Genomic DNA, 102845 nt, shown 5'->3' with positions numbered 1-102845 from the left:
CTTAAGTTTATTCCTTAATCTAAAGGTAGTCGCGCTTTTGGTCACTCTGATTTTCCTGCGGAAAATCCTCGGACTCAAAACCGCACTATTCTTATACGTAACCGTTGTAAACAATACGAATGAAATCGATTTTCAAAATAATATTCATTGCTTTTTTGACTATTTATAGTTGTAAAACAAAGCAAATTGAAAAGACAGAACTGAATACTAATGCACCGAAAGTTGAGTTTTCAGAATTTGACTTGGGAGAAAGTGATTTACCAAAATTAAAAAGAGAAGTAAATGATTTTGAATTTGTTTTTACTGTTGAGCAATTGGAAAAATTGACTTTAATGATTAGAAAGTTTGAGAAAAATACAACTAATCAAATAGCAATTGTTTCCATAGAATCTATCGGAAAATATAAGGATTTTAACAAGTTTGCGATTGATTTATCAAATTATAACGGAATTGGATTAAAAGAAAAAGATAATGGACTTTCTATTGTTTTCAGTAAAAACTTGAGAAAAATAAGAATTTCGACAGGATATGGAACTGAAAAGATTTTGACTGACGAAATTTGTAAAAACATAATTGACCAAACTATTATTCCTGAATTTAAAAATGGAGATTATTACAGCGGAATTGAAAAAGGAATGGCGGAATTAATAGCAAAATGGGAATAAAGTACTGTTTACAACAAAGAACTGAGTTAAAAAACAAGCAATTTTAAGCTAAACTAGAAACAAAGTTCTCTTAAAAAGACACCTCCTTTCACTATGCATAATCTTGTTTTCGCAAATTATTCCTTGTTCAATCAACCCTAGTTTTACACTTTTTCATTTAAGCTACCATTCTATATAATAATGCCATACTTTCGGGCTCTGTTGTATTTGCTAAATGAGGTGCTTAAAACATGTAGAAAACCAAGTATAATTATTTAAACACGTTGTATAAAACAATAATTTATTGAATTTACACATAACAACACTAAAATATTATCACTTCACATTTACTGCAAAAAGAATTTTGCACTCTTATTTGCACCCCAAAACCCCTTTAAAATGGGGAATTAAATAACAAAACCATTAAAAACCCATGGAGCAAAAACGGTGTGATATTTTTTTATCATCTTTTTATCACGAAAATTATCACTTTTATATTATTTCCTTTTTTTAGAATCTTTTCTTTAACGAATCTGGAATTGTTAATGGTATTTCAAACTGATATATGTATTTTTCGAATTTTTCAAAGTTAAATTGGGGTGTTGAGCTTGAACCATCCGCAAATTGAAAAACACTAGAATAAACCGAATTTAAATTAGCCACTCTTAAAAGATCAAATAATACTTTATCAAATTCTTTTACCAAGTTTTCCGGCAAATGTTGTTCGATTTTTTTTAGCGTTCCCATGTAATTATCAAGATCGGTTTGGGTTTCAATTTTTGTTCCAGAACGCTTTTTGGAATACATCCAAACAATGAGTTTTAAAAAGCCCGTAGAGTTAATAAAAGATTTTTTTTCATCTCTGACCATTTCATTTTTGCACAACGATCCATCAAAATAATTGGATAACAATTCCCGTATATATTTAGAAACTGTTTGCTGTTTTATTTCCGCCTTGGTTTTTAATTTTGCTTTTAGTTCGTCAGGCAACTTTAGGTTAATTGAAGCTGTTCTTGTGGGTTTATTCATGGTTTTTATTTATGATTTGATTTCAAAAACCATTCATGGTCTCTTTAATCACATTATTTATGGTCTGTCTTAACATTAAAAACTGTTTTTAGCAGAAATTCATCAGCTTCCTTTTCTGTTAACAATAATTGTTTTTTTATTGGCTTCTTTGTTTCACGCTCTTTTTCATTATCATTTTTCTCAATACTTCTTATTAAGCTGTGATGAATCGATTTATTAAATGGAAATACACTTTTGTGCTTTGATAAAACATCAATCAAATTGGTGGTCTTGGTGTTTTTGAAATTAAACTGGAATTTTTGATTGAGTTTTATCAAATGGTCATCTAGAGCCCTGCATTGATACTCGAAAAATATTTTTTTATTTTTGGAGGTTTTGGGCATGCAACTGTCAAAATTCTCAAGCAGCCTTTTATAGCCAAAAATCCATGCCTTCACATTTGAGAGGTACTTATCAAACAAAAACCGAAAAGATTCACGTCCAAGTCGATCTTTCATTTCCAAAAGCTGAAAAAGATTGCCTTCTAAAACATTGTCTTTTTTATATATTTCTAAAGCGTTTGTCGGTATCCGAAGCGAACGGATATCTTCGTTTGTCTTTATTATTCCAATATCCTCAAAAAACCGGTACTCCATTAACATCTTTTTGGTTTCTGCAGATAAATTGGGAAACAGGGCTTTTGGGAAATAAAATACAGATGGCATATATATGCGCTTTAATAGCGCTTCCATTTCCTTAGTTGCTTCCATATCTTTTACTTTAAATAAATTGAATAATCTTTAGGCAGTTCAGCATCAATATCCCTTAAATACTTTTCAAGGGAAGACATGGTAGCATGTCCAGTAATTTGCATTAAAACACTCTTGGCCGCAAAAGGGGATGTTTCTTCGACTAATGATCGATATAGCTTTGTTATGAAAGTATGCCTAAAACTATATAGTCCATAATTTTTATCCAAACCAAAAGGCTCTTTGACCACCTTCCTGAATCGCTTACTAAAATATCCGCTCCTACTGCCTAGTGTAGCCTCCCAATTACCTCCTATTCCATCGGGAGTAAACAAAAACAAGCTTCCATCCATATCGGATAGGTCTTTCAGTTCTTTCAACAGTAAATCCGGGATTAGCTTGGTTTTTAAGGTCTTGTTATTGGCCTTGAACTGGAGTGTTTTAGAATTTAAATCGATATCCTTTACCCGTAACCTGCAGACCTCTATGGGCCTCAGGAAATTATAGGACACGAACTTGATATAGAGAAGCAAAAGTGGGTCTTTTTCTTCGAGATATTCAAAAATATCTTGATGTTGCTTTTCCGTATATGTTTTATTGCGCTTCGGATTGGTCTTTAACGTATTAATGCTTTTAACAAAATTTTTATCTATGATATCGTTGTCCTCCAATACCTGGAATATACTGCTCAAACAAGTTCTGTAATTGTTCCTGTTTCTAGGTGACGTCCGCAACTGTACGTCGTTTAAAAACCCTGACACCAATCTTTTATCTACTTTATCAATGGTTTCAGTTTCTTTGGAATGCTCGGTCAACCATTTTTCAAACAATTCGCAACGGCTTTTGTAATCAACCAAGGTTCGTTCCCCAACCACATTTGTTTTTAACCTCAGGGCGTATTCCAAAGCCTCCTTTGGGGTTAATTTCTGTTTTCCATCCTCTAGCACAGATGCTTCTTCCGACATCTTTACCGCTTTTACTTCATTATTTGTGTTTTTGGGTTTTTCAATAGCGTTTTCGGTGGATTGGTCACTATACTTTTCAAGCAACCAAGTGTTGTCTTCAAAAGGGTTATACACTTGTTGGAGCAATTTAAGTAGCCGCTTTCTATACAATCTCAATAAAAAATACCGGGACTCTTTGGTTTTATATCGGTTGGTCTTTCCGGAGATGTTTTTCATCCGTTTCAATTTTCCCGTTTTCGGATTTACAAATGAAAAATAGACATACCAACGTTTTTAAAGATCGCCGTCAGCATCGTAAATTTTGGGAGTGAAAAATAAGGTTTTGTGTTCTAAATCGTGTTCCAAATCGTGTACATTTTCGACATCGAAGGTAATGAAAATGTAAATAGATTGCATAAAAAAACGGTTTAGAGTGAACTAAACCGTTTGTTTTAGAGGACTTTCTCTTTGTAGCGGGAACTGGACTCGAACCAGTGACCTTCGGGTTATGAGCCCGACGAGCTACCTACTGCTCTATCCCGCGATATAATCCAAAAAATGATTGTCTTAGCTTTTAACTTTCGGTTCATAATGCCGACCTAATCATTTCGGACTGCAAATATACAACCCTTTTTAATTTTAGCAAACATAAAAATCAAAAATATTATTGACCGATGCTATCTGCCTGAAAATGTATTAATTCCGAATTTGAAAATTGTACAGAGACTTGAATGGGATTACAACACACCTCGCAATCTTCTATATATTTTTGGTTTGCGATTGAGCTATCCAATAACATTGAGATGTTTTCCCAGCAATGCGGGCATGTAAAATAATGTTCTTTCATACAAAACAGAAACTAAAAAAAATAGATAACAATAACTTGCTATCTATTTTACTAATTTATGAAACAAACTTTACTCTAACTAATCTTTTTCAATATCCATTGTAGCTGTTGCATTCTGTAATTCTAAATGCATTAAACTCGGTGGATTCTTTCCGGAAACACTTATGTACTCTTTATTTAAATTATTATCGCTTACCATAAATGTATTCAACTTTGTTAAGTTCATAAACTCCATTGGCAAATCGCCTGAAAATTTATTGCTCGACAATAGTAATTCTTGTAACTGGGTTAATTGTGCTATCTCAACTGGTATTTCGCCATCCATTCTATTGTCCATAACACTTAGCTTTTCTAATTTTGACAAAGCGTAAATTTGGTTAGGAATCGTTCCCGTTAAAAAATTGCTTCCCAATAAAAGCTCTTTTAAGTTGGTTAAACCCATCAGCTCCATTGGGATATTTCCTGTGAGCTTATTGCTGTATAATTTTAATGATTCCAATTTTTTCAGGCTTCCAAGTTCTGATGGTATTTCGCCTTCAAAATTATTCATAAACAATTCTAAAGAAGTCAGTGCTTTTAAATTCGCTAATTCGGATGGAATCTTTCCCGTTAATTTATTAAACCCAAAATTTAACTTTCTCAAAGAAACAAGGTTTCCGATTTCTTTCGGTAAATTTCCTTGAAGGTTGTTAAATGGTAAATTAAGTTCTACAATTTTTTCGTTCTCAATAGTTACACCATACCACGAATCAATAGATGCATTCAGATCCCACGAAGAGTTCCATTCGCTGCCATTTGTTGAATTATATAAGGCTATTAGTGCGTCTTTTTCGTTTGAGGAAATGTTGGCAAAAGAATATGCCGACACAAGAAAGCATGCAACTATTAATTTTAAAGTCTTCATCTTAAATAGATTTGGGATTAATTCACTTACGAAAATAGGTGTTTAATGGATTAAATACTATTTTAATCGATGAAATGCATTAAATTTTAACATATCTCAATCGGCAAACTGCTCGATCTCAAGCTGGATATTTTCCCATTTTTGCATAAAACCCTCTAAATCAGATTTCTTTTTCTGATAATTATCAAAGAAATTGGGTTGAGATGTCACTTCTTCGTAATTAATTTCGAGCGATTGGTCAATAGCTTTTATCTCGCGTTCCAATTGATTAATCTTCGACTCGACATTGCTCAATTTATTATTTAAAGACTTTAGCTTTTTCTGGTCTTCATAAGATTGTTGTTTTTTTACTTTAGGCGTTTCCTTAACAACAGTGCGCTTTTCAACTTCACGCAAACTCTCAACTTTACGCTGATCTAAATAATAATCGATATCGCCTAAATATTCTCTTATTTTATGGTCTTTAAATTCGTAAACCTTATTGGTTAAACCCTGTAAAAAGTCTCGATCGTGCGAAACAAGAATCAAAGTACCTTCAAATCGTTTCAAAGCTTCTTTCAACACATTCTTAGATTTAATATCTAAGTGGTTTGTAGGCTCATCCATGATTAAAACATTAAAAGGCTGCAACATTAATTTAGCCAATGCCAAACGGTTGCGTTCGCCCCCAGAAAGCACGCGCACGTACTTATCTACCTCATCGCCCCTAAATAAAAACGAGCCCAAAATATCGCGCACTTTGCTTCTATTGGTTTCGTTTGCAGCATCAACCATGGTATCGTGCACCGTTTTACTTCCGTCTAAATACTCCGCTTGGTTTTGAGCGAAATAGCCAATTTGTACATTATGGCCCAACTTTAAATAACCGTTGTATTTAATATCGCCAACAATAATTTTTGCAAGTGTCGATTTACCTTGTCCGTTTTGTCCAACAAATGCTGTTTTGCTATCGCGCTCAATAAGTAAATCTATATCTTTTAAAACTTGGTTGTCGCCGTAATTTTTCGAAACACCTTCAGCTTCAACCACCACTTTACCAGGGGTAATCGATACCGGAAAATTAAGTGTCATCACACTATTATCATCTTCATCAACTTCAATCCTATCAATTTTATCAAGCTTTTTTATAAGAGATTGCGCCATGGTGGCTTTTGAGGCTTTGGCCCTGAATTTCTCGATAAGTTTCTCGGTTTGCTCAATTTGCTTTTGCTGATTTTTTTGGGATGCCAATTGTTGGGTTCTCAATTCTTCACGCAACACCAAATACTTGGTATAAGGTTTCGGATAATCGTAAATTCTACCTAACGAAATTTCAATGGTTCGGTTGGTTACATTATCCAGAAACATTTTATCGTGCGACACAATAACCACAGCGCCGGGGTAGTTTTTTAAAAAACCTTCAAGCCAGATAATAGATTCAATATCCAAGTGGTTTGTGGGCTCATCTAATAATAATATATCATTATTCTGAAGCAGGAGCTTTGCGAGTTCGATACGCATGCGCCAACCGCCAGAAAAGGTATCGGTAAGCATATTAAAATCTTCGCGCTTAAAACCCAAACCCTGTAAAATCTTTTCGGTATCGCCTTGGTAGTTGTAACCGCCCAAAATTTCGTATTGATGCTGCAGCTCGTTAATATCAACCATAAGTTGGTGGTAGCCTTCACTTTCATAATCGGTACGCTCTGCCATTTGGGTGTTTACCGTTTCCATGTTGGCTTCCAGTTCTTTAATTTCGGTAAATGCTTCGTAAGCTTCCTCAAGCACCGTTCTTCCAAAAACAAAATCAATATCCTGCTTTAAAAAACCTATTTTAAGTTCTTTATCGGCCGCAATCTGACCAGAATCGGGTTCCATTTCTTTCGATAAAATTTTTAGCATCGTCGATTTACCGGCGCCGTTTTTCCCAATAAGACCTACCCTGTCGCCATTACCAAGTTTAAAAGTAATGTCTTCAAATAGGTATTCGCCTTGAAACGAAATCGATAAATTATGAATGTTCATCATAGAAATGTAACTTATATTACTAACTCTTTATTATTAAAGTTTATTTTTGCACCAGATTCCCGCTTTCGTGAGAATGACAATTTTAAAAAGTAAATCTCCACAAAAGGTAGAGAAATGATTTTTTCGATTGCGAATGCAAAAGTACATTAAAATATATGTTTAAAAAAGGAACAAAATTATATAGCGTTTTTACTGGCTCTTGCCCTAAATGCCACGAAGAGTCTATGTTTAAAAACAAGAATCCGTACATACTTACCGAGGCTTTAAGCATGCACGAAAATTGCTCGAATTGCGGCACCAAATACAAAATGGAACCGTCATTTTTTTACGGCTCCATGTATGTAAGCTATGCCGTTGGTATCGCGTTTGCAACCGCAGCTTTTGTCATTTCGTTTTTTGTTTTCAATGCCAGCATACATACCGTTTTTATATCCATAATAGCAACACTCATTGTTTTTATGCCTGTTATTTTAAGGGTTTCCAGAAATATTTGGATTAACCTTTTTATACATTACGACAAAAATTTGGCTAGAAAATAATATCTTTTTGGGCGTTACCACAACCCTTCGACAACGCTCAGGGCAAGTGGTCGGGCTATCCGCTACAAGTCCTCGCTCCTGCGTCGCTGTGGGCTTTCCGCTACTATCCCTAACGCAAAACCTCAACTCAAATTGGTAAAACGTTTAATATCAACTTCATTATCCAAAGGCACATCGTTTTCAATAAAATTATAAAGCTGATGCGCCACATAAGGACCAATCATAACCCCGCGGGTGCCCAATCCGTTTAGCACATACATGTTTTTATGTATAGCATGTTGCCCCACTAAAGGCCGCCTATCCTTTACAGTTGGCCGTATGCCAGCAACTTGATTAACCACTTTAAACGAACAATTAATATGTTTTTTAAGTTTGGTTAACAACTCGTTTTTGGCTTTCTCCGTGATTCTATTTGTGGTATCCTCCCACTCGTAAGTGGCGCCAACAATATACAAATCATCTTTCAGCGGAATTAAAAACACACCGGCTTTCAACACAAAATCAATCTTTAAATCCGGAGCTTCAATTATTAACAGTTCGCCTTTTGTTGGCACTAAGGGCAATGTATTAAAAAACGGATTTTTAACAACTCCAAAACCTTCGGCAAACACAATGTGTTTTGCTTTTGTGTTTTGGTATACCATACCATTTTCTAAAAGTTCAATAGCCTCATAATTAAAAGCTTCTTCAAAAAACAAGTTTTCTTTTATCAGCTGTTTTTTATAAGCATCTATTAAGCACTTGACGTCAATTCTACCGGTTTGCAATACTTTACCAAAACCAAAAGGCGCATCAATGGCGTCATTTTCGTTTTTAATAATGTTTGTTGATAGATACTCGGCCAGCTGTAGTTTATCGGATGCCGCGAACCAATCGTTTTGCTCTTCAAGCGATGCGAATTTCCGATACACCGGAATTTTATAATCCAATTTAACGTTGAGGCTTCGCTCCAAATTGGCATACATAGGTAATGCCATTTGCAATTGTTCTTTGCTTTTCCAAACCGATGTGAAGCGTTTTAACACGATTGCATTGTACAGACCGCCGGCAACCACTGACGATTGCTGCGATTTATCATCAAAAACCACAAATGTTTTGTTATTGACTTTTAACTGCTCGCAAAAACCAATGCCCGCCAACCCGATACCGACTATAATGTAATCTACTTGCATAAGTTGCGAAGATACTCAGAAAATGGATTCCTATCTTTAAAGGAATAACAAAAAAAAAGACTGTCTTTTCAGACAGCCTCATTTTTATGATATTATATTTTGTGCGACTTAGTACGTCCACATATCCAATTCGAAATCTCGAATTTTATCTTTGATACGATCAGATTCCAATAATTGCATCAATGCATTTTCAGATACATATTCGCTAATTTTTCTATCACCTTGAACATTTTCCTCTTTATAAATATATCCGTGAAAACGTCTCGAATTCAATATATGATCGAAAGAAAAAGGAATGGAGCTGTTCTCGTTGTTAAACGATTTTGCCTCGTGCAGCACTTCTCTCGCATCTGGGAAAAACACCCAAAAAAGAGGTACTAAATCTGGCTCGTCGGTATCAATAAAATTCACATCGGGTGCCACTGGTGCGATTCCCAATAAACGATATTTCATTTCAGATTGACGTTTATCAAAATACCAAAGTCCTTTAATATGATACTCTTTAATATCAGCAGCTGTAATATCACGTCTGTTGATATATTCAGGCGATAACTCTTCACCAGCATTAATTTGTTCGATACCCAATTCGGTTGTATCAATCATGGTTAAGGCCGCTTCAATATCCTTTAAAGTTCTCTTAGTTGTAAAATACGAATCATCGTAAATGTTTTTTATTTTTCCGTCTTTTACGCTTTTCATAAGTACGTCGTATAACGAGCGTCTATTTTTACCAATATTGTTGGTATCGATAGGGTAATACAACGGAAAATTAGAGCGCTCATCAAGAACAATCTTTTCCCAAACCATTTTAGCGAAAAGAACATCTCTATCGTCAACGTACCCATATTCCAATGGTTTATCGTTATCGACTGCTTTTTGGGCTTCTGTTCTCACCCCAATTTCCTCAGGGCTTTTAGCGTTTAATATATTGGCCTGAGCCATTACACCAGACACTGTAAAAACAGCTGTTACGGTTAATAAAAAACTTTTTAAGTTCATCTTAATTTTTATTTTACAATTTAATTATTAGGGATAATTTTAAATAAAATTATCCCTAATGGTTTTATCTAGTTTGTAAGCTCAACAAATACCGGAGATACCTTTTTTAGTATCACGCTAACACCACTGGCTTTAGCTTCAATATCGAATATTTGAACTCCAGAACCACGTTTAGCTTTACGTAAAGCACCTTTTGCTCTACTATCTAACTTGTTTCCACTAACATTTATTGTGGGTTGTCCAGGAACTTTAAATTTAAAGCCTGTAACACGCAAAGGCAATTCGAAATCGAAATCGTCAAATTTAGCGCCAATAGTCGATATTTCAAGACTGTTACGTTGCATTTTTAATGCTCCATCTTCACCTCTTACCGTACCTGTTGGTTTTGGTAAATCTTTAATTCTGAATTTTGCGTTATCGCTAACTTTACCGCCATCCGGTAATGTACCGGTAACGTTAATAGTAACTTCTCTACCTTTAATTCTTGTAGCATCCATTACATAGCTACTACCAGAACCTCTTGATAAACCTTGAGCGCTTGCAGTTACTTTGTTATCAGGAATACCAGCAAATGAAATGGTCATTGGGTTTTTAACACCTCTATACACCACATTCATTTTATCTGCTGAAATGGTTGCCGCATTTGGTTTAGCAACGGTTGCGAAAGATGAGTTTACAGGAACTTCAATTTCCTCGCCATCTTGGGCAAAAATTAATTTACCCTCAATTTTATGCTCGCCTACACCACCAGTTCCTATCTTCAACTTTACTTTACCATCTTCAATAGAATATTGGTTTTCAGATAACGGTCTGCCATCTAAAGTTAATTCTACTCTAGTAGGTTTAGTAGAAGCATCTTTACGACCTAACACAATTTGTCCATCAAACTGCTCACCGTTAAAATAAGCCGATTTTGTTGTTTCCATTAATGTTGTATAGTTGGTCATGGACACCTCACTTGAAAGTGTCCCTTGTAACATGTTACCTAAAACTTCAGATTCAGTCGTTTTAATATCGGCTTGAAGCTGTGTCATTTTAGTTAAAGATGCCACTAAAGGAAATCCTTTGTAGTGGTAATCCAACCAATCTACTTTTATACCGTCCCTGTTTATTTCTTGATCGGTATTGAACTTCTCCTTAACGTCCTTAATAACGTTTTCCATTCCTTTTTTATCCTCTAACAAAGCTACTACACCTTCTCTAAAGGTATTTATTTGGCTTAAAAACTCCTGTCCTTCTGGTTTTAGCTTATCGCCTTTAAAGAAATTTTGGTCTAGGTAATCACCTTTATCCATAATTTCATAATCGGTAGGATCATCGACCGTAGAAGTCATTTTTGTTTTTAATTCTGATAAATACGAATCAAAATCAGTAGCCAACTTATGCAAATTTTCAGCATCGGCCTTTAAAGGCAGATACTTATCAGGCTGCTCTTCTGCCTTTAGGTTTAAACTTGCTACAAAACTATTGTTACGTGCCTCGGCGGCTTCGTTAGATTCTACAAGTCTTTCGTTCATTAATCCGAAGGCTGAAAGCACTTCTTTCGACATATTTAAAGCTAGCATCGCTATAAATATTAAATACATCAGATTAATCATTTTCTGTCGTGGTGATAAATTTCCTCCTGCCATGTCTAATTAGGTTTTTGGTTAATTATTAATTTGGGTTAACCCCCTAATTAGTTTTTGTTCATTGCAGTTAACATACCACCGTATACGCCGTTTAACGACGATAAGTTTGACGCTAAAGATTGCATTTGCTCTTTTAATTTAGCAGCATTTTCTACAGATTCTTCGTTAATAGCTGCTTGTTTATTGATGCTTTCCAACTGTACTTTGTATAAACTGTTTAAAGACTCCATTTGTGCAGCAGCAAGGGTTAACTCTTCGCCATACTTTTTAGTAGCCTCAACAGAATCTACAGTTGAAGATATGTTTTTTGCAGCACCTTCAAAGTTTTTAATGCTATCGCCTAAACTAGCCATTAATTCGCCATCAATTTTGGCGTCTTTTAATAATTCGTCTAATTTTTTAGACAACAACCCTTGTGGGTTTTCTTTTTCTTTTGCGCTTGACGTTCCACCAGCTAATTCTGGGTACACCAACGACCAATCTAAATCGTCGTCTACGGGTTCGAATGCTGATATTGCAAAAATAATTGCTTCGGTTACAAGGCCTAAGGTTAACATAACGTTACCTGTTAAAGGACCTATTTCAAAGTGAATAATTTTGAACAGGGCGCCAACTATTACAATTGATGCTCCTAATCCGTAAGCCATATTCATAAATCTTTTACTTGCTTTTGACTGTGCCATAATTTTCGGTTTTTAATTTTAAGTAGTATTACTTAAGTAGGTTAATTAATAGTTATTATTATTGATTTGATTTAATATTTATCTGTTTCCAGCGTTTCTTGTTACTTGTGTCCCCATGTAATCTTGCACTGTTCTGAAACCTATATAACTTCTTGCAGAATCTGCATATTCGTAATCTCTCGTACTTACCTGTAAAAAGTAAGCTACATCTTTCCAAGAACCGCCCCTAACAACTTTACGTTGATTGTTATTATCGTTTACACTTGGATTAATTGTTGATGTGTACTCGTATGAGTTTGGATCGTAAGATGCATTTACCCATTCTGAAACATTACCGGCCATATTATATAAGTTATAATCGTTTGGCTCATAAGATTTGGCTTCTACGGTGTACAACGCTTGATCTGCTGCATAATCGCCACGAACGGGTTTAAAGTTTGCCATAAAACATCCTCTGTCACTTTTTGTATAAGGGCCTCCCCAAGGATATGTTGCGGCTTGCAGCCCACCTCTAGCGGCATACTCCCATTCTGCTTCAGATGGTAATCTGAATCTATTAACAAAGGCTGCCCCTTTAGATTTCTGGTAAGCATTTTTGTTAATGGTTCTCCACTCGCAAAAGGCCTTGGCTTGTTTCCAAGTTAAACCTACAACTGGATATTCGCTATAGGCATCGTGCCAAAAATAATCGTTATGCATAGGCTCGTTATACGAATAAGCAAAATCTCTAATCCAAACGGTTGTATCTGGGTAAACCTCAATTTCTTCTTTAATGATAACGTCTTTACGTTTTACACCTCTGTTTCTAGCGGCTTCTTGGATATCCATGTGGCTATATTGGAACTTAAACTTTTTAACATCCCAAGTACGCTGCCCATTGTAAGACTCCTCTAGAGGCAAATACATGGTATCCATCACTTCGGTGTAATACTCATCTGGGTATTCAGCGGTATCAAAAATTAAATCGACATCGTGATTTATTTTTCTTCCTTCATAACCTGTTGGTCCTAAACCGGTGTAGTTTTCGAACATGTATTTTTCGTAAACCGACATGTTTGCAGTATCGGCATCTTTAAACGCATACTCTCCAATACCTCCATCTTCTGGAATTTTTCCAACCTCATCGGCCAAAACAGCAAGTTTCATTCTTACTATAGAATCTCTTACCCAATTAACAAATTGTCGGTACTCACTATTGGTGATTTCGGTAGCGTCCATGTAAAGCGCTCTAACAGTTACTGTTTTTGCAGGAGCATCATGTATTCCGGCAAGATCGTCGTCGGCTTTACCCATTATAAATGCGCCACCAGGAATAAGTTCCATCCCATACGGCTTTTCTGGGTGCCATTTTTTACCTTTAACACCAACTAATTCCCCTCTATCTTTAGAGCCACAACTAGCTAGTAATGTTAATACTGCGGTTAATAAAATAAACTTCTTCATATCCATAGAAAACTCGAGGTTAATTATTTAAGCTTCATATTCGAGAGCGTAAACATATTTATATATTTTTTAAAAAACAACTTTTTTTACAAAAAAATTACATTTCATCGTGAAAAAATTACATTTCACCGACAAAATAAACAGTTTGACCATACTTTGTCTATTAGACACAATTCTTTTGAAATGCTTTATACCAACGTTCTGGCACCATATTTTTGCAGGCATCTATATAATCCTGATGCATGCAAGGTAATAACGTATGCCTTTTTAATTTATTATTGACTTCTGATAAAAAAGGAATCTCAATCCACCATCTGCCGGTTTTCACACTCTTGTAAAATACCAGTTCTTGCTCATCCACTAAAGTAATGAATTTTTGATAGTTCTTTTCGTTTGAGAAATCATCATCCTTCACTCTAAAGTTAACACCCTCAATAAAATACCAAATCATTTGGGCAATTAACAGCGATGTAATCTCATCGTCCTTTGATGGCTTATATTCGTAAATACCGAACGACGACACCTTATTACTTATACCCGCATAACGTGCAATGGCACAAATTTCCTTACCATCTAAGCCATTGGGTGAAAACTTTTGGTTTGTGCTAAGCTCTGACGCTTTTACCGCACTTAAATCGATGCTTACAATATTGGCATCGCGCAGGACGGGCTCCACAATGGTTATATCGTTCGACACCTGACCTAATCTATACGATTCGAAATACAGTTTGTCCATCAAATCGATTTCCTCTTGCGAATTAAAATAAGTTTGATAGCCAATGGTGGCGTAATTAAACAGGTTGTAGGGTTCGTCTAAAATAATCTTGCCCACAAAACTGTTGTTTTTTATGGGTTTTGCCGAATCTCCTAAATTAAACTTACTATCTACATTTACGATATTAACCATAGGTATCAAGGCATCGTAAGCCCTGTAATTGGCATAGGTTAAATCTTGTGAGCCACCCAATATAAGTGGAATAATATTCTTTTTTACCAATATGGTAATGGCTTCTTTTAATGCAAAATAAGTATCTTCAACACTTTCGCCCTTATTGATATTACCTAAATCGGCAACCGTGGTGTTCCAACTACCGGGGAAAAGTGCGTAAAGTGATTTTCTGATTTCGTTAAGCTGAAATTCTTCACCTATATAATTAACGTCATTTCTATTTTCTAAAACACCGAGAATAGCAATATCAACACCATCTAAATCGGGGATACCATTTTGAGCAGAATGAATTCGTAATTTCCGTCCTAAAGCCTGTGATGAAAGTAACTCGTTATGTGCTACAACCAAATCTGAAACAGGTGCGAGAAAATTAAAGTTCATAAATTATTTCTTTTTAGCCGTTGTTTTTTTCTTGGTTGCTTTCTTTTTTGCTGGTTTTTTCTTGGGTGTTTTAGCTTCAATCAAGGCCTTGGCTTCTTCCAATGTCATGTCTGACACATCAATGGTTTTTACCAATTCTACCTTTATTTTTCCTTTTATAACGTTGTGTCTTCCCCAACGTGCTTTTTCAACACGAATGCCTTCTTCTTCCCAATTATGGATGACTTTATCTATTTCTTTTTGAATTTTGGTTTCAATCAATTCAACAATATCATCATCTGATAAATTATCCCAATCGTACTTTTTGTTCACGTTAATAAACATATTGTTCCATTTAATAAATGGCCCAAAACGCCCTTTACCTTTTTGCACCGGCAAATCTTTATACATATATATTGGTGCATCGGCTTTTTGCTTTTCCTTAATTAAAACAATGGCATCGTCCAGCTCTACGCTTAACGGATCGGTGCCTTTTGGTAACGATACAAATACGTCGCCGTGTTTTACATAAGGGCCATAACGGCCGTTATTAACTTGCACGTCTTCACCTTCAAAAGTTCCTAAATCTTTTGGAAGCTGGAATAAATCCATGGCTTCGTCGTAAGTAATGGTATTTAATTGTTGGTCGGGGCTTAGGCTTGCAAATTGTGGTTTTTCTTCGTCATCAACCGTACCTATTTGTACCATGGGGCCAAATTTACCCAAGCGCACACTTACTTGTTTGCCTGTTTTGGGGTCTTTTCCTAAAACACGCTCTCCGGATTCCCTATCGGCATTTTCTTGAACATCTTCAACTGTGGGATGAAAATCTTTATAAAAATCTTTCATCATTTTAGTCCAATCTACTTTCCCTTCAGCAATGTCATCAAAATCTTCTTCAACTTTTGCTGTAAAATTATAGTCTAATATATGTTCAAAATGATTCACCAAAAAGTCGGTTACAATCATTCCTATATCTGTTGGAACGAGTTTCCCTTTATCGGAGCCCACTTTCTCAGTAAGCGTTTTATCTTTTACGTTTCCGTTTTTAAGAGTTAGCTGCGTATAGTTTCGCGCTTCGCCTTCAACCGTACCTTTCTCAACATAATTTCTATTTTGAATGGTTGAAATGGTTGGTGCATAAGTAGATGGACGGCCAATACCCAATTCTTCTAATTTTTTAACCAAAGAAGCTTCGGTATATCTCGCTGGCGGACGCGTATAGCGCTGGGTTGCGGTAATGTAATTGTTGAGCAAAGTCTCGTTGGTTTTCATTGCCGGCAGCATACCTTCTTGCTCGACATCTTCATCATCTGTACCTTCTAAATACACTTTTAAAAACCCATCAAAAGTGATTACTTCTCCGTTTGCCGTAAAGGCTTCTTTATGCGTTGAAGCGCTAATTTTTACATTGGTACGCTCCAATTCTGCTTCGCTCATTTGCGAGGCGATGGCGCGTTTCCAAATTAAATCGTACAATCTGGCTTGGTCGTAATCTATATCAACGGCATGTGTTGCAAAATTTGTTGGACGAATGGCCTCATGTGCTTCCTGTGCGCCTTTTGCTTTGCCTTTATAATTTCTTGGTTTACTGTATTTATTGCCAAAGGCTGCCTTAATTTCTGCTTCTGCGCCCTTTCTGGCCTCGTCGGATAAATTCACGCTATCGGTTCTCATATAAGTAATTAAACCGGCTTCGTAAAGGCGTTGTGCCATCGTCATGGTTTTGCTTACCGAAAAATATAATTTACGCGAGGCTTCCTGTTGTAATGTAGACGTTGTAAATGGTGCTGCAGGTGATTTTTTAGCTGGTTTTTTTTGTAAATCGGCTACCTTAAAATCTGCTGAAGCATTTTTTTCCAAGAATTTTTGGGCTTCTGCTTTAGTTGAAAAATTCTTAGGTAATTTGGCCTTAAAGGTTTGACCGTCTTCGTTTGAAAATTCGGCATCAATCCTATAAGACGCTACCGGTTTAAACTCTTGGATTTCCCGTTCCTTCTCAACAATTAACCGCACTGAAACGGATTGCACACGACCTGCCGACAAACCGCCCTTTACCTTACGCCAAAGCACGGGAGAGAGCTCGTAACCCACAATTCTGTCTAACACACGGCGGGCTTGTTGCGCATCGACCAAATCGTAATCGATACCTCGTGGATTATCAATAGCACGTTGAATGGCCGTTTTAGTAATTTCGTGAAAAACGATACGTTTGGTTTTTTCTTTATCCAGCTTTAAAGCCTCTGCTAAATGCCATGCTATGGCCTCACCCTCACGATCTTCATCACTTGCCAACCAAACCATTTCTGCTTTTTTAGCTAAGTCTTTCAGCTTTTTTACAACTGCTTTTTTATCTTTGGAAACTTCGTATTTTGGTTTAAAATCACCATCAACATTAACGCCCAATTCCTTTGAAGGTAAATCGGCGATATGCCCAAAGCTCGATTCCACTTTAAAATCTTTTCCTAAAAATTTTTCAATGGTTTTTGCTTTTGCCGGTGACTCAACAATTACTAAATTCTTCGCCATACTTGATTTTTTGAAGCTACAAATGTATATGAAAAAAAGTTTATCTGTAACTTTTTATGGATAATCTGTGATTTAATTCATAAAAAAAGCCTGTATTTTTATGCATAAACACAGGCTTTTACGGTTGTTTTAAAATTTATTCTACGGTTGTTCCTATTTCTTCAATAGCACTTGTTTCGTTAAAACCTACGGATTCCTTGTACACAAAATACGCTGGTAAATATGCAAAAGATGCGGTGACGAACACCCCAATAAAACACATAATCATTCCAACCAATTGAGCCAAAATACTAGATATAATAAGCAGCCCAAAGGTTATTAGCCACTTTTTATTTCCCAACTTAAATCCAATTTTTACAATATCGGAAGCGGTTAAATCCGGGTTAAACGCATAAATGACATTGATTAGTGCGATGGGCACCATAACATAAAAAATAGGCAGTACACAAAGGAGTGTTGCAATCAGGCTAATTCCGAAAGTCATGGCCGCTAATTTTATTGTTTTGCCTAAATAGGGTTTTTTAAAGAAGTAAAAGTAATCGTCGGATCCGGCTTCATTTAAATCTTTTATTTTACAAATTCTGTAAAAAGCAGATTTTAACCCAAAAGCAATAATCATGGCAAAAAAACTAAATACTATCGTAATGAGATAAAAAGGTATAAGCAGCGCCCAATTTGGCTCTTGCCCCTGTTGCATGGCTTCTGGATCTATAAACCCTATTGCCATCATGGGTAAAAATGTAATTAAATATATAGGTATCATCAATACCATTGTTAGTAAGAGCATTACCAAACCTTGTACCCAAACCTTTTTAAAAAGCTCAATCGATTTACCGAAAATATCGCCAAAATCCAAATCTTTGGCATTTTCAATTTTTTGCAACAATGTGTTCATAGTATTCATTTATTTTAGTTTTATGGTTAGTTTAATAATTTGATTCGTCGCCCATTCCTATTTGGTCTATTTCATGAATTTCCTCAAAACCAATAACCTCTTTGTAAATAAAAAACACAGGCAAACAAGCAATTGATATGGTAAAGAACAAACCAATTCCGCAGGCCAAAAGCCCCAACATTCCTAAAATGCCGGTAACAAACATAGCTCCAAATGTAATCAGCCATTTTTTATTACCAAGCTTAAAGCTGGCTTTAACAATTTCGCCTTCGGTTAAATTTGGATTATTGGCAAATATGATTGAAAAATAAGATAGCGGCACCAGCACATATATATATGGTATTAAAAACAGTAGTTGTGCAAGTGTTGAAATACCTGTATAAATTAACCCGAGCATAAATACTTTGCTAAAATATTCCTTTTTAAAAAAATAAAAATAATCATCGCCTTCATCCTTTCCTAAAACAAAATTCTTGCATATTCTGTAAAATGCCGATAAAAAGGCAATGGTTAGCGTACTTGCTAAAATAGATTGTGGCACACTATAAAGGGCATTTGCCGAATAGAAGGTTAAAAACGATTCCATTTCAAATCCGTTTTCAAACAGGTAATTTTCTGGAGCCAATCCAATTAACGAAAACGTAAAAGCAATAACAAAACCACCAATCATTAAAAATAAGATTGCTAAAAAACCTTTTAGCCAAACGTGTTTGAACAAATCAATTGATGCGGAAATTATGTCGCCAAAATCCAAACTTTTGGCATGGTTTATCTTTTCTTCTAATTGGGGAAATGAATTCATTTTGGTTGAAACAGTATTTGGTTAAGGTTTAAAAAGAAATTTTTCAGCAATATATAACAATATACTTTTAACAAAAAAAATCCCGCTGAAAAGCAGGATTTTTTTATTCTATTTTAAGCCCTATTTAATTCAACGAATAAGTACTTATTAACGTTACATCATTATTACTGCCATACGCGTATTGATACAAGGTTTCACCGCCAATCATGATTAACGTGTTTTCTAAAGGAATAACATCGGTGGCATGAATGTCGTTAAACGACTTAGCCATTTCAATATTTAACGGATCCGATTTATCAAACAGTTTTAACCCTGCCGTACCATCGCAAACAAAAAGCATGTGGCCTTTTATCCCTAAACCATAAGGGTTTTCTAAGCCATATCTTGCTGCTAGGGTTGGTTGTGTTTTATCGCTGATATCAATAACTTCCAGAACGCTTTCCTGTTGACCGCACAAATTACCGCCTCTTAGCGTAACATAAGCGTAATCGCCATCAACAACAACGGGGTCGCAGCTTTCCCAATGCACAAATTCTGAGACATATTCCGGTAAAGATGGATTTGCTAAACTATAAATATACATACCCCTGGTGCTGCCTAAATACAAATGATTATCGGCGTAAAACATGGTTTCAATATTAATGCCAGCGTTAATCGCGTTCTCAAAAGCGGGTTGCGACAAATTACTAATATTAAAGGTTTTCATTTTAGATTCTCCAACAGTGTACAAATAATTATTTACGATTTGGAAGCGCGCCAATGAGCCTCCTGTTCCGGTGTTGGATTCGGCGCTGGGTGCAAAGTTAGAATTTGCCAAGTCAAAATAAGGCCCATAATAACCTGGGTGCTTGCCAACTTCGCGACGCTCTAAAACCGCCGACCACCCAACAATAATATGCTCGTTGGCGTCATAATCCATATAACTAACAGCTTGAACACCTTCTGGGAAATCATAATTGGGCATGGGCAAAAACATATCTTCCAAGGTTGTTGTTTTTGTTATATTATTAATATCGGAAATATCAAAAACCACCAAATCAATCGAGCTATCGGCGAACAGATGATTATCTTTCACGGCTATATCTACATTTCCAGGTATGTTAATAAAGGTTTTAGCCACTGGATTTTTCGGGTCGGTGTTATCTAAAACGTGGATGCCTTTGTTTACTTCGTTTATAAAAATGAAGTTGCTGTAGGCATAAATTTTTCCGGCCTCTTTTATTTCAATGGGCGTTTCGGCTTTTACAGAATTTCTAAATGCTGTTTTGCTCATTAATTCTGGTGTTGCAACTTTAACAAACTCGTATTCAATGTTATCTTTATCACAGGACATCATGCCGAAAAAGATGAGGCTTAATAAAAGGAATTTTAATTTCATGGTATTTTTTATATAGTTGATTTTTTATTTAATACGTATAATTTAATGAAGACTCCAAACCTTCAATATGCAGAATGACCTCATTTACACTATTATCAATTTGCAAAGGCTTTAAATTGAAGGAAATGGTTTTTTCAAAATAAGCCAAACAAACTTCATTGTTAATCAATTGAAACTTTAAATAGCGTTGCTCTGGAGATGATTCGGCTATTGCACCAGAATCTACCAAATTAAAACCCCAATTATCGGTACTACATCCTGAAGCACTTACAGTAACTGTTAAGCAATCTCCAGTGATTTCTGCATTACTCAATTTAAAATTTGCCGATTCTAAATTGTCGTATTCAGATTTATCTACGATAGTTACAAAATCGCACGCACCATTATATAAATCATCGTTCTCATCTTCACATTGTGTATTCATAAAACAGAAGCAAATCAAAACGAAAAACAGCAATTTTTTAATCATATCGAAGTTATTTTAGTAGGTTAATAGGGGGAATCCGTTTTGACACGTCACGCCTTTTGGTTGTTGCGGCACATCGCAGGTCGAGACAATCTCCCATTTTATATTGTATGCGTTTTCAGCGGCATTATACGCTTCAATTTTTTGTAAAAACACATCGGTATCAATCTGATTTGAATAGGCCATAAACCCTTGTGGGCCACCGCAAGCTTTAGAACCATAAGCCGTAAAGGTCCAATCTTCTGCATTAGTACACGATACGCTTATGCTCAAATCGTAAATCTCATTATACAATTCCATTAATTTCTGGTGGTCTTTTTCCTGCTCGGTCAGTTCTCTTTCTACAATCAATTCCGTTTCACTCACCGATATAATACGCCATGCATAATTTATGGGATAAAATTCTTGGGTTATGGTAACCAAGGTGTTTTCCAAATCCCATTTGCCATTATAATCGGAATAGGTTAAAGGCGGTGTACCGCACCATCCCGAAGAGCGTTCAACAAAATCTCCATTGGCCTTAAACATAATACCAGAAGCATTTTGGGGTAAAGCTGCAGCTCTTTTAAAAACGGTTTGTTCTTCACTATAACTGGGTTCAACCCAACTACCTACCAATAAATTATCGGGATCTGGAATAACATTCTCGCTGCTATCACAAGCCAAAATTAAGAGTGCGAATAAAAAAAGAGCTTTGATTTTCATAATTTTCAACATTTATTTTAAAGATGCATTATTCGCTAAAAGGTTGCGTTATTTTTAACACAAAATAACATGACATTGTGTCACTAAAATAAAAATAAGTTGTATCTTTGCACACTTATTGACAGCGATAGAGGCAGGAATTAATTATGGAAAAGATAATAGACGAAAACAAACAAGGCCAATCTTTGGTTTTAGAACAAAAAAAAGAAAATACACGTAAGCTTTTTATTGAAAGTTATGGATGTGCCATGAATTTTAGCGACAGCGAAATCGTGGCTTCTATTTTAACCAATGAAGGTTTTAATACTACCCATAGTTTAGAGGAAGCCGATTTGGTTTTGGTAAACACCTGCTCCATTCGTGACAAGGCAGAACAAACCGTTCGCAAACGTTTAGAAAAATACAACGCTGTAAAACGGGACCATAACCCAAAAATGAAAGTAGGCGTTTTAGGCTGTATGGCAGAACGCTTAAAAACCAAATTTTTAGAAGAAGAAAAAATTGTAGATTTAGTAGTTGGCCCCGATGCGTATAAAGATTTACCCAACCTATTGGCTGAAGTTGACGAAGGTAGAGACGCCATAAACGTAATCCTTTCAAAAGAAGAAACTTATGGCGATATTTCACCAGTACGTTTAAACTCCAATGGTGTAACGGCCTTTGTATCGATTACACGTGGTTGCGATAATATGTGTACGTTTTGCGTGGTACCGTTTACGCGCGGTCGCGAACGCAGCCGAGACCCACAAAGTATTATTGAAGAAGTTAACGATTTATGGAACAAAGGCTATAAAGAAATTACCTTACTTGGGCAAAATGTAGATAGTTATCTATGGTATGGCGGCGGCCTTAAAAAAGATTTTACAAAAGCGAGCGATTTACAAAAAGCCACGGCCGTAAACTTTTCAAAGTTATTAGAACTTTGTGCCAAAGCACAACCTAAAATGCGTATTCGTTTTTCAACCTCAAACCCACAAGATTTAACGTTGGATGTAATTGAAACCATGGCGAAATACGATAATATTTGCAACCACATTCATTTACCGGTGCAAAGCGGAAGCGACCGTATTTTAAAAGCGATGAACCGTTTGCATACCCGTGAGGAATATATGGAGCTGATTGACAATATCCGCAGAATGATCCCAAATTGTGCTATAAGTCAGGATATGATTGTTGGTTTTCCAACCGAAACCGAAGCCGATTTTCAAGATACCGTTTCGTTAATGGAATACGTAAAATATAACTTTGGCTATATGTTTACTTATTCCGAACGCCCCGGAACTATGGCAGGCCGTAATATGGATGATGATGTTACCGAAGCCACAAAAAAACGAAGGCTGCAAGACATTGTAGATTTACAACGCGAACACAGTGAAATAAGAACCAAAGAATGGCTCAACACCACGGTAGAGGTATTGATTGAAAAAGAATCAAAAAAATCGGATGCACAATGGTCTGGTCGCACACCGCAAAACATAGTTTGTGTGTTTCCAAAAGAAGATTTTAAGGTTGGAGATTTTGTAAACGTAAAGGTTACAGATTGTACGAGTGCTACTTTAATTGGAGAGGCTGCTGAGCTAAGTAAAAACAATTAACAAGCTGTCATTCCTGCGCAAGCAGGAATCCACAATTTTAAAATAAAGTTTAATTAAACAGATTCCTGCCTACGCAGGAATGACAAAATATGGAATCCGTTCAAGCAATAAAACAACGTTTTGGCATTATAGGCAATACAACTGCACTTAATCGCGCTATCGAAAAAGCGATACAAGTGGCGCCCACAGATATTTCGGTTTTAGTAACTGGCGAATCTGGGGTTGGTAAGGAAAGTATTCCTAAAATTATACATCAATTATCGCACAGAAAACACAATAAATACATTGCGGTAAACTGTGGTGCCATTCCGGAAGGCACCATTGACAGTGAGCTTTTTGGGCATGAAAAAGGGGCATTTACAGGTGCCACACAAACCCGAAGCGGTTATTTTGAAGTGGCCGACGGCGGTACTATATTTTTAGACGAGGTTGGCGAGCTCCCACTAACCACCCAAGTGCGTTTGTTGCGTGTTTTGGAAAATGGCGAATTTATAAAAGTAGGCTCCAGCAAAGTTCAAAAAACCGATGTACGTATTGTGGCGGCCACCAACGCGAATATGTTTCAGTCTATTCAAAAAGAAAAATTTCGCGAAGATTTATATTATAGATTAAGTACCGTAGATATTCATTTACCACCATTGCGCGAGCGTCAAGAAGACATTCATTTGTTGTTCAGGAAATTTGCCAGCGATTTCGCATTAAAATACAAAATGCCAACGGTAAAATTAACCGATAATGCCATTCAGGTTTTATTAAAACACCGTTGGAACGGTAATATTCGTCAATTACGCAACGTCGCAGAGCAAGTGTCCGTTTTAGAGGAAAACCGTATCATTACCGCCGAAGTACTAAAAAGTTATTTACCAACATCGGGCAGCAATTTACCGGCCATTGTTAAAACAACTAAAGCCGAAAGCGATTTTAGTAGCGAGCGCGAAATTTTGTATAAAGTCCTTTTTGATATGAAAAGTGATTTAAACGATTTGAAAAAACTCACCATGGAACTCATGAAAAATGGCAACATTAAAGATGTTGAAAAGGACCACGGCAGTTTAATTCAAAAAATTTATGGCGATGATGATGACACCGAAACAGATTACGAAGAAGCCTTAACAGAAACTGAAGTGATATCGATTCCCGAGCATTCAAATGTGAAGGGCGAAAGCTCAAGTAAGCAGGACAAATACCACTTTGCCGAAGAAATTGAAGAAGAGGAAACCTTATCGCTACACGACAAAGAATTGGAATTAATAAAAAAATCGCTTGAACGTCATCAAGGAAAACGTAAATTAGCGGCAGCCGAATTGGGCATCAGTGAACGCACCTTATACCGAAAGATTAAACAATATGATCTTTAAACGCGCGGGCAGTCGCAGTTTTCTGTAAGCAATTGAAAATTACAACAATATAAAAAAGTCATCGTTTTAAAAACAAAACCCATAGTATCACACTGAGCGCAGTCGAAGTGTAAAAAAATTTGGAAATTAAAATGAAACACATAAAATACATCTTTATACTATTGGCGGCCATATCATTTCAGTCTTGTGGTTTTTATGGATTTACGCAACCCAGTTCGATAAAAGCCGATACTTTTCAGGTAAATCGTATTGAAAATAGCGCCTTATTGTTTGAACCTGGATTAGATCAAGATTTTCAAAGAGCATTACAAGACAAAATAGTAGATCAAACCAATTATAAATTGGAAACGTCTAATGCCGATTTAGTTTACGAAGGCGAAATTACAACCTACAGAATCTCTCCCACCACAGCGACATCGGATAACAAAGCGGCACAAAACCGATTAACCGTTGGTGTAAAAATTAGGTTTTACAATACCAATAACGAAGAAGATAATGTAGATCAAAGCTTTTCGTTCTTTTATGATTATCCGGCCAACGCACAACTTGTTGGTGCTCAAAAAGCAACCGCTCATGAGGAAATTTTTGAACGCTTAACGCAAGACATAATTAATGCAACCTTGGCTAAATGGTAGCTTCGATAGTCTCAGCTACCGTTTTTTAAATTAAACATTAAGTTATCGGTGATTGAGGTTCTCGAAATCACCCAACTAAAAAGTAAATTTTCAATGAATCAAACAGATTTTACATATGTCCTTCAAAACCCTCAAGCCATATCGCATGAGCAAACCGAAGCCATAAAATCCATCATTGATGAATTCCCGTTTTTTCAATCGGCTCGCGCGGTGTACCTTAAAGGTTTAAAAGACCAAAGCAGTTTTAAATACAACCAAGAGCTTAAAACCACTGCCGCTTATACCGTGGACAGGAGTATTTTATTCGATTTTATAACCTCCGAAACATTTATCCAAAATGAAATATCGCAATTCATCAAACAAAACACGGCGCATTTAAAAGCTATCGATGTTACGGTTGAAGATATTTCCATAAACAAGAGCGTGGCTATTGATGATGCCTTAAAACAACAAATTAAAGATACCGATGGCGTTTTAGACCCCGCGTTGTTTCAGCCTAAAGAAGAGCGTCCCAAAAAAGCGTTTGTTTTAGATGATTCGGAGCTTATTGAAAACGTTACGGAAGCTACCAAAACACAAGAAGCCTCGGTCACCGATATTTTAAATTTAGGAAAACCGCTTCAATTTGATAAAAGAGAAAGCCATTCGTTTAACGAGTGGTTAAAATTAACGCGTTTTAAACCAATCAAAAGAGAAAAAACCAATTTTGATAAAGACGAAAAAAGCGTTTCAGATAAAACCGAAAAGGCTAAGAAATTCGAATTAATCGATAAGTTTATCACCCAAAACCCAAAAATAAATCCAACTAAAACGTCCACTTCAAAAGGCAATCTGGCCAAAGCGCAAATGATACAGCCCGAAGCTTTAATGACCGAGACTTTAGCACGGATTTACGTCGAGCAAAAAAACTATAAAAAAGCAATTCAATCTTACAACATTTTAAGTTTGAAATATCCAGAAAAAAGTAGTTTCTTTGCAAACCAAATTAAGGCAGTAGAACAATTACAAGAACAAAATAATAAAGAATAATGAGTACGTTTACAATATTTTTAGCATTAATCGTAGTGGTAGCATTTTTACTAGTAGTAGTAATTATGGTACAAAACCCAAAAGGTGGCGGGTTATCGTCGTCGTTTGGAGGCGGTGGCACACAGCAATTAGGTGGTGTAAAAAAGACAACCGACTTTTTAGACAAAAGCACATGGACTTTGGCAACATTGTTATTGGTTTTAATTTTAGTGTCTAACGTGGCCATTAGCAGAGGTGGAGAAACTTTAGATTCTAAAGCTTTAGATGCCGATGCTACAACATCGCAGCCATTACCATCTGCAACACCGTTACAAACCACAAATAATGATGCTCCGGCAACAGCAAAAGATACAGCGCAGTAATTCAATATTGCTGTAAAAAAATGCCAACTCAACCAGTTGGCATTTTTTGTTTCTGCAAGTTTGTCAGTTAAAAAGTATTGGCACATTTTTAGCATAACGCTAAGGCGTTAAACATAATTTAATTAATTAAAAACAAAATATCAAAATGAGCTTAAACATTAAACCATTAGCAGACCGCGTTGTTATAGAACCTGCACCTGCTGAGACAAAAACAGCATCGGGAATTATTATTCCGGATAACGCTAAAGAAAAACCACAAAAAGGAAAAGTAGTAGCCGCTGGAAAAGGCACAAAGGACGAACCTATTACCGTAAAAGTTGGCGACACTGTTTTATATGGTAAATATGCAGGAACAGAGCTTAAGCTAGAAGGTAAAGATTATTTAATTATGCGCGAAAGCGATATCCTAGCAATTGTTTAATTGCAAATTCCAATAAATTAAAAAAACAAAATCCAATAAAATCTCATTCAAAACAATCATTTTCCAACTTTGGAATTTAAGATTTGAGCATTGAGTTTTAAAAATTTTAAACAAAATTTTTCATTATGGCAAAAGACATAAAATTTGATATTGATGCACGCGACGGATTAAAACGCGGTGTTGACGCATTGGCAAATGCAGTAAAGGTAACTTTAGGCCCAAAAGGACGTAACGTTATTATTAGTAAATCTTTCGGAGCACCACAGGTTACCAAAGATGGTGTTACGGTTGCAAAAGAAATCGAACTAGAAAACGCACACGAAAACATGGGTGCACAAATGGTTAAGGAAGTAGCGAGCAAAACCAACGATTTGGCTGGTGACGGAACAACTACCGCTACCGTTTTAGCTCAAGCTATTGTAAAAGAAGGTTTAAAAAACGTAGCTGCCGGAGCAAATCCTATGGATTTAAAACGCGGTATCGATAAAGCTGTTGCTGCTATTACCAAAGATTTGGAAAAACAATCTAAGCAAGTTGGTAATTCTTCTGAAAAAATAAAACAAGTGGCTGCTATTTCAGCAAATAACGACGACACTATTGGCGAATTAATAGCGAAAGCTTTTGGTAAAGTTGGTAAAGAAGGTGTTATTACCGTTGAAGAAGCCAAAGGCATGGACACTTATGTTGATGTTGTTGAAGGGATGCAATTCGATAGAGGTTACTTATCTCCGTACTTTGTAACCGATGCTGATAAAATGATTGCCGATTTAGAAAATCCGTACATTTTATTGTTCGATAAAAAGATTTCCAACTTACAGGAAATTCTTCCAATTTTAGAGCCTGTGGCACAATCTGGTCGCCCGTTATTGATTATTGCTGAGGATGTAGACGGACAAGCTTTAGCCACTTTAGTAGTTAATAAATTACGTGGTGGACTAAAAATTGCTGCTGTAAAAGCACCAGGTTTTGGCGACAGACGTAAAGCGATGCTTGAAGATATTGCTATTTTAACCGGTGGAACCGTAATTTCTGAAGAAAGAGGATTTACTTTGGAAAATGCAGATTTAAGCATGTTGGGTACGGCTGAAACCGTAACTGTTGATAAAGACAATACAACCATTGTAAATGGTGCAGGTAATGCCAAAGACATCAAAGCGCGAGTTAATCAAATTAAATCGCAGATTGAAACCACAACTTCAGATTACGATAAAGAAAAACTACAAGAGCGTTTAGCGAAATTAGCTGGCGGTGTTGCGGTACTTTATGTTGGCGCTGCCAGTGAGGTGGAAATGAAAGAAAAGAAAGACCGTGTTGACGATGCGTTGCATGCCACTAGAGCCGCCGTTGAAGAAGGCATTGTTGCCGGAGGTGGTGTTGCTTTGGTAAGAGCCATATCGGTTTTACAAAAAATCACAACCGAAAATCTTGATGAAGTTACAGGAATCCAAATTGTAGCACGTGCTATTGAATCGCCTTTACGCACCATTGTTGAAAACGCAGGTGGCGAAGGCAGTGTGGTAATCAACAAGGTTTTAGAAGGTAAAAAAGACTTTGGATACGATGCCAAATCTGAAACTTTTGTAGACATGCTTAAAGCGGGTATTATCGATCCTAAAAAAGTAACGCGTATTGCATTGGAAAATGCGGCATCGGTGGCTGGAATGATTTTAACAACCGAGTGTGCTTTAATCGACATTAAAGAAGATGCCCCTGCTATGCCTCCAATGGGCGGCGGCGGTATGCCAGGAATGATGTAAATCGAGAACACTGTTATATCATAATAGATACTTTTTCAGTATCAAAAAAACGCTTCAATTGATTTTGAGGCGTTTTTTATTGCCCAAATTTTCATAGCTTTAAACAAACTAATCAAAAATGAAAAAACAGTTTAAGTATGCTATTGGCGAAATACTCATTGTCATCGTTGGAATTTCCATTGCATTTAGCATGAACAAGTGCGCTGAAATTCAAAAAAACGATGCCTTAAAAAAGCAATATTTAGAAAACATTAAAAGTGATGTTGAAATTGACAAACAACATCTAAAAAACAATTCCGATGCCATCGATACCAAAATTAAAACCATAAACGAGGTGATTCCTTTATTGGATACGGGTACTCCCGCAAGCGGAAAATCGATTTATAAAATATTCAACGTATTCAATTTAACAGAGTTTTACCCAAAAGACATCACCTATCAAACGATGATAAACTCGGGCGATTTTAAACTCATTGATGATTTTGGATTAAAGACCGCTATCGAAGAACACTATTCTAATTATAAGTCCATTTTAAAGGATTACGAAAGACAAGAAATAATCCACAAAGACTATTTAGGAAATTACATGGTATTCAATATGGATTTTGGCGCCATGAGAAAAGGCGAATCCGGATTAAAGGACGAAAAGCTTTTTAAAAATATTTTGCAAAGCATGAGTGGTTCGCTCATCATTAAAAAAAGTGCCACAGAACGAGGCATTAAAAGCTGTGATAGCTTGTTGACTGTTTTAAATAAAATTTAAACAGTCTTAAAAAAAGCATTCAAATAATTTAAAACTTTCAAAAAAAAACTATCTTGTTGAAAGCTAATTATTTAATACTTATATTTAATAATAAAAATAAATTCCGCAGCTATTATAATAAATTGTATTTTCGCGGGCTTTAATTTTTATCTAACTAAAAATCAATCTATTGAAAGAAGAATATCATAAATGGTACTCCCCTACTTTAAGTAAAGACACCGAAATGCTCGTGTTTGGTCATGCAGGGTATCCACTCGTTTTATTTCCAACAACCTCGGGCCGTTACTACGAATGTAAAGATTTTAAACTCATTGAATCCGTAAGGTGGTTTTTAGAAGAAGGCTTGGTCCAAATTTATTGTCCGGACAGCATTAACGAGTTAAGTTGGTACAATAAAGGTATTCATCCCGCCGATCGGGTAAAAAACCACATTTGGTTTGACGAGTTTATGCTAAACGAAATAGTAAATCCCATTTGCAACGAAAAAGGGCTAGCCAAAGTTGCAGTTGCCGGCGTAAGTTTTGGCGGCTATCAGGCGGCAAACTTCGCCTTTAAACATCCCGATAAGGTAAGCCACATGTTTAGTTTAAGTGGGTCGTTTGATATTAAATCTTTTTTAGATGGTTATTACGATGACAATGTATTTTTTAATAATCCTGTAGATTTTTTACCGGGTGCCAATCATCCCGATCTTTGGAAAATGAAAATTATCCTTGGCGTGGGCGAATGGGATATCTGTTTGGAATCCAATAAAGAAATGGCTAAAATATTGAGCGATAAAAACATCCCGTTTTGGTTTGACGAACGTAAATGGGCAGAACACGATTGGCCGATTTGGAGACAAATGTTTCCGCACTATTTATCAAAAATATAACTAACTACTAACAATAATTTTATGAGAAAAATTGGTATTTTATTTGGGCAGGAAAACACATTTCCACAGGCATTTATTGATCGTGTAAACGAAAAAATTAAAGATCAAGGCATTAAAAACATGATTGCCGAAGCGGTTTTAATTGAAACTGTTGAGCAGGCCAAATCAGACGAATATGCTGTAATTATTGATAGGATTTCACAAGATGTTCCGTTTTACAGAGCCTTTTTAAAAAACGCTGCCATTACAGGAACCGCTGTAATTAACAATCCGTTTTGGTGGAGTGCCGACGAAAAGTTTTTCAATAATGCCCTGGCCGAAAAAGTTGGAGTTCCGGTGCCAAAAACCTTTATATTACCAACTTCACACAGGCCACCCGATACCGATGAAAACTCATTTAGAAACATGAAATTCCCTTTTAACTGGGAGAAAATGTTTGAAACCGTTGGCTTTCCTGCTTACATGAAACCCCACGATGGCGGTGGTTGGAAAAGCGTTTACCGTGTTGAAAGTCCAGAAGATTTATGGACAAAACATGGTGAAACCGAAAATTTGGTCATGATGTTGCAAGAAGAAATCAACTTTACCGAGTATTTTAGGTGCTATGTTTTAAATACCGATAAGGTTCATATTATGCAATACGAACCGCGCAACCCGCACCATTTACGCTATGTTATTGATGGACCTCCCGTAAAACAAGACACGTTAGACCTGGTTGAAAAATATTGTATTCGGTTAAACAAAGCCTTAGGCTACGATTTCAATACCGTTGAGTTCGCCATTAGAGACGGCGTTCCTTACGCTATCGATTTTTGTAATCCAGCGCCAGATGCAGACATCCATTCGGTGGGACAAGAAAATTTTGATTGGATTGTTGAAAATGCTGCAAATATGGCGATTGAAAAAGCGAAACAATACAAAAAGGGAAAAATGAATTTAACATGGGGTACTTTTGTTAAAAATCAGATTACCGGTAAAAAAACACCACTTAAATAATTGTGTCCATGGATTTTACATTAGGCATAGAAGAAGAATACCAAGTTATAGACCCTGTAACTAGAGAATTGGTTTCCCACGACCAGCAAATTGTTGTTGAAGCCGAAAAGGTTTTAGACGAGCAAGTTAAGGCCGAAATGCACCAAGCGGTTGTAGAAGTGGGCACCAATGTGTGTAAAAACGTTACCGAAGCCAGGGCTGAAATTAAGCTTTTACGCAAATCCATTTCGGATATTGCCAAAGGTTTAGGTTTTAGAATTGGAGCCGCGGGGACACATCCCTTTTCAGAATGGGAAAAACAACTTATTACGCCCAATCCGCGTTACGATGAAATTGTAAACGAGCTTCAAGATACGGCACGTTCCAATTTAATTTTTGGACTTCACGTGCATATTGGTATAGAAAACAAAGCATTGGCGCTTCACCTTACCAATGCCATGCGCTATTTTTTACCGCATTTGTATGCCCTTTCGACAAACTCACCGTTTTGGGAAGGCAGAAACACTGGGTTTAAGTCGTTTCGATCTAAAGTATTCGATAAATTCCCAAGAACCGGAATCCCCGGCGTGTTTGACAATTTAACAGATTACGAAAACTATATAAACCTGTTGGTAAAAACGAAGTGCATCGATAATCCTAAAAAAATATGGTGGGATATTAGAATTCATCCTACCTATCCAACACTGGAAGTACGTATCTGCGACGTCCCAATGTCTATCGACGAAACCATAAGCATTGCCGCATTAATTCAAGCTATTGTTGCAAAACTCTATAAATTGAAAATGCAAAACTTAAATTTCATCACTTATCACAGAGCATTAATCAATGAAAACAAATGGCGTGCAGGCCGTTATGGTTTAGATGGTAAAATGATAGATTTTGGTAAAGAATGTGAAGTTGAAACACGACTGCTTATTGAAGAATTATTGGATTTTGTTGACGACGTTGTTGATGAATTAGGTTCGAGAAAAGACATAGAAAATATAAGAAATATAATGAAAACAGGTACGGGTGCCGATAGGCAGCTTGCCGTTTTTAACGAAACAAAAGATTTAACCAAAGTAGTAGATTATATCATAGAACAAACTATTTTTGGCACAGATTAAAATTATGATAATGCAGAATGAAAAAGTAAAATTAGCAATTTTAGACATGAACAACGATGAACCCAATCAAGGTTTGCGTTGTATTGTTGATATTGTTAAATCGTTTAACAACGATGTAGATTACCAAGTTTTTAACGTTAGGGCAAAAAATGAATTGCCCGATTTAAATTTTGATATTTATATCTCAAGTGGTGGACCCGATAGCCCTTTAGAAGAAGGCGCTTGGAGGCAACCCTACTTAAATTTAGTACAACAGCTTTGGGATTTTAACCTAAAATCCTACAGCCAAAAAAAGCACGTGTTTTTTATATGCTACTCCTTTCAAGTGGTGTGCCATTATTTTGAATTGGGCGAATTAAAACCACGCAAAAGCACATCGTTTGGTATTTTACCAATTCATAAAACGGCGGCAGGAAAAAAAGATGTTCTTTTGGAAGGACTCAACGACCCGTATTATGCCGTAGATTCTCGCGATTGGCAGCTTGTGCAACCACGTTTAAAAGTCTTTAAAGAGCACGGTGCATCCATATTGAGTCTCGAAAAAATACGAACACACGTAGAGTACGAACGTGCAATTATGGCGGTTCGGTTTTCTAAAGAATTTGTGGGCACCCAATTTCATCCCGAAGCAGACCCTATCGGGATGCAGGCCCATTTTTCAGAAGATATCAATAAACAAATTGTAATTACCAATTTTGGTGAAGCCAAATACAAAAGAATGATGGAAAGAATGGACGACCCAGACAAAATCATTAAAACGTATGCCCATATTTTACCAACATTTATTCGTTTGGCCATTAAACAGAACAAGCAACAACTCGTAATATCTTAGGTTGAAATGATAGAAAAATATCGTAAAGCATTTAATAGTAATTTTAAAGAAGAAACGTATCGAGCTTTATTGAATGGTATCAATCAAAAATTTGATTATACGGCACCATTCAAAATTGCCGAAACGCCTATATTTATTCCAAACGACTTAAAAAAACGTTTGGTTGATGCTTGCAACGATATTATGTCGGTTATCAATCAACCCAATTTTAAAGCCTTAACCGAAGGTGCTTTTTTCGATAAAAAAAACAAAGTACCCAACGAAGACGAGCACTCAAAGTTCGTGCAACTGGATTTCGGAATTTGTTTAGACGAACATGGCACGCCAACACCCAAGCTTATCGAGTTACAGGGGTTTCCATCGCTGTACTGTTTTCAGCATCTTTTAGAATCCATGTATCAAAAACATTATGATATTCCACAACACCTTTCCATACATCCAACCGGTATCAGCTCACTTGAGTTTGTCGAGTTGTTACGTACGGAAATCGTTGGAGACACCGATCCCAATCAAGTTATTTTATTGGAAATAGAACCCGAAAAACAAGCCACTGCCATCGATTTTTATTGTACCGCAAACCTGTTGGGCATTAAGGTTTTGTGCATTAGCAAGTTGATTAAAAAAGGCAAAAAACTGTTTTATTTAAATGATGAAGGTAAAGAAATTCAGGTTTTAAAAATTTATAACCGTATTATTTTTGATGAATTGAATCAGCGTGACGATTTAAAACGCGAATTCGATTTTAAAGATGAAGTTGATATTGAATGGATTGGACATCCCAATTGGTTTTTCAGGATTAGCAAATACACCATGCCTTTGTTAAAAGGCGATTATGTGCCAAAATCCTATTATCTAAATCAATTGGAAAGCATTCCTAAAGATTTGGAAAACTATGTTTTAAAACCGCTCTATTCTTTTGCTGGTGCCGGAGTTCAAATACACGTAACACGAGAAATGATTGACCAAATTAAAGACAAATCCAATTATTTGTTACAAGAAAAAGTGGCTTATCATCCTATTATAAAAACTCTGGACGTGCCTGCAAAATGCGAAATACGCATGATGTTGCTACATTGCGAAAAAGAGAATACCACTAAAATTGTTAGTAATCTGGTGCGTTTAAGCAAAGGCGAAATGATTGGTGTTAAATACAATAAAGATAAAACCTGGGTGGGCGGCAGCACTGGTTTTTTTGAACTGTCATAAATTTTCAATTCCGTTCAAAATTAATTTTCAAAATTCACATGCTGTTAAACAGTTTAGCGATTTCTTTGTTGTTTTTTAAAGCCATATTCAACTTCTTTATCTTCACAAAAAGCTAATCCATAGGTATTATTTTTAAACACATAAACTTTTAACGTACCTTTGCAGCCTTATTTACACACGATGCGATTACACAGAAATTTAAGCTTTGCGGTTATTGATGGTTTAACCCTAATTTTTAACGAAGGAAAGTATGCCGATAAAGTTATTCAGCAACTTTTAAAACGCGATAAACGTTGGGGCGCGCGCGACAGGGGTTTTGTTGCCGAAACCACTTACGATATTGTTAGATGGAAGCGTTTATACGCCGAAATAGCTGATGTAAAAGAACCGTTTGACAGAGATAATTTGTGGCGCATGTTTGCTGTTTGGGCGACCCTAAAAGGCATAAAACTGCCCGATTGGAAATATTTTGAGGGCACCCCTTTGCGTAAAATTAAAGGGCGTTTTGATGAGTTGTCTAAAATTAGAAAATTCGCAGCTTCTATTCCCGATTGGATGGACGACATGGGGCGCAAAGAATTAGGCGATGCCGTTTGGACTAAGGAAATTACGGCTTTAAACGAACAGGCCGATGTTATTTTAAGGGTAAACACGCTTAAAACCACCAAGGAAAAACTTCAAACCGAATTATTCGATTTGGATATTGAAACCGAATTTTTAGATAATTACCCAAGCGCATTAAAACTTAAAGAACGTGCTAACGTATTTTCTACCGAAGCGTTTAAAAAAGGGCATTTCGAAGTACAGGATGCCTCGTCGCAATTAGTGGCTGAGTTTTTAAATGTAAAACCCGGTATGCGCGTGGTTGATGCTTGCGCTGGAGCCGGCGGAAAAACCTTGCATATTGCATCCTTAATGGAAAACAAAGGTCAAATTATAGCCTTGGATATTTACGAAAACAAACTCAACGAATTAAAACGACGTGCCAAACGAAACGGTGCACATAACATTGAAAACCGTACCATTGAATCGACAAAAGTCATAAAAAAACTGTATGATAAAGCCGATCGTGTTTTAATTGATGCCCCTTGTTCGGGCTTGGGCGTGCTGCGTAGAAACCCCGATGCCAAATGGAAATTACAACCCGAATTTATCGAAAAAATAAAAACCACGCAGCAAGATATTTTACAGCAATATTCAAAAATGGTAAAAGTAGGCGGACAAATGGTTTACGCGACATGTTCGGTATTACCTTCTGAAAATCAGAAACAAGTTGATAAATTTTTAACTTCCGATGCCGGAAAAAGTTTTATCTTTATAAAAGACAAAAAAGTGTTGGCCCATAAATCTGGGTTTGATGGTTTTTATATGGCGCTTTTAGAAAGAAAAAACTAATCTTAAATGAAGCATCTTTACTTTCTGTTTTTCTTAATTGCCTCCATTTCGTTTGCGCAATTAACGCCCCCTGCAAACTTACAGGCCTATTATACGGATGTTGATTTCTCCCAAACGCAAATGGATTTGTTTAATGATTTGGCCACTAAAACGGTTGCAAAACACACAAATTTTCTTTCGTACACCCCGGGAATATGGGAAGCAGATAAAATTACCGATGAAGACCCACTAAATAGCGCAAACGTATTATTGATTTACGGCTACAATGATGGCGACGGAAATCATGTAACAGACCGATCGAGGAGCAAAACGCTAAACGGAGGAACCAATGGCGTCCATTGGAATAGGGAACACACGTTTCCAAATTCATTAGGCAACCCCAGATTAGACACTAACGGAACCAACAATGCGCCTTATGCCGATGCGCATAACTTAAGACCGTCTGACATTCAAATGAATCAAGATAGAGGTAACAGAAAATTTGATGACGGCAGTGGCAATGCAACTGAAGTTGGCAGTAATTGGTATCCCGGAGATGAGTGGAAAGGTGATGTTGCCCGAATAATTATGTATATGTACTTGAGGTATGGCTCGCAATGCTTACCTTCTTATGTGACAGTTGGCACAACAAATTCTGTTGATTCCAATATGATTAACCTTTTATTGCAATGGAATGCAGACGATCCTGTTTCAACAATTGAAGATGCCAGAAATACCTATCATGAAAATACCAGCAATACGTATGCACAAGGTAACAGAAACCCTTTTATAGATAACCCCTATTTAGCAACGGTAATATGGGGAGGCAGTCCAGCTACAAATCGCTGGGGCAGTAATCCGCCCGCCGATACCGAAGCACCAACAACACCCACGAATTTAATGGCATCAAATGAGACGGCCACCACGGTAGATTTAGATTGGACCGCCTCCACGGATAACGTTGGTGTTACGGCGTACAACATATATGTGGACAACGCTTATTATGTATCCACAAATTCTTCGGCAACAAGTTTTACGGTTACAGGTTTATCTTCCGAAACAACTTATGAGTTTGCGGTTTTAGCTACAGATTTGGCAAACAACCCTTCCCCGTTAAGCCAACCGGTAAATGCAACAACTTTAGCAGCTGGAGGCGGAAATGCTTGTGCTTTTGAAACTTTTCAAAATATGCCAGCATCCAGTACCTCGTATTCAGATAGAATGTGGACCGGTGACGATGGCGGAACATGGGTTGCTACCGAAGCAAGAACCGATCAGGTCTTAAACAACAGGGCCATTGCCATAGATAATAGAGGTTCGACCGCGGGCTCTGTTTCATCGCCTAATTTACCGAATGGCGTGGGTAGTTTAACGGTTTCAACCCAACGTGCGTTTTCTGGTGGCACTGGCGCTTTGGAAGTTGAAGTAAACGGTAATTTAGTAGGCACTATACCCTATGACGACACCGTACAAACCACAACAATTTCAGACATAAATGTTACCGGAAATGTAATTATAACCATCTCCGAATCCACTTCTGGGGGAGATCGGGTAATTATAGATGATTTAACATGGACCTGTTATCCGGCATTAAGTACAGAGGATGAAAATTTGAATAATTTAAAAATATTTCCAAACCCCTTAAATGGCCCTATTTTAAATATTAGCACGGTTGAAAATATTAAATACACCATTTACAATATTTTAGGAAAACCAATACTATCGGGTGTTTTGGACAGAAACAATCAAACGATTAACGTTTCCAACCTAAACCGAGGTATTTTTATCATTAAAATGGATTCGGACAAAGGCAGTATTTCTAAAAAGCTAATTAAGTAAAAACCTTAAATAGTAAGACCTAACAGGTTTCAAAAACCTGTTAGGTCTGAAAAAAAAGTTCGTATATTTTAATTCCTGTCTTCGCAAAAATGACAAAATCATGGGTTAAACAACCGTATGGGCGGATAGGCGCGTTAGGGATTGCAGCGGCATCCTTTTTTGTGCTTAACTATAAAGTTTGTGTTACAACGTATTTACAATTTGGAAAACAAACTTGACGAGATACTGAAACAAGTTTAGCACAAAAAAGATATAGCGGAAAGCCCGACCCATCGGGTAACGCCCAAAAACAAAAGCGCCTGTTAAAAACCCCTTAATAACTCTAAATTTTCCGCATTATATTTTTGCTTAAAATTCCACTAAAAAGAAGTAAATTTGCACTTTCTTTAAACACAAACAAATCAAGACCTAATGATTCACTTCTTTGGAAACGCAAATAGCAAAGTTTTTGCTGTTCAAACAACAAAAGAATTATCAACCGAAGCCATTTTAAAATTAACTTGGCTTTTTGGCAATGAACCAAAATTGGAACAAGCATCTTTAGATGCTTTTTTTGTTGGTCCTCGCGCTGCAATGATTACACCATGGAGCACCAATGCCGTTGAAATTACCCAAAACATGGGTATTGATGGTATTTTTAGAATTGAAGAATTTAAAGCGATTGCCGAAGATTTTAAGGATTTCGACCCCATGATTTCTGAAAAATTCAAAGGGTTAAATCAAGAGTCGTTTACCATTGATATTCAACCAGAATCTATTTTAGACATTGAAGATATTGCGGCTTACAACCAACAAGAAGGTTTGGCGCTTAGCGATGAAGAAGTTGCATATTTAAACGGTGTGAGCAAGAAAATAGGGCGCCCATTAACCGATTCGGAAGTGTTTGGGTTTTCGCAAGTGAACTCAGAGCATTGTCGTCATAAAATTTTTAATGGCACCTTTGTTATTGATGGCGAAGAAAAGCCAACATCGCTTTTTAAGCTTATAAAAGAAACCTCGAAGCAACATCCTAACGATATTGTTTCGGCTTACAAAGACAATGTCGCTTTTATAAAAGGTCCAAAAGTGGAACAATTTGCACCAAAACGTGCCGATATACCGGATTATTATACCACTCAGGATTTTAACTCAGTTATTTCGCTTAAAGCGGAAACACATAATTTCCCAACAACCGTCGAACCTTTTAATGGCGCTGCCACAGGTTCTGGAGGCGAAATTAGAGATAGACTTGCTGGCGGAAAAGGCTCACTGCCATTAGCGGGGACAGCGGTTTATATGACATCGTATTCTCGTTTGGAAGCCAATCGCCCGTGGGAGCAAAAATTTAAAGCACGCAAATGGTTGTACCAAACGCCCATTGATATTTTAATAAAAGCATCAAACGGCGCATCCGATTTTGGAAACAAGTTCGGGCAACCCTTAATTTGCGGTTCGGTATTAACGTTTGAGCATGAGGAAGAAGCTCGGAAACTGGGGTTCGATAAAGTTATCATGCAAGCCGGAGGAATTGGTTACGCCAAAGCGGAACAAGCCTTAAAAGACACGCCCAAAAAAGGTGATAAAATAGTTATTTTAGGTGGCGAAAACTACCGTATTGGAATGGGTGGTGCCGCGGTATCGTCGGCAGACACCGGCGAGTTTGAGTCTGGTATCGAGTTAAATGCCGTACAACGTTCCAACCCTGAAATGCAAAAACGTGCTGCAAACGCTATTCGAGGTATGGTGGAGAGTGATGAAAATCACATCGTTTCCATTCACGACCACGGGGCTGGAGGGCACTTAAATTGTTTGTCGGAACTGGTTGAAGATACGGGCGGACATATCGATTTAGATAAACTTCCGGTTGGCGACCCAACATTATCCGATAAGGAAATTATTGGCAACGAATCTCAAGAACGTATGGGCTTGGTTATTGCTGAAAAACACATAGATACACTACAGAAAATCGCAGCACGAGAGCGTTCGCCCATGTACACCGTTGGTGATGTTACGGGAGACGACCGCTTTACATTTCAGTCTAAAACCCAGGGCAACAAACCTATGGATTTAGCTATGGAAGACATGTTTGGCAGTTCGCCAAAAACAGTAATGACCGATAAAACAATCAAAAGAAATTACAGTGATTTAACTTATAATCCTGATAATTTTTATGATTATTTAGACCAAGTTTTACAGTTGGAAGCGGTGGCTTGCAAAGATTGGCTGACCAATAAGGTTGACCGATGCGTTGGCGGAAAAGTAGCCAAACAACAATGTGTTGGTGCGTTACAAATTCCGCTTAACAATGTTGGCGTTATGGCATTGGATTACAAAGGAAAAGAAGGTATTGCAACCTCCATTGGGCACTCGCCTATTTCTGGGTTAATCAATCCCGTTTCCGGCAGCAGAAACAGTATTGCCGAAGCATTAACCAATATCATTTGGGCACCATTAAAAGAAGAATTGAAATCCGTTTCATTATCGGCAAACTGGATGTGGCCTTGTAAAAACGAAGGTGAAGATGCGCGATTGTACGAGGCGGTTAAAGCCATTTCGGAATTTGCCATCGATTTGGGAATTAACGTCCCAACTGGGAAAGATTCGCTTTCCATGAAGCAAAAATACCCAAACGAAGAGGTTATTTCTCCCGGTACCGTTATTATTTCTGCCGCAGCAAATTGTAATGACATCAACAAAGTAGTTGAACCCGTTTTACAAAGAAATGGCGGAGATATTTACTATATCAACCTTTCGCAAGACGATTTTAAATTGGGAGGAAGCTCGTTTGCTCAAATCCTAAATAAAATAGGAAATGATGCACCAAATGTAAAAAATGCATCTTATGTTAAAAATGTATTTAACACCATTCAAAAACTAATTAAAGACGAACAGATTGTTGCAGGGCACGATGTGGCTTCGGGTGGTTTAATTACAACATTGTTAGAAATGTGTTTTGCCGACACTAATCTTGGAGCAGAATTAGATCTTACGGCACTAAATGAAGCAGACTCATTTAAAGTGTTGTTTTCCGAAAATTCGGGTATTGTGTTTCAAGCTAAAGATGCGTCCGTTGAAACTGCTTTAAAAGCGGCAAATATTGAATTCTTTAACATAGGAAAAGTAACGACTTCCGATGTATTGAGCATCATCAACAAAACGGATGTGTTCACCATGACCGTTTCCCGTTTAAGGGATATGTGGTACAAGACCTCTTTCCTACTCGACCAAAAACAAACGGCAAATGGTTTAGCAGAAGACAGATTCAATAATTATAAAAATCAACCTTTACAATACACCTTCCCAAGTCATTTTACTGGAAAACTCCCCATAATTGATTCGAAAAAACCAAAGCCCAAAGCGGCAATTTTACGTGAAAAAGGAAGTAACTCCGAGCGCGAAATGGCAAACGCCATGTATTTAGCTGGTTTTGATGTAAAAGATGTGCACATGACCGATTTGATTTCCGGTCGTGAAACTTTAGAAGACATCCAATTCATTGGCGCCGTTGGAGGGTTCTCAAACTCCGATGTTTTAGGTTCTGCCAAAGGTTGGGCCGGTGCTTTTAAGTACAACGAAAAAGCAAATACAGCACTTAAAAATTTCTTCAATAGAGAAGATACACTTTCTGTTGGAATATGTAACGGCGCACAACTTTGGATGGAATTAGACTTGGTTAATCCAGAGCACGACGTACACGGAAAATTAACGTATAACGATTCGAAAAAACACGAAAGTGCGTTTACATCGGTAAAAATTCAAGAGAACAATTCGGTGATGCTGGCAACACTTGCGGGCACAACCTTAGGGGTTTGGATTTCTCATGGCGAAGGAAAGTTTAGCTTACCTTATCCTGAAAACAAATACAATATCGTTGCCAAGTACAGTTACGAATCATATCCTCATAACCCAAATGGTTCGGACTTTAATACCGCAATGATGTGTGATAAAACGGGGCGTCATTTGGTAACGATGCCTCATATTGAGCGTTCCACATTCCAATGGAATTGGGCACATTACCCAGAAAACAGAAAAGACGAAGCATCGCCATGGTTAGAAGCTTTTGTTAATGCCAGAAAGTGGATCGAGAATAACTAATATAAAAAGCTGTCTAAAATGTCTTTTTGAATTTAATTTATCAGGTTGAGCTTGTCAAAACCAATCTTGGTCGCCAATAAGTTAAATTATTTCGACAAAGCCTGTGCTGGGCGCAGTCGAAGTACTCCATACGGCAAGAAGTTAGACTTTTTAGACAGCCTCTTTTTTTCGACTGAAATACAGGGTTTGAAATGTTAATACAATTCCTTTAAGGCCTTATACAGAGCCCGTTTCAATTTTGAATCCATAACGCCATGGTTAACAAATTCTTGGTTCACTTCAATCTCAATGCCTAAATAATCAATAGGGCATTGTTTCCTCAAATACATCGTAAACCCATCAGCTTTTCCCAAATACGGGTAATTAAATCTTATATTTAAGTTAGCTTCTTGCCTTAAAATTTGGGCTTTAAGCTGTTTGCAAAATTGTTTTTCGGTTTTTTTTTGAGAATCATAAAGCAAACCAATATCACAGTTCCTCCTGATATTATTTAAAACCGGTGTAAAGCTATGAATGGATAAATGAAGTACAGAATCGCCATTTTCAATATAAGTTTTTATGGTATTTTCAACAGCGGTTCTGTATGGCAAATAATGTGTTTTTATGATTTCAGCTTTTTCATTTCGAGGCAAGCTTTTTGTGAATTCTGAAAACAAGTTTTTATGATTACGTGAACGGTTCAGTTCCACCAACAAACGAGACGTGGTGCTGAAATATGAAGCATCGGCCAATGGTTTTAAAGTTTGAAACAGATCCAATGCACCCAAATCAAAACCACGGTGTGTTTTTAAAACGTCTTTATTTTTGAAATATGCGCTATAAGCTTCAGGAATTTCATTTCCACCGTGCTCACAAGTTAAAACAAGTTTCACGGCTTAAATAACGTATTGGTTTTTAAACACTTTTGCATGTCGCGATACACCGAAACAATGTGGTTTTCTGACGTGTCATTACCAACGGCTTTTAATATACGCGTTGCCAAGGTGCCTTCCTCTAAAATCAGTTCAATAGCTTCGTGATGCGATTTATGCAAAGTCGATTTTACGCTTTGGTATAAATGTTTCCAAACGTCTTTTACTGATGCAGTCGGCTTCAAATTGAATAATTTTAAATAGGCTTCATCTTCAATTACAGAATCTTCACCATGTTTTATCGCATCATTTAAAATAGTGAATAGGGCTTCTTTTATCCAGCTCTTTTGCTCTTTTAAAACAGCAAACTCTTTTTTAACCAATGCTTTTAAAACTTCAATAATCAAAGCGCAAATGGCAATATCGGCTTTTGGGCTTTCTTGAATATCCACCAATCGAATTTCGATGGCATTACGGTCAAAACGTGCAATAGCGCCTCGGGAATTTAAAAAATGCTGGTCTAAAATCTTATTTTTATCATAAGGTCTGATGGCCTTTTTTATAGGTTCGAAAATGGTAGCGTGATAATCTAATTTAGAAAACACCCGTTCCGGAATTACCAAACCTGTTAACTCAGGTATTTCCTTTTGGTTGGTTTTGTAAAACTCCAATCGCGTGTCTTTAAACCCTGTAATTTTCCCTTCCAGAATTGGCGAACTTGCGCAAAGTCCCGGTAATAATGGCAATATTATCCGAATGGCTGCATGCAGTTTTTCAAATTCCTTATCGTCGTAAAAAGGTAAGTTAATATGTGTGCTTTGTACGTTGCTCCAACCATGTCCTTTACAGTTGAAAATAGTATTATAAAGCGCATAGACTTCACTATAACTGTGTTTCCAGAGTTGTGTATCTGTATTTGGATTCATTAAAGGATGCGAAGCCGAACCTAAAAGCTGAAGATTTAGAGGTTGTAAAAGCGCATCAATTTCCAAAATATTAGCGTGAAACTTCTCCGCTAAATCGTCCGTGTTTTCTGTAGGACCATTGGTTTTTAGTTCTATAACATGGGCTACAAGTTCGTTGCTCCAAGCAATGTCTCCATTTTCAACATCTGCTTTTAGCTCGCCAGCTTTTTTGGTGAGCAGCTCATCTACCTGTGGTGCAACTTTAAAAGTATCTTTATTTACAAGCATATATTCGAGTTCGATACCGTAAACGTCGAATAAGTGAAATGGTTTTTTCATGTTTAGTCCAGTCGTTTTTTTAATGCTGATAGAATTTCGGTATAAACCAAATCGCCATAATGTGCATCTTCTACACCAAAATCAATATTTGGGTTGTCGTTGATTTCTATCACCATCAGTTTACCATCTACCACTTTAATATCGATGCCATAAAGCCCTAATCCCATTAATTTAGCAGATTTCAATGCCATATCAATAACGTTTTTCGGAACGTCTTCAATGGGCAAACAATCGGCATCGCCATCTTGTTCGTTTTTGTCGGTTGCCTTCCAGTTATAAATCTGCCAATGGCCTTTAGCCATGTAATATTTACACGCGTAAAATGGTTTGTTATCAATAATCCCAATGCGCCAATCGTAGTCTGAGGGACAAAATTCCTGAGCAATGATCAAGTCGGATTCTTTTAGCATTTCAGTAACCAAAGCATCGTATTCTTCTTCCGTTTTTGCTTTTTTCACACCAAAAGAAAAGGTAGAATCGGGTGCTTTTAAAACACAGGGTAATCCTGTTTGTTCTAAAACCGAATTGCGATTATTGCTATGGACGATAACGGTTTTTGGCGTAGCAATATTGGCGTTATTTAAAGCTTCGGCCATATAAACCTTGTTACAGCATTTTAAAATGGCATCAGGATAATCGATAATGGCGATACCTTCTTGCTGTGCTTTTCTGGCAAAGGTGTAGGCCTCGTTGTTCACTTCGGTGCTTTGTCTTAACAATAAAGCATCAAAAGAAGATAAACGTGTTAAGTCTTTGGGTTCAATGATTTCGGCATAGATATTCATTTTTTCCGCAATGTCCACAAACTTTTTTAAAGCTTTCGAATTGCTTGGAGGCGCAGCATCGTTCGGGTTTACCAAAATTGCTAGGTCGAAATCGTAATTATTTACTTTTGCCGTATCGTAACGTTTTTTTGCAAAATACTCGTTTGCAAATTCGTGTACACTTGGGATGTGATCTTTAGGAATTTCAGATTCTGCAATCGCCTTAATACTTTGTACATTCCACTTTGTTGTATGGTTAAAGTTTACACGTAAAAATGGCACTTGAAAATGCTTGTAAAAAAGCGCGCTCAACGCTTTATATTTTTGTGCCACGTTTTGCCCAAAATAAATACTCAGGGTAAAATCTTGCGACTTGATATTTTTTAAGCTTTGCTGAATCACATCATCAAATTCATCGGAAACAATTCTAACCAGTTTTAAAGCTTTTAAATCCACAATGTTTTTAGTGGTGGGAATTGGTAAATGCCCCCTGGCTTCAGCCAAAAGCGATACGTAATACCCTTTAGATTGATACGAGTAATTCTTGCAGAGATTGAAAATTCGTGCGTTTTTTATAAGGGAATACTCGGGATTAGTAAGATAATCCTGAGAGGAAATTACTGTAACATTATCAGTTGAAAAATTCCATTTTTCAGGCTGATTTACAACAATGTATTTGTTCATTTCGAGCGCACTGCGCTTTTAAAAATTTGCGCAAATGTATATTATTTTTTGATTGCTTTTACAAAGTGAATTTAATAATTTTCAGTGGTTTATGGTGATTTGTTTATTTATTTTCTAAAAAGAATATAGCTTGTAAAACAACACGAGATGTTTGAAAGAAACAGAAGTAGAATTTAACTAGTGAACAGCCTTTGGTTTGGGGGAATTTGGATAATGAATGAATTCGTTAACGAAAGCTAAATCGCTTCAAAATCATATATAATACGAGTTGCAATAATTAGCACACCTTGAATATGCTTTTAAATAGAATTATATGATTTCAACAATAAATCAAATCGTTGAAATCACATAATTACCTATTTAAAAATGTCTATTGACACCTATTTAGTCGGGATGACAGGATTTGAACCTGCGACCACACGGCCCCCAGCCGTGTACGCTAACCGGACTGCGCCACATCCCGAAAATCGACTTCAAAAATACTAAATGCTTTTTTTACTGCAACATTATTATTAAAAAATTAAACCCAAATTCAAACTATTTTAACAATTTCGGAAAACGGTTTATCAAATCGCAACATGTACTAACTCGAATAACGCATCATTAACAGCAAGTAACCACTTCAATATAACCAAATTACCCCTTGAGCGATTTATAAAGTTCAACAAATTAGTCTTCTGTACCAATAGCCATGTTATTGGTCTAAAAAAACATGACATTAATTTATATTATTTTTAAATTTAAAGAGTTACTAAATAGACCATGAAAATCAATTTCATTTTTCTTCCAAATAAAAAACAGCTCAGTTTACTTTTAATAGGTATTAGTTTGCACTGTTTTACCCAAACCAAACCCAATGTTATTGTTATTTACACCGACGACCAAGGCGCTATAGATTTAGGTTGCTACGGTGCCTCAGATATTTATAGTCCAAATATTGATAAACTAGCAAAACAAGGCACGCGCTTTACTCAAGCTTACGTTGCAGCTCCTGTTTGTGCGCCGTCAAGAGCGGCATTGTTAACTGGCAAATATCCGCAAAATGCTGGCGTGAACGGCAACACTTCGCACGTTCCGAATTCACATGGTATGCCAAATGATCAATACACGCTTGCCGAACTTTTTAAAGACAATGGTTACAAAACGGGACACATTGGCAAATGGCACTTGGGCATGAGTGCAGAAACGTCGCCAAATGCTCAAGGTTTCGATTATTCTTTCGGGCATTTAAGAGGTTGTATTGACAACTATTCGCATTACTTTTTTTGGGCTGGTCCCAATGTCCACGATTTATACGAAAATGGAAAAGAAGTGTTTTACGATGGCGAATATTTTCCTGATTTAGCTTCGGATAGGGCTTTAAAATATGTTGAAAACCATAAAGAAGTACCTTTTTTTATGTACTACGCCATCAACATGCCACATTATCCGTATCAACCCACAGATAAATGGCGAAATTATTATAAAGATGTTGAAAAACCTAGAGGTGATTATGCCGCTTTTATTTCAACCATCGACGAACGCATAGGCTTTTTAATGGACAAATTAGAAACACTCGGAATACGGGATAACACCATAATTGTTTATCAGTCCGATAACGGCCATTCAACCGAAACACGTGCCTTTAATGGCGGCGGAAATCCCGGGCCTTATCGCGGTGCAAAAAGCAGTTTGTTTGAAGGCGGCATTAGGCTTCCTACAATATTAAGTTGGACAAACAATTTACCTCAAAACGTTGTCAATAATGAGTTTTTTATGAATATAGACTGGTTGCCAACACTAGCGACACTTTGCGGTTTTAATAACTTACCTAATGATGTTGATGGTTTGGATTTATCTGAAATGATTAAAACACCAAACTCCGTTTCACAACGAACAGAAGCTTTCTGGAAATACGGCAATCAATGGGCCGTTAGAAACAACAACTGGAAACTTATGGGTTACCCTAAAGACACTTCAAATAAAGGCAAATTAGATTTGGAACAGGACGCTCTATTTCTTTCTAATTTAGATGATGATGTTTCAGAAATGAATAATTTAGCAACCCAATATCCCGAAAAGGTTGAAGCTCTTAAAACCAAATTTCTAGTCTGGGAACACGGGTTTGAAACCGATATTCCTAAAAAAACAAAACCTTTAAATCACCTTGGAATAAACGGTGAAATAAAGGCGACAACCGAACTTAATAACCGATATAAAAATATTGAGATTTTAATTGACGGAAAACGCGGTTATTTGGATTATGGTTCTGGGCAATGGATTGGACAAGAAGGAAATGATTTGAAATTTATTTTAGATTTGAATGAAACGAAGGCCATTTCAGAAGTGACTATTGGCTATTTACACAACCCTTCAAATTGGGTGTTTAGTCCAAAGTTTTTCGAAGTTGCTTTTTCCAATGATGGCGTAAATTTCGGCAAAACCATGCAATCTGAAATTTCAAAAACAATCAATAACAAACATAATTTTACCGATACCCTTTCCCTGGGCACAAACGAAAAAACCAGATATATAAAATTGACCATAAAAAACATAGGCGACATTCCCGAAGGGCACACTGGCGTTGGTAATTTAGGTTGGTTTTTTATAGATGAAATCATAATAAAATAGTATAGAAATGCAAAAAACCACACATCATATCACGATAGCATTAATTGGAATATTTTTACTCTTTAGCTGTAAATCCGAAGAAAAAGAAACCGTAACAAAACCAAATATTCTGTTCATCATGTCGGATGATCACACCTCACAAGCATGGGGCATTTATGGTGGTATTTTGCAGGATTATGTTCAAAACAAAAACATTAAACGATTGGCTGAAGAAGGTGTGGTTTTAAACAATGCCTTTTGCACCAATTCCATTTGCGTACCAAGCAGAGCAAGTATTCTTACGGGACAATTCAGTAATAAAAATGGGGTTTACACCCTAAGTGACGCCTTAAATCCCGATAGTTTAAACATTGCCAAAGTGCTGAACAAAAACGGCTATCAAACGGCCATTATTGGTAAATGGCATTTAAAAAAAGAACCTTCTGGCTTCGATTATTACAACATTTTGCACGACCAAGGTCGGTATTGGAACCCTATTTTAAGAACTGCTGAAAATTTTAACAAAGCACCTGAAGCCTGGGATGTGCACGAAGGGTTTTCAACCGATGTGATTACACAATTATCCACAGATTGGCTGGACAGAAGAGACCCAAACAAACCGTTTATGCTTATGACGCATTTTAAGGCAACGCACGAGCCTTTTGATTTTCCTGAACGTTATAACAATTTGTATAATGATGTTGAAATTCCAGAACCAGCTTCATTATTTGACTTTTCGCCTAAAACAACCGGACGGAGCTTTGTTGGCCAAAAATTAGAGAATTTAGCATGGAGATACGAACAAGCCTCAAACGATCCCGAAAAATGGTGGTGCAAATATCCCGGTTTGCCTTTTTACACCAATGAAATGGACAGCATATCTGCCCGTAAAGCAACCTATCAAAAGTTTATTAAAGATTTTATGCGTTCCGGGGCAGCCATTGATGATAATATTGGAAAGCTTTTAGATTATTTGGAAGCTTCAGGTTTAGCCGAAAATACCATAGTAATTTATACCGCAGATCAGGGTTATTTTTTAGGCGAACACGGTTTTTTTGACAAACGCTTAATTTATGAAGAATCGCTCCGTATGCCTTTTGTAATTAGGTATCCCAAAGAAATTGCTGCAGGAAAACGTTTAGACGATATTATTTTAAATATCGATTTTCCAGCATTGTTTGCTGATTATGCGGGTATTGAAAAACCTAAATCCTTTCAAGGCCAAAGTTTTCGCAACAACTTAAAAGGCGAAACCCCTGAAAATTGGAGAGCATCGGCTTATTACAGATATTGGACCAATCACACAATTCGGCCTGCGCATTTTGGAATTAGAAATAAACGATACAAACTAGCCCTTTTTTATGGCCATTCTTTAGACATGACAGGTTCATCAAAAGAAAACACCACACCTGCCTGGGAATTTTATGATTTAGAAAATGACCCTAATGAAAATTACAATGCGTATAACGATTCAGCATATTCAGAAATCATAAAAGATATGAAAGTTGAGTTAAAAAAACAGCGGCTAGCTTATGGTGATACCGATGTGCAATATGAACCGCTTCAAGATATTTTTAAAACGTATTGGAAATAAAACCCGCTTTTTATAGTGGAATTTGAGAACGCTCAGCTTTAGGTTTTTCAACTATTTTTATGATTAATTACGCATAAATTTTAAGCGCTATTAAAAACAAAAAGCACCTTCAAAAAAAATGAAAGTGCTTTTCTCTTCAAATAAATAATAAAGTTTAGACAAACTTTATGCTTTTTTCTATTTTTTGGTCCATTACCTTATAGGCTTTGTTTACTGTCCTTTTCATTAATAGCGAAACAAATAGGGCTATCATAAATAAGCCCGCAAAGACCTCTAAAGTGGTATCCAATGAGCCTGTTGTGTTTTTAACCCAATCGTAAATTGTAGGGCCAACAACACCAGCTAATGCCCAAGCTGTTAATACCATGCCGTGGATTGCACCTAATTGTTTTGTGCCAAATAAATCGCCCAAAAATGCCGGTAAAGTTGCAAAACCGCCACCATACATGGTAATTACGGTAAACAAAACGACTAAGAATGTTAATTCCATGGAAATTTTTGGTAAGAAATAAAACGCCAATATTTGGAAGGCGAAGAATACAATATAAGTGTTTGCGCGTCCTAAATAATCTGAAAGACTAGACCACAAAATGCGTCCTACGCCATTAAATACACCTATTAAACCAACAATGGCTGCGGCTTCCATGGGTGTGTAATTTAATTTTTCCTGCATCATTGGGCTTGCTGACGATATGATGGCGATACCACATGCTATGTTTATAAACATCATTATCCAGATGTAATAAAAACGAGAAGTCTTTAATGAAGCATTGGCATCAATGTTAGAAATATCGGCTTTTATAGTTTTACCTTCACCGGGTTTAAAACCGTCCGGTAAATAGCCTTCTGGCGGTCTTTCAATATATCTGGCAGAAGACAATATTAAAATCATATAAATAATTCCTAAAATATAAAAGGCATTGGATACGCCAACAGCATCAAATAGCGATTGCATAACAGGGCCGAAAATTAAGGCCGCAAAACCAAACCCCATAATGGCCATTCCTGTGGCCAAACCACGTCTGTCTGGAAACCATTTTACCAATGTGCTAACAGGTGTTATGTAGCCAATACCCAAACCAATACCGCCAATAACGCCGTAACAGAGGTAAAACAGCCATAAAGATTCCAATTGAACTGCTAAACCAGAACCTAAAATACCTACGCCATAAAAAATCCCTGCTGTGGTACCACTTATTCTTGGCCCAACTTTTTCAACCCAGCGCCCCAAAAATGCTGCGGATAAACCTAACAATAAAATGGCGATTTTAAAGGCCCATTTAATAACGCTGCCATCAACATCAAAAATATCTTTTACGGGATTTGTCATTACCGAATAAGCATAAACAGATCCAATTGAAATATGAATCCCAACAGCCGAAGCAGCAATTAACCAACGGTTTTTTAGTTTTTGTGTTTGCATAATTTTTACAATTTAAGTGTCCGTTTTAAAACACTTTTAATTAATCTTTACTTCTTTAAAATAATTTTTCAATAAGTCTTGGGCCGCTTGTAATTCTTCTTCGGTGTTTTCGCGAGCATCCTTAAGCTCGTAATCCCAACCCAAAGCTTCCCATTTATGGATACCTAATTTATGATACGGCTGAATTTCAATTTTCTCAATGGTTTTATAATCTTTGAAATGATTCCCCAAAGCATGCAAAATTTCCGGGTTACTAGTAATTTCCGGAATTAAAACATAGCGCAACCACATTTTTTTACCTGAATTTTCTCTGTGCTTTGCTAGATTAAAAGCAATTTCCTTTACAGGTTTGCCGGTGATGTATTTATAACCCGATTCCGTCATGTGCTTGATATCCAACATGATTAAATCCGCATAATCGTCTAATAATTCTTTTGAAAAATGATTTAATATTCTACCATTGGTATCAATATTGGTGTGGATGCCTTCTTCTTTCAATCTTTTAAAAAAAGGAATTAATGCTTTTGATTGCAATAAAGGTTCGCCACCAGAAACGGTAACACCGCCTTTTTTTCCGAAGTACGGTTTCATTTTAAGCGCCATTTGCACCAACTCTTCAATATCATATTCTTTACCTCCCGAGGTTTCAATAGAATCTGGATTATGGCAATACAAGCACTTTAATTTGCACCCTTGCAAGAATACGATAAAGCGTATTCCGGGGCCATCGTGAGTCCCGAAAGATTCGATGGAGTGTACTCTTAATATGTTTTCGGCTGTTTTGATGACTTTAAGGTTTTAATTAAGCACCTGAATAAAATTGACTAACCCATTATTCAGGTGCTTTCAAAATATTAATAATAACTACATAGATTCGTGAAAAGAACGTGTAATAACTTCAAGTTGCTGCTCTTTGGTCAATCTTACAAAGTTTACAGCGTAACCAGAAACACGAATGGTTAATTGTGGATATTCTTCCGGGTGCTCCATAGCATCCAATAAGGTTTCCTTATTCAAGACATTCACATTAACATGTTGTGCATTTCTTGAGAAATAACCATCAAGAATAGTTGCCAAATTCTCTATTTGATCGGTTTTGTCCGCGCCCAAAGATTTTGGTACAATGGAAAAGGTGTTTGAAATACCGTCTTGAGAATCTTCATAATCAATTTTGGCCACCGAGTTTAACGATGCAATCGCTCCGTTAGAATCGCGCCCGTGCATTGGGTTTGCCCCAGGTGCAAACGGTACACCTTTAGCTCTTCCATCTGGTGTTGCCCCGGTTTTTTTACCATAAGACACATTTGATGTAATGGTTAAAACAGACATGGTTGGCTCTGCGTTTTTATAAACCGGTAGTTGCTTTAATTCGTTGTTAAAATCGGCAACCGCAGTTGCTGCTAATGCATCTACTCTATCGTCATCATTACCATAGCAAGGGAATTCGCCTTCAACTTTAAAATCAACCGTTAAACCATCTTCGTCTCTAATGGGTTTTACCTTGGCATATTTTATGGCCGAAAGTGAATCTGCCACTATCGATAAACCGGCAATACCATAAGCAATATCGATGTTGGGGTTGGTATCAATTAAAGCCATTTGTGCTTTTTCGTAATAGTATTTATCGTGCATGTAGTGAATAATGTTCATGGAATCATTATAAACACGTGCTACTTCTTTCATGGCAATTTTAAAGTTGGCCATGACTTTATCGAAATCTAAATACTCGCAGTCGCAAGCCTCAATACCGTTTACGATTTGCACCCCGGTTTCTTCGCAACGACCACCATTTATAGCCAACAATAAGGTTTTGGCTAAATTGGTACGAGCTCCAAAGAACTGAATGGATTTCCCTAATTCTTGATACGACACACAACAGGCAATTCCGTAATCATCAGAGCCTCTGCTTTTTCGCATTAATGCATCATTTTCAAACTGAATTGAAGACGTGTCAATCGATACTTTGGCACAGTAATCCTTAAAGTTTTGCGGTAAATCTTCAGACCAAAGAATCGTCATATTTGGTTCTGGTGATGGTCCTAAATTGTATAATGTGTTTAAAAAACGAAACGATGTTTTGGTTACTTTGGTTCTGCCGTCTTCAAACATGCCACCAATAGCTTCGGTTACCCAAGTAGGGTCGCCTGCGAATATCTCGTCGTAAGCGCCCATTCGTAAATGGCGCACCATGCGTAATTTCATTACAAATTGATCGATGTATTCTTGGGCTTCTTCTTCGGTAATTACACCGTCTTGCAAATCGTTTTCAATATAAATATCTAAGAAAGTAGATACATTACCCAATGACATGGCTGCACCGTCCTGCTCTTTTACGGCTGCCAAATACGCCATGTAAGTCCATTGTACCGCTTCTCTAGCGTTTTCTGCTGGACGCCCTAAATCCAAATTGTATTTAGCGCCAAGGGCAATCATTTCTTTTAAAGCCCTTATTTGCTCTGAAACCTCTTCGCGTAAACGAATTGCAGCTTCAGTCATAGGGCCGGTAATATTTTCTAAATCTTCTTTTTTGGCTTCAATTAAAAAGTTGATGCCGTAAAGTGCCACACGACGGTAATCGCCAATAATTCTTCCACGTGCGTAATTATCGGGCAAACCTGTTAAAAATCCTAAAGAGCGGTATTTTTTAATCTCGGTTGTGTAAGCATCAAAAACACCATCGTTATGGGTTTTAACATATTTTGAAAACAATTCGGTTATGGCCTCATTGGGCTTTACACCTTGCTCAGCCAGTGCTTTTTGTACCACTTTAAAACCACCAAAAGGCTTCATAGTTCTTTTAAGTAGCTCATCGGTTTGCAAGCCAACAATCACCTCGTTTTCCTTATCGATATAACCCGCATTAAAAGCGCTAACTGTTGAAATGGTTTCGGTGTCCACACAGCGTACCCCATTGTTTTGTCTTTCTTCTTTGGTGGCTGCTTTACAAACTTCCCATAACTTTTGGGTTCTTGCACTTGGTCCCACCAAAAATTCGTGCGTGCCGTGGTAAGGCGTAATATTATTTATAACAAAATTTCTTACGTTGACTTTTTCAGTCCAAATCCCGTTTTTAAATTGCTTTACTTCCATTGTTTTATTTTATTAATATGTTGTAAAATCTATGTGTCTTTTAAATATCCAAAGGTAGCTACCACAGTTAATTATAAAACTGACATTTGTCATTAAACGCCCTAAAAACAAGGTGGTTTAAGCGTTTTTATTTACGAAAACGTTTGAAAAAATATCTTTAAAAAACAAAAATTTCAGTGTTTTTATCCAAACATAAAACTTACTTCAACGGAAGCTCGATTTCCATTGTTTTTAATATAAGAAGTATAAGATTTTTATGCATTATTCGCAATAATTAAAAAATCATATCGATTTTTTTAAGCTTTTCTCGATTTTTCTAAAAATTAAATATGTTTATGACAAAAACATGGTTTTTATTTTAACCGTCAACCCATTTATATGGTATTTACTTTGTGTATTTGAAAATCACATTTAATTTCTTACTTTGCGAGACTACTAAGTACACATAGCAAATGACAGAGATTACACGAATTTTCGATTTTCCATATTATCAATTAGAAAAATATAATTTAAAAAAGGCATTTACCACTAAATACGATGGCGAGTGGAAGTCAATTTCATCTCAAGAATACGTAAATCAAGCGAACACGGTTAGCAGAGGATTGTTAAAATTAGGGGTAAAACCAAATGATAAAATTGCGGTAATTTCGTCCACCAATCGCACCGAATGGAATATATTGGATATTGGCATTTTGCAAATTGGCGCTCAAAACGTTCCCATTTATCCTACGATTTGTTCGGAAGATTACGAGTATATTTTAAATCACTCTGAAGCTAAGTATTGCTTTGTATCGGATGCTGAAATCATTAAAAAACTTAACGCCATTAAAGCCAATACCAAACTTAAAAACGTGTATACTTTTGATGAGGTTTCTGGCGAAAACCATTGGAACGAAGTGTTAAAGCTAGGTGAAGATCACATAAACCAAAATGAAGTTGAGGATAGAAAAAAAGCGGTTAAATCCAACGATTTGGCTACCTTGATTTATACGTCCGGAACCACCGGAAAACCTAAGGGCGTAATGTTGTCGCACAGCAATTTAGTTTCAAATGTTTTAGATAGTGAAAAACGTGTACCCTTTGATTACGGCGAATCGAAATCGTTGAGTTTTCTTCCGGTTTGCCACGTTTTTGAACGTATGATTTTATACTTATACCAATACTGTGGTGTAGAGATTTATTTTGCCGAATCTATTGAGGCCATGGGCGACAATCTTAAGGAAATTAAACCCAACGTCATGACGGCGGTACCGCGATTATACGAGAAAGTTTACGACAAGATTATAGCCAAGGGTGCCGATTTATGGGGCATAAAAAAGATGCTTTTCTTTTGGGCGGTAGAGCTCGGTTTAAAATACGAACCCTACGGAAAAAATGGTTGGTGGTACGAAACACAGTTAAAACTGGCCCGAAAACTTATTTTCAGCAAATGGAAGGAAGGTCTTGGTAATAATTTAGATTTAATGGTTTCCGGTAGTGCAGCCTTACAACCTCGGTTAACACGCATATTTGCTGCTGCCGAAATGCCCATTATGGAAGGTTATGGATTAACCGAAACATCGCCGGTAATATCGGTAAACGACCAACGCGATAGCGGTTTTAAAATTGGAACCGTTGGAAAAGTGATTGATAATGTTGAAGTGAAGATAGCTAAAGACGGAGAGATTTTGGTTAAAGGGCCCAATGTGATGTTAGGCTATTATAAAGATGCCGAAAAAACAGCAAGTGTTATGACCGGTGATTATTTTCATACGGGTGATATTGGTGAATTGGACAGTGAAGGATTTTTAAAAATTACCGATAGGAAAAAAGAAATGTTTAAAACCTCCGGCGGAAAATACGTGGCTCCGGCATTAATTGAAAATCGTTTTAAACAATCGCGATTTATTGAACAAATTATGGTAATTGGAGAAGGCGAACGCATGCCGGCAGCTTTAATTCAAATTAATTTTGAGTTTGTTGAAGAATGGGCGAAACGACATAACATTAAATTCAGTTCCTCAAAAGACCTTATTGCCAACGAAACTTTACACGATCGTATTCAGGAAGAAATTGACGATGCCAACAAACATTTTGGCAAATGGGAGCATATAAAGAAGTTTGAAATTACACCAGATTTATGGACCATTGATGGTGGACATTTAACGCCAACCATGAAAATGAAGCGAAAAGCAATTAAAGAAATTTATAAAGATTTGATTGAGAAAATTTATAGATCGTAATTTTTTAAACTCTTATTGTCTTTAATTGTTACCACAAAGTCCGCTGGTTTTTACGCCTAAAGCGGTGTATTCATCGTGAATGGTTTTTAACAGCGAATAATTGTCAAAAGAATCTTGACCAAGTTCCCAAATCATTATGCCTCCAATAGCCTCGTCATAGGCTAAATTAACTTTAGATTTAATCGTTGGGATCCCATTATAAAACGTGGTTCCTACTTGATCTAAATGAGCATTATTTACATCATCTCTAACCATTTGATTATAAGTTACGGCATTAACGGTGTTAGCGTTAACAAAATTGTAGCCATAAAAAGGAACTCCTAGGGTGAGTTTTTCTGCAGAAATGCCTACGGTATTGTTCCAAAAGCGAATCCCTTCTTTTGAAAAATTAAGTGAACTGTGCTGCCCCGGGAATGAGGGCAACCACGGCCCTGTGGCATCATACGACATGATATTGATCATATCAAAAACCCGCAATGCAGCATCGGTAACATGGCTATATCGGGTATGTGGAAAAGCAGCGGTAATTAATTTGTTATGTGCATTTAAAGCAGCATCCAATTCTATCACAAAATCGCTGTAACCTGAAGTTACATGGTTCCACTCCAAATCTACATCAACACCATCTAAATTGTTATCCAACACAAAATTTACAATATTTGAGATAAATGCAGGTCGGTTTGCAGGAATATCAATTAAATCGGACCAATTTGTGGTTTGCTCAACAGTTAAAGCACCACCGGCCAAAGAAACACAAATAATTATATTTGGATTTGCCTGTCTTGCATCCATAACTACTTGGGTAACCGATTCCATGATAACATTCCCGTCTTTATCAGGATTTGCAAAAGCCAAATTCAAATGGGTAAGCTTACAATATTCAATTTTATCACTCAAAGCAAACCTATAATAAGGCAAATACCCCACTACCATCGCTGTTCTGCCATCCGTTTTCGGGTCGTCTTCTTTAGGTACATCGTCTTTACTGCACGACACCACAAACAAAAGCACGGTAAAAAAAAGTAAAATTCTATTTTTCATTCAAATTTGTTTTGGCAGCGTAAAAAACCAAAGATATTATATTATGGTACAAATTACTAGAAGTTGGGTTTTATGATTGGTATTCAATTTTATCAAATTTATTATGCGTGCATAACAAATTTTTTATATATTTGAGCACCAACTACTCTCAAATGAAAGACAAAACGATTGATTACGTGTTAAGAACCACATGGTTAACTGTTCAAAAAATGTACAACGAAGAGGCCTCAAAGTTTGATGCTACCATGGCAGTGGCCTTTACATTATTGAGCATAGACCCTGTTGATGGGACACCTTCAACCGCTTTGGGGCCTAAAATGGGAATGGAAGCTACGAGTTTATCGCGCATATTAAAAACCATGGAAGTTCGTGGTTTAATTGAACGGAAATCAAATCCGAATGACGGCCGTAGCGTACTGATTCATTTAACCGAGTTTGGCAGAAAAAAAAGAGACTATTCCAAAGAGAAGGTCCTCACCTTTAACGAAGCCATTAAAGGAAATATTTGTGAAGAAAAACTAAAGAGTTTTTATGAGGTTGCCGAATTAATCAATGAGATGGTAGCTAATAAAAAAATATACAATCAAAACAACGATAAGTAGAGAAAACACCATGAGCAAACGTAGAATAAAAAAAATAGCCATTATAGGTTCAGGTATTATGGGAAGCGGTATCGCTTGTCATTTTGCCAATATTGGCGTTGATGTTTTATTATTAGACATTATTCCAAGAGAACTTACCGATATTGAAAAAGCCAAAGGCTTAACTTTGGAGGATAAAATTGTTAGAAACCGATTAGTTAACGATGCCTTGGCGGCTTCCATAAAATCGAAACCTGCACCGCTTTACCATCCTTCTTTTAAAAATCGAATTACCACGGGAAACCTTGAAGACGACATTGCCAAAGTTGCAAAGGTAGATTGGATTATGGAGGTTGTGGTTGAGCGTTTGGATATTAAGCAACAGGTTTTCGAAAAGCTTGAAAAACACAGAACGCCAGGTACGTTAATTACTTCGAACACCTCTGGAATTCCAATAAAATTCATGAGCGAAGGGCGAAGTGAAGATTTTCAGAAGCATTTCTGCGGAACACACTTTTTTAACCCTGCGCGTTACCTGAAATTATTTGAGATCATTCCAGGGCCTAAAACAGATGCGTCTGTGCTAGAATTCTTGAATGGTTATGGAGAGCAATTCTTAGGAAAAACTTCGGTAATCGCTAAAGATACGCCGGCATTTATTGGGAATCGAATTGGGATTTTCAGTATTCAAAGTCTATTTCACGCTGTTAAGGATTTAGATTTAACTATTGAAGAAGTCGATAAATTATCGGGGCCGGTAATTGGTCGTCCAAAATCGGCAACCTTCAGAACGGTTGATGTTGTGGGATTGGACACTTTGGTTCATGTGGCAAACGGCATTAGGAAAAACTGTCCGAAAGATGAGCGTTTAGAGTTATTTGAATTACCAGATTTCATCAACAAAATGGTGGAAAATAAATGGTTAGGAAGCAAAACCGGACAAGGTTTTTATAAAAAAGTAAGAAAAGACGATGGGTCTTCAGAGATTCTATCACTAGATTTGAACACCTTAGAATATCGTTCAGCCAAACGCGCAAAATTTGCCACTTTAGAATTAACTAAAACCGTAGACAAGGTTGTTGACCGTTTTAAAATTCTAGTAAAAGGAAAAGATAAAGCAGGCGAATTTTACCGTAAAAGTTTTGCTGCATTATTCGCTTACGTTTCAAACAGAATTCCAGAAATAACGGATGATTTATACAAAATCGACGATGCCATGAAAGCTGGTTTTGGCTGGGAACATGGTCCATTCCAAATTTGGGATGCCATTGGTTTGGAAAAAGGCATTGAATTAATGAAAGCCGAAGGACTTGAACCCAACACATGGGTTCACAATATGTTAGCCGCTGGGTGCACCTCTTTCTATACAGTAAAAAATGGTGCAACCTATGCCTATGATATTCCTAAGCGATCTCATGAAAAAATTCCTGGTCAGGATGCATTTATTATTTTGGATAACATCAGAAAATCGAATGAAGTCTTTAAAAACTCAGGCGTTGTTATTGAAGATTTGGGCGACGGCATTTTAAATGTAGAATTCCAATCGAAAATGAATACCATTGGAGGCGATGTTTTAGCCGGTTTAAATAAAGCGATTGATTTAGCCGAAAAAGATTTTGCGGGATTGGTAGTTGGTAATCAAGCTGCAAATTTCTCAGTTGGTGCAAACATTGGCATGATTTTCATGATGGCTGCCGAACAAGAATATGACGAGTTAAACATGGCTATAAAATATTTCCAAGACACCATGATGCGTATGCGTTATTCTGCCATTCCAACCGTTGCCGCGCCTCATGGCATGGCACTTGGTGGCGGCTGTGAGTTATCGATGCACGCCGATAAAGTGGTTGCTGCGGCCGAAACCTACATCGGATTGGTTGAATTTGGAGTTGGTGTCATCCCTGGTGGTGGTGGCTCAAAAGAAATGGCTTTAAGGGCCCAAGATACTTTTAGAAAAGGCGATGTGCAATTAAATGTGTTACAAGAATATTTCTTAACTATTGGTATGGCTAAAGTGGCAACTTCGGCTTACGAAGCTTTCGATTTGGGCATTCTTCAAAAAGGAAAAGATATCGTAGTTGTTAATAAAGACCGCCAAATTGCGGTTGCCAAACAACATGCGAAATTAATGGCAGACATGGGTTACACCCAGCCTGTAAAACGCACTGACGTTAAAGTACTTGGTAAACAGGCTTTAGGTATGTTTTTAGTAGGAACCGATGCCATGGAAGACAGTAATTACATTAGCGAGCACGATAAAAAAATCGCTAATAAATTGGCCTACGTTATGGCTGGAGGCGATTTATCCGAACCTACTTTGGTTAGCGAACAATACCTTTTGGATTTAGAAAGAGAAGCCTTTTTAAGTTTATGTACTGAACGTAAAACTCTGGAAAGGATTCAACACATGTTAACTAAAGGAAAACCATTGAGAAATTAGAAGCCCATCCTAACCTTCCCAAAGGGAAGGAGATATAACGCTCGAAAAATAATGAATAACAAATAAAAATACCCGTAAAAATTTCTTCCCTTTTGGGGAAGCTAGTAGGGGCTTATTATGAAACAAGCATATATAGTAAAAGCATACAGAACCGCCGTGGGCAAAGCACCAAAAGGCGTGTTCCGTTTTAAAAGAACAGACGAATTAGCTGCTGAAACCATTCAGCACATGATGAAAGAGCTACCGGATTTCGATACAAAACGCATCGACGATGTTATTGTTGGTAACGCAATGCCAGAAGGTTCGCAAGGTTTAAACATGGCTCGATTTATCTCATTAATTGGATTAGATAGTGTGGATGTTCCGGGTGTAACAGTAAATCGTTTTTGTGCTTCAGGCATTGAAACTATTGGTATTGCAACCGCAAAAATTCAAGCTGGTATGGCCGATTGTATTATCGCAGGTGGCGCAGAAAGTATGAGTGCTGTTCCGATGACAGGCTTTAAACCAGAGTTAAATTACGATACCGTAAAAGCGGGTCATGAAGATTATTACTGGGGCATGGGAAACACGGCCGAAGCTGTTGCCAATCAGTTTAAGGTGTCTCGTGAAGATCAAGATGAGTTTGCATATAATTCACACATGAAAGCCCTAAGAGCGCAAGCCGAAGATCGTTTTCAAGACCAAATTGTTCCTATTGAAGTAGAGCAAACCTATTTAGACGAAAATGGTAAAAAAGCCACGAAATCTTACACGGTTACCAAAGACGAAGGACCACGAAAAGGAACTAGTCTTGAAGCATTGGCAAAATTACGACCTGTATTTGCACAAGGCGGAAGTGTTACAGCTGGAAATTCGTCACAAATGAGTGATGGTGCTGCATTTGTAATGATTATGAGCGAAGACATGGTAAAGGAATTAAATCTTGAGCCCATAGCAAGACTTGTTAATTATGCCGCTGCAGGCGTGGAACCGCGGATTATGGGAATTGGCCCCGTAAAAGCCATTCCAAAAGCATTGAAATTAGCTGGTTTAAAACAAGACGATTTAGCACTTATAGAACTAAACGAAGCCTTTGCTTCACAATCTATAGCCGTTATTCGTGAGTTAAACTTAAACTCGGATATCATTAACGTAAACGGTGGTGCCATTGCACTTGGTCACCCGCTTGGATGCACAGGCGCAAAACTCTCGGTACAGCTTTTTGATGAGATGCGTAAACGAAACATGTCAGGCAAATACGGAGCTGTAACCATGTGCGTTGGTACCGGTCAAGGTGCTTGTGGGATATTTGAATTTTTGAATTAAGAATATAGACGAATAGAGTCTAGAATCTAGACTAATTAAACATATTATAACAACAATACACAGTCTAGAATCTAATGTCTAGCTGTCTAGAATCTAAAAATAACAATGGAAGCAAAAGAAAAAGACCTATTAAGAGGCGGACAATTCTTAGTAAAAGAAACTAACTGCGAAGACGTATTTACGCCAGAAGATTTTTCGGAAGAACAAAACATGATGAAAGAAGCGGTTATGGAATTTAACGACCGCGAAATTATTCCTCACAAACCACGCTTTGAAGCAAAAGATTTTGCTTTAACCGAAGAGGTTATGCGTAAGGCCGGAGAACTCGGTTTTCTGGGTGTTGCCGTTCCCGAAGCTTACGGTGGTCTGGAAATGGGTTTTGTATCCACCCTATTGGTTTGCGATTATATCTCTAGTGGCACAGGTTCTTTTAGCACCGCATTTGGAGCGCATACTGGTATTGGCACCATGCCAATCACGCTTTATGGCACCGAGGAGCAAAAGCAAAAATACGTACCTAAATTAGCTACGGGAGAATGGTTTGGCGCTTATTGTTTAACCGAACCCGAAGCTGGTAGTGATGCCAATTCCGGTAAAACCACAGCAACCCTATCCGAAGATGGTAAAAGTTATAAAATCAACGGACAAAAAATGTGGATTTCAAACGCAGGATTTTGTAGTTTAATGATTGTTTTTGCGCGTATAGAAAACGATAAAAACATAACAGGTTTTATTGTAGAAAATGATGCTAGCAACGGCATTACCATGGGCGAAGAAGAACATAAATTAGGTATTCGTGCCTCTTCTACGCGTCAGGTATTCTTCAACGATACGGTTGTACCCGTTGAAAACATGCTGGCCGGTCGTGGTGAAGGCTTTAAAATAGCAATGAATGCCCTAAATGTTGGCCGTATAAAATTGGCAGGCGCTTGCTTGGATTCGCAACGTAGAATCTTAACAACTGCTGTACAATACGCTAATGAGCGTAAACAGTTTAAAACACCTATTTCGGAGTTTGGTGCCATTAAGGTAAAATTAGCTGAAATGGCTACCAGTGCCTATGCTGGTGAATCGGCAACTTATCGCGCCGCAAAAAATATTGAGGACCGCATTGCTTTGCGAGTATCGGCCGGAAACACACATCAAGAAGCAGAGCTTAAGGGTGTTGAAGAATACGCTATTGAATGTTCCATACTAAAAGTTGCCGTTTCCGAAGATGTTCAAAATGCAGCAGATGAAGGCATTCAAATTTTTGGAGGCATGGGATTCTCAGAAGAAACCCCAATGGAAGCTGCTTGGAGAGATGCCCGTATCGCCCGTATTTACGAAGGCACCAACGAAATTAACAGAATGCTTTCAGTAGGTATGTTGGTTAAAAAAGCCATGAAAGGACACGTAGATTTACTTGGGCCAGCGCAAGCTGTACAAGAAGAATTGATGGGCATACCATCGTTTGAAACACCGGATTATTCCGAGTTGTTTTCAGAAGAAAAAGAAATGATTAAAAAGCTTAAGAAAACATTCTTAATGGTTGCTGGTGGAGCGGTACAAAAATACGGTTCGCAATTAGAAGACCACCAACAATTATTAATTGCCGCCGCCGATATATTGATTGAAATTTATATGGCTGAATCTGCAATTTTAAGAACAGAGAAAAACGCAAAGCGCTTTGGCGAAGAAGCGCAATCTGTTCAAATCGCTATGTCTAAATTATATTTGTATCATGCGGTTGACATTATTGAAGAAAAAGGAAAAGAAAGCATCATTTCGTTTGCCGAAGGTGACGAACAACGTATGCTTTTAATGGGTCTTAAACGCTTTACAAAATACCAGAACTATCCGGATATCGTAGATTTACGTAACGAAATAGCTGAAAAAGTAAAGACTGAAAATAAATATTGTTTTTAGTATTCTAAAAACATTGTGTGACTAACTCAAATGAGAAAAGCGCTTAAGAATTAATTTTCTTGAGCGTTTTTTTATTTTACTATCTTTAGAACATCAATCCAATTACAATGAAACTAAATCTGTTTATTTTATTCATTTTATCCCTTTCGGGTTATTCGCAAACCCATACAAAATCACTAAGTGAAAAGCAATCTGAAAACATGGTTCAAAAACACATTGAGCCTTTTAACAATAGAGATTTAGATGAATTTGGTAACGCTTTCGACAACGGTGTTTTAGTGAGCCGATTTCCTAATGACACCATGTATTTTGGACGCGATAAATTAAAGGAAAACTATGCCCATTTCTTTCAAAAAAACAAGAAATCAAATGTAAAAGTGCTTAACCGCATGGTGTTAAACAACATCGTAATCGATGAAGAATTAAGCACTGTAAACCATGCAACCAACAGGCATGTTACCATTTACAAAACCGAAAAAGAAGGGATAAAATCGATGACCTTTATCAATAACGCAAAAACAACCTCAAATCCGGAAGCCATTGTCAACAAACAATTGGAAGCTTACAACAAACGGGATATCGATGCTTTTGTCAACACCTATTCAAACAATATAAAACTGTACAAATTCCCCGACCAATTAATTTCAGAAGGACAAGATGCGATTAAAAAACAGTACGGATCGATGTTTGCAAAAACCTCCGATTTAAATGCCGAAATTGTAAACAGAATGGTATTGGGCAACAAAATAATTGATAAAGAAAAAGTTATGGCCAACGGCAATGTTTTTTACGCTGTTGCCATTTACGAAGTTAAAAACGAGAAAATATATAGAGTAACATTTATTCAATAAACACCTATAAAATTAATTTACACCAAAGACTAATATGAAAATTCTAATCACTTTGGGCCTTTGCCTTCTAACCTTTGCCTCCTTTTCGCAAACCCATCACAAAATCTATGACATTATTGATGCGGTATCGGCAGACCGCATTCAAAATGATATCCAAACCCTAGTCGATTTTGGTACACGAAATACCTTTAGCGACACCCTTTCCAAAACACGTGGTATTGGCGCAGCAAGACGTTGGATTAAATCTGAATTCGAATCCATTTCAAAAGATTGCAACCATTGTTTAGAGGTTTTTTATCAAAAAGATTTTGTAACAAAAAAAGGGAACCGTCGCGTGCCGCACGATGCTTGGGTGGTTAATGTTGTGGCCATCCAAAAAGGCACAACATACCCCAATCGCTATGTTATTATGAGTGGCGATATTGATTCGCGCGCCAGCGACACGATGGATTTTACAACCGATGCGCCCGGAGCAAACGACAATGCCTCTGGTATGGCAGGCACCATTGAAGCGGCTCGGGTTTTATCACATTACAAATTTGAGAACAGTATTGTTTATGTTGGGCTTTCGGGCGAAGAACAAGGGCTTTTTGGCGGTGCTGGATTGGCAAAATACGCGAAAGAAAAAGGTTGGGATATTATTGGCGTTTTAAACAACGATATGATTGGAAACATCAAAGGCGTTGATGGCGTAATTGACAATAGAACCTTTAGAATTTTTTCTGAACCCACGCCTCCAACCGAAACCGAACTTGAAAGAAATGCTCGTCGTTTTTACGGTGGCGAAGTCGATGGTATTTCACGCCAATTAGCACGTTACATTCATAAAACCACAAAAACCTATATGCCGGAAATGAACCCGATGATGGTGTACCGATTGGATCGATTTGGCCGTGGCGGACATCACAGGCCGTTTAACGACTTGGGTTTTGCCGGTAGTAGAATTATGGAAGCCCACGAAAACTACACCCAACAACATCAAGATATTCGCGAAGAAAACGGCATAAAATATGGCGATGTCATCGAGCATGTTAATTTTGAGTATGCCAAAAAACTAACTGCGGTAAACGCTATAAATATGGCGAGTTTAGCCGCTGCACCTCCACAACCAAACAATGTGGCCATTGGCGGTATTGTACAGCCATCGGTAAAGTTTAAATGGGATAAGGTTGATGGCGCCATAGGTTATAAAATTTATTGGCGAGATACCACATCGCCTACTTGGGACCATAGTCGCTATGTTGGAGATGTTTCAGAATTTACTTTAAATGGGATAGTTATTGACAATTACTTTTTTGGTATCGCTTCCGTTGGAGAAAACGGTTTTGAAAGCGCAGTGGTTTTTCCAAACAAAATATTTAGAGATTGAACTCGTTTAAACTTCTTTTTAATTAATTTTAAGCAAAATTTAAACTCATGAATTACGGCTTCCGATTACTAATAATCTTTTTAATATTTCCGTTTGTTTCAGTTGAAGCACAAGACATATCTTTAGAAAAACATCAATTTACAAGGCAAGATACCTTACGCGGAAGCATTACACCCGAACGTTCTTGGTGGGATTTAACCTATTATCATTTGGATATAAAAGTAAATCCGGAAGAAAAATCCATTAAAGGAAAAAATACCGTTCAATATAAAGTTTTGGAGAATCATACCGTGATGCAAATCGATTTGCAACCGCCTTTAAAACTCACAAAAGCTACTCAAAACGGAAAAGATTTAAACATAAAACACGACGGAAACGCGCATTTTATCACACTAATCGACAATCAAAACATAGGCGATATTAATAATGTAACCGTGTATTACGAAGGCGTACCAAGGGAAGCTATTCGTGCGCCTTGGGATGGTGGTGTATCTTGGAAAAAAGATACTAATGGCAACCATTTTATAGCCACATCCTGCCAAGGTTTGGGCGCGAGTGTTTGGTGGCCAAATAAAGACCACATGTACGATGAAGTGGATAGCATGCTCATCAGCGTGAACGTACCAAAAGATTTAATGAACGTGTCTAACGGCAGGTTACGACTTGTTGAGCGCATTGGCGATACCAAAACCTTCCATTGGTTTGTAAAAAACCCTATCAATAATTACGGTGTTAATATGAATATTGGCGATTACGTTAACTTTTCCGAAGTTTACGATGGCATGGCAGGAAATTTAGACATGGATTATTACGTATTGCGCGATAACCTTGAAAAAGCCCAAGTACATTTTAAAGATGCCCCGAAAATGATGGAAGCCTTCGAGCACTGGTTTGGGCAATATCCGTTTTATGCCGATAGCTTTAAACTGGTTGAAGTACCGTATTTGGGTATGGAACACCAAAGCTCTGTAACCTACGGCAATCAGTACAAAAAAGGGTATTTGGGCAACGATTTATCGGGAACCGGTTGGGGTTTAAAATTCGATTTTATCATTATCCACGAAGCCGGCCACGAATGGTTTGCCAATAGCATTACCAATAAAGATGTTGCCGATATGTGGATTCACGAAAGTTTTACATCCTATTCCGAAAACCTGTTTCTGGATTATTATTACGGAAAAGAAGCCTCGGCAGATTACGTTATCGGCACCCGAAAAAAAATTGTTAACGACAAACCCATTGTTGGGAAGTATTACGGTGTAAATAAAAAAGGATCGGGCACAGACATGTATTACAAAGGCGCCAACATGTTGCATACCTTGCGCCAACTTATTGAAGATGATGAAAAATGGCGTCATATTTTACGTAAAATGAACGTAGAGTTTTATCATCAAACGGTAACCACGCAACAAATAGAAGATTTTCTATCGAAAGAAACCGGTATTGATTTAACCGAATTTTTTAATCAGTATCTACGAACTACATTAATTCCGACTTTGGAATATACCATTGAAGATAAAACCTTAAAATACCGTTGGACCAATATTGTTGATGGTTTTGACATGCCCATTCAAGTTGAAATAGAAAATGATGCGCAATGGCTGTTTCCGAAAGCAGATTGGAAAACGATGCCTTTAAAGACTAATAACCCGTCTTTAATTGTGAATAGAAATTTTTACGTTGAAGCAAAAAAGCTTTAATCTCTATGGAACTCCCCGAGCTTTATTTTAAAACCGATATCGAATGGCGCGAATGGTTACACCAAAACCATAGCACGGTAAAAGGCGTGTATCTTATTTTTTATAAAGTTGAAAACAAAGAAGCTTCAATGCGGTGGGAAGACGCCGTAAAAGTGGCACTTTGTTATGGTTGGATCGACTCAACCGTAAAAAGTTTGGGCAACGGAAAACGGCGGCAATACTTTACACCGCGAAACCAAAAAAGTGTGTGGAGCGCTTTAAACAAAAGATATATTATTGAATTAAAGGCTTCAAATTTAATGCATCAAAGCGGTCTTGAAATAATTAAAATCGCAAAACAAAATGGGTCATGGACGGCTTTAGATGATGTTGAAAATGAGGTGATTCCAAAAGAACTTCAAAACGCATTCAATAAAAACAAAAAAGCGTTTAACCATTACAAAAACTTTGCACCGTCTTACAGAAAAGGGTATTTGTATTGGTTAAACCAAGCGAAAAGAGAGGCCACAAGAGAAAAACGTATTGCAGAAATTATACGACTTTGTGAATCAAATATTAAAGATAGAGGCGGATGGTAATAAGTTTCTTAACAACTCTTTAAGAATAAACGTGTTTTAATTTCTTATTTTCGGCAGCTTGAAATCTCCTGTTTTTTTGAAAGCAAAAACCAAAACATTAGCAAAACAATCTAGAATTTACCGAAAACTGCATCGGTTTGTTGCGGTACCGTTTGTTGTGTTTATGTTTATAATGGGAGCTACAGGTTTGCTTCTTGCTTGGAAGGACCAACTTCAATTTAAACCCAGCACCCAAAAATCTATTGCCGATAATCGGGATTTAATTTCTTTAGATGTCATTAAAAACAATGCGGTTGCATATATTGAAAAAATGAATCTATCGTCTGAAATCAACAGAATTGATTACAGACCCAATAAAGGCACAGCTAAAGTACGTTTTGAAAATCATTTTACGGAATTACAAATAGACTGCTACTCGGGTCAAATTATTTCTGAAAAACAACGGACAGCAGATATCATCGAGATGATTCATGATGGCTCTATTTTAGATTATCTGTTTAAAAACCAATCCAAACCAGTAAAACTTTTTTATTCGTCGGCAACCTCATTGGCGCTAATACTGCTGTCTTTTAGTGGTTTTTGGTTATGGCTCAAACCCCGTCAAATAAAAAAAATAAAGAGCTAAAAATAAGTTTAAAACATATACAGTTCGTTTTTCTTAACTTTAAAACTTCAATTAACTAACTTAACTATATTATGAAAAAACTCATAACTGTAGTGATGCTATTGTGCGTTACTATTTTTACTGCCCAAGAATTCTCCATGGATTTGGTTAAAAACATGGCACCAAGAAACATTGGTCCTGGTGGCATGTCCGGTCGTGTTACCGCCATTGATGTGGTTCACAAAAACCCAGACATTATGTATGTTGGTACCGCTTCTGGCGGTCTTTGGAAATCAACTTCCGGCGGCATTACTTGGAATCCAATTTTTGATAACGAAGTAACGGCTTCCATTGGGGCTGTGGCCATTCAACAATCCAATCCGAGTGTAATTTGGGTGGGAACCGGTGAGGGAAACCCGCGAAATAGCCTAAACGGCGGTTATGGCATTTATCGTTCGCTCGATGCCGGCAAATCTTGGACCTCTATGGGTTTAGAGAATACGCGCCATATTCATCGCGTTATTATCGACCCCACAAACCCGAATACGGTTTATGTTGCCGCAATTGGCTCGCCGTGGGGCGAACATCCCGAACGCGGTGTTTTTAAAACTACCGATGGCGGCGAAACTTGGAATAAAATCCTTTTTACAAACAACAAAACCGGTGCTGCAGATTTGGTAATGGATCCTACAAATCCCAATAAATTGATTGCAGCCCTTTGGGAACACAAACGCGACCCTTGGTTTTTTAATTCGGGTGGCGAAGGTTCTGGCTTGCACATGACGCATGATGGCGGAAAAACTTGGAAAAAAATCACAGACGAAGACGGTTTGCCCAAAGGAAACTTAGGACGTATGGGCATTGCCATAGCCGCAAACAAACCCCATATCGTTTACGCTTTGGTTGAAGCCAAAAAAAATGCGCTTTACAAAAGTGAAGATGGCGGTTTTAAATGGAAAAAAATAAACGATAAAGACGATATTGGCGATCGTCCGTTTTACTATTCTGAAATTTATGTCGACCCGCAAAACGAAAATCGTGTGTATTCCATTTACACATACGTTAATGTTTCAGAAGATGGCGGCAAGAACTTCACGCAGCTCATGCCTGCTTACAATGTTGATAATGGCGTGCATCCAGACCATCACGCGTGGTGGATTCATCCTAAAAACGGTAATTTTATGATTGATGGGAATGATGGCGGACTTAACATTACAAAGGATGGCGGTAAATCGTGGCGCTTCATTGGCAATTTGCCGGTCGCTCAATTTTACCATATTAATGTAGATAACGATATACCGTACAACGTTTACGGTGGCATGCAGGATAACGGTTCGTGGAGAGGGCCAGCTTATGTGTGGAAAGCGCAAGGTATTCGCAACAGCTATTGGCAAGAAATTAGTTTTGGCGATGGTTTTGATGTGGTGCCGGATAAAGAAGATTCACGGTTTGGCTGGTCGATGTACCAGCAAGGAAATGTTATTAGATACGATTGGCAAACAGGCAATAATTACGTTGTAAAACCAACGCATCCCGATGCCGATGTAAAACTTCGATTTAATTGGAATGCGGCCATAAATATAGACCCTTTTGATAATAACACCTTATACTTCGGGAGTCAATTTGTTCACAAATCAACGGATAAAGGGTTAACGTGGAAACTCATTTCAGACGATTTAACCACCAACGACCCTGAAAAACTAAAACAGAGTGAAAGTGGCGGATTGACCATGGATGCCACCGGTGCCGAAAACCACTGTACCATTTTAGTGATTGAACCATCGCCTATTGAAAAAGATATGCTTTGGATTGGTACAGATGATGGTCGTGTACACATTACCCAAAATGGCGGACAAAGCTATACCGAAGTCACCAAAAACATAAAAGGTTTGCCCGCAGGAAGTTGGATTCCGCAAATAAAAGCTTCAAACAAAAACAAAGGCGAAGCGCTTTTAATCGCTAATGATTACAGGCGTTTTAATTACACACCTTATGCTTACCGCACCAAAGATTACGGTAAAACATGGTCGCGTATTGTTGATGCCAACGATGTTAAAAGTTATACACTATCGATTGTTGAAGATATTGAAGAACCCAACCTCATGTTTTTAGGTACCGATGATGGTTTATACCTATCACTTAATGCGGGAGAAACATGGACAAAATGGACCGAAGGTTTCCCAACCGTTTCAGTAAAAGATTTGGTAATCCATCCGCGCGAACACGATTTAATTATAGGCACGTTTGGTCGTGCTGCTTGGGTTTTGGATGATATTCGCCCGTTGCGATCCATGGCAAAAAACAAACAAGTTTTAACTAAAAAGTTAGAACTTTTCTCGCCACCTATCGCCTATCAAGCTGCTTATCAACAACCCACGGGAAGCCGATTTGGTGCCGATGCGCTCTATCATGGGAAAAACAGAAATAGCGGCGCACAAATATCTTATTATATAACCGTTGATGACAAAGAAGCTTCCGATAAAAAAGATGAAGATGGCGATTCCTCTGAAAATGATTTAACTGAAAATGATGAAAAGGACGAAACTAAAGTGAAATGGGACTCGTTAACCATGAAAATTTACAATGGCGATCGTTTAATCCGTACTTTAAAACAAAAAGCACCGAAAGAAACCGGTATTCATAAATGGACTTGGAATATGGATGAAAAAGGTCCGGACAGACCGTCGAGAACCATTAGAAAAAGTAATGACGAAAATGGTGGTGTAGACGTAAAACCAGGTGTTTACAAAATTGTGATGCAGTTTGGAGATCAAATTTCAGAGGAAATGATTACTGTAAAAAGCGATCCGCGCCTAAACATAACCCAAAGCAGTATCGACGAAATTTATAAGGCTTCCAAATCCGTTGAAAGTCTGTCGCAACTTATGGCAGATGCCGTTAAGCAATTGGTTGAAAGCAAAAATGTTTCAAAAAAATATCAATCGGAGCTTAAAAAACTAGATAAAGAAACATACAAAGATGAAATAAAAGTTTCAAACGACATCATAAAAAAAATAGATGATTTAATTGCCTTATTTTTAGGGAAAGAAGATAAACGCCAAGGTATTACGCGTAATCCAGAAGTTAACATTAATCAGCGCATCCGTTTGGCAAATGGTTATGTGAGGTCGAGGCAAAATGGGCTAACCTCAACCGAAAATATATTAATCGAACATGCCAAAAACGCTTTAAAAGATGGTCTGGATAAAACCAATGCCTTTTTTAATGACGATTGGAAAACCTATAAAGAATCAATGGAAATCATTAACTTATCACCATTTAAAACCACTAAATCATTTAAATTAAATTAGTTATGAATAAATTACTAAGCCTAATCCTTTTAGTTTTATTTGTTGGCTGTAAAAAAGACAATGAAACAAAAGAAGTTGCTTTAAATTTAAAGCAATACACCATAGAACAGTTTATGGATAACGAAGCTGTTGGCGGTGGGAGTTTTTCTCCAAACAATTCAAAATTACTCGTTTCCAGCAATCGGTCTGGTATTTACAACATGTACACCGTACCTGCAACCGGTGGTGAGTTTACACCCATTACAGCATCGGATTCTTCATCCGTTTTTGCCATTTCATATTTCCCAAATGATGAGCGCATGCTTTACAGAGCCGATGGCAATGGCGATGAAATTTACCATATTTATATGCGCGATACCGATGGAACCATTACGGAACTTACACCCGACGAAGGCGCAAGGGCTTTATTTTACGGATGGGCACACGACGGTAAAAGTTTTGCTTACGGCTCTAACAAAAGAGATAAACGCTTTATGGATGTTTACGAAATGGATATTGGCGACATGTCTTCAAAATTAATTTATCAAAACGACGAAGGCTATAATCTCAATGCGATTTCAAGCGACAAAAATTTATTCGCGCTAAGCAAAACGATAAACACCAACGATAGCGATATTTTTATTTTTAACAGAACCGCCAAATCGCTGAAAAAAATAAACGAGAACCAAAGTTCAAATGCCGTACAGGATTTCACTTTAGATAATGAAACGCTTTATTACACAACCGACGATGGCTCGGAGTTTTCGTATGTCATGAAATACAATATCACTACCGGTGAAAAAGAAAAAGTATTGGAAAAATCTTGGGATATTAACGGCATCTATTTTACGCATAACGAAAAATATATGGTGAGTTTTATAAACGAAGATGCCAAAAACACCATAGAAATAACGGAAATGTCAACCGGTAAAAACCTAGAACTTCCCGATTTTAAAAACGGTAGCATTACCAGCGTTGGTTTTTCCAGAGACGAAACCATGATGCGCATGTATGTTGGCGGTTCAAACAGTCCGTCAAATTTATTTACCTATAATCTTGAAACCAAAAAACTGCATCAAATCACCGATGTACTTAACAAAGACATTGATGCCAACCATCTGGTAACAGCCAAAGTGATAAGATATAAGTCTTTTGATGGTGTAGAAATTCCGGCTATTTATTATTTACCGCACCAAGCATCGGCAGACCATAAGGTTCCCGCTTTGGTTTTGGTTCATGGAGGTCCGGGTGGCCAAAGCAGACAAAATTTCAGCTCATTAACGCAATATTTGGTCAATCATGGTTATGCTGTACTTGCCGTAAACAACCGCGGAAGCAGTGGTTATGGAAAAACTTTTTTTCAAATGGACGATTTAAACCATGGTGAAAAAGATTTACAAGATTGTGTTGAAGGTAAAAATTGGTTAGCCGCCCAACCGGAAATTGATGCCAGCAAAATTGGCATTATGGGAGGTTCGTACGGTGGTTATATGACGATGGCTGCATTAACCTACACTCCAGATGAGTTTGCCGTGGGTGTTAATATATATGGTGTAACAAACTGGTTGCGCACGCTTAAAAGTATTCCGCCGTGGTGGGAATCGTTTAAAGATGCGCTTTATAAAGAATTGGGAAATCCGCATACAGCAGATTCCATCAGATTACATAGAATTTCGCCTTTATTCCACACCGATAAAGTAACCAAACCATTAATTGTGCTACAAGGCGCAAAAGACCCGAGGGTTTTACAAGTAGAATCTGACGAGATTGTTGAAGGTGTTCGTAAAAACGGCGTACCCGTAGAATATGTTTTATTTGAAGATGAGGGCCACGGTTTTGTTAAAAAAGAAAATCAGATTGAAGCTTACAGCAGAATCCTTAAGTTTTTAGATACGTATCTTAAGAAAGAAAACGAGCCTATTGATGGCGAAATACCTTCAAAGGAAATTGAAGCAGAAACAAACTAAAACAAAAACGCTCTGAAAATTTTCAGAGCGTTTTTTTATTCTACGCGTTTTAACGCTTCAATATCCTCGATTTTTATTTGTTTGCCTACAGTGGATATCAAACCTTCTTTTTTAAATTGAGAGAGTACCCGAATGGCAGATTCGGTAGCTGTACCAACAATGTTGGCAAAATCTTCTCTGGAAAGCAAAACGCTTAACGAGCCATCGGGGTTGGTGCCAAAACTATCGTGAATATAAATTAAGGCTTCGGCCAATCGTTCTCTCACAGATTTTTGAGCCATATTAACGATAACGTCATCCGCTTCTTTTAAATCACTCGCCATTTCTTTTAACACTTCAAACGAAAATTTCGAGTTGTTCTTTAAATCGTTGATGATTTCGCTTTTCGGAATAAAACAAACTTCCATATCGTTTAAGGCCACAGCCTGCAAATTAGAGCTTTCATCAGATATAAGCGATCGTTGTCCCAACAATTGTCCTTTAACAACCATTTTTACAATTTGGTCCTTTCCGTTGGCACTTAGTTTAGATAGTTTACAAATACCATCCTTCACACAGTACACGCCATTTAGCATTTCTCCTTCTTCAAAAATCACTTCTCCTTTTTTAATAAACATAGACGTTTTACAACCCGAAATTCGCATTAACTCATCGGTTGTCAATGCTTTAAGAGAATTAAACTGCTTAATAATACATTGCTCGCACTTACTCATATCAAATAATTAAATGATTAGCAAAAATAACCAAAACATGACAAATATCATATTAAATTTCTCATTAACTTTACAGTTTTGCAAAAGGTATAAATGAGCAAATATAATGGGCAAAAACACATGTTTTCATTGTGGTTTAGAGGCGACTTTTACTGAAATTAAATATGATGACAAATCGTTTTGCTGTAATGGATGTAAAACTGTTTACGAAATTTTCTCTGCAAACGATTTAACGTGCTATTACGATTTACAACAAGCGCCAGGAACCACGCCAAAAGATGTTGAGGGCAAATACAACTTTTTAGAAAACCCTAAAATTATCGAGCAATTGCTGGAGTTTAATGATGGGGAAACGCAGGTTGTTAACTTGTACGTTCCCAACATTCATTGCAGTTCGTGTATTTGGATTCTTGAAAATTTGAACAAATTAAATGCCTCCGTAAGTGCTTCCATGGTCAATTTTGGAGAAAAATCCGTCAGGATTACTTACAACTCCACCACCTTTACATTAAAAAACCTCGTTACATTACTTAGCAGTATTGGTTACGAACCTTATATAAGTTTAGACGATTATAGCGTAGGCAAAAAAGAAATAGACCGATCGCTTATTTACAAATTGGGTATTGCCGGTTTTGCTTTTGGGAATGTGATGTTTTTGTCGTTTCCGGAGTATTTTGAAGTGGGCGAATTTTGGTTGGAACAATACAAATACCTTTTTAGGTGGCTCATGTTTGCCTTTTCGTTGCCCGTTATTTTTTACTCGGCACAAGATTATTTTATTTCGGCATATAAAGGATTACGCGCAAATATTTTAAATATTGATGTGCCCATTGCGCTTGGGGCATCGGTATTGTTTATAAGAAGTTCCGCTGAAATCATCCTCGATATCGGCTCTGGTTTTTTTGATAGTTTAACCGGATTTATTTTCTTTATGTTATTGGGTAAGTTTTTTCAGCAAAAAACCTATTCGTTCTTATCTTTTGAGCGCGATTACAAATCGTATTTCCCTATCGGGATTACAATAATAACACCGGAAGGTGATGAAGAATCTACCCAAGTATACGATATTAAAAAAGGCGACCGCCTACTTATTAGAAACGAAGAGCTAATTCCGGTAGATTGCATTTTAATTAAAGGAAACGCCCGTATAGATTATAGTTTTGTTACTGGCGAATCTAAAACCGTGGCGAAACAATCTGGCGATAAGCTATTTGCGGGTGGCAAACAACTTAATGGCACTATTGAGGTTGATGTTTTAAAATCGGTAGAGCAAAGTTACCTTACTCAACTTTGGAGCAACGATGTTTTTAAAACCGATAAAGCATTGGCTTTTACAGACATTACAAACCGCATTAGCAAACGTTTTACAATCACTATTTTATTAATTGCTTTGGTAGCCACCTCGTATTGGTTGGTTATAGATTCCAGCAAAGCGTTAAACGTTTTTACATCGGTTTTAATCATTGCTTGCCCCTGCGCCATCGCCCTATCTGCACCTTTTACTTTTGGGAATATTTTACGGATTCTGGGGAAGAAAAAATTCTATCTGAAAAATGCCAGTGTGATAGAGCAGTTGGCAAAAATAAATACCATCATTTTTGATAAAACAGGCACCATAACGGCAAATAAGGAAACAAGAATAAATTATGAAGGTGAAACACTTTCAGCCTCGGAAGAATCCCTTTTAAAAAGCACGTTGCGAGGTTCCAACCACCCATTAAGCCGCTCGTTGTACAATCTTTTAAGCGAACACAATATTGTATCGTTGGATACTTTTGAAGAGCACCTAGGCCAAGGCATTCAAGCCCAGTACAAACAAGAACAGATTAAAGTAGGCTCTGCGCCTTTTGTGGGCCACACCACAGATGCAACAACCTTAAACACCACGGTACACGTTAGCACAAATAACCAATACAAAGGGAAGTTTACATTTTATAATGCCTACCGAAAAGGCTTATCGCAATTATTCAACACCCTAAAAAAGGATTACGATTTGGTTATTCTTTCTGGCGATAATGCGGGCGAAAAAGATAATTTAACAAAATTGCTGCCAACAAAAACCAAGTTGTTGTTTAACCAAAAACCGGAAGATAAATTAGAATACATAAAATACCATCAAACCGAAGGCGCTAAAGTTTTGATGATTGGCGACGGATTAAACGATGCCGGCGCACTGGCACAAAGTGATGTTGGTATAGCCATTTCAGAAAACGTAAACGTGTTTTCACCGGCTTGCGATGCCATTTTAGATGCTTCAAAATTCAATCAATTATTCAATTACATAAAGGTTTCAAAATCTGCTATAAAGATCATCAAGTGGAGCTTTGCGCTATCGTTTATTTACAATATCATTGGGCTTTATTTTGCAACCACAGGGCAATTGGCCCCGGTAGTGGCAGCCATATTAATGCCTTTAAGCTCTATAAGCATTGTGGTATTTACAACCATTGCAACAAATATTTTAGGCAGAAAATTAGAATAGAAAATATGTAAACCCTATTCTTTTGTATTTATGATAAAAAGAATTATTTTTAGAAAAAATAGTAGTTTTTTTACATAAAGGATAAAAATATCATCAATGTAAAAAGGGTAAACATTAAAAAGAATGACTTAAACATGACAAAAGTCATGTTTTCGAAAAAGGCATAAAACTATTTTTGTTCCGTAACTTCAAATTAGGTATGAGTGTTATATATATTTTATTGAGTATTAGCATAGTTGTTGCTATCGTGTTTTTTTTGGCATTTATTTATGCGGTTAAAAAAGGGCAATTTGATGACAGCTATACACCTTCCGTTCGCATGCTTTTTGAAGATGAGCTTGTAAAAAATCAACCAAAACCAACGTTAAAAACTAAAAAGACCAATTAATTATTATGGAAGTACAACAGTTTCATTACGATAACAAAATCGTTAAAAATTTCCTATATGCCACCATGCTTTGGGGTGTTGTGGGGATGTTAGTAGGTTTACTGCTGGCATTTATGTTTTTATTCCCTAATCTAACCGACGGCATTTCGTGGTTAAGTTTTGGTCGTTTAAGACCATTGCACACCAATGCTGTTATTTTTGCCTTTGTGGGCAATGCCATTTTTGCTGGTGTTTACTATTCGTCTCAGCGTTTACTTAAAGCACGAATGTTTAGCGATGCCTTAAGTAAAATTAACTTCTGGGGCTGGCAACTTATTATTGTTGGCGCTGCAATTACACTACCTTTAGGCTATACTTCATCAAAAGAATATGCCGAACTGGAATGGCCTTTTGATATTGCCATTGCTGTAATTTGGGTGGTTTTTGGCTGGAATTTAATTGGTACTATTCTTAAAAGAAGACAACGCCATTTATACGTTGCTATTTGGTTTTATATTGCCACTTTTGTAACCGTTGCGGTGCTTCATATTTTTAATAGTTTAGCAGTGCCTGTGAGTGCCATGAAAAGCTACTCGGTGTATGCCGGTGTTCAAGATGCCTTGGTACAATGGTGGTACGGACATAATGCCGTGGCATTTTTCTTAACCACTCCGTTTTTAGGATTGATGTATTATTTTGTTCCTAAAGCGGCAAACAGACCGGTATATTCTTATAGGTTATCAATCATTCACTTTTGGTCATTAATCTTTATTTATATCTGGGCTGGACCACATCACCTTTTATACACAGCCCTACCAGAATGGGCTCAAAACTTGGGCGTTGCATTTTCAGTCATGCTATTAATGCCTTCTTGGGGTGGTATGATAAACGGATTGCTAACCTTACGCGGTGCATGGGATAAAGTACGAACCGACCCCGTTTTAAAATTTATGGTGGTAGCAATTACCGGTTATGGTATGGCAACTTTTGAAGGGCCTATGTTATCACTTAAAAACGTAAATGCCATTGGCCACTTTACCGATTGGATTATCGCCCACGTACACGTTGGTGCCTTAGCTTGGAATGGATTCTTGACCTTTGGAATGATTTATTACTTGGTTCCAAGATTGTTTAAAACCAAATTATATTCCATAGGATTGGCAAATTTACATTTCTGGATTGGCACTTTAGGAATTATTATGTACGCCCTACCGTTATATGTTGCAGGGTTTACCCAAGCGAGTATGTGGAAACAATTTAATCCTGATGGCACATTAACCTACGGAAACTTTTTAGAAACCGTTACCGAAATAATGCCTATGTATTGGATGCGTGCCATTGGTGGAACCTTGTTTTTAACAGGGATGTTAATCCTTATATACAACGTTATTGCAACCGTTGTAAATGGTAGCAAAGTAGAAGACGAATTGGCTGAAGCTCCTGCTTTACAAAACGTATCAAAACACCGTACTGCGGGCGAAGGCTGGCACACCTGGTTAGAGCGTAAACCTATAAAATTAACTATTGGCGCGACCATTGCCATTTTAATTGGTGGTATAGTTCAAATTGTGCCAACCATTATGGTAGAATCCAACATACCAACAATAAGCAGCGTACAACCATACACACCCTTGGAATTAGAAGGGCGCGACATTTACATCCGCGAAGGCTGTGTGGGCTGTCATTCACAAATGATTCGACCATTTAGAAGTGAAGTAGAGCGCTACGGCGAATACTCAAAAGCCGGGGAATATGTGTACGATCATCCGTTCCTTTGGGGCAGTAAACGTACAGGACCGGATTTACACCGCATAGGCGCAAAGTACTCTGATAACTGGCACTTAAACCACATGTACGACCCACAAAGCACATCATCGGGTTCTATAATGCCAGCGTACCAATGGTTGGTTAGAAATGAACTTGACAAATCGAACACCGAAACAAAAATGAAAGCCATGGTCACTTTAGGCGTGCCTTATACAGATGAAGATATAGACAACGCACAACAGGCTATGTTGGAGCAAGGCACTCAAATTGAGAATAACCTATATACGGACCCCGATTTTGCTGAAACTTACGAAGCCGATAAAGCAGCAGGTGGCGAAGATTTTGTAGAAATGCGAAATCGCGAAATTGTAGCCCTTATCGCCTATTTACAACGCTTAGGAACCGATATTAAAGTAGAAACCGCTCAAAACTAAACACCATGCTAAAATTTGTAAAAAACCATATGGAAAGTATTACAGGTATAGAAATATACCCAATCATTTCCTTACTTATATTTTTCATCTTTTTTGTAGCTCTGTTTTGGTGGGTATTTACTGCTAAAAAAGACTACATAAACAAAGTAAGTAACTTACCATTAGATAACCAAAACCAAACTGAACTATGAGAAATTTAATACCATCTTGGGTAAGAGTACCTGTTGTATTTTTTATCATCTTCGGACTTGTTGAATATTTTGTTGATTCTGCAGATCAACCAGCATTTATAGAGCAGCCCATCGTATTGTTGTTTTTATTGTTAATACTATTTGTGCTTATCGCCATGGAGGCTATTGTGGCATCTGTCGATAATATTTTATATCAGAGTTTAGATGAAGAAGCTAAAGCTAGATATGATGCCAAAAGAAGTAAAGCACCGGAATTTAAGTGGATAAAAAACACGTATAAAAAATTATTGGGGCAAAAACCAGTTGAAGAAGAGCACGAAATTATTTTAGACCACAATTATGATGGCATAAAGGAATTGGACAACAATCTTCCACCGTGGTGGCTTTGGGGCTTTTACGCCTCCATTGTTTTTGCCGCTGTTTACTTATTAAGGTACCATGTTTTTAGCGGCCCTAATCAATATCAAGAATTGGAAGCTAAAATAGCACAGGCAAAAATAGATATTGAAGAGTATAAAAAAACAGCTAAGGATTTAGTTGATTTTAATACCGTTGAACTATTAACCGATGCATCCGATTTAAAAGCGGGACAAGCCATTTACGACCTTAACTGTGTGGCCTGCCATAAAGCCGATGGCGGTGGCGGTATTGGCCCAAACCTTGCCGACGAGCATTGGATATTAGGGGGCGGTATTAAAAACGTGTTTAAAACCGTATCGGAAGGTGGTCGTGCCGGAAAAGGCATGATTGCTTGGAAACAAAGTTTAAAACCTGCCGAAATTGCCCAAGTATCAAGTTATGTGCTGCAATTTCAAGGTACAACACCCGCAGAACCAAAAGCAGCCGAAGGCGATATTTGGGTTCCCGACGATAACGAATAAACCATATGCTTGCTAATTTAGCCATTTGAATAGAAAAGACAGACCTGTTAATCCGAAACGTTGGGACTAACAGGTCTGACAAAATAAAAACAACACTTTGGAAACTCCAGAAAACGAATCATTTAGAGATAGCATCGGTACCCTTACCGATGAAGGGAAGCGTGCTTGGGTATATCCAAAAAAACCAAGCGGTAGGTATTACGAAAAGCGCAAAATAGTCAGCTATGTTTTGCTGGCTTTTTTGTTTGCCGCACCGTTTATAAAAATTAACGGCAACCAGTTCTTAATGTTCAATATTTTAGAGCGCCGTTACAATATTTTTGGTTTTCCGTTTTGGCCTCAGGATTTTTATTTATTCGTTATTTCCATGCTAATTGGCGTTATTTTCATCGCGCTTTTTACTGTTGGTTTCGGACGAATTTTTTGTGGCTGGATTTGTCCGCAAACCATTTTTATGGAAATGGTTTTCCGTCGGATTGAATATTGGATTGAAGGCGACCGAAACAAACAACGCAAACTAGACAGACAAAAGTGGGATGCCGAAAAAACAAGAAAACGTGTTTTTAAATGGTCCATATTTTTGATCATTTCGTTTTTAATTGCCAATATATTTTTAGCCTATTTAATAGGCAGCGATAAACTAATAAAATATATCACTGCTGGACCTTTCGAGCATTTAGGTACGTTGTTTCCGCTTATTATTTTTACGGCAGTATTCTATTTCGTGTTTGCTTGGTTTAGGGAGCAAGTGTGTATTATTGCTTGTCCTTACGGCCGATTACAAGGTGTTTTGCTTGATAACAAATCAATCGTTGTTGCCTACGACCACAAGCGCGGTGAAGGTAAAAATGGTAGAAAAAAATACAGAAAAAACGAAGACCGTGAAGCCCTTGGCCATGGCGATTGTATCGATTGTTTTCAATGCGTGCACGTTTGCCCAACGGGAATTGATATAAGAAACGGTACGCAACTAGAATGTGTAAACTGTACTGCTTGTATTGACGAGTGCGACCATATAATGGAAAGCATCAACCTCCCAAAAGGTTTAATTAGATATGCAAGTGAAAATGAAATAGAGAAAAAAGAAAAGTTCAAGCTTACCGCCAGAATGAAAGGCTACATAGCCGTACTCACTATTTTAACGGGGCTTTTAATAGGCATGCTTTTATTACGTAACGATGTTGAAGCACGGGTTTTACGATTACCAGGGCAATTGTACGAACATAAAGAAGGCAACATAATCAGTAACGTTTTTACTTATAAATTGGTTAACAAAACCTCCAGGGAAATTGAAAACATAAGCTTTAAACTCAGAAAATATAAAGGTGACATTATTTTGGTTTCAGCTAATAGTAATTTTGTTGTACCCGAGCAAGGGTTGGCCGAAGGGACACTGTTTATTGAAATCGATAAAAGTGAGTTGGTAGGCGATAAGAACAAATTAACCATTGATGTGTACAGTGGCGACGATTTAATTGAAACCACAACGGTAAACTTTTTAGCACCACGGAGTTATAATTAAAAAGAAGTTAATAGTGTTCGGTCTTCAGTAGGCAGTACACTCATCTGAAAAAAAATAAAGTTTAATTAAAAAGATTCCTGCTTTTGCAGGAAGTAAGATTATGAAGTTTAATTGGGGAACAGGAATTGTATTGGCGTTTATAGGTTTTATAAGCTTTATCATGTACTTTATTATTACTATGAATACAGACAGTAAGTACGACCACGACTTGGTTACTGAAGATTATTACAAACAAGAATTACAAGTTCAAAATGATATTGAAAAACAAAAAAACGCTAATACTTTAGAAACGAATATAAAATGGAAGAAAACCGATAAAGGCATTGTTTTAACATTTCCAGAAACCTTAAAAGCTGAAAAAATAACAGGAAAAGTGTTCCTATATAGACCATCTAATAAACAATTTGACTTTGAAACTGCTATTTCACTGTCAAACCACAATTTGCTCATACCTGACAAGCGTTTATTGGATGGTCGTTGGAACATTATAGTTGATTGGCAATATAGCGGAAAATCGTATCTCTACAAAAAAGAAATTGTGTATTAAACTTTAAAACCATGCTTTGGTCAGCGCTTATTTTAGGTCTTTTAGGAAGTTTTCATTGCATTGGCATGTGCGGTCCTATTGCATTTATGCTACCTGTAGACCGCAGTAATTCGGCTAAAAAAGTAATACAAATTTCAGTTTATCATTTTGGCAGATTATTGGCTTATAGCCTCATCGGACTCGTATTTGGTTTGGTTGGCAAAAGCCTATACATTTTTGGTTTACAACAACAATTGTCTATCGTCATAGGTGTTTTAATGATTGTTGTGGTTTTGATACCCGTACAATCCTTTAATAAGTATAATTTCTCGAAACCTATTTATAAAATTATTTCCAAAGTAAAATCCGCTTTAGGAAAAGCCTTAAAAAAGAAAACGGCCGACACCTTTTTAACCATTGGTTTTTTAAACGGATTTTTACCTTGCGGATTGGTGTATATGGCTGTTTTTGCATCTATAACAACAGCAAATGCTTTGCAAGGTAGTTTGTATATGATGCTGTTTGGTTTGGGCACAATTCCGCTGATGACTTCGGCTATTTACTTAGGGAAATTTTTAAACACCACCATTAAACAACGCATACAAAAAGCCATTCCTGTATTTGTTGTGGTAATTGGTTTGTTGTTTATTGTTCGGGGTTTGGGCCTGGGTATTCCGTACCTCTCTCCCGCTCCAATTACCGAAATAGCTTCTGGTGATATAGAGTGCCATTAACAACTTGAAACCGATTAGTAATAATGGACACATATCCTGCAAGGTTTTAAGATGCTATTTTAAATATTAATTGTGAATGTTTTAATTTGAATACAAAAATTACACTTAGGTTAATTGCATTCAAATTCATAAAAAAAGAGGCGGACAAAAAAGTAATTTATAGTGTCATATTGAGTGCAGTCGAAATATCTTAGATAGCAGATACATAAGATTCTTCGACTGCGCTCAGAATGACAAACTACATTTTTTTATCTTTTCAGTCAGCCTCTTTTTCTTCTTAAATAAATAATTAAATCTTAAACGTAATAACCGGTAAGGTGGAATGGTTTGCCACATCTTCACCAACGCTACCTTGAAAGAAATGAGATAAGCCTTTCCTGCCATGTGTTGGAACAGCAACTAAGTCGGCCCCCATTTTCATTGAAAAGTTTAAAATTCCATCTTCAACCGTGTAATCAGATACATAATGTACATCTTTCATACGGTCTAAATTTCTATCGGCTTTAGTGAAAAAGTTGACCACCTGACGTTCAATTTCCAATGAACTTTTAAATCTATCATTTGGTAAATTCACATAAACCAAATACATTTTGGCACCCATTTTTTCAAATAATTTTGAAGCTTTTAAATAAGCGCTAATCGTTGCTTCCGAGAAATCGCAGGCAAAGGCCACGTCTTCAAAATTAACTTCATTCAAATCATTTTTAACAACCAAAACCGGGATATTGGCGTTGCGAACCACGCGCTCGGTATTCGAGCCAATAAACAATTCCTTTAAACCACTAACGCCGTGCGACCCCATAACAATAAGGTCTGCCCCGTGCTTTTCTGCCACATCATTAACTTCGCTAAAAACTTTAAAGTGCTTAATTATTGGAGTAACTTTTACATCTTTTAGATAGTCTTTATCCAAAAATTCATTGAATTTCTTTTCTGCTAATTTTAAAAAAAACAAAGCCTCTGGATGTATAGACTCGGGCGTGTTGGTAAGTATCGCATCAGACAACTCCAACATGTGCAGTGCATAAATTTTGGCATCGTTTTTCTTGGCTAATTTAGCTGCCGCTTTTAAGGCAAACTCTGAATGTTCAGAGAAATCTATAGGTACAATAATTTTTTTCATAAGGCTCTTATTTTAGGTTTCCACTTTCGCGAAAATGAAAATTTATAATCTATACCTCCACATTATCGAGGCGTAATTTTCAATTAAACAGTCATTGAAAACAATTGTACATCGGGTTGTTTTCGTTGCAACAACACATCAAACGCCATGCAAATATTTCTAACAAATGGTTGGCCTGCTTTTGTAACCTCAATACTATTTGGGTTTATAATAAGCAGTCCGTCGGCTTCCATTTCTTTTAATTGTAAAAGTGTTTCCGGCAATTCTTTAAAATAAAGCTGATCTTGTGTCCATGTGGTTTTAAATTGACACATCAAATTAAGAATATGTTTTCTTATAATTAAATCTTCTTCGTTTAAAATATGTCCTCGGTAAACCGGTATTTTATTATCTTTTAGTAACTCGTAATAATCTTCTATACGCTTTACGTTTTGAGCAAAACCATACCAACTATCACTAATTGAAGAGACACCCAATCCAACCATAGCCTGTGTTTTTGATGCCGTATACCCCATAAAATTCCTGTGCAAACTGCCGCTTTGCATCGATGTATAAAGGCTATCTGTGGTTAATGCGAAATGATCCATGCCAATTTCGTGGTAACCAACCTCGGCAAGCAATTCCTTGCCCATTTCGTACTGTGCGCGCTTTAATTCGGCCGATGGCAAATCGGTGTCTTTAAAACCGCGTTGCCCGTTTCCTTTTATCCACGGTACATGTGCATAACTATAAAATGCCAACCTGTCTGGCAGCAATGCCTTGGTTTTTAATATGGTTTCTTTTACGTGCTCTAAAGTTTGAAACGGCAACCCGAAAATAATATCGTGACCAACCGATGTGTATCCAATCTCACGTGCCAAATCCGTTGCCCGTTTTACGTTTTCAAAAGGTTGAATTCTATGAATGGCCTTTTGCACGGTTTCGTTGTAATCCTGCACACCGTAACTTACACGCCTAAACCCAACATCGTAAAGGGCCTGCAAGTGCTCTCTTGTAGTATTATTGGGATGACCTTCAAAACTAAACTCGTAATTTTCAGCCACTACGGCATCCTTTAAAATTCCGTTAATTAACAATTTTAAGTTATCCGGACTAAAAAAAGTTGGTGTCCCGCCACCAAGGTGCATCTCCTTAATTATTGGCTTTTCATCAAACAAGTCCAAATACAAATGCCATTCTTTTAAAACCGCTTTTATATAAGGCGACTCAACACTATGTTGTTTTGTAATGCGCTTGTTGCATCCACAAAAGGTGCACAAACTTTCGCAAAAAGGCAGATGAATATATAAACTTATACCTTCTTTGGAGTTGCTTTCTTTAAACGATGTTACCAAAGAAGATTTCCATTTTTCCAACGAAAACGTCTCATTATTCCAATACGGCACCGTTGGGTAACTTGTATACCGAGGGCCCGCAATATTGTATTTGTTTACTAAATTGCTTAACATACCTAACTATTAATACAGCAAAATTACAACATCACTTAGCTATAAAATATGATATATGTCATGCAGAATATTTGCATTTCGTTAATTATTACTTAACTTTCGGATAAATTAAAACACGTAATAAAAATGAAAAAAATAAGCTTCCTTTTAATCGCCTTAACCCTAAGTATTTTCGCTTGTAAAAACGATAAAAAAAAGACTGAAAACATTGAAGAGACAGTTGAAGTAAAAGTGGAAACTCCAAAAAAACTCAAAATTGCCTTAAATGCAAAAAGCAACAGCAACGTTACGGGCAATGCCGTATTTAAAGAAGAAAACGGCACGGTAACGATGACTGCCATTATTGAAGGTTTAGAACCTGGGAGTCACGCCATTCACCTCCATGAAAAAGCCGATTGCACTTCGGATGATGGCACATCAGCTGGCGGACATTGGAATCCGACTGCACAACCACATGGGAAATGGGGCGATGCGACGGGGTATCATAAAGGCGATATTGGTAATTTTATAGCAGACGAAAACGGCAACGGTACCATAACATTTTCTACAGATGAATGGTGTATTGGTTGCGAAGACGACAACAAAAACATTATTGGTAAATCTGTTATTGTACACGCTGGAGCAGACGATTTTACATCGCAACCATCGGGGGCAGCTGGTGCTAGAGTTAGTTGTGCGGGTATTATTGAGTAAGTAATATCTAGAAAACAACCACAACACAAACAGCAAACACCTTAAATGAATTTAGAAACCTTAGTAGCAAATTTTAAGCAAAAAGACGAAAAAGCTTTTGAAAGTCTTTACAATATGTATAGCCATAGCATGCATGGTGTTATCTATAATATTGTTAGAGACCACGATATAGCCGAAGAGGTTATGCAAGATGTTTTTATAAAAGCATGGCATAAATCCGATAGTTATAATAGTGAAAAAGGCCGATTTTTTACTTGGATTTTAAACATAGCACGACATGCCGCTATTGATAAAACACGTTCTAAAAATTTTAAGAACTCTAAACAAAACCTCAACTCCGATTTTTTCGTAGATATACTTGAAACCAGCGATAATCTGGATAATAAAACAGATGCCATTGGCATAAAAAAGTTTGTAGATAAACTGGCTAAAAAATGTATAGAAGTTATCGAACTGCTATATTTTAAAGGCTATACACAAAGCGAAGCATCAGAAACCCTTAATATGCCCATTGGGACTATTAAAACCCGAAACAGGAATTGTATTAAGGAATTACGAAGCATGGTTTTAAATTAATATGGATATTAACGCATACATAGAATCCGGGATTTTAGAGCTTTACGTAGCTGGCGCACTTTCTGAAAAAGAAAACAAGGACGTGCATGCGCTTATGCAACAACATCCTGAAATTTTACAAGAAGTTTTAAATATTGAAGCTGCCATTGTTAAGTTAACGGCTTCCACTTCGCCAAGCGACACCAAGCATATTTTAGACCGTATTAAGCAAACTTTAGGCTTTGGTGGCAATAATGATGCTAAAATAATCTCAATAGCTAAACCCAAATACAATTGGCTAACCTACACAGGTTGGGCGGCATCCATAATTTTGGCGGCTGGATTATTTTGGGCAATGAACCAAAATAAGCAATTAAAATACGAGGTTCAAACAGCTAAAACACAGCAGTCTATTTTAGAAATGCAGATTGCCGATGCCAGAAACAATTTAGAAGAAGCCCATACTTTAATATCGGTTTTAAGGGATGAAAACATTACCGAAGTGCCCTTGGCCGGTCAAGGCGATTTTGCAAATACGTATGCCAAAGTGTATTGGGATAAAAACACACAACGGATCTTTTTAGATGCCCAAGGTTTGCCCGATCCACCCGAAGGCAAAGTATACCAGGTTTGGTCTTTAAAACTGAGTCCGCTTACACCAACAAGTTTAGGAACTATTGACAGTTTTACAACAGACGAAAACAAAATCTTTGAAATTGAAAACTTAAACGAAAGTGAAGCTTTTGGAATTACTTTAGAACCTGCCGGCGGAAGCGAAACACCAACTATGGAACAACTTTATACTTTGGGTGTGGTTGGTTAGCGGTAGCGCACTACATAAGAAAACTTGATAAATGAGAAAATTTGGATTCTTAATAACAATGATTTTCGCGACTATTCTGATTAGTTGTAATTCGGAGAAATCTAAAACAAATTCCGAAAGTGAAAATTTAAATTATTCTGAAAAAGAACCGGACACGCTAACTAAGCATCTAAAACCATTCAAAGCTGAATTACCTACAATTGGACTTTTGATGTATAATGGGGTTTTACAAAGCGAAGTAATTGCGACATCTGATGTGTTCGCAAAACCGACCGAAGACGGAAAACAACTTTTCAATGTTATATCAATAGCTGAAACGAAAAATTTAATCACAACAGAAGAAGGAATGCGATTTGTTCCCGACTACACATTTGAAGATTGCCCAAAATTAACAGCTTTATTCGTACCGAGTGCTTATGATATGTATGCTCAAGTTAACAATAAAAAAATTGTAGATTTTATAAAAGAGAAAAATAAAGAAACTAAATTTATTGTGAGCAATTGTGCAGGAGCTAAATTAATTGGTGCATCAGGAATTGCGGACGGAAAGAAAATCGTTACTTGGATTGGTGGAGGAAAACAATTGCAAAAGGATTACCCAAATTTAAGGGTCCAAAACGATAGTTTAGTAACTTTTGTAGAAGATGGAAAATTCAGTTCTTCAAACGGAAATTTGGCAAGTTATATTTCTGCATTGAATTTACTAGAAAAAATGACTAGCGCAGAACACAGAAAGTTTGTCGAAAGCTATTTATATCTTGACCGGCTTCAAAGCTGGAACCAATAAGCGCTTTAGAAAATAACGTGTATTTCTCACAGATAATTAGTTGATTAAAAGATTTAAACCAATGTACAACCCTGACCATTTCTATTATTAAAACTAAAATCCCGCAAAATTTACTTATTAATAATGTGAAATGTTTCCGTTAAAAGAAAGCGCCCAATTATATTTCTATAATCGGGCAACTTTCAACCAAACAATCAACCATCAAAAAAATCAAACACTTCAATCCCTTTTTTTAAAGCTTTTTTATAATTTTTGTACTTTTTGAGCGGCCATTGGGCCTAGTTCAAAAGCACTTTCCAATAATTCTTTTTTCAATTTTTTTACCTCATCCCATTTACCATTAGCTTTATAAATATGGGCTAAATGAAACAGGGCTTCGGGTTCAAACGTTTTTCCAACTACATGGTTTTCCATAATTTTTAAAGCATCCTTAACATCGCCTTGATTGTAATAGGTCCAAGCCAATAAATCGTAAGATTGTGGTGTTGGCCGGTTGTTAATTTCTGTATTTGCAAGCTTTAAGGCCTTTACGGTTTGTTTGGAATCTTCAGCATAAATAAGCGCATTATGTTTATTGTACATAGCACCGTACATGTTATTGTTTAAAGCCACTTTATATAATTTTAATTGCGTGTCTTTTAAATTAGAATCGCCTTTATATTCAGCTATTTCAGCTTTTAACAAATGGTAATCTGGAGCATGGTGTGTTTTTGTCACCGCGTTTAAAATACGAAGCGCTTCATCTGGATTTTTTTCATAGGAATACACAATCCAAGCAATGCCTTTTTTGGCATAGGCATCTTCAGGATTCAATTCCAAAGCTTTTAAATAATGATTGTAAGATGCTTTAACATTTCCAGCGTGCCCGTAATAATCGGCTAAATTTGTATAAACCCATTGTTTTATAGAAGGGATGTTTGAAGCTTCGGCAATGACTTTGGCTTGTTCCATATATTTTATGGCAGCATCTAAATTACCGCGGTGATCGGACCATTTTGATAAGCGTATCAAATAATCAAAATCCGACGTATCAATAATCTCATTTAAGTATTGTTTTGCCAATTGGTAATTACCCAATTCCAAATGCACATCGAACAACATTTTTTGGGTGCTTATCACGCCTTCGCCTATAGTTTCAGCTTTTTCTAATAATTGTAATGCTTCTTTAAACCGGTGTTGCGAAATGTAATTTCTTGACAAGGCTCTTAAATATCCTACTTTTTTATAATGACTTAACTCGTTTGCTTCAATCAGGTTTTTTTCAGCTTCAATTAAAGCTTCAATGCGTCCTGTTTTAGCAAATATTTGAGATTGAGATGCCGCGATTTTCGATAAATAAGGAAACTGATTTGGATCTTTTTCATACTTTTTTTCCCAAAATTTCAAATCTTCCTTTACGAGTTGCAACATCTCGTTCTCAGTAATTTCTAAATAAAAATTATAATCGGTTGCGTCTGTGATTTTTTTCGATTCCGTATTACAGCTTGCGGTTAGTAGCAATAGCACGAGTAATACTAATGGATTTATAGGTTTCATTGTTCTGTTTTTTTGTGGTTTTTGTTTGTTACTGTATTGTGCAGGTTAAAATATCAGGGCATACTAAAATTAATATACCCTGATGAAGTAGCCATTACCATGGTGAGGCTAAGTAAGGAAATGAGGTTAAAAAAGGTTTATCGTTGGCATCTACGTGATCGTTTGATAACCCAGGGTTTTCGGTAAAATCTTCGCCGCCAAAAATCAATAATAGCTCAACCGTTATAACGTCATCTGCCAAAGCACGACCAGTTAAAACATTGGTGCCATCGTAAAATGTAGTGGTTCCGTCAAGCGATACGTTTAAAACATCGGTAGCCAAAAGGCCTGTAAATGCTGCCGAGGTTTGCCCAAGTGCATTAGTATCTCCAGGGTTTGCGAATGCGGGACTCAAACCTTCCAAATTAGCTTGAAACATGCTTTGAAAAGCAGCACTTTGGTTTGATGGCGCGGTTACATTAAACTGGTCTTTTGCCGCGGCTGATACAAATACCGTGTTTACGGCAGGCCTGCCCATTTGATCTTCTTGCATGTAGACACCCGAAAAATCCGGTGCTTCCTCTACTATTACGGTGTCATCATTACTTGTACAATTAAATGTTACCAACGACATTGCGAAGGCGACGCTTAATACTTTTATAGTTTTGCTCACAGTGCTTAAATGGTTTAAGTGGTTGTGAAATTTCTTTGAAGTTTTCATGTTTTTATATTTTATAAACGATTAAATATTATTTTCTTTTTGACTCAACCCAGGTGTTAATAGTTCCACTACCACCAATCATTGATTTTGGAACCTCAACTACAATAGACATCACATTGGTACCTGCAAACGTGTCCGCTCCCGGCATATTAAAACTGGTTGCTGTGCCTCCAATAATTGCCGAATATTGCGCAAAATCCATAAAGAAAGGATCATCGCGAGGACCAGCGAAAAAGCTCATATCGCCTTTAGTAGCAACAATAGCGCTCGATCCTGTTGTAATATCTACAACGCCGCCAACTGTTGATGCGGTTTCAATAGAACTGGCCAACCCTATTTGCGATGGTGCTACAGGGCCAAAGAAGTACATTTTACCATTTCTGGGAATGGCTTGAATAACTAAATCTTCAACATTGTCGCCCGTGTTATCAATATTAAATTCCACTAAAACATTTTCGTCAAACGTGGCACTTGATGTTGCACTTGGACTTAACAAGCCTTGAATATTGGCCACAAAAACCAAATTGTTTACCTCTTCGGCCTGAAAGGCATAAAAATCGGTAATATCGCTATTACCACCTTGTACAGCTGGCGCATCAATATGATCGGCTGCAATAATGAAGATACTAGCTACCGCTATAACTCCAATTCCTAATACTTTTTTTAAATTTTTCATGATTTTTGATATTTTTGAGATTATTAAATTTTGACTCTCAGGCATACCTACGGAAAAAAGAAAAGAGCGGTTTTGTTAAAATTTTGTTAAAGAAATAAATTGCGCACTTATTCAGCTAAAAGATTACTTTTACAGTCTATATATAATTGAATTATGAACCCATCATCCGTAGGTTGGATTAAAAAGCTTTTAAAGTTCTTAGAAAGTAATACCCAATTTTTGAATTACTCTGAGGATGGTTTTTATAATATACTGCGAGATACCGGTTTTATTTACGGCACCAATCTTAAAGTAATAAACAATCATTTTAAAGAGTTTAACTTAACCGAAGCGGAAATGTGCAAGCTAAATTTGTGCTTGTCTTTTTTATATACACACCAAAAGCTGAATCATGAGAGTAATTTTTTGGACAGTGTGTTAAACTTCTATAAAGAAATTGGAGAGCATAAACTTTCTTTTTTCAAGGAATTGTTGGGAAGCTCTTCCAGTAGCGAACAATTGGAAAATATCATTCATAAACGCACTCAAATTGATGACAACATCATTACTAAAAACTTTAATTATTTTTTAATTAATGGCCTGCTTTATATTGATGTGCTCGCATATCGAGCTTTTATTGAGAACGATGGATTTTCATTGGATTACCTGAAAAATTTAGAAGCCAGTATTGAAGCCATTTCGTTAAACGTAATCACTTCAAAGAAAGAAAAAACGGAATATGATGAAAGTTTAATTAAACTCTTTGAATCGTCATTGCGTTATGAGAACAAAGCGCATGTTGATTACAAATCGGCTATCAAATTTATAAAAACTCCGCAGCAAAAAAAGTATATACTTGACTTAGCCTGTATGGCAACTTGGAGCGATAAGATTATAGAAAAGTCAGAACAGGAATTCCTGCTAAAACTCGGTAATGATTTAAAGCTTAGCTTGTCTTCTGTAAACGAATCCATTAAAGCCGTAAATGATTTTTACAACATAAATAAAGATAATATTGCCTTGTTTAGCTCTAAAAACGTGGTAAAAAGTTTTTATGACAATTCCAGTAAAGTGGTTACCACTTTAATCTCCCGAAATAGCAAAAGACTGTATAAAGAATTGGTTGGCAGCAAAGAACTTATGGTGCTTATTTCCCAATCTACCGTTAGGGATTTAAATAAAGAAGAACAAAAAAAAGTACAAGAACAACTTTTGGATATTTTTAAATCGATACCAAGTCTTGCTATATTTTTACTTCCGGGCGGTGCGCTATTACTGCCTTTAGTGGTTAAATTTATTCCTAAATTATTACCATCGGCTTTTGATGATAATAGGATTGAAGAATAATAAATGTGTTTATTGATTTTATTTCTGTTAGATTTACAACAATCTAAACATTAAAATCACATATGATAACTTACACGATTAACGACTTAAACAACATTTTAAAAGGTGAATTAATTGGGCACACAAACCAAATAATTGATGGCCCAGAGCAACTGCTAAATGCAAAGAACAATCATATAACCTTTATTGGAAGCAACAAATATGTTAAGCATTGGGTCGACTCAGAAGCTTGTGCTGCCGTTGTAAACGACAATTTGAATGTTGAACCCGGAGAAAATCGGGCGTTAATAAAAGTGAAGAATGCCGATTTAGCCATGGCAAAAATATTGGAACTATTTAATCCTTCAACACCAGAATTTGAAGTTGACATCCACCCAACTGCGGTTATCCATAAAACGGCAACCATAGGGAAAGGCAGTAAAATTGGCGCCAACTGTTATGTTGGAAAAGATGTTGTTTTAGGAAACGAGGTTGTTTTATACCCAAACGTTTGTGTTTTTGATGAAACCTCCATTGGCGATAACACTGTAGTATGGTCTGGAACCGTAATTCGCGAACGCTGTACTATTGGTAGCCATTGTATTTTTCATACCAACGTAAGTATTGGTGCCGATGGCTTTGGCTATCGCCCAAGTGACGATGGTCGTGGATTGGTTAAAATACCACAAATTGGTAATGTTATTATTGGGCATTATGTAGAAATCGGTGCAAACTCCTGTGTTGATCGTGCTAAATTCAGTTCCACTATTATTGGTGATGGCTGTAAAATTGACAACCTAGTACAAATAGCGCACAACAGCGTTATGGGACGCTCGTGCATTATGGCAGGACATAGCGGACTTGCGGGTTCCGTTACTTTGGGCGATGGTGTAATTATTGGTGGTAGTGCTTCAATTAAAGACCACACCACCATAGAATCCGGGGCTACCGTTGGTGCCGGTTCTGGGGTAATGAACAATGTAAAAGCAGGACAAACCGTTTTGGGTTACCCAGCGCAAGAAGCGAGGGATATGTTGAAACAATGGGTAGCCGTTAGGCGTTTTATGAAAAACAACTAAATACGTTTTATATAATTCACAAAAAAAAAATCGGATATAGATTGATGTTTAACAATCCATATCCGATGACTATTCTCAACAAAACGTGTTTATTCGTTTTCGTCTTCGGGTTTATTAAATTCAGACTGATATTTTTCCAAAAACCTCTTTTGTCTTTCTACCATCTGTTGTCTTATTTTATCAATATCCATAAAGTCTTTTCCAAAATCGCTTCCAAAAAAATCGTCGTTAAAAAAGTGTTTACTAAATAGGGAATCTGATGTAAACATATCTTCAAAGCCTTGATTTTTAAACTGGGAAAAGTTTCTAAAAAATTTCGACTCAAATGATTTCACCAAACTATCTTTCCCAAATGTTGACAAATCATCGAACTGTTTGTTGGAAGACCAAGAATATATACTATCATATCGTATTAAATTCCCGAATTCGTCAAATTCTTTATCTACCTTCCAAGAGCCTTTAGGTTGTTGTATGGCTATTTCAATACTGTCTTTAATTTCTGCTTTTTTATTAGTATCCTTTTGCCCATTACAACTCACACTCAACAAGGCCATAGTTAAAAATAATATATACTTTTTCATTGCATTACCTTTTTAGTTAAACATTGTTTTGACAAAAAAGGAGGCACAAATTACGCCTCCTTCTTTTAATAAATCATAAAATAATTAGTGAAACTATTATGAAATTTTAATAGTTCTAGGAGGCTTTTGTTTTGCCTCTTCTTTTTTGGGTAACAAAATACTTAAAATACCATCTTTATAGCGTGCATCAATCTTATCTTCGTCTACGCTTTCCGGTAATGTAAAGGTTCTTTTGAAAGATGAATAGCCAAATTCCCTACGCGTAAAGTTTTCATCTTTATGCTCGCTTTCTTCCTTGGTTTCCGTAGAGATTGATAATACTTGATTTTCTAGGTCGATTTGGAAATCGGATTTTTTAAGACCCGGAACGGCCATTTCCACCGTAAAATCATCGGCAGTTTCTTTTATATTTACTTTAGGCAAAGACATGCCTGTATTGAAGTTTGAATTAAAAACCGATGGCAGTTCTCTGTTAAAAACATCATCTAACCAACTTGACCAATTTGGGAAGCCTACATTTGAATTAGTGTTTGATAAACTTCCGTTTTTAGGAACATTAACTAAATTGCTCATAATTACAAAATTTTAAATTAAACATTAAATCTTTTTTTGAAATCTCGAGTGATTTCAACCATTACTAAGCAAATTAAATGCCATAACGAATAATAAGGGTTTTTATGTTTATTTATGAATATTTGACAGTTTATAAGTTAAAAAAAATGTCATAATGTCGGTTGCTAAATACGTAAACTTAAGATTTTGGAGTGAATCTAAAAACTAAATATAAAAGTTATATAAATTGATTTTGTTAGAATAAAATGATAATTTCGTTTAACAACCAATGAAGTTCATTATCATAAAAACAAAATTTTATCTTTAGATACTCTTTAATTACAATGAATGGCAAAAAGAAAGCTACATATTAACTGGTTGAACCACGGATTGGAATTCTTGGTGGTAATTATTGGAATTTTGATAGCATTTCAACTAAACAAATGCTCAACTGAAAACGAGCAAAACAAAACTGTCGACATACACCTAAAGCAAATTATAGATGAAGCAAAATTTAATAAGGCGTCGCTCAAATCCGCACTGGCACATGGAGAAATGAATATTGCAAAGTTCGACACCATATTTTCACTTTTAAGTCATGACAAGGGTTATGAAAAAATAAATCGTTTATCAATTGAACTTCTCAATCTGGGAGGGGTTTATTTTAGAAAGAATTCTTTTCAAACGCTTACCGAATCGGGCGACATACGGTTTATTAAAGAATTTAACGTTAAAAAAAGAATAGTTAATTTGTACGAATACTATAAATGGGTTGAGTCTTTTGATGAAATTTCAAGAAGTCTTTATATGCAAGATTATTACCCTTATGTAAAAAACAATTTTGATCTTACCACAGCCCAAAAGCAAGACAAAGAAATCTATCAAAATAAATTATTCAAAAACATATTGGCTTCTTACAAAAGAACAAGCGAAAACAGAATTCAGAAATATCGAGATTGCATAAAAGAAATAGACAAGTATTTGAAAAATACTAAATAAAACTGACGATAATATTGTGTACCAGACACATAGTGCTTAAGCACAGCTACGAGCCACATGCTTGCCATAAACCAAACCTTCAAAAAAAACCTATTTCAAACTCGCCAAACTCGCTTTTAAGGTTTCTATTTTTGCCAAAGCATCGGCTTCTTTTTTCTTCTCGCTTGCAACTACCTGTTCTGGCGCCCCCGCAACAAAACGCTCATTAGACAGTTTCTTTTGCACCGATTTTAAAAAACCTTCAGTATAGTTTAATTCTTCGGTTAGCTTTTTAACCTCAGCCTCAACATCAATAGTTCCTGCCATGGGCACAAAATACTCGTTAGATTTTACCCTAAAGGTTAAAGCGCCTTCAACAGCTTCGTTAACATAATTAACAGCCTCGAGATTGCCCAGTTTAGCTATAAGCGCATCAAAAGTTTTGGTGGCGTTTTCGTTATTTATTACAGAAAACCCAATCGCATCTTTAAAGGCAATATTTTTTTGTTTTCTAATGGTACGGATACCCGAAATAACCTCGGCAGCAAAATCGAATTCTGAAATTATATCCTCATTAACAGGTTTTGCCTCTGGATATTTAGAAACAATTAAAGCTTCCTCGGACGACCGTGTGGTAATATGTTGCCAAATTTCTTCTGTTAAAAACGGCATAAATGGATGCAATATTTTTAAATTGTTTTCTAAGATAGAAATGGCTGCATCGTAAGTTTTCTGGTCGATAGGCTGCTGATAAGCCGGTTTTATCATTTCCAAAAACCATCCGCAAAAATCGTCATAAATCAACTTATACATACTCATTAAAGCATCACTTAAACGGTATTTGCTAAAATGATCTTCAATTTCAATCAATGCTTTTTGAAATTTAGCCTCAAACCATTCTATGGCTATTTTAGAAGATTTCGGTTGCTCAATTTCGGCTACTTCCCACCCATTTATCAATCTAAAGGCATTCCAAATTTTATTGGCAAATCCTTTGCCTTGATTACACAACGCTTCATCGAACATTAAATCGTTGCCTGCAGCAGAGCTCAACAATAAGCCCACACGAACACCATCGGCTCCATAGGTTTCAATCAATTGTAATGCATCGGGAGAATTCCCCAAAGATTTACTCATTTTACGTCGTTGTTTATCGCGAACCAAACCGGTTAAATAAACATTCTCAAAAGGTTTTTCGTTTTTATACTCGTAACACGCAACAATCATACGTGCCACCCAAAAGAATAAAATATCGGGTCCGGTAACCAAATCGTTGGTTGGGTAGTAATATTTTATGTCCTTATTTTCGGGGTTTCTAATGCCATCAAACACGCTTATGGGCCATAGCCACGATGAAAACCAGGTATCGAGCGCATCGGTTTCCTGACGCAAATCGTTGATGGTTAGTTGTTGATTGTTGGTTTTAACTTTAGCTTTCTGTAGTGCTTCATCTATACTTTCGGCAACCACAAAGTCTTCTTTTCCTTCGCCGTAATAGTATGCGGGAATTTGTTGCCCCCATAATAGCTGACGCGAAATATTCCAATCGCGGATGTTTTCCATCCAATGGCGATAGGTGTTTTCAAACTTTTTAGGAAATAGCTTAATATCGGCATCTTTATCTAAAACCGCTTTTATGGCCGGTTTTGCCAAATCTTCCATTTTTAAAAACCACTGATCTGATAATCGCGGTTCAATAATGGCTTTGGTGCGTTCTGAAATGCCAACACGATTGTTATAATCTTCAATTTTTAGAATATGCCCTTTTTCTTCAAGTTCTTTTACGATTTCTTTTCGAACCACAAATCGGTCTTTGCCCTCGTAATGCATTCCAAAAGAATTCAAAGTCGCATCTTCGTTAAAAATATCAACAACCTCAAGGTTATGTTTATCGCCTAAAGCCTTGTCGTTTTCGTCGTGAGCCGGTGTAACTTTAAGGCAACCTGTACCAAATTCAACATCAACATAATCATCCTCAATTATTGGAACCACGCGGTTACAAATGGGCACAATGGCTTTTTTACCTTTTAAATTTTGGTGACGCTCATCGTTTGGATTAATACAAATAGCGGTATCGCCTAAAATGGTTTCAGGGCGTGTGGTAGCAATGGTTAAAGCTTCATTACTTCCTTCAACCTTGTATTTTACGTAATATAACTTTCCTTGTTTTTCAACATATTCAACCTCTTCGTCCGATAATGTAGTTTTTGCCTCAGGATCCCAATTTACCATACGGTAACCGCGGTAAATCTGGCCTTTTTCATATAAGTCCACAAAAACTTTAATAACGGCTTCACTCATATCGTCATCCATGGTGAATTTTGTTCTATCCCAATCGCAAGAACAGCCTAGTTTTTTCAACTGTTCGAGAATCACACCACCGTATTCGTGGGTCCAATCCCAAGCGTGTTTCAAGAACTCATCGCGAGATAAATCGTTTTTATCAATGCCTTGCTCCTTTAACTTAGCAACTACCTTAGCCTCGGTAGCAATTGATGCGTGATCTGTACCCGGAACCCAACAAGCGTTTTTACCTTGTAAACGCGCCCGACGAATCAGCACATCCTGAATGGTGTTGTTAAGCATATGCCCCATGTGCAATACGCCCGTAACGTTTGGAGGCGGAATTACTATGGTATACGGCTCTCTTTCATCTGGTTCTGAATGAAAATAATTGTGTTTCATCCAGTAATCGTACCATTTACCTTCTACCTGACTTGCATCGTATTTTGATGGAATTTGCATACTTTGGAATAGTTTTTGAACATTGATGTGCAAAAGTACTTATATTTCTTTTTCTGTGAAATGCGCACAGCTATTAATTTTATTTATGCCATCAGATTTTAGTATGCAAATTACGTCTGACAACAAAAAAATAAATATTAACAGACGAAAGCCCATAATGGGCATTTAATTATAAGCTAAATCTTAATGGTTTTCTTGTATAAAACGAAAAGTGGTATGTACTTATAACTAAGTTGAATATGTTAACAAACGTGTATTACGTCTATTATTTTTGTAGATTGTGGAAAAAGTACCTATGTTTGACATGAATTTAAAATTAAAAGTAATGAAACAATTAATTACAATTTTATTTATCGGACTGATTAGTTTCTCTGTAAACGCCCAAGATAAAGTGGCGAAAATAGAGTTTAAATCGGATACAATTGATTATGGAACTATTGAAAAAGGAGCTGATGGTGTACGCGTTTTTGAATTTACAAATACAGGAAATGCGCCTCTTATAATCTCGAAAGTGTCTTCTACTTGTGGTTGTACCATACCAAAAAAACCTGAAGGACCTATTTTACCAGGAGAAACAGGGAAAATTGAAGTAAAATACGACACTAAACGTGTAAACCCAATTAGAAAAACAATCACCGTTATCTCTAATGCTGAAACACCAACGGTTGCCTTAAAAATTAAAGGTCTTGTTGTCGATTCCAGCAAGGCAAGTGTACTTGATAAGAAAAACAAAAGTGTTATGGAGCAGTAATAAAGCCATACCCTTTATAAAAATTAAGTCTGAGCATTATTTATGTTCAGACTTTTTTATTTAAAAAAATCTTCCAACAGGAATGCATAGCTTAAAACCCTGCCATTTCTGTCTACTCTCAGTTTTATTTTTTTTCCATCGTCGTCATAAAACGAATACATTAATTGTTGCAAGGTATATTGGTGGGCAGGTTTACCGTTAATGGACAACACAACATCACCATTTTGCAATCCAGCGCGGTGTGCCGGAGAATCTACACGCAACTCTACAATGGCGTACGCTGGTTTTAATGAAAATTTGTAGCGCGCATCAAAAACAATTCTTGTCCCATTTTGGTTGGTGTCGTTGCTCAGGTTGTTATTTGGCACAAAACTTTCTCTTTCCTTTACAAACCTAACACCATTATGCGCCAATTCTATACCGCTTTTGTTATAGCTGAATTTTTCTTTAAAATGTCCGTTCTTTTTAAAGGTTACTTTGGCATTTCGGTAATCCATAATAATATTAAAACGTTTTAAAATATTACCGGCTAAACTGCCATTGCGTCCTGTAATTTTTTTAGCATGGGAAATAGAAGAAGAATCCGGAAAAGCCACATTTGCATTTTTAAGCACAAAATTTTTCAACGAAAACTCATCGATTCTAGAACGCTTTCCATAAACACTGCCGCTAAGTCCGTGCCCTAAAAAATCTTCAAAATACCGGTTGCTGGAAACTATCCCCAAGGTATCATCTTCAAACAACCATAAGGCATCACTTCCCCCGGAATCAATCAATAATTTTACAGGAATTGGTTTATTTTTTATTTTAATCTCGGCATTTATATAAGGCTTGTTATTGTAAAATTCCAAACTAAATATCTCGCATTTTTTACAGGTTTTATAACGGTAACTCGTGGGCTCTGTTATCCTGATGTATTTATGCATATAGTTTATCTCTATTACCAAATCTTTAAACAAATCGAAACCCAAAATCCCGTGTACCGGAACGCCTAACCTTGGCGCAAAATTTAAATTGGCATCGTATACCGCATACAAATCTTGGTTTAGCTTAATGGCATCACCCACTTTAAACACATTGTTTCTGGATTTTAAGGCCTCAACCGATTCGCCTTCGCCCAAACCTCTTAAATATATCTTTTTGGTATCTTTAATTTTTAGGGTATCGGACACATTTAAAAAATTGAAAATGATAGGTTTGCTCACACCAGTATCCAACAAAAAGGATAGTTCAACACCATTAATTTCAACAGGGATAACAATTAAATTATTTATGAGCTTAAACTTTATTCTATCCGACCTTTTTTTATTTTGAATAACAAACTTTCCTTGCGAATACGCGGCGTTACTCAAACAAAAAAACAATAAAATAAGAGCAAAGGCTTTTTTCATATGTGCGGCTTATATTTTTCTTTCATCAATTTACTAATCTTTATAATAGCTTTATGATTTATAGCTGTTTTTTAAAAAAACTTTAAGATAATTTTCTCAACTTTGCATATTAATATACTTTTAAATGCCAACAATATCAAAAAAAGGGCAGTTAATGCCTCAATCGCCTATACGTAAATTAGTTCCGTTTGCCGAACAAGCGGTAAAAGAAGGTAAGTCTATATATTATTTAAATATCGGTCAGCCCGATATTAAAACACCGGATATTGCATTGCAAGCCGTTAAAGACAGTAATATTGAGGTTTTAGCCTATTCAAGATCTGAAGGTTCTGAAATTTACAGGCAAAAAATCTCGGCATATTACAAAAAGCATGATATTCATGTTTCTCACAACGATATTATTGTAACCACGGGTGGCAGTGAAGCGTTGTTATTTGCCTTTGGAAGCATTATGGACGTGGATGACGAAATTATAATCCCCGAGCCTTTTTATGCCAATTACAACGGGTTTTCAACAGCTTCGGGCGTAAACGTTGTGCCCGTTATTTCTAAAATTGAAGATAATTTTGCACTACCTCCTATTGAAGAATTCGAAAAATTAATCACCCCAAAAACAAAGGCTATTTTAATCTGCAACCCTGGAAATCCTACAGGTTATTTGTATTCCAAGGAGGAAATTCAAAAATTGGCTGCTATTGTTAAAAAACACGACTTGTTTTTAATTGCCGACGAAGTTTACCGCGAATTCGCATACGACGGAAACACACATTACTCTGTAATGCAAGAAGCAGGTTTAGACGAATATGCCATTATGATCGATTCGGTTTCAAAACGCTACAGTATGTGTGGCGCAAGAATTGGCTGTTTGGTATCTAAAAACAAATCCGTAATCCAAACTGCATTAAAATTTGCACAAGCACGTTTAAGCCCACCAACTTTAGCTCAAATTGCAAGTGAAGCCGCTTTGGAAACGCCACAAAGTTATTTTGACGATGTGATTGAAGAATATGTAGACAGACGAAACATTTTAATTTCCGAATTACAAAAAATTGACGGCGTTAAAGTTGCCAAACCAAAAGGTGCTTTTTATTGTATTGCCGAATTACCGGTTAAAAATTCGGATGATTTTGCACAATGGTTGTTAGAAGATTTTGATGTTGATGGCGAAACCGTTATGGTCGCCCCAGCTGGCGGATTTTACTCGACTCCGGGTGTTGGCTTAAACCAAATTCGTATTGCCTACGTACTTAAAAAAGAGAGCTTAATTAAAGCTGTAAATGTTTTAAAAGAAGCTTTAAAAGTGTATAAAGACTAGTGAACATTAAAGAAAATATATCTTTAAAACCATACAATACTTTTGGTATTGATGTACTCGCAAAACATTTTGTAGCGGTTTCAAATCTCGATGAGTTAAAAGAAGTTTTAGCGCTAAATGCGTATCCAAACAAACTTATTTTAGGTGGCGGTAGCAATATGTTGCTTACCAAAAACCAAGAAGCCTTGGTTATCCACGTTAATTTAAAGGGTATTTC

General features: G+C 36.9%; 86 protein-coding genes and 2 tRNA genes (1 of these 88 only partly in view). 50 read left to right on the top strand and 38 right to left on the bottom strand.

Translation table 11 applies throughout. From position 1 onward, the window contains the following. The first annotated feature begins 119 nt into the window (after positions 1-119). A complete protein-coding gene (locus tag ACN5J7_RS03725) occupies positions 120-665 on the top strand; it encodes a TPM domain-containing protein (protein ID WP_418602812.1) in 546 nt (181 codons plus the stop codon). A 489-nt stretch (positions 666-1154) separates the two neighbouring features. On the opposite strand, the gene ACN5J7_RS03720 is transcribed toward ACN5J7_RS03725, so the two are convergent. The 8 genes from ACN5J7_RS03720 to ACN5J7_RS03685 all read right to left on the bottom strand — a co-directional run bounded on the left by ACN5J7_RS03720 (position 1155) and on the right by ACN5J7_RS03685 (position 7103). Next, entirely contained in the window at positions 1155-1673 is a 519-nt protein-coding gene (locus tag ACN5J7_RS03720) for a hypothetical protein (protein WP_418602810.1), read from the bottom strand. Positions 1674-1726: 53 nt separating this feature from the next. Beyond that, positions 1727-2422, bottom strand: coding sequence for a hypothetical protein (locus ACN5J7_RS03715; RefSeq protein WP_418602806.1), 696 nt, complete (start codon positions 2420-2422; stop codon positions 1727-1729). Positions 2423-2427: 5 nt separating this feature from the next. Continuing rightward, entirely contained in the window at positions 2428-3582 is a 1155-nt protein-coding gene (locus ACN5J7_RS03710) for a tyrosine-type recombinase/integrase (RefSeq protein WP_418602805.1), read from the bottom strand. A 57-nt stretch (positions 3583-3639) separates the two neighbouring features. Beyond that, positions 3640-3762: a hypothetical protein gene (locus ACN5J7_RS03705; protein WP_418602804.1), complete on the bottom strand. Its 123-nt coding sequence runs from the start codon at positions 3760-3762 to the stop codon at positions 3640-3642. 54 nt (positions 3763-3816) lie between these two features. After that, a tRNA-Met gene (locus ACN5J7_RS03700) sits at positions 3817-3889 on the bottom strand. Positions 3890-4009: 120 nt separating this feature from the next. Next, positions 4010-4192, bottom strand: coding sequence for a CPXCG motif-containing cysteine-rich protein (locus tag ACN5J7_RS03695; protein WP_311939754.1), 183 nt, complete (start codon positions 4190-4192; stop codon positions 4010-4012). Positions 4193-4271: 79 nt separating this feature from the next. Beyond that, a complete protein-coding gene (locus tag ACN5J7_RS03690; protein WP_311939752.1) occupies positions 4272-5096 on the bottom strand; it encodes a Two component regulator three Y domain protein in 825 nt (274 codons plus the stop codon). A 96-nt stretch (positions 5097-5192) separates the two neighbouring features. Beyond that, positions 5193-7103 carry an ATP-binding cassette domain-containing protein gene (locus ACN5J7_RS03685; RefSeq protein ID WP_418602801.1) on the bottom strand — a complete coding sequence of 637 codons (1911 nt, stop codon included), beginning with the start codon at positions 7101-7103 and terminating at the stop codon, positions 5193-5195. A gap of 155 nt (positions 7104-7258) precedes the next feature. On the opposite strand from ACN5J7_RS03685, the gene ACN5J7_RS03680 reads away from it, so the two are divergent. Next, positions 7259-7642: a DUF983 domain-containing protein gene (locus ACN5J7_RS03680; protein ID WP_418602800.1), complete on the top strand. Its 384-nt coding sequence runs from the start codon at positions 7259-7261 to the stop codon at positions 7640-7642. A gap of 122 nt (positions 7643-7764) precedes the next feature. Here the strand turns inward: ACN5J7_RS03680 and ACN5J7_RS03675 are convergent, their stop codons facing one another. The 12 genes from ACN5J7_RS03675 to ACN5J7_RS03620 all read right to left on the bottom strand — a co-directional run bounded on the left by ACN5J7_RS03675 (position 7765) and on the right by ACN5J7_RS03620 (position 21654). Then, positions 7765-8814, bottom strand: coding sequence for an NAD(P)/FAD-dependent oxidoreductase (locus ACN5J7_RS03675; protein WP_418602798.1), 1050 nt, complete (start codon positions 8812-8814; stop codon positions 7765-7767). A gap of 108 nt (positions 8815-8922) precedes the next feature. Next, positions 8923-9813: a gliding motility protein GldN gene (gldN, locus tag ACN5J7_RS03670; protein WP_311939745.1), complete on the bottom strand. Its 891-nt coding sequence runs from the start codon at positions 9811-9813 to the stop codon at positions 8923-8925. 68 nt (positions 9814-9881) lie between these two features. Then, a complete protein-coding gene (gene gldM, locus ACN5J7_RS03665) occupies positions 9882-11444 on the bottom strand; it encodes a gliding motility protein GldM (protein WP_418602796.1) in 1563 nt (520 codons plus the stop codon). Positions 11445-11491: 47 nt separating this feature from the next. Next, positions 11492-12127: a gliding motility protein GldL gene (gldL, locus tag ACN5J7_RS03660; RefSeq protein ID WP_311939742.1), complete on the bottom strand. Its 636-nt coding sequence runs from the start codon at positions 12125-12127 to the stop codon at positions 11492-11494. A gap of 78 nt (positions 12128-12205) precedes the next feature. Then, on the bottom strand, positions 12206-13576 hold the full coding sequence (gene gldK / locus ACN5J7_RS03655; RefSeq protein ID WP_311939741.1) for a gliding motility lipoprotein GldK: 1371 nt from the start codon (positions 13574-13576) through the stop codon (positions 12206-12208). A gap of 157 nt (positions 13577-13733) precedes the next feature. After that, complete coding sequence (locus ACN5J7_RS03650) at positions 13734-14900, bottom strand: formimidoylglutamase (protein ID WP_311939739.1); 1167 nt, start codon at positions 14898-14900, stop codon at positions 13734-13736. A 3-nt stretch (positions 14901-14903) separates the two neighbouring features. Further along, positions 14904-17408 carry a type I DNA topoisomerase gene (gene topA, locus ACN5J7_RS03645; RefSeq protein WP_311939736.1) on the bottom strand — a complete coding sequence of 835 codons (2505 nt, stop codon included), beginning with the start codon at positions 17406-17408 and terminating at the stop codon, positions 14904-14906. A 136-nt stretch (positions 17409-17544) separates the two neighbouring features. Next, the gene (locus tag ACN5J7_RS03640; protein WP_418602792.1) at positions 17545-18312 is read right to left on the bottom strand and encodes a hypothetical protein; all 768 of its coding nucleotides are present in this window, start codon (positions 18310-18312) and stop codon (positions 17545-17547) included. Between the two features lie 22 nt (positions 18313-18334). Continuing rightward, on the bottom strand, positions 18335-19105 hold the full coding sequence (locus ACN5J7_RS03635) for a hypothetical protein (RefSeq protein ID WP_418602791.1): 771 nt from the start codon (positions 19103-19105) through the stop codon (positions 18335-18337). 124 nt (positions 19106-19229) lie between these two features. Continuing rightward, positions 19230-20483: an LVIVD repeat-containing protein gene (locus tag ACN5J7_RS03630; RefSeq protein WP_418602789.1), complete on the bottom strand. Its 1254-nt coding sequence runs from the start codon at positions 20481-20483 to the stop codon at positions 19230-19232. A gap of 28 nt (positions 20484-20511) precedes the next feature. Then, positions 20512-20907 (bottom strand): hypothetical protein, encoded by a 396-nt coding sequence (locus ACN5J7_RS03625; protein WP_418602788.1) that lies wholly within the window; start codon positions 20905-20907, stop codon positions 20512-20514. 57 nt (positions 20908-20964) lie between these two features. After that, entirely contained in the window at positions 20965-21654 is a 690-nt protein-coding gene (locus tag ACN5J7_RS03620) for a hypothetical protein (protein ID WP_418602786.1), read from the bottom strand. Positions 21655-21800: 146 nt separating this feature from the next. Here ACN5J7_RS03620 and miaB point away from each other — a divergent pair, with 146 nt between their 5' ends. The 16 genes from miaB to purL all read left to right on the top strand — a co-directional run bounded on the left by miaB (position 21801) and on the right by purL (position 41875). Next, positions 21801-23249: a tRNA (N6-isopentenyl adenosine(37)-C2)-methylthiotransferase MiaB gene (gene miaB / locus ACN5J7_RS03615; RefSeq protein WP_418602784.1), complete on the top strand. Its 1449-nt coding sequence runs from the start codon at positions 21801-21803 to the stop codon at positions 23247-23249. 89 nt (positions 23250-23338) lie between these two features. After that, positions 23339-24607, top strand: coding sequence for a sigma-54 dependent transcriptional regulator (locus ACN5J7_RS03610; RefSeq protein WP_311939721.1), 1269 nt, complete (start codon positions 23339-23341; stop codon positions 24605-24607). Positions 24608-24738: 131 nt separating this feature from the next. Beyond that, entirely contained in the window at positions 24739-25242 is a 504-nt protein-coding gene (gene lptE, locus ACN5J7_RS03605) for an LPS assembly lipoprotein LptE (RefSeq protein ID WP_418602783.1), read from the top strand. 93 nt (positions 25243-25335) lie between these two features. Continuing rightward, positions 25336-26271, top strand: a complete 936-nt coding sequence (locus tag ACN5J7_RS03600) for a hypothetical protein (protein ID WP_418602782.1) — start codon at positions 25336-25338, stop codon at positions 26269-26271. Further along, a complete protein-coding gene (gene secG / locus ACN5J7_RS03595) occupies positions 26271-26633 on the top strand; it encodes a preprotein translocase subunit SecG (RefSeq protein ID WP_311939715.1) in 363 nt (120 codons plus the stop codon). The genes ACN5J7_RS03600 and secG overlap by 1 nt, the downstream gene beginning before the upstream one ends. 145 nt (positions 26634-26778) lie before the next feature. After that, the gene (locus ACN5J7_RS03590; RefSeq protein WP_311939713.1) at positions 26779-27054 is read left to right on the top strand and encodes a co-chaperone GroES; all 276 of its coding nucleotides are present in this window, start codon (positions 26779-26781) and stop codon (positions 27052-27054) included. Between the two features lie 125 nt (positions 27055-27179). Further along, a complete protein-coding gene (groL, locus tag ACN5J7_RS03585; protein ID WP_418602779.1) occupies positions 27180-28811 on the top strand; it encodes a chaperonin GroEL in 1632 nt (543 codons plus the stop codon). 118 nt (positions 28812-28929) lie between these two features. Next, entirely contained in the window at positions 28930-29574 is a 645-nt protein-coding gene (locus ACN5J7_RS03580; protein ID WP_418602778.1) for a DUF6090 family protein, read from the top strand. A 169-nt stretch (positions 29575-29743) separates the two neighbouring features. Continuing rightward, positions 29744-30448 (top strand): esterase family protein, encoded by a 705-nt coding sequence (locus ACN5J7_RS03575; RefSeq protein WP_418602776.1) that lies wholly within the window; start codon positions 29744-29746, stop codon positions 30446-30448. Between the two features lie 21 nt (positions 30449-30469). After that, positions 30470-31444: an ATP-grasp domain-containing protein gene (locus tag ACN5J7_RS03570; protein WP_418602775.1), complete on the top strand. Its 975-nt coding sequence runs from the start codon at positions 30470-30472 to the stop codon at positions 31442-31444. Between the two features lie 8 nt (positions 31445-31452). Continuing rightward, on the top strand, positions 31453-32550 hold the full coding sequence (locus tag ACN5J7_RS03565; RefSeq protein ID WP_311939703.1) for a carboxylate-amine ligase: 1098 nt from the start codon (positions 31453-31455) through the stop codon (positions 32548-32550). Positions 32551-32560: 10 nt separating this feature from the next. Next, complete coding sequence (locus ACN5J7_RS03560) at positions 32561-33382, top strand: type 1 glutamine amidotransferase (protein ID WP_418602773.1); 822 nt, start codon at positions 32561-32563, stop codon at positions 33380-33382. A gap of 6 nt (positions 33383-33388) precedes the next feature. After that, a complete protein-coding gene (locus ACN5J7_RS03555) occupies positions 33389-34588 on the top strand; it encodes a hypothetical protein (protein ID WP_418602772.1) in 1200 nt (399 codons plus the stop codon). A gap of 180 nt (positions 34589-34768) precedes the next feature. Then, entirely contained in the window at positions 34769-35983 is a 1215-nt protein-coding gene (locus ACN5J7_RS03550) for an RsmB/NOP family class I SAM-dependent RNA methyltransferase (protein WP_311939696.1), read from the top strand. A 6-nt stretch (positions 35984-35989) separates the two neighbouring features. Continuing rightward, positions 35990-37801: an endonuclease gene (locus tag ACN5J7_RS03545; protein ID WP_418602770.1), complete on the top strand. Its 1812-nt coding sequence runs from the start codon at positions 35990-35992 to the stop codon at positions 37799-37801. 411 nt (positions 37802-38212) lie between these two features. Continuing rightward, the gene (purL, locus tag ACN5J7_RS03540; RefSeq protein WP_418602769.1) at positions 38213-41875 is read left to right on the top strand and encodes a phosphoribosylformylglycinamidine synthase; all 3663 of its coding nucleotides are present in this window, start codon (positions 38213-38215) and stop codon (positions 41873-41875) included. A gap of 194 nt (positions 41876-42069) precedes the next feature. Here purL and ACN5J7_RS03535 read toward each other — a convergent pair whose 3' ends face one another. The 4 genes from ACN5J7_RS03535 to ACN5J7_RS03520 all read right to left on the bottom strand — a co-directional run bounded on the left by ACN5J7_RS03535 (position 42070) and on the right by ACN5J7_RS03520 (position 45881). Further along, complete coding sequence (locus tag ACN5J7_RS03535; protein ID WP_418602767.1) at positions 42070-42747, bottom strand: N-formylglutamate amidohydrolase; 678 nt, start codon at positions 42745-42747, stop codon at positions 42070-42072. After that, complete coding sequence (locus tag ACN5J7_RS03530; protein WP_418602766.1) at positions 42744-43970, bottom strand: glutamate-cysteine ligase family protein; 1227 nt, start codon at positions 43968-43970, stop codon at positions 42744-42746. Before ACN5J7_RS03530 ends, ACN5J7_RS03535 begins: the two co-directional genes overlap by 4 nt. A 2-nt stretch (positions 43971-43972) precedes the next feature. After that, positions 43973-45418: a RimK family protein gene (locus ACN5J7_RS03525; RefSeq protein ID WP_418602764.1), complete on the bottom strand. Its 1446-nt coding sequence runs from the start codon at positions 45416-45418 to the stop codon at positions 43973-43975. 388 nt (positions 45419-45806) lie between these two features. Next, positions 45807-45881 (bottom strand) — tRNA-Pro (locus ACN5J7_RS03520). 299 nt (positions 45882-46180) lie between these two features. On the opposite strand from ACN5J7_RS03520, the gene ACN5J7_RS03515 reads away from it, so the two are divergent. Further along, positions 46181-48028 carry a sulfatase-like hydrolase/transferase gene (locus ACN5J7_RS03515; RefSeq protein WP_418602762.1) on the top strand — a complete coding sequence of 616 codons (1848 nt, stop codon included), beginning with the start codon at positions 46181-46183 and terminating at the stop codon, positions 48026-48028. A 7-nt stretch (positions 48029-48035) separates the two neighbouring features. Then, positions 48036-49601 carry a sulfatase gene (locus ACN5J7_RS03510; protein WP_418602760.1) on the top strand — a complete coding sequence of 522 codons (1566 nt, stop codon included), beginning with the start codon at positions 48036-48038 and terminating at the stop codon, positions 49599-49601. A gap of 154 nt (positions 49602-49755) precedes the next feature. Here ACN5J7_RS03510 and ACN5J7_RS03505 read toward each other — a convergent pair whose 3' ends face one another. The 3 genes from ACN5J7_RS03505 to pflB form a co-directional block, all read right to left on the bottom strand. Next, positions 49756-51024 (bottom strand): OFA family MFS transporter, encoded by a 1269-nt coding sequence (locus ACN5J7_RS03505; RefSeq protein WP_418602758.1) that lies wholly within the window; start codon positions 51022-51024, stop codon positions 49756-49758. A gap of 36 nt (positions 51025-51060) precedes the next feature. Then, positions 51061-51774 (bottom strand): pyruvate formate-lyase-activating protein, encoded by a 714-nt coding sequence (pflA, locus tag ACN5J7_RS03500; RefSeq protein ID WP_418602835.1) that lies wholly within the window; start codon positions 51772-51774, stop codon positions 51061-51063. A gap of 114 nt (positions 51775-51888) precedes the next feature. Beyond that, the gene (pflB, locus tag ACN5J7_RS03495) at positions 51889-54114 is read right to left on the bottom strand and encodes a formate C-acetyltransferase (RefSeq protein WP_418602757.1); all 2226 of its coding nucleotides are present in this window, start codon (positions 54112-54114) and stop codon (positions 51889-51891) included. Between the two features lie 452 nt (positions 54115-54566). Here pflB and ACN5J7_RS03490 point away from each other — a divergent pair, with 452 nt between their 5' ends. Then, entirely contained in the window at positions 54567-56336 is a 1770-nt protein-coding gene (locus tag ACN5J7_RS03490) for an AMP-dependent synthetase/ligase (protein WP_418602756.1), read from the top strand. Between the two features lie 21 nt (positions 56337-56357). Here the strand turns inward: ACN5J7_RS03490 and ACN5J7_RS03485 are convergent, their stop codons facing one another. Continuing rightward, complete coding sequence (locus ACN5J7_RS03485) at positions 56358-57377, bottom strand: glycosyl hydrolase family 18 protein (RefSeq protein ID WP_418602755.1); 1020 nt, start codon at positions 57375-57377, stop codon at positions 56358-56360. A gap of 152 nt (positions 57378-57529) precedes the next feature. On the opposite strand from ACN5J7_RS03485, the gene ACN5J7_RS03480 reads away from it, so the two are divergent. From ACN5J7_RS03480 to ACN5J7_RS03430, 11 genes are all read left to right on the top strand, one after another. Beyond that, the gene (locus ACN5J7_RS03480; protein WP_418602754.1) at positions 57530-57979 is read left to right on the top strand and encodes a MarR family winged helix-turn-helix transcriptional regulator; all 450 of its coding nucleotides are present in this window, start codon (positions 57530-57532) and stop codon (positions 57977-57979) included. Positions 57980-57989: 10 nt separating this feature from the next. Then, positions 57990-60398 carry a 3-hydroxyacyl-CoA dehydrogenase/enoyl-CoA hydratase family protein gene (locus tag ACN5J7_RS03475; protein WP_418602752.1) on the top strand — a complete coding sequence of 803 codons (2409 nt, stop codon included), beginning with the start codon at positions 57990-57992 and terminating at the stop codon, positions 60396-60398. 117 nt (positions 60399-60515) lie between these two features. Next, complete coding sequence (locus ACN5J7_RS03470) at positions 60516-61706, top strand: acetyl-CoA C-acyltransferase (RefSeq protein WP_418602751.1); 1191 nt, start codon at positions 60516-60518, stop codon at positions 61704-61706. A gap of 105 nt (positions 61707-61811) precedes the next feature. Continuing rightward, the gene (locus ACN5J7_RS03465; protein ID WP_418602749.1) at positions 61812-63614 is read left to right on the top strand and encodes an acyl-CoA dehydrogenase family protein; all 1803 of its coding nucleotides are present in this window, start codon (positions 61812-61814) and stop codon (positions 63612-63614) included. Positions 63615-63721: 107 nt separating this feature from the next. Beyond that, complete coding sequence (locus ACN5J7_RS03460) at positions 63722-64465, top strand: nuclear transport factor 2 family protein (RefSeq protein WP_418602747.1); 744 nt, start codon at positions 63722-63724, stop codon at positions 64463-64465. A gap of 34 nt (positions 64466-64499) precedes the next feature. Further along, entirely contained in the window at positions 64500-65834 is a 1335-nt protein-coding gene (locus ACN5J7_RS03455; protein ID WP_418602745.1) for a M28 family peptidase, read from the top strand. A 47-nt stretch (positions 65835-65881) separates the two neighbouring features. Then, positions 65882-67534 carry a M1 family metallopeptidase gene (locus ACN5J7_RS03450; protein WP_418602744.1) on the top strand — a complete coding sequence of 551 codons (1653 nt, stop codon included), beginning with the start codon at positions 65882-65884 and terminating at the stop codon, positions 67532-67534. 5 nt (positions 67535-67539) lie between these two features. Continuing rightward, complete coding sequence (locus ACN5J7_RS03445; protein WP_418602742.1) at positions 67540-68112, top strand: YdeI/OmpD-associated family protein; 573 nt, start codon at positions 67540-67542, stop codon at positions 68110-68112. Positions 68113-68188: 76 nt separating this feature from the next. Continuing rightward, positions 68189-68737 carry a PepSY domain-containing protein gene (locus tag ACN5J7_RS03440; RefSeq protein ID WP_418602740.1) on the top strand — a complete coding sequence of 183 codons (549 nt, stop codon included), beginning with the start codon at positions 68189-68191 and terminating at the stop codon, positions 68735-68737. 71 nt (positions 68738-68808) lie between these two features. Then, a complete protein-coding gene (locus ACN5J7_RS03435; protein ID WP_418602739.1) occupies positions 68809-72027 on the top strand; it encodes a WD40/YVTN/BNR-like repeat-containing protein in 3219 nt (1072 codons plus the stop codon). A 2-nt stretch (positions 72028-72029) separates the two neighbouring features. After that, entirely contained in the window at positions 72030-73973 is a 1944-nt protein-coding gene (locus ACN5J7_RS03430) for an alpha/beta fold hydrolase (RefSeq protein WP_418602738.1), read from the top strand. 35 nt (positions 73974-74008) lie between these two features. Here ACN5J7_RS03430 and ACN5J7_RS03425 read toward each other — a convergent pair whose 3' ends face one another. Then, positions 74009-74686: a Crp/Fnr family transcriptional regulator gene (locus ACN5J7_RS03425; RefSeq protein ID WP_311939646.1), complete on the bottom strand. Its 678-nt coding sequence runs from the start codon at positions 74684-74686 to the stop codon at positions 74009-74011. A gap of 106 nt (positions 74687-74792) precedes the next feature. On the opposite strand from ACN5J7_RS03425, the gene ACN5J7_RS03420 reads away from it, so the two are divergent. The 8 genes from ACN5J7_RS03420 to ACN5J7_RS03385 all read left to right on the top strand — a co-directional run bounded on the left by ACN5J7_RS03420 (position 74793) and on the right by ACN5J7_RS03385 (position 83590). Next, a complete protein-coding gene (locus tag ACN5J7_RS03420) occupies positions 74793-77168 on the top strand; it encodes a heavy metal translocating P-type ATPase (RefSeq protein ID WP_418602737.1) in 2376 nt (791 codons plus the stop codon). Positions 77169-77367: 199 nt separating this feature from the next. Beyond that, positions 77368-77556, top strand: a complete 189-nt coding sequence (gene ccoS / locus ACN5J7_RS03415; protein ID WP_311939642.1) for a cbb3-type cytochrome oxidase assembly protein CcoS — start codon at positions 77368-77370, stop codon at positions 77554-77556. A gap of 5 nt (positions 77557-77561) precedes the next feature. Next, positions 77562-79736 (top strand): cytochrome-c oxidase, cbb3-type subunit I, encoded by a 2175-nt coding sequence (ccoN, locus tag ACN5J7_RS03410; protein ID WP_418602736.1) that lies wholly within the window; start codon positions 77562-77564, stop codon positions 79734-79736. 5 nt (positions 79737-79741) lie between these two features. Further along, on the top strand, positions 79742-79927 hold the full coding sequence (locus tag ACN5J7_RS03405) for a CcoQ/FixQ family Cbb3-type cytochrome c oxidase assembly chaperone (RefSeq protein ID WP_311939638.1): 186 nt from the start codon (positions 79742-79744) through the stop codon (positions 79925-79927). Next, a complete protein-coding gene (locus ACN5J7_RS03400) occupies positions 79924-80808 on the top strand; it encodes a cbb3-type cytochrome c oxidase N-terminal domain-containing protein (RefSeq protein ID WP_311939637.1) in 885 nt (294 codons plus the stop codon). The genes ACN5J7_RS03405 and ACN5J7_RS03400 overlap by 4 nt, the downstream gene beginning before the upstream one ends. A 97-nt stretch (positions 80809-80905) precedes the next feature. Next, positions 80906-82330, top strand: a complete 1425-nt coding sequence (gene ccoG / locus ACN5J7_RS03395) for a cytochrome c oxidase accessory protein CcoG (RefSeq protein ID WP_418602735.1) — start codon at positions 80906-80908, stop codon at positions 82328-82330. Between the two features lie 100 nt (positions 82331-82430). Then, on the top strand, positions 82431-82877 hold the full coding sequence (locus ACN5J7_RS03390) for a FixH family protein (RefSeq protein ID WP_418602733.1): 447 nt from the start codon (positions 82431-82433) through the stop codon (positions 82875-82877). Positions 82878-82888: 11 nt separating this feature from the next. Continuing rightward, positions 82889-83590, top strand: coding sequence for a sulfite exporter TauE/SafE family protein (locus ACN5J7_RS03385; RefSeq protein ID WP_418602732.1), 702 nt, complete (start codon positions 82889-82891; stop codon positions 83588-83590). Positions 83591-83879: 289 nt separating this feature from the next. Here ACN5J7_RS03385 and ACN5J7_RS03380 read toward each other — a convergent pair whose 3' ends face one another. Then, the gene (locus tag ACN5J7_RS03380) at positions 83880-84713 is read right to left on the bottom strand and encodes a universal stress protein (protein ID WP_311939630.1); all 834 of its coding nucleotides are present in this window, start codon (positions 84711-84713) and stop codon (positions 83880-83882) included. A gap of 83 nt (positions 84714-84796) precedes the next feature. After that, the gene (gene hemN / locus ACN5J7_RS03375; RefSeq protein ID WP_418602731.1) at positions 84797-86161 is read right to left on the bottom strand and encodes an oxygen-independent coproporphyrinogen III oxidase; all 1365 of its coding nucleotides are present in this window, start codon (positions 86159-86161) and stop codon (positions 84797-84799) included. A gap of 126 nt (positions 86162-86287) precedes the next feature. Here hemN and ACN5J7_RS03370 point away from each other — a divergent pair, with 126 nt between their 5' ends. Genes ACN5J7_RS03370 through ACN5J7_RS03355 form a run of 4 tightly spaced genes read left to right on the top strand, consistent with a single transcriptional unit; the run spans position 86288 to position 89019 of the window. After that, positions 86288-86854 (top strand): superoxide dismutase family protein, encoded by a 567-nt coding sequence (locus tag ACN5J7_RS03370; protein ID WP_311939626.1) that lies wholly within the window; start codon positions 86288-86290, stop codon positions 86852-86854. A 45-nt stretch (positions 86855-86899) separates the two neighbouring features. Beyond that, positions 86900-87430 carry an RNA polymerase sigma factor gene (locus ACN5J7_RS03365; RefSeq protein ID WP_418602730.1) on the top strand — a complete coding sequence of 177 codons (531 nt, stop codon included), beginning with the start codon at positions 86900-86902 and terminating at the stop codon, positions 87428-87430. A gap of 1 nt (position 87431) precedes the next feature. Beyond that, the gene (locus ACN5J7_RS03360) at positions 87432-88232 is read left to right on the top strand and encodes an anti-sigma factor (protein WP_418602729.1); all 801 of its coding nucleotides are present in this window, start codon (positions 87432-87434) and stop codon (positions 88230-88232) included. Positions 88233-88263: 31 nt separating this feature from the next. Beyond that, positions 88264-89019: a DJ-1/PfpI family protein gene (locus ACN5J7_RS03355; RefSeq protein ID WP_418602728.1), complete on the top strand. Its 756-nt coding sequence runs from the start codon at positions 88264-88266 to the stop codon at positions 89017-89019. 243 nt (positions 89020-89262) lie between these two features. Here ACN5J7_RS03355 and ACN5J7_RS03350 read toward each other — a convergent pair whose 3' ends face one another. The 3 genes from ACN5J7_RS03350 to ACN5J7_RS03340 all read right to left on the bottom strand — a co-directional run bounded on the left by ACN5J7_RS03350 (position 89263) and on the right by ACN5J7_RS03340 (position 91931). Continuing rightward, positions 89263-90555 (bottom strand): tetratricopeptide repeat protein, encoded by a 1293-nt coding sequence (locus ACN5J7_RS03350; RefSeq protein ID WP_418602727.1) that lies wholly within the window; start codon positions 90553-90555, stop codon positions 89263-89265. A gap of 94 nt (positions 90556-90649) precedes the next feature. Further along, complete coding sequence (locus ACN5J7_RS03345; protein WP_418602834.1) at positions 90650-91168, bottom strand: DUF4331 family protein; 519 nt, start codon at positions 91166-91168, stop codon at positions 90650-90652. A gap of 115 nt (positions 91169-91283) precedes the next feature. Then, positions 91284-91931: a DUF4331 family protein gene (locus tag ACN5J7_RS03340; RefSeq protein WP_418602726.1), complete on the bottom strand. Its 648-nt coding sequence runs from the start codon at positions 91929-91931 to the stop codon at positions 91284-91286. A 153-nt stretch (positions 91932-92084) separates the two neighbouring features. On the opposite strand from ACN5J7_RS03340, the gene ACN5J7_RS03335 reads away from it, so the two are divergent. Both ACN5J7_RS03335 and lpxD read left to right on the top strand, forming a co-directional pair. Further along, on the top strand, positions 92085-93257 hold the full coding sequence (locus ACN5J7_RS03335) for an LETM1-related biofilm-associated protein (protein ID WP_311939614.1): 1173 nt from the start codon (positions 92085-92087) through the stop codon (positions 93255-93257). Between the two features lie 62 nt (positions 93258-93319). Then, on the top strand, positions 93320-94315 hold the full coding sequence (gene lpxD, locus ACN5J7_RS03330; RefSeq protein ID WP_311939613.1) for a UDP-3-O-(3-hydroxymyristoyl)glucosamine N-acyltransferase: 996 nt from the start codon (positions 93320-93322) through the stop codon (positions 94313-94315). 89 nt (positions 94316-94404) lie between these two features. On the opposite strand, the gene ACN5J7_RS03325 is transcribed toward lpxD, so the two are convergent. Further along, the gene (locus ACN5J7_RS03325; RefSeq protein WP_418602725.1) at positions 94405-94896 is read right to left on the bottom strand and encodes a hypothetical protein; all 492 of its coding nucleotides are present in this window, start codon (positions 94894-94896) and stop codon (positions 94405-94407) included. A 96-nt stretch (positions 94897-94992) separates the two neighbouring features. Further along, the gene (locus ACN5J7_RS03320; protein WP_418602724.1) at positions 94993-95469 is read right to left on the bottom strand and encodes an Hsp20/alpha crystallin family protein; all 477 of its coding nucleotides are present in this window, start codon (positions 95467-95469) and stop codon (positions 94993-94995) included. A gap of 327 nt (positions 95470-95796) precedes the next feature. Here ACN5J7_RS03320 and ACN5J7_RS03315 point away from each other — a divergent pair, with 327 nt between their 5' ends. Next, positions 95797-96447, top strand: coding sequence for a hypothetical protein (locus ACN5J7_RS03315; RefSeq protein WP_418602723.1), 651 nt, complete (start codon positions 95797-95799; stop codon positions 96445-96447). 90 nt (positions 96448-96537) lie between these two features. Here ACN5J7_RS03315 and ACN5J7_RS03310 read toward each other — a convergent pair whose 3' ends face one another. Beyond that, positions 96538-99171 (bottom strand): valine--tRNA ligase, encoded by a 2634-nt coding sequence (locus ACN5J7_RS03310; protein ID WP_418602721.1) that lies wholly within the window; start codon positions 99169-99171, stop codon positions 96538-96540. Between the two features lie 325 nt (positions 99172-99496). On the opposite strand from ACN5J7_RS03310, the gene ACN5J7_RS03305 reads away from it, so the two are divergent. Further along, positions 99497-99922, top strand: coding sequence for a DUF1573 domain-containing protein (locus ACN5J7_RS03305; protein WP_418602719.1), 426 nt, complete (start codon positions 99497-99499; stop codon positions 99920-99922). A 56-nt stretch (positions 99923-99978) separates the two neighbouring features. On the opposite strand, the gene ACN5J7_RS03300 is transcribed toward ACN5J7_RS03305, so the two are convergent. Continuing rightward, entirely contained in the window at positions 99979-101313 is a 1335-nt protein-coding gene (locus ACN5J7_RS03300) for an aspartyl protease family protein (protein WP_418602718.1), read from the bottom strand. A 124-nt stretch (positions 101314-101437) separates the two neighbouring features. Between ACN5J7_RS03300 and ACN5J7_RS03295 the strand changes: the two genes are divergently transcribed. Next, the gene (locus tag ACN5J7_RS03295) at positions 101438-102628 is read left to right on the top strand and encodes a pyridoxal phosphate-dependent aminotransferase (protein ID WP_418602717.1); all 1191 of its coding nucleotides are present in this window, start codon (positions 101438-101440) and stop codon (positions 102626-102628) included. Continuing rightward, positions 102628-102845: the start of a UDP-N-acetylmuramate dehydrogenase gene (gene murB / locus ACN5J7_RS03290; RefSeq protein WP_418602716.1), read on the top strand. The gene runs 796 nt beyond the window's last position; the window shows 218 of its 1014 coding nt (coding positions 1-218); the start codon lies at positions 102628-102630; its stop codon lies off the right edge, out of view. The genes ACN5J7_RS03295 and murB overlap by 1 nt, the downstream gene beginning before the upstream one ends.

It is taken from the genome of Hwangdonia sp., assembly GCF_048381975.1.
GTDB classification, from domain to species: Bacteria; Bacteroidota; Bacteroidia; order Flavobacteriales; family Flavobacteriaceae; genus Hwangdonia; species Hwangdonia seohaensis.
The sequence above is the reverse complement of the archived record's forward strand: the minus strand, read 5'-3'. Positions and strand labels throughout refer to the sequence as shown.

Excerpts from the sequence above, each read along its gene's own strand:
- ACN5J7_RS03725 (WP_418602812.1), top strand. The coding sequence starts at position 120 with ATGAAATCGATTTTCAAAATAATATTCATTGCTTTTTTGACTATTTAT.
- ACN5J7_RS03720 (WP_418602810.1), bottom strand. The coding sequence starts at position 1,673 with ATGAATAAACCCACAAGAACAGCTTCAATTAACCTAAAGTTGCCTGAC.
- ACN5J7_RS03715 (WP_418602806.1), bottom strand. The coding sequence starts at position 2,422 with ATGGAAGCAACTAAGGAAATGGAAGCGCTATTAAAGCGCATATATATG.
- ACN5J7_RS03710 (WP_418602805.1), bottom strand. The coding sequence starts at position 3,582 with ATGAAAAACATCTCCGGAAAGACCAACCGATATAAAACCAAAGAGTCC.
- ACN5J7_RS03705 (WP_418602804.1), bottom strand. The coding sequence starts at position 3,762 with ATGCAATCTATTTACATTTTCATTACCTTCGATGTCGAAAATGTACAC.
- ACN5J7_RS03695 (WP_311939754.1), bottom strand. The coding sequence starts at position 4,192 with ATGAAAGAACATTATTTTACATGCCCGCATTGCTGGGAAAACATCTCA.
- ACN5J7_RS03690 (WP_311939752.1), bottom strand. The coding sequence starts at position 5,096 with ATGAAGACTTTAAAATTAATAGTTGCATGCTTTCTTGTGTCGGCATAT.
- ACN5J7_RS03685 (WP_418602801.1), bottom strand. The coding sequence starts at position 7,103 with ATGATGAACATTCATAATTTATCGATTTCGTTTCAAGGCGAATACCTA.
- ACN5J7_RS03680 (WP_418602800.1), top strand. The coding sequence starts at position 7,259 with ATGTTTAAAAAAGGAACAAAATTATATAGCGTTTTTACTGGCTCTTGC.
- ACN5J7_RS03675 (WP_418602798.1), bottom strand. The coding sequence starts at position 8,814 with ATGCAAGTAGATTACATTATAGTCGGTATCGGGTTGGCGGGCATTGGT.
- gldN (WP_311939745.1), bottom strand. The coding sequence starts at position 9,813 with ATGAACTTAAAAAGTTTTTTATTAACCGTAACAGCTGTTTTTACAGTG.
- gldM (WP_418602796.1), bottom strand. The coding sequence starts at position 11,444 with ATGGCAGGAGGAAATTTATCACCACGACAGAAAATGATTAATCTGATG.
- gldL (WP_311939742.1), bottom strand. The coding sequence starts at position 12,127 with ATGGCACAGTCAAAAGCAAGTAAAAGATTTATGAATATGGCTTACGGA.
- gldK (WP_311939741.1), bottom strand. The coding sequence starts at position 13,576 with ATGGATATGAAGAAGTTTATTTTATTAACCGCAGTATTAACATTACTA.
- ACN5J7_RS03650 (WP_311939739.1), bottom strand. The coding sequence starts at position 14,900 with ATGAACTTTAATTTTCTCGCACCTGTTTCAGATTTGGTTGTAGCACAT.
- topA (WP_311939736.1), bottom strand. The coding sequence starts at position 17,408 with ATGGCGAAGAATTTAGTAATTGTTGAGTCACCGGCAAAAGCAAAAACC.
- ACN5J7_RS03640 (WP_418602792.1), bottom strand. The coding sequence starts at position 18,312 with ATGAATACTATGAACACATTGTTGCAAAAAATTGAAAATGCCAAAGAT.
- ACN5J7_RS03635 (WP_418602791.1), bottom strand. The coding sequence starts at position 19,105 with ATGAATTCATTTCCCCAATTAGAAGAAAAGATAAACCATGCCAAAAGT.
- ACN5J7_RS03630 (WP_418602789.1), bottom strand. The coding sequence starts at position 20,483 with ATGAAATTAAAATTCCTTTTATTAAGCCTCATCTTTTTCGGCATGATG.
- ACN5J7_RS03625 (WP_418602788.1), bottom strand. The coding sequence starts at position 20,907 with ATGAATACACAATGTGAAGATGAGAACGATGATTTATATAATGGTGCG.
- ACN5J7_RS03620 (WP_418602786.1), bottom strand. The coding sequence starts at position 21,654 with ATGAAAATCAAAGCTCTTTTTTTATTCGCACTCTTAATTTTGGCTTGT.
- miaB (WP_418602784.1), top strand. The coding sequence starts at position 21,801 with ATGGAAAAGATAATAGACGAAAACAAACAAGGCCAATCTTTGGTTTTA.
- ACN5J7_RS03610 (WP_311939721.1), top strand. The coding sequence starts at position 23,339 with ATGGAATCCGTTCAAGCAATAAAACAACGTTTTGGCATTATAGGCAAT.
- lptE (WP_418602783.1), top strand. The coding sequence starts at position 24,739 with ATGAAACACATAAAATACATCTTTATACTATTGGCGGCCATATCATTT.
- ACN5J7_RS03600 (WP_418602782.1), top strand. The coding sequence starts at position 25,336 with ATGAATCAAACAGATTTTACATATGTCCTTCAAAACCCTCAAGCCATA.
- secG (WP_311939715.1), top strand. The coding sequence starts at position 26,271 with ATGAGTACGTTTACAATATTTTTAGCATTAATCGTAGTGGTAGCATTT.
- ACN5J7_RS03590 (WP_311939713.1), top strand. The coding sequence starts at position 26,779 with ATGAGCTTAAACATTAAACCATTAGCAGACCGCGTTGTTATAGAACCT.
- groL (WP_418602779.1), top strand. The coding sequence starts at position 27,180 with ATGGCAAAAGACATAAAATTTGATATTGATGCACGCGACGGATTAAAA.
- ACN5J7_RS03580 (WP_418602778.1), top strand. The coding sequence starts at position 28,930 with ATGAAAAAACAGTTTAAGTATGCTATTGGCGAAATACTCATTGTCATC.
- ACN5J7_RS03570 (WP_418602775.1), top strand. The coding sequence starts at position 30,470 with ATGAGAAAAATTGGTATTTTATTTGGGCAGGAAAACACATTTCCACAG.
- ACN5J7_RS03565 (WP_311939703.1), top strand. The coding sequence starts at position 31,453 with ATGGATTTTACATTAGGCATAGAAGAAGAATACCAAGTTATAGACCCT.
- ACN5J7_RS03560 (WP_418602773.1), top strand. The coding sequence starts at position 32,561 with ATGCAGAATGAAAAAGTAAAATTAGCAATTTTAGACATGAACAACGAT.
- ACN5J7_RS03555 (WP_418602772.1), top strand. The coding sequence starts at position 33,389 with ATGATAGAAAAATATCGTAAAGCATTTAATAGTAATTTTAAAGAAGAA.
- ACN5J7_RS03550 (WP_311939696.1), top strand. The coding sequence starts at position 34,769 with ATGCGATTACACAGAAATTTAAGCTTTGCGGTTATTGATGGTTTAACC.
- ACN5J7_RS03545 (WP_418602770.1), top strand. The coding sequence starts at position 35,990 with ATGAAGCATCTTTACTTTCTGTTTTTCTTAATTGCCTCCATTTCGTTT.
- purL (WP_418602769.1), top strand. The coding sequence starts at position 38,213 with ATGATTCACTTCTTTGGAAACGCAAATAGCAAAGTTTTTGCTGTTCAA.
- ACN5J7_RS03530 (WP_418602766.1), bottom strand. The coding sequence starts at position 43,970 with ATGAAAAAACCATTTCACTTATTCGACGTTTACGGTATCGAACTCGAA.
- ACN5J7_RS03525 (WP_418602764.1), bottom strand. The coding sequence starts at position 45,418 with ATGAACAAATACATTGTTGTAAATCAGCCTGAAAAATGGAATTTTTCA.
- ACN5J7_RS03515 (WP_418602762.1), top strand. The coding sequence starts at position 46,181 with ATGAAAATCAATTTCATTTTTCTTCCAAATAAAAAACAGCTCAGTTTA.
- ACN5J7_RS03510 (WP_418602760.1), top strand. The coding sequence starts at position 48,036 with ATGCAAAAAACCACACATCATATCACGATAGCATTAATTGGAATATTT.
- ACN5J7_RS03505 (WP_418602758.1), bottom strand. The coding sequence starts at position 51,024 with ATGCAAACACAAAAACTAAAAAACCGTTGGTTAATTGCTGCTTCGGCT.
- pflB (WP_418602757.1), bottom strand. The coding sequence starts at position 54,114 with ATGGAAGTAAAGCAATTTAAAAACGGGATTTGGACTGAAAAAGTCAAC.
- ACN5J7_RS03490 (WP_418602756.1), top strand. The coding sequence starts at position 54,567 with ATGACAGAGATTACACGAATTTTCGATTTTCCATATTATCAATTAGAA.
- ACN5J7_RS03485 (WP_418602755.1), bottom strand. The coding sequence starts at position 57,377 with ATGAAAAATAGAATTTTACTTTTTTTTACCGTGCTTTTGTTTGTGGTG.
- ACN5J7_RS03480 (WP_418602754.1), top strand. The coding sequence starts at position 57,530 with ATGAAAGACAAAACGATTGATTACGTGTTAAGAACCACATGGTTAACT.
- ACN5J7_RS03475 (WP_418602752.1), top strand. The coding sequence starts at position 57,990 with ATGAGCAAACGTAGAATAAAAAAAATAGCCATTATAGGTTCAGGTATT.
- ACN5J7_RS03470 (WP_418602751.1), top strand. The coding sequence starts at position 60,516 with ATGAAACAAGCATATATAGTAAAAGCATACAGAACCGCCGTGGGCAAA.
- ACN5J7_RS03465 (WP_418602749.1), top strand. The coding sequence starts at position 61,812 with ATGGAAGCAAAAGAAAAAGACCTATTAAGAGGCGGACAATTCTTAGTA.
- ACN5J7_RS03460 (WP_418602747.1), top strand. The coding sequence starts at position 63,722 with ATGAAACTAAATCTGTTTATTTTATTCATTTTATCCCTTTCGGGTTAT.
- ACN5J7_RS03455 (WP_418602745.1), top strand. The coding sequence starts at position 64,500 with ATGAAAATTCTAATCACTTTGGGCCTTTGCCTTCTAACCTTTGCCTCC.
- ACN5J7_RS03450 (WP_418602744.1), top strand. The coding sequence starts at position 65,882 with ATGAATTACGGCTTCCGATTACTAATAATCTTTTTAATATTTCCGTTT.
- ACN5J7_RS03445 (WP_418602742.1), top strand. The coding sequence starts at position 67,540 with ATGGAACTCCCCGAGCTTTATTTTAAAACCGATATCGAATGGCGCGAA.
- ACN5J7_RS03435 (WP_418602739.1), top strand. The coding sequence starts at position 68,809 with ATGAAAAAACTCATAACTGTAGTGATGCTATTGTGCGTTACTATTTTT.
- ACN5J7_RS03430 (WP_418602738.1), top strand. The coding sequence starts at position 72,030 with ATGAATAAATTACTAAGCCTAATCCTTTTAGTTTTATTTGTTGGCTGT.
- ACN5J7_RS03425 (WP_311939646.1), bottom strand. The coding sequence starts at position 74,686 with ATGAGTAAGTGCGAGCAATGTATTATTAAGCAGTTTAATTCTCTTAAA.
- ACN5J7_RS03420 (WP_418602737.1), top strand. The coding sequence starts at position 74,793 with ATGGGCAAAAACACATGTTTTCATTGTGGTTTAGAGGCGACTTTTACT.
- ccoS (WP_311939642.1), top strand. The coding sequence starts at position 77,368 with ATGAGTGTTATATATATTTTATTGAGTATTAGCATAGTTGTTGCTATC.
- ccoN (WP_418602736.1), top strand. The coding sequence starts at position 77,562 with ATGGAAGTACAACAGTTTCATTACGATAACAAAATCGTTAAAAATTTC.
- ACN5J7_RS03405 (WP_311939638.1), top strand. The coding sequence starts at position 79,742 with ATGCTAAAATTTGTAAAAAACCATATGGAAAGTATTACAGGTATAGAA.
- ACN5J7_RS03400 (WP_311939637.1), top strand. The coding sequence starts at position 79,924 with ATGAGAAATTTAATACCATCTTGGGTAAGAGTACCTGTTGTATTTTTT.
- ACN5J7_RS03390 (WP_418602733.1), top strand. The coding sequence starts at position 82,431 with ATGAAGTTTAATTGGGGAACAGGAATTGTATTGGCGTTTATAGGTTTT.
- ACN5J7_RS03385 (WP_418602732.1), top strand. The coding sequence starts at position 82,889 with ATGCTTTGGTCAGCGCTTATTTTAGGTCTTTTAGGAAGTTTTCATTGC.
- ACN5J7_RS03380 (WP_311939630.1), bottom strand. The coding sequence starts at position 84,713 with ATGAAAAAAATTATTGTACCTATAGATTTCTCTGAACATTCAGAGTTT.
- hemN (WP_418602731.1), bottom strand. The coding sequence starts at position 86,161 with ATGTTAAGCAATTTAGTAAACAAATACAATATTGCGGGCCCTCGGTAT.
- ACN5J7_RS03370 (WP_311939626.1), top strand. The coding sequence starts at position 86,288 with ATGAAAAAAATAAGCTTCCTTTTAATCGCCTTAACCCTAAGTATTTTC.
- ACN5J7_RS03365 (WP_418602730.1), top strand. The coding sequence starts at position 86,900 with ATGAATTTAGAAACCTTAGTAGCAAATTTTAAGCAAAAAGACGAAAAA.
- ACN5J7_RS03360 (WP_418602729.1), top strand. The coding sequence starts at position 87,432 with ATGGATATTAACGCATACATAGAATCCGGGATTTTAGAGCTTTACGTA.
- ACN5J7_RS03355 (WP_418602728.1), top strand. The coding sequence starts at position 88,264 with ATGAGAAAATTTGGATTCTTAATAACAATGATTTTCGCGACTATTCTG.
- ACN5J7_RS03350 (WP_418602727.1), bottom strand. The coding sequence starts at position 90,555 with ATGAAACCTATAAATCCATTAGTATTACTCGTGCTATTGCTACTAACC.
- ACN5J7_RS03345 (WP_418602834.1), bottom strand. The coding sequence starts at position 91,168 with ATGTCGTTGGTAACATTTAATTGTACAAGTAATGATGACACCGTAATA.
- ACN5J7_RS03340 (WP_418602726.1), bottom strand. The coding sequence starts at position 91,931 with ATGAAAAATTTAAAAAAAGTATTAGGAATTGGAGTTATAGCGGTAGCT.
- ACN5J7_RS03335 (WP_311939614.1), top strand. The coding sequence starts at position 92,085 with ATGAACCCATCATCCGTAGGTTGGATTAAAAAGCTTTTAAAGTTCTTA.
- lpxD (WP_311939613.1), top strand. The coding sequence starts at position 93,320 with ATGATAACTTACACGATTAACGACTTAAACAACATTTTAAAAGGTGAA.
- ACN5J7_RS03325 (WP_418602725.1), bottom strand. The coding sequence starts at position 94,896 with ATGAAAAAGTATATATTATTTTTAACTATGGCCTTGTTGAGTGTGAGT.
- ACN5J7_RS03320 (WP_418602724.1), bottom strand. The coding sequence starts at position 95,469 with ATGAGCAATTTAGTTAATGTTCCTAAAAACGGAAGTTTATCAAACACT.
- ACN5J7_RS03315 (WP_418602723.1), top strand. The coding sequence starts at position 95,797 with ATGGCAAAAAGAAAGCTACATATTAACTGGTTGAACCACGGATTGGAA.
- ACN5J7_RS03310 (WP_418602721.1), bottom strand. The coding sequence starts at position 99,171 with ATGCAAATTCCATCAAAATACGATGCAAGTCAGGTAGAAGGTAAATGG.
- ACN5J7_RS03305 (WP_418602719.1), top strand. The coding sequence starts at position 99,497 with ATGAAACAATTAATTACAATTTTATTTATCGGACTGATTAGTTTCTCT.
- ACN5J7_RS03300 (WP_418602718.1), bottom strand. The coding sequence starts at position 101,313 with ATGAAAAAAGCCTTTGCTCTTATTTTATTGTTTTTTTGTTTGAGTAAC.
- ACN5J7_RS03295 (WP_418602717.1), top strand. The coding sequence starts at position 101,438 with ATGCCAACAATATCAAAAAAAGGGCAGTTAATGCCTCAATCGCCTATA.